The sequence below is a fragment of the Parapedobacter deserti genome (assembly GCF_042646065.1).
Taxonomy (GTDB): Bacteria; Bacteroidota; Bacteroidia; order Sphingobacteriales; family Sphingobacteriaceae; genus Parapedobacter; species Parapedobacter deserti.
In genome coordinates this window covers 173015-288357 of record NZ_JBHRTA010000009.1, presented here as the reverse complement: position 1 = coordinate 288357, position 115343 = coordinate 173015, and the positions used below count along the sequence as shown (strand labels likewise).

General features: G+C 49.9%; 85 protein-coding genes and 1 tRNA gene (1 of these 86 cut by a window edge). 24 read left to right on the top strand and 62 right to left on the bottom strand.

The features are described 5' to 3' along the window. Nucleotides 1–30: 30 nt before the first annotated feature. Entirely contained in the window at nt 31–1371 is a 1341-nt protein-coding gene (locus tag ACFOET_RS04630) for an efflux RND transporter periplasmic adaptor subunit (RefSeq protein WP_379020060.1), read from the bottom strand. A gap of 26 nt (nt 1372–1397) precedes the next feature. Next, the gene (locus ACFOET_RS04625; RefSeq protein WP_379020058.1) at nt 1398–2786 is read right to left on the bottom strand and encodes a TolC family protein; all 1389 of its coding nucleotides are present in this window, start codon (nt 2784–2786) and stop codon (nt 1398–1400) included. A 53-nt stretch (nt 2787–2839) separates the two neighbouring features. Between ACFOET_RS04625 and ACFOET_RS04620 the strand changes: the two genes are divergently transcribed. Continuing rightward, the gene (locus ACFOET_RS04620) at nt 2840–3451 is read left to right on the top strand and encodes a polysaccharide deacetylase family protein (RefSeq protein ID WP_379020056.1); all 612 of its coding nucleotides are present in this window, start codon (nt 2840–2842) and stop codon (nt 3449–3451) included. Between the two features lie 25 nt (nt 3452–3476). Here the strand turns inward: ACFOET_RS04620 and ACFOET_RS04615 are convergent, their stop codons facing one another. Beyond that, nucleotides 3477–4250 (bottom strand): DUF4249 domain-containing protein, encoded by a 774-nt coding sequence (locus ACFOET_RS04615; RefSeq protein ID WP_379020054.1) that lies wholly within the window; start codon nt 4248–4250, stop codon nt 3477–3479. A gap of 3 nt (nt 4251–4253) precedes the next feature. Next, a complete protein-coding gene (locus ACFOET_RS04610; RefSeq protein WP_379020052.1) occupies nt 4254–6560 on the bottom strand; it encodes a TonB-dependent receptor in 2307 nt (768 codons plus the stop codon). Between the two features lie 237 nt (nt 6561–6797). On the opposite strand from ACFOET_RS04610, the gene ACFOET_RS04605 reads away from it, so the two are divergent. Next, complete coding sequence (locus ACFOET_RS04605) at nt 6798–7532, top strand: 3-keto-disaccharide hydrolase (RefSeq protein WP_379020050.1); 735 nt, start codon at nt 6798–6800, stop codon at nt 7530–7532. Between the two features lie 44 nt (nt 7533–7576). Here the strand turns inward: ACFOET_RS04605 and ACFOET_RS04600 are convergent, their stop codons facing one another. Beyond that, entirely contained in the window at nt 7577–8518 is a 942-nt protein-coding gene (locus ACFOET_RS04600; protein ID WP_379020048.1) for a hydrogen peroxide-inducible genes activator, read from the bottom strand. A gap of 322 nt (nt 8519–8840) precedes the next feature. Here ACFOET_RS04600 and ACFOET_RS04595 point away from each other — a divergent pair, with 322 nt between their 5' ends. From ACFOET_RS04595 to ACFOET_RS04580, 4 genes are all read left to right on the top strand, one after another. Further along, nucleotides 8841–9509: a DUF6266 family protein gene (locus ACFOET_RS04595; RefSeq protein ID WP_379020046.1), complete on the top strand. Its 669-nt coding sequence runs from the start codon at nt 8841–8843 to the stop codon at nt 9507–9509. A gap of 10 nt (nt 9510–9519) precedes the next feature. Further along, nucleotides 9520–10083 (top strand): DUF6266 family protein, encoded by a 564-nt coding sequence (locus tag ACFOET_RS04590; RefSeq protein ID WP_379020044.1) that lies wholly within the window; start codon nt 9520–9522, stop codon nt 10081–10083. A gap of 106 nt (nt 10084–10189) precedes the next feature. After that, on the top strand, nt 10190–11032 hold the full coding sequence (locus ACFOET_RS04585; protein WP_379020042.1) for a helix-turn-helix transcriptional regulator: 843 nt from the start codon (nt 10190–10192) through the stop codon (nt 11030–11032). Then, nucleotides 11029–11880 carry a 3-keto-disaccharide hydrolase gene (locus ACFOET_RS04580; RefSeq protein WP_379020040.1) on the top strand — a complete coding sequence of 284 codons (852 nt, stop codon included), beginning with the start codon at nt 11029–11031 and terminating at the stop codon, nt 11878–11880. Before ACFOET_RS04585 ends, ACFOET_RS04580 begins: the two co-directional genes overlap by 4 nt. 55 nt (nt 11881–11935) lie before the next feature. On the opposite strand, the gene ACFOET_RS04575 is transcribed toward ACFOET_RS04580, so the two are convergent. The 5 genes from ACFOET_RS04575 to ACFOET_RS04555 form a co-directional block, all read right to left on the bottom strand. After that, nucleotides 11936–12367 (bottom strand): hypothetical protein, encoded by a 432-nt coding sequence (locus ACFOET_RS04575; protein ID WP_379020038.1) that lies wholly within the window; start codon nt 12365–12367, stop codon nt 11936–11938. Between the two features lie 11 nt (nt 12368–12378). After that, nucleotides 12379–14151, bottom strand: coding sequence for an outer membrane protein assembly factor BamB family protein (locus ACFOET_RS04570; RefSeq protein ID WP_379020036.1), 1773 nt, complete (start codon nt 14149–14151; stop codon nt 12379–12381). A 25-nt stretch (nt 14152–14176) separates the two neighbouring features. Beyond that, nucleotides 14177–14722 (bottom strand): hypothetical protein, encoded by a 546-nt coding sequence (locus ACFOET_RS04565; protein ID WP_379020034.1) that lies wholly within the window; start codon nt 14720–14722, stop codon nt 14177–14179. A gap of 40 nt (nt 14723–14762) precedes the next feature. Beyond that, the gene (locus ACFOET_RS04560) at nt 14763–15791 is read right to left on the bottom strand and encodes a hypothetical protein (protein WP_379020032.1); all 1029 of its coding nucleotides are present in this window, start codon (nt 15789–15791) and stop codon (nt 14763–14765) included. Between the two features lie 119 nt (nt 15792–15910). Continuing rightward, the gene (locus ACFOET_RS04555) at nt 15911–17209 is read right to left on the bottom strand and encodes a hypothetical protein (protein WP_379020030.1); all 1299 of its coding nucleotides are present in this window, start codon (nt 17207–17209) and stop codon (nt 15911–15913) included. 231 nt (nt 17210–17440) lie between these two features. On the opposite strand from ACFOET_RS04555, the gene ACFOET_RS04550 reads away from it, so the two are divergent. Further along, nucleotides 17441–17992 carry an RNA polymerase sigma factor gene (locus ACFOET_RS04550; protein WP_379020028.1) on the top strand — a complete coding sequence of 184 codons (552 nt, stop codon included), beginning with the start codon at nt 17441–17443 and terminating at the stop codon, nt 17990–17992. Beyond that, nucleotides 17979–18719, top strand: coding sequence for a tetratricopeptide repeat protein (locus ACFOET_RS04545; RefSeq protein WP_379020026.1), 741 nt, complete (start codon nt 17979–17981; stop codon nt 18717–18719). Before ACFOET_RS04550 ends, ACFOET_RS04545 begins: the two co-directional genes overlap by 14 nt. A 16-nt stretch (nt 18720–18735) precedes the next feature. On the opposite strand, the gene ACFOET_RS04540 is transcribed toward ACFOET_RS04545, so the two are convergent. The 11 genes from ACFOET_RS04540 to rpsT all read right to left on the bottom strand — a co-directional run bounded on the left by ACFOET_RS04540 (nt 18736) and on the right by rpsT (nt 36298). Next, complete coding sequence (locus tag ACFOET_RS04540; RefSeq protein ID WP_379020024.1) at nt 18736–21582, bottom strand: CHAT domain-containing protein; 2847 nt, start codon at nt 21580–21582, stop codon at nt 18736–18738. A 45-nt stretch (nt 21583–21627) separates the two neighbouring features. Next, nucleotides 21628–22857, bottom strand: coding sequence for an MFS transporter (locus ACFOET_RS04535; RefSeq protein ID WP_379020022.1), 1230 nt, complete (start codon nt 22855–22857; stop codon nt 21628–21630). After that, entirely contained in the window at nt 22854–23936 is a 1083-nt protein-coding gene (locus tag ACFOET_RS04530) for a zinc-binding dehydrogenase (RefSeq protein ID WP_379020020.1), read from the bottom strand. The genes ACFOET_RS04535 and ACFOET_RS04530 overlap by 4 nt, the downstream gene beginning before the upstream one ends. Nucleotides 23937–23961: 25 nt before the next feature. After that, the gene (locus ACFOET_RS04525) at nt 23962–25242 is read right to left on the bottom strand and encodes a PHP domain-containing protein (RefSeq protein ID WP_379020018.1); all 1281 of its coding nucleotides are present in this window, start codon (nt 25240–25242) and stop codon (nt 23962–23964) included. A 23-nt stretch (nt 25243–25265) separates the two neighbouring features. Next, nucleotides 25266–26768, bottom strand: a complete 1503-nt coding sequence (locus ACFOET_RS04520; RefSeq protein WP_379020016.1) for an alpha-L-fucosidase — start codon at nt 26766–26768, stop codon at nt 25266–25268. A gap of 25 nt (nt 26769–26793) precedes the next feature. Further along, nucleotides 26794–28413, bottom strand: coding sequence for a hypothetical protein (locus tag ACFOET_RS04515; protein WP_379020014.1), 1620 nt, complete (start codon nt 28411–28413; stop codon nt 26794–26796). A 26-nt stretch (nt 28414–28439) separates the two neighbouring features. Then, a complete protein-coding gene (locus ACFOET_RS04510) occupies nt 28440–30182 on the bottom strand; it encodes a RagB/SusD family nutrient uptake outer membrane protein (protein WP_379020012.1) in 1743 nt (580 codons plus the stop codon). A 33-nt stretch (nt 30183–30215) separates the two neighbouring features. Next, entirely contained in the window at nt 30216–33551 is a 3336-nt protein-coding gene (locus ACFOET_RS04505; RefSeq protein WP_379020010.1) for a TonB-dependent receptor, read from the bottom strand. A gap of 284 nt (nt 33552–33835) precedes the next feature. Continuing rightward, on the bottom strand, nt 33836–35023 hold the full coding sequence (locus tag ACFOET_RS04500) for a FecR family protein (RefSeq protein WP_379020008.1): 1188 nt from the start codon (nt 35021–35023) through the stop codon (nt 33836–33838). 69 nt (nt 35024–35092) lie between these two features. After that, on the bottom strand, nt 35093–35683 hold the full coding sequence (locus ACFOET_RS04495; RefSeq protein WP_379020006.1) for an RNA polymerase sigma factor: 591 nt from the start codon (nt 35681–35683) through the stop codon (nt 35093–35095). Nucleotides 35684–36043: 360 nt separating this feature from the next. After that, on the bottom strand, nt 36044–36298 hold the full coding sequence (gene rpsT, locus ACFOET_RS04490) for a 30S ribosomal protein S20 (protein ID WP_379020004.1): 255 nt from the start codon (nt 36296–36298) through the stop codon (nt 36044–36046). A gap of 221 nt (nt 36299–36519) precedes the next feature. Here rpsT and ACFOET_RS04485 point away from each other — a divergent pair, with 221 nt between their 5' ends. The 4 genes from ACFOET_RS04485 to smpB all read left to right on the top strand — a co-directional run bounded on the left by ACFOET_RS04485 (nt 36520) and on the right by smpB (nt 39403). Next, complete coding sequence (locus ACFOET_RS04485) at nt 36520–37071, top strand: RNA methyltransferase (RefSeq protein ID WP_379020002.1); 552 nt, start codon at nt 36520–36522, stop codon at nt 37069–37071. Between the two features lie 145 nt (nt 37072–37216). Continuing rightward, nucleotides 37217–38095 (top strand): succinate--CoA ligase subunit alpha, encoded by an 879-nt coding sequence (gene sucD, locus ACFOET_RS04480; RefSeq protein WP_379020000.1) that lies wholly within the window; start codon nt 37217–37219, stop codon nt 38093–38095. A gap of 127 nt (nt 38096–38222) precedes the next feature. Further along, the gene (locus tag ACFOET_RS04475; protein ID WP_379019998.1) at nt 38223–38915 is read left to right on the top strand and encodes a metal-dependent transcriptional regulator; all 693 of its coding nucleotides are present in this window, start codon (nt 38223–38225) and stop codon (nt 38913–38915) included. 32 nt (nt 38916–38947) lie between these two features. Then, nucleotides 38948–39403 (top strand): SsrA-binding protein SmpB, encoded by a 456-nt coding sequence (gene smpB / locus ACFOET_RS04470; protein ID WP_379019995.1) that lies wholly within the window; start codon nt 38948–38950, stop codon nt 39401–39403. Between the two features lie 11 nt (nt 39404–39414). On the opposite strand, the gene ACFOET_RS04465 is transcribed toward smpB, so the two are convergent. Together ACFOET_RS04465 and ACFOET_RS04460 are read right to left on the bottom strand one after the other, a co-directional pair. After that, the gene (locus tag ACFOET_RS04465) at nt 39415–41229 is read right to left on the bottom strand and encodes a MutS-related protein (protein ID WP_379019993.1); all 1815 of its coding nucleotides are present in this window, start codon (nt 41227–41229) and stop codon (nt 39415–39417) included. A 63-nt stretch (nt 41230–41292) separates the two neighbouring features. Then, a complete protein-coding gene (locus ACFOET_RS04460) occupies nt 41293–41949 on the bottom strand; it encodes a protein-L-isoaspartate(D-aspartate) O-methyltransferase (protein WP_379019991.1) in 657 nt (218 codons plus the stop codon). A 115-nt stretch (nt 41950–42064) separates the two neighbouring features. Between ACFOET_RS04460 and ACFOET_RS04455 the strand changes: the two genes are divergently transcribed. Continuing rightward, nucleotides 42065–42805, top strand: a complete 741-nt coding sequence (locus ACFOET_RS04455; protein WP_379019989.1) for a hypothetical protein — start codon at nt 42065–42067, stop codon at nt 42803–42805. Here ACFOET_RS04455 and priA read toward each other — a convergent pair. Beyond that, nucleotides 42799–45282: a replication restart helicase PriA gene (priA, locus tag ACFOET_RS04450; protein WP_379019987.1), complete on the bottom strand. Its 2484-nt coding sequence runs from the start codon at nt 45280–45282 to the stop codon at nt 42799–42801. The genes ACFOET_RS04455 and priA overlap by 7 nt on opposite strands. Nucleotide 45283: 1 nt before the next feature. Beyond that, a complete protein-coding gene (locus ACFOET_RS04445) occupies nt 45284–45673 on the bottom strand; it encodes a DUF423 domain-containing protein (RefSeq protein WP_379019985.1) in 390 nt (129 codons plus the stop codon). A gap of 124 nt (nt 45674–45797) precedes the next feature. Here ACFOET_RS04445 and ACFOET_RS04440 point away from each other — a divergent pair, with 124 nt between their 5' ends. Continuing rightward, nucleotides 45798–46577: a hypothetical protein gene (locus ACFOET_RS04440; protein ID WP_379019983.1), complete on the top strand. Its 780-nt coding sequence runs from the start codon at nt 45798–45800 to the stop codon at nt 46575–46577. Between the two features lie 54 nt (nt 46578–46631). Here ACFOET_RS04440 and ACFOET_RS04435 read toward each other — a convergent pair whose 3' ends face one another. Then, nucleotides 46632–49676, bottom strand: coding sequence for a ThuA domain-containing protein (locus ACFOET_RS04435; RefSeq protein WP_379019981.1), 3045 nt, complete (start codon nt 49674–49676; stop codon nt 46632–46634). Nucleotides 49677–49851: 175 nt separating this feature from the next. Here ACFOET_RS04435 and ACFOET_RS04430 point away from each other — a divergent pair, with 175 nt between their 5' ends. Together ACFOET_RS04430 and panD are read left to right on the top strand one after the other, a co-directional pair. Further along, entirely contained in the window at nt 49852–50928 is a 1077-nt protein-coding gene (locus ACFOET_RS04430) for a DUF6695 family protein (protein WP_379019979.1), read from the top strand. 29 nt (nt 50929–50957) lie between these two features. Beyond that, nucleotides 50958–51326, top strand: coding sequence for an aspartate 1-decarboxylase (gene panD, locus ACFOET_RS04425; RefSeq protein ID WP_379019978.1), 369 nt, complete (start codon nt 50958–50960; stop codon nt 51324–51326). An 18-nt stretch (nt 51327–51344) separates the two neighbouring features. Here panD and ACFOET_RS04420 read toward each other — a convergent pair whose 3' ends face one another. From ACFOET_RS04420 to ACFOET_RS04310, 23 genes are all read right to left on the bottom strand, one after another. Then, nucleotides 51345–52289 carry a dihydrodipicolinate synthase family protein gene (locus tag ACFOET_RS04420; protein ID WP_379019976.1) on the bottom strand — a complete coding sequence of 315 codons (945 nt, stop codon included), beginning with the start codon at nt 52287–52289 and terminating at the stop codon, nt 51345–51347. Between the two features lie 21 nt (nt 52290–52310). Next, entirely contained in the window at nt 52311–53402 is a 1092-nt protein-coding gene (locus ACFOET_RS04415; RefSeq protein WP_379019974.1) for a galactose oxidase, read from the bottom strand. Beyond that, complete coding sequence (locus tag ACFOET_RS04410) at nt 53399–54334, bottom strand: dihydrodipicolinate synthase family protein (protein WP_379019972.1); 936 nt, start codon at nt 54332–54334, stop codon at nt 53399–53401. The genes ACFOET_RS04415 and ACFOET_RS04410 overlap by 4 nt, the downstream gene beginning before the upstream one ends. Before the next feature lie 51 nt (nt 54335–54385). Continuing rightward, nucleotides 54386–55867: a sulfatase gene (locus ACFOET_RS04405; RefSeq protein WP_379019970.1), complete on the bottom strand. Its 1482-nt coding sequence runs from the start codon at nt 55865–55867 to the stop codon at nt 54386–54388. Between the two features lie 154 nt (nt 55868–56021). After that, a complete protein-coding gene (locus ACFOET_RS04400) occupies nt 56022–57476 on the bottom strand; it encodes a RagB/SusD family nutrient uptake outer membrane protein (RefSeq protein WP_379019968.1) in 1455 nt (484 codons plus the stop codon). Nucleotides 57477–57488: 12 nt separating this feature from the next. Next, nucleotides 57489–60656 (bottom strand): SusC/RagA family TonB-linked outer membrane protein, encoded by a 3168-nt coding sequence (locus ACFOET_RS04395; RefSeq protein WP_379019966.1) that lies wholly within the window; start codon nt 60654–60656, stop codon nt 57489–57491. A 116-nt stretch (nt 60657–60772) separates the two neighbouring features. Next, complete coding sequence (locus ACFOET_RS04390; RefSeq protein ID WP_379019964.1) at nt 60773–61915, bottom strand: sialidase family protein; 1143 nt, start codon at nt 61913–61915, stop codon at nt 60773–60775. Nucleotides 61916–62013: 98 nt separating this feature from the next. After that, the gene (locus ACFOET_RS04385; RefSeq protein WP_379019962.1) at nt 62014–63285 is read right to left on the bottom strand and encodes a sialidase family protein; all 1272 of its coding nucleotides are present in this window, start codon (nt 63283–63285) and stop codon (nt 62014–62016) included. A gap of 32 nt (nt 63286–63317) precedes the next feature. Beyond that, nucleotides 63318–65261, bottom strand: a complete 1944-nt coding sequence (locus ACFOET_RS04380) for a sialidase family protein (RefSeq protein ID WP_379019960.1) — start codon at nt 65259–65261, stop codon at nt 63318–63320. 26 nt (nt 65262–65287) lie between these two features. Then, nucleotides 65288–66802, bottom strand: coding sequence for a RagB/SusD family nutrient uptake outer membrane protein (locus ACFOET_RS04375; RefSeq protein WP_379019958.1), 1515 nt, complete (start codon nt 66800–66802; stop codon nt 65288–65290). A gap of 38 nt (nt 66803–66840) precedes the next feature. Next, a complete protein-coding gene (locus ACFOET_RS04370; RefSeq protein WP_379019956.1) occupies nt 66841–69639 on the bottom strand; it encodes a SusC/RagA family TonB-linked outer membrane protein in 2799 nt (932 codons plus the stop codon). Nucleotides 69640–69663: 24 nt separating this feature from the next. Then, complete coding sequence (locus ACFOET_RS04365) at nt 69664–71103, bottom strand: fasciclin domain-containing protein (protein ID WP_379019954.1); 1440 nt, start codon at nt 71101–71103, stop codon at nt 69664–69666. An 11-nt stretch (nt 71104–71114) separates the two neighbouring features. Next, entirely contained in the window at nt 71115–72650 is a 1536-nt protein-coding gene (locus ACFOET_RS04360; protein ID WP_379019952.1) for a RagB/SusD family nutrient uptake outer membrane protein, read from the bottom strand. Nucleotides 72651–72670: 20 nt separating this feature from the next. Continuing rightward, on the bottom strand, nt 72671–75901 hold the full coding sequence (locus ACFOET_RS04355) for a SusC/RagA family TonB-linked outer membrane protein (protein ID WP_379019950.1): 3231 nt from the start codon (nt 75899–75901) through the stop codon (nt 72671–72673). Nucleotides 75902–75913: 12 nt separating this feature from the next. After that, nucleotides 75914–77857: a fasciclin domain-containing protein gene (locus ACFOET_RS04350; protein ID WP_379019948.1), complete on the bottom strand. Its 1944-nt coding sequence runs from the start codon at nt 77855–77857 to the stop codon at nt 75914–75916. A gap of 36 nt (nt 77858–77893) precedes the next feature. After that, on the bottom strand, nt 77894–79537 hold the full coding sequence (locus ACFOET_RS04345; RefSeq protein ID WP_379019946.1) for an exo-alpha-sialidase: 1644 nt from the start codon (nt 79535–79537) through the stop codon (nt 77894–77896). A 38-nt stretch (nt 79538–79575) separates the two neighbouring features. Next, nucleotides 79576–81087, bottom strand: a complete 1512-nt coding sequence (locus tag ACFOET_RS04340; RefSeq protein ID WP_379019944.1) for a LamG-like jellyroll fold domain-containing protein — start codon at nt 81085–81087, stop codon at nt 79576–79578. Nucleotides 81088–81381: 294 nt separating this feature from the next. After that, nucleotides 81382–82617 carry a sialidase family protein gene (locus tag ACFOET_RS04335; protein WP_379019942.1) on the bottom strand — a complete coding sequence of 412 codons (1236 nt, stop codon included), beginning with the start codon at nt 82615–82617 and terminating at the stop codon, nt 81382–81384. 27 nt (nt 82618–82644) lie between these two features. Beyond that, the gene (locus tag ACFOET_RS04330; RefSeq protein WP_379019940.1) at nt 82645–84087 is read right to left on the bottom strand and encodes a sulfatase; all 1443 of its coding nucleotides are present in this window, start codon (nt 84085–84087) and stop codon (nt 82645–82647) included. Continuing rightward, nucleotides 84084–85559, bottom strand: coding sequence for a sulfatase (locus ACFOET_RS04325; RefSeq protein WP_379019938.1), 1476 nt, complete (start codon nt 85557–85559; stop codon nt 84084–84086). The genes ACFOET_RS04330 and ACFOET_RS04325 overlap by 4 nt, the downstream gene beginning before the upstream one ends. A gap of 294 nt (nt 85560–85853) precedes the next feature. Then, nucleotides 85854–86558 (bottom strand): FadR/GntR family transcriptional regulator, encoded by a 705-nt coding sequence (locus ACFOET_RS04320; protein ID WP_379019936.1) that lies wholly within the window; start codon nt 86556–86558, stop codon nt 85854–85856. 71 nt (nt 86559–86629) lie between these two features. Further along, on the bottom strand, nt 86630–87394 hold the full coding sequence (locus ACFOET_RS04315; RefSeq protein WP_379019934.1) for an SDR family NAD(P)-dependent oxidoreductase: 765 nt from the start codon (nt 87392–87394) through the stop codon (nt 86630–86632). Nucleotides 87395–87439: 45 nt separating this feature from the next. Beyond that, nucleotides 87440–89155 (bottom strand): IlvD/Edd family dehydratase, encoded by a 1716-nt coding sequence (locus ACFOET_RS04310; protein WP_379019932.1) that lies wholly within the window; start codon nt 89153–89155, stop codon nt 87440–87442. Nucleotides 89156–89305: 150 nt separating this feature from the next. Between ACFOET_RS04310 and ACFOET_RS04305 the strand changes: the two genes are divergently transcribed. The 4 genes from ACFOET_RS04305 to ACFOET_RS04290 all read left to right on the top strand — a co-directional run bounded on the left by ACFOET_RS04305 (nt 89306) and on the right by ACFOET_RS04290 (nt 93165). Next, nucleotides 89306–90316 (top strand): DHH family phosphoesterase, encoded by a 1011-nt coding sequence (locus ACFOET_RS04305; RefSeq protein WP_379019930.1) that lies wholly within the window; start codon nt 89306–89308, stop codon nt 90314–90316. Between the two features lie 19 nt (nt 90317–90335). Continuing rightward, entirely contained in the window at nt 90336–91304 is a 969-nt protein-coding gene (locus ACFOET_RS04300) for an FKBP-type peptidyl-prolyl cis-trans isomerase (protein ID WP_379019928.1), read from the top strand. Between the two features lie 77 nt (nt 91305–91381). Beyond that, entirely contained in the window at nt 91382–92152 is a 771-nt protein-coding gene (locus ACFOET_RS04295) for a TatD family hydrolase (RefSeq protein ID WP_379019926.1), read from the top strand. Next, a complete protein-coding gene (locus ACFOET_RS04290; RefSeq protein WP_379019924.1) occupies nt 92149–93165 on the top strand; it encodes an asparaginase in 1017 nt (338 codons plus the stop codon). The genes ACFOET_RS04295 and ACFOET_RS04290 overlap by 4 nt, the downstream gene beginning before the upstream one ends. A 10-nt stretch (nt 93166–93175) precedes the next feature. Here ACFOET_RS04290 and ACFOET_RS04285 read toward each other — a convergent pair whose 3' ends face one another. The 12 genes from ACFOET_RS04285 to ACFOET_RS04230 all read right to left on the bottom strand — a co-directional run bounded on the left by ACFOET_RS04285 (nt 93176) and on the right by ACFOET_RS04230 (nt 111162). Then, on the bottom strand, nt 93176–94438 hold the full coding sequence (locus ACFOET_RS04285) for a bifunctional folylpolyglutamate synthase/dihydrofolate synthase (protein ID WP_379019922.1): 1263 nt from the start codon (nt 94436–94438) through the stop codon (nt 93176–93178). 44 nt (nt 94439–94482) lie between these two features. Beyond that, entirely contained in the window at nt 94483–95304 is an 822-nt protein-coding gene (locus ACFOET_RS04280) for an energy transducer TonB (RefSeq protein ID WP_379019920.1), read from the bottom strand. Nucleotides 95305–95375: 71 nt separating this feature from the next. Further along, nucleotides 95376–95783, bottom strand: a complete 408-nt coding sequence (locus tag ACFOET_RS04275) for an ExbD/TolR family protein (protein ID WP_379019918.1) — start codon at nt 95781–95783, stop codon at nt 95376–95378. An 11-nt stretch (nt 95784–95794) separates the two neighbouring features. Next, complete coding sequence (locus ACFOET_RS04270; protein ID WP_379019916.1) at nt 95795–96493, bottom strand: MotA/TolQ/ExbB proton channel family protein; 699 nt, start codon at nt 96491–96493, stop codon at nt 95795–95797. Nucleotides 96494–96553: 60 nt separating this feature from the next. Then, the gene (locus ACFOET_RS04265) at nt 96554–97594 is read right to left on the bottom strand and encodes an SPOR domain-containing protein (RefSeq protein WP_379019914.1); all 1041 of its coding nucleotides are present in this window, start codon (nt 97592–97594) and stop codon (nt 96554–96556) included. Between the two features lie 44 nt (nt 97595–97638). Beyond that, nucleotides 97639–99354, bottom strand: coding sequence for a hypothetical protein (locus ACFOET_RS04260; protein WP_379019912.1), 1716 nt, complete (start codon nt 99352–99354; stop codon nt 97639–97641). Between the two features lie 9 nt (nt 99355–99363). Continuing rightward, on the bottom strand, nt 99364–102393 hold the full coding sequence (locus ACFOET_RS04255; protein WP_379019910.1) for a tetratricopeptide repeat protein: 3030 nt from the start codon (nt 102391–102393) through the stop codon (nt 99364–99366). A 150-nt stretch (nt 102394–102543) separates the two neighbouring features. Then, nucleotides 102544–103482 (bottom strand): aspartate carbamoyltransferase catalytic subunit, encoded by a 939-nt coding sequence (locus ACFOET_RS04250; protein ID WP_379019908.1) that lies wholly within the window; start codon nt 103480–103482, stop codon nt 102544–102546. A 4-nt stretch (nt 103483–103486) separates the two neighbouring features. Further along, on the bottom strand, nt 103487–104029 hold the full coding sequence (gene pyrR / locus ACFOET_RS04245; RefSeq protein WP_379019906.1) for a bifunctional pyr operon transcriptional regulator/uracil phosphoribosyltransferase PyrR: 543 nt from the start codon (nt 104027–104029) through the stop codon (nt 103487–103489). 245 nt (nt 104030–104274) lie between these two features. Next, nucleotides 104275–107289, bottom strand: a complete 3015-nt coding sequence (locus ACFOET_RS04240; RefSeq protein WP_379019904.1) for a glycosyltransferase family 117 protein — start codon at nt 107287–107289, stop codon at nt 104275–104277. Between the two features lie 125 nt (nt 107290–107414). After that, nucleotides 107415–108107: a helix-turn-helix transcriptional regulator gene (locus ACFOET_RS04235; RefSeq protein WP_379019902.1), complete on the bottom strand. Its 693-nt coding sequence runs from the start codon at nt 108105–108107 to the stop codon at nt 107415–107417. 28 nt (nt 108108–108135) lie between these two features. Further along, the gene (locus ACFOET_RS04230; protein ID WP_379019900.1) at nt 108136–111162 is read right to left on the bottom strand and encodes a glycosyltransferase family 117 protein; all 3027 of its coding nucleotides are present in this window, start codon (nt 111160–111162) and stop codon (nt 108136–108138) included. A gap of 201 nt (nt 111163–111363) precedes the next feature. Between ACFOET_RS04230 and ACFOET_RS04225 the strand changes: the two genes are divergently transcribed. From ACFOET_RS04225 to pth, 4 genes are all read left to right on the top strand, one after another. Beyond that, nucleotides 111364–111434: transfer RNA gene (locus ACFOET_RS04225), tRNA-Gln, on the top strand. 111 nt (nt 111435–111545) lie between these two features. Beyond that, on the top strand, nt 111546–112490 hold the full coding sequence (locus tag ACFOET_RS04220) for a ribose-phosphate pyrophosphokinase (protein ID WP_379019898.1): 945 nt from the start codon (nt 111546–111548) through the stop codon (nt 112488–112490). Between the two features lie 125 nt (nt 112491–112615). Beyond that, nucleotides 112616–113206, top strand: coding sequence for a 50S ribosomal protein L25/general stress protein Ctc (locus ACFOET_RS04215; protein ID WP_379019896.1), 591 nt, complete (start codon nt 112616–112618; stop codon nt 113204–113206). A gap of 112 nt (nt 113207–113318) precedes the next feature. Continuing rightward, on the top strand, nt 113319–113885 hold the full coding sequence (gene pth, locus ACFOET_RS04210) for an aminoacyl-tRNA hydrolase (protein ID WP_379019894.1): 567 nt from the start codon (nt 113319–113321) through the stop codon (nt 113883–113885). Between the two features lie 19 nt (nt 113886–113904). Here pth and ACFOET_RS04205 read toward each other — a convergent pair whose 3' ends face one another. After that, nucleotides 113905–115343 carry the 3' portion of a TonB-dependent receptor plug domain-containing protein gene (locus tag ACFOET_RS04205; RefSeq protein WP_379019892.1) on the bottom strand. Its footprint extends 172 nt past the window's final position, so only the last 1439 of its 1611 coding nucleotides appear in the window; the start codon falls outside the window, past its right edge; its stop codon occupies nt 113905–113907.

The following is a 115343-nucleotide window of genomic DNA, read 5'->3' as shown; positions in this document are numbered from 1 at the left end:
AGGCACCGCTTACCCTATCTCCCTGCTTAGCTAAAGCAAGCTGTTTTTATCGACCTTCTCTACCTTGCTTCCATCTTTAAGCAGTTTGCTGATTGCATTGAATGGACGGGACACGACCTCATCTCCCTCATTGACCCCCGAAAGGATGCGTATGTACATGTCATCCTGTATTCCGGTGGTCACTTCGACTTGCTTCACGGCGCCGTTGGTGTAAACGAATACGTACTCTTTCATCTTCGGCGCACCAGCTGCTGCCGGCGAAGCGCCCGTTGCGGTCGTATCGTTGTCGCCGGTCGACTCGCGTGTCGTTACTGCTTGGATAGGCACTGCCAAACCGGTATCCTGCTGTGTATGGATGTCTACCGTGGCCGACAACCCCGGGCGGAATGGAGAAGGATTCGGTTGGTCCTTCTTTAGCAGGTCTTCATAGGATTCCGGAAGTATCCGTACTTTTACATTAAAGTTGGTGACCTGGTCGGTACCGGCAGTCGCGCTGGTTGCATTTGCGGCGGTGGTGGACGAACTGGCGATCTCGGTGACCACCCCTTTGAATTTCCTGCCTTGAAAAGCATCCACTTCGATGGTTGCCTCGTTGTTGAGCGCCACACGGGTAATATCGTTCTCGTTGACTTCGACCACCACCTCCATGGAATTCATATTTGCAATACGCATGATTTCCGTTCCGGCCATCTGCGCAGTTCCCACGACGCGCTCGCCGAGTTCAGCCTGTAACAACGACACAACCCCATCTACCGGCGCGTAGATCGTCGTCCGTGCCAGGTTGTCGCCGGCCTCCTTTACAGACGCCTGTGACTGGTCTATGCCATACCGGGAAGCCAAGACGTTCTGCCGTTGTGCTTCCAGATTTGCTCTGGCGGCTTCATAATCGGCACTCACCTTATCAAACTCCGCTGCTGATATTACCTTTTTGTCAAACAGTTCTTTATTCCGCTTATAGGTAGCCTCAATATTAACGAAATTGGCTTCCTGCTGCTTCAGCTGCTGCTCGGCAACCGCCAGACTGGCGCGCTGCGCATTTAGCGATGCAATCGCCCGATCATAGCCGGATTGCAGAATATCAGGCCGTATACGGCAAAGAACCTGCCCTTTGGTTACCACATCTCCTTCTTTCACGTTGAGTTCCACGATCTCACCTGACACCTCAGAACTCAATTTCACCTCCACCTCCGGATGTATTTTCCCACTGGCAGATACTTGCTCATTCACCGTCCGTTTCTCCACCTTGTCTGTGGCTACCTTGATGACATCGCCTTGGCCGATCCAGCCCATCTTGTTGGCGATAATCACAAATACCACAAGGATCACTGCACCGATCAGCACGTATTTAAGCGTATTTTTCTTCTTTGCCATAGTCTGTTTATGATTTTGGTCGTTTATTAGTTTTCAAAAGTTATTTCATTGCCCAGGTAAAAGTCGATCACTTTACTGCGGAACAGCAGGTCATACTTTGCTTGGATGTGATCAAACTCGCTCCTGTTCATCGTTGTCTGTGCGGTGAACAATTCTACCGAATTGGCCAGCCCCACCTCGTAGCGCTGATTGATGACCTCAAATGCATCTCTTGCCGACGAAAACGCCGTCTCGGTTGAAGCATATCGCTTTTCTGCCGACCGAAGATCCAATATGGCCTGATTAATGATCTTATTCAGGTTATTCTTAACCAACTGTTCGTTTGTCAGCACGTTTTGATAATTGATTTTTGCCCTGTTCACATTGATCTTGGTTTGGAACCGGTTGAATATCGGAATATTAAGGCTTAATCCAATATATGGGCTTTCGTTATTTCGCAATTGCTGCGCAAAAGAAACCCGGCCATATTCGATTGGCCTGCCTTCCGGATCGAATGCGATCGGCTGCGAAGCCACTGAAGATACGCTTGTGCTGTACCCTGCACCAAAGCCCAGCGTCGGATAATACGCCCCCCTGGCAATAGCGATATTGTTCTTTGCTGCCTCCGATGAAAATGCGGCCGCCCGGATGTCAGGCTGTACCTTCAACGCCTCGGTATATACCGCTGTAGGGTTGTAAGCAACGGCAACATTTTCGATAGACTCAATGTCCGGCTTTTCCAGCACGATCTCTTCTGCTGGGTTCATTTCCATCAACTGCTTCAGGTTGAGCATCGACAGTTCAAACGCATTCTCTGCCGATGTCACATTCAGTTCATCGGTAGCCACCTGGCTCCTGGCCTGAGACAGGTCAGCCAATGTGTTGTTGCCAACTTCATAGTTGGCCTCTGCGAACTCAAGCTGCTGCTGCGACAATTTCAGCTGCATTTCCGCTGCGGTCAGCAGGTCCTGGTTCGTCAACGCCTCCAGGTAGGTGGTCACCACGGACAGCACCAGGTCGTTCTTTACCTTTTCAATGTTGCTTTGTTCAGCAGCAAGCTGGTTCTTATTGGCCAATATCTGGTTGATGCGCTGAAACCCCTGAAAAATAGGAATGTCCGTTGAGACACCACCGTTAGCGGTGTTTACCGAAGGCACCAATTGTCCTGTCGTTTGGTCGAAATACCGCCCGAAACGCATGCTCCCACCGAATTGGGCATTGAGTGTGGGATAATATTGGCTTCTTGCCTGCTTTAAATCCTCTTCCGACAATGCAGCCTGAAATTGAGCCTGCTTGACCTGCAAATTGTTTTCTAAGGCATAATGTATAGCCTCTCTGACAGGAATTAATCGCTGCGCGGCACCATGCGTGGGGACCAACAACGCCATACATAAGCAGGCCATCGAAAACGTTAGGTGTAAGAAACTTCTTTTCATTTAGCTGTAGTTACCTTCAAAATTTGCGCTTAATTTACTTCCTTTGCAAATCCATGTATACGGTCCGCTCTCCCCTCGTCTTACGGTGGCTTTACCCCACGCTTACCTGGCACCGAAACCGGGAGGAAAAGCAGATTTATCTCACCTTTGACGACGGGCCGATACCGGATGTTACACCGTTTGTCATAAATACCTTAGAAAGTTATAACATCAAGGCCACGTTTTTCTGTGTGGGCGAAAATATAAAAAAACATCCTGATTTATTCGATCGGCTCATCAAAAACGGCCACCGGATCGGCAACCATACGCACAACCACCTTAATGGCTGGAAAACACCGGATGAGAAATACCTGGAAAACGTAGCCCGCTGCCAGCAATTGGCCCATACCGACCTGTTCCGGCCGCCATACGGACGTGGCAGCCGCTCCCAATACGCCAAGCTGCGGAAAGCAGGCTACACCATCGTCATGTGGGACGTGCTTAGCGGCGACTTCGACACCGGCCTGCACCCTGAAAAATGTTTAGCTAATGTATTGAACTACACACAAAATGGATCGATAGTCGTATTTCATGACAACATCAAAGCCGTCCCCCGGCTCACTTACGCGTTGCCGCGGGCCATTGAACACTGGTTGGCAGAAGGCTATGCTTTTGGCACATTATAGGCTTTGGACGGTAGGCCACAACGCACTATTGCACGACAGTCGAAATCTCTGACAAGGCGTGGGCGCTGAAATATCCCAACGCACCATCACCAAACACCGATGGTGGATTGGCAGGCGCCGCACTGCCCGGATTAATGGATCCCACGGCATTCCAAAAGTCGAATGCTGGTTTATCAATGGATTGCATCCAGATGACCACCGAATCACCTGCAACCAGCTCAGTTTCAAAATCGGTTACATCTTCACTTACATACCTGCCGTCATTGTACTTGTCATCGGTCACTCGAAGCATCTTAAACGGACTGTTGTTAACGCTCCAGAGGAAGCGGTAATAGTTCCTGCCTGGGGGGTCCTGATATTTGACGGCAACGAACTTCTGTTCCTCACCGAAAATACTACGCACCGCCGTACCGATGGAATCAGGCATCACACGTGGCGGCATGATGGATACCGCCGTAAAGACTTGGCCCTCCACCGCGACAACTAATTCATATCGCTCTCCTTCCTTGCCTTGGAAGAGATTCGTGTATATACCCGGTTGGCTTTCCGTAAACTTGTACAGCCTACCGCCGCCATCTGTCATGGTCACCTCAGCATTAGCGATCGGATCGAAAGCGCTGTTCGAGCTAAACGCCACCGTTCGACTGATGACTACCCGCTGTTGTTCTAAACGGTTGCTCACGGAGGCAGCGATCACCAACTTCGGGTCGGCATCGTTTAAATTGATATCAATAAGGTCTTCGCATGACGCCCATAAAAACCCAGTAGCCAGCAAGGCAATCCGATAATACTTAAGCATAACTTAAAATTTAAAATTCCAGGTGACCGATGGAATAATACCGAACAACGCGATCCGGTACGTTTCCGTGATGTTCGGATTATGTTCGTTCTCCCTGAAGTCAATGATAAAAGCGTTTTTGCGGTTATAGGCATTGTAAATACCGAACGTCCAGCTGGATTTGAACTTTTTTGCCAGCGTGGATTCCCATGTTGCGCCCAGATCCAGCCGGTGATAATCCGGCATGCGGTATCCATTACGTTCGGTATAATACCAAAGCGTACGCCCATCGACCGTGTATTTTCCACTGGGGAACGTCACCGCGTTGCCTGTACTGTAAACAAAGGTAGCCGAGAGATTCCATCGACGCGACAACTGATACATCCCCACCGCTGATAGGTCGTGTGTCCGGTCCTGCCGAGCCGCAAACCACCTGCCATTATTGATGCCATCGAAACGGCGCTCGCTCCGCGACAGTGCATAGCTGAGCCATCCGTTCAGCTTTCCTTCGCGCTTTTTCAGGAAAAGCTCCACACCATAGGCCCGCCCCACACCGTACAGCAGCTCCGCTTCCACGTGCTCATTTGCCTGCAAATCAGCTGCGTTTCGGTAATCGATCTGGTTCTGCATGTACTTATAATACGTTTCAACCGAAAACTCATACCGGTCGTTGTCAAAGTTCTGGTAATAACCCACAGCCGCCTGGTCAGCGACCTGTGGCTTGATATTATTGCTGCTCATTACCCAAGCATCAGTAGGCAGGCTGGAGGTCGAGTTGGAGAGCTGGTGTATGTTCTGCGTATTGCGGTTGTACGACAGCTTGATGCTGTTATTTCGTTGCAATAAGTAGCCGAGCGACAATCGGGGTTCCGGATTGATATAGTGCTGCACCACATTTCCCGGGCCGTATTCCCGGCTTCCCACGATATCGCCGTCGGCATCGTAATGGTAAAACGTGCCGGGTCCGAAAAGCAAAAAATTATTCAGCCGGATTCCGTAAATCAAGCTAAGCCGCTCAACCGGCTCCCACTCATGTGAGACATATGCAGCAGCCTCTAAGCCCGCACGCGACGGGAGCAGCAGGCTGTTTACCGGCGTATCCTCCTGGGCATTAATGCTGGCCGGAGAAATCCGCTGCTGAAGCAAGTTGACACCGAAACGCCACGTACTCCTGGCTGAAGAAAAGAGTTGGAAGTCCTGCTTTACGTTAAGATTCTGTATACGGGAGGCAATGACGAAGTCAAAATCGTCGCTTTCAATGTTGACGTTATAATTAAAATTGCTGTACACGAATGTCGTGTTGGAAAACAGCCGGCTATTCATCACCCGGTTCCAGCGTGCCGTGGCCGTAACATTCCCCCAGTCGAAGCCAAAAAGCCCGGAATACCCCAATACATCCCTGCCAAAATATCCTGAAAGAAAAACAGTGTTCCGATCATCGATGCGATAGTTGGCCTTTGCGTTCAGATCATAGAAATAAAGGCGGCTTTTGTTGATGTCTTCGTCATTGGAAAATTTGAGGAATAAATCGGCGTACGTCCTTCGCCCGCTAACCATGAATGATCCCCTATCTTTGACAATTGGCCCGTCCAATTTCAGGCGGGAAGCAATGAGTCCGATCCCACCTTCCGCTCCGAAGCTTTTTCTGTTGCCGTCCTGCATGGTAATATCCAGCACCGATGCCAACCGGCCGCCAAACTGGGCGGGCATGCCGCCTTTGTAAAGGTTTACGTCTTTGATAGCATCCGAATTGAACGTCGAGAAAAAACCGAAGAGGTGCGATGCATTATATACGAGCGCCTCATCAAGCAGGATCAGGTTCTGATCGCCAGCGCCGCCCCGCACAAAAAAATTACTGCTGCCCTCACCGCCAGACATTACACCTGGGAGTAACTGAATCGTCTTCAGCACATCCCGTTCGCCCATCAGCACCGGCACATGTCTGATTTCACTCACATCGACCTTCGCCACGCCCATTTGAGGGCTCCGCACATTCTCACTGACCGCCGTCTTACTGATGACCACTTCGTCGAGCAGTTCACCGCTGCGGAGGTCGATGTCTAACCTCACATCTTCGCGGATAGCAACCGGCACCTCATGCGTCTGATAGCCGACGTGCGAGATTACCAGCACATGATCGCCATCGGGTATGGCTAACGAGTAAAAACCATAGCTATTGGCACGCGTACCCACGGATGGATTGGCTTGCAGCCTGACACTAGCGCCACCCAACGTCTCTCCGGTCATGGCATCGCGGATATGGCCGCTGACGGCATGCGTGGATTGCGAAAAAGAGGGGGCATGAATACTAAAAAGGATGAGCAATAGCACGAAACGAGATCTGCAAAACGGAGTGATGGACATTTTTATATTGTCGAATGAAAAACAGTAAGTATACATACCGCGCACTTAGTCACATCTTATACTTGGCAATAATAAGAAAAAACTAAAGCGATTAACATTTCCCTTTCAACAAAAACAACGCCGAAGCACGCTTTTTTTAAAAATAAGTTTGTAGTATTGGGGCAACAAAACAAACTTACAAATCAAAATTTCAGAAACGTTGACATGAAAAATTTGAAAAAAACGCTATCCATCGCCGCTATCGCATTATTCGCAGCATGCGGATCGGGACAGCAGGCGGAGAACAGCCAAGGTTCGGGCGCCACGGCGGCCGATGAAAATGACGGTTGGGTATCTTTATTCGACGGCCAAACCACCAACGGGTGGCATACCTATTTAAGGGATACGGTTTCTGCTGCTTGGACTGCCCAGGATGGTGAATTGCGGTTTAATCCCGATGTAGCTCGGGACCAGCGCGGCGACATTGTCACCGATGGAGAGTACGAAAATTTCGAGCTGGAACTGGAGTGGAAAATTTCGCCGGGCGGCAACAGTGGTATCATTTTCGGCGTACACGAAGACCCGAAATTCAACGCTACCTACCAAACGGGTATTGAAATGCAGATATTGGATAATATCGATGCAGCCGACAACAAGATCGAAAACCACCTTGCAGGGTCGTTGTATGACATGATCGGAAGCAAGGAAGTTTCCCAGCCGAAGCCGGTAGGCGAATGGAACCTGGCGAAGATCCGCAAAAAAGACGGTCAGATCACGCTTTGGCTTAATGACGTACAGACCGCTGATGTCACCATCGGTACCGCCGAATGGGAACAGGTACTGAATGCCAGCAAGTTTACCGATTGGGAAGGGTTTGCGAAATACCCTAAAGGAAGAATCGCTCTTCAAGACCATGGCGATGTGGTCGCTTTCCGCAATATCCGGATTAAAGAGTTGTAATCATTATTGGTCGCCTGCCTAAGCGGCAGGCGACTTACTTACGGTCAATCAAACCCAACCACCTCGCGTTTCTTTTTCGACCTGAACTTCTTCGGTACGGCGGCGACGATCTCCCGCTCCAACGCGTCGATGGCTTGCTTTTTCAGGAAGTTGTGAGTGGTTACGAGGCTGATCTCCCGCACAGGTTCTGGCGATTTGAAATAGCGAACACGCGCTAATTGGTCTTCATCAAAATCGGCGATGGCCAATTCGGGAAGAATGGTACTGCCCGAGTTGCTGTCGACCATGCGCTTCAACGTTTCGACGCTGCCCGTGTTATACTCCAATGTCGTCCCCTCCGGGTCCATGCTCCGCTTGCGTTGGCAGATATTCAATACCTGCCCGCGCATACAGTGTCCTTCGGTAAGCAGCCAGAGTTTGTCTTCGAGTACATCCTCCGGTGTCACCTCTTTTTTATTCACAACCACACTTCCCGATGACACATAGGCCACAAAGGGCTCGTAAAACATCGGGCGCTCGACAAGCGCCGCGTCATAGACCGGCGTTGACAACACGCCGCAGTCCAGCAGCCCTACTTTCAGCTCCCGTACAATCTTCTCCGTCGTATATTCCCATATCTGCAATTGCAGCTTGGGAAAACGCTGCATAAAACCGCCCAGGACCTTTGGCAATAGGTAAGGCGCCACGGTAGGAATGATTCCGATGCGCAACTCTCCTTCGAGTTCGCCCTTCTTCGAATGCACCAATTCGCTAATCTTGCGGCTCTCGGTTAGTACGATCCGGGCTTGCTTGATAATTTCGACACCGACTTCCGTTGGCACTATGGGCTGCCGACTGCGATCGAATATCCTTGCGCCTATCGATTCTTCCAATTTCTGAATTTGCATGCTTAATGTCGGCTGGGTTACAAAACATTTTTCTGCGGCTGCAACGAAGCTACGGTAGGTATCGACCGCGATAACGTATTCTAATTGTACAAGTGTCATGATATTGAAAAAATCGATGCAAAGATAGCAAAACAACGCAACGCCAGATTAACGTCATCAAATTCAGTAACCCAACCAACCCCTAATGTGCGTAATAAAAGTAAGCAAACCTGATATTATTACTAGTTAAGTTGTATGTATTATCGTATTTTTATAGTAAATCTATCGTATATTTGTCGTAAATATTCGAACAAAATACGATGAATTAAGGAAAAAAATCCGAATATCGGTTAAATTAATCTGTTTTTACCTATGTAATTTTTTTGATTTTAATTGGAATTCATCCACGCGTTTGTTAATTTGCTTTGCAAAAGAAATCAACATGGGCATCATCGAGCAGGGGGTTAATGGGCCATTTAAGGGCAAGGCAGGGAGTGTAGTCGGCAGCAGTTGGAAGCGTATCCATTACATCAAGGGACTGCGAAAGGACAAAGGGCGGAAGCGTCCGCCTACGCCAGACCAGGCAATTCAACGGGAGAAATTCGTTATGCTGAATAGGTTTTTCAGCAGCCTCAGGAAGGTGATCAATATCGGATTTGTTCAGTTTACAGGAAAGTCTACAGCCGTCAACGCCGCACTCCGCTACAACTACGATCAAGCTTTCCTGGATGAGGGCGGCAATTTGCTGCTCAACTATTCCGCTCTCAAGCTGAGCCACGGTTCCCTTGTCACCGCAGGTACCGAAAAGGCGGTATTCGAGGGCAGCAATGCCATACGCGTGACGTGGAACACGAAGACGTATGGAATGGGCGGGGAAATGGACGATACCGCCCATGCCGTTGCCTATATTCCGGAAATAGACTACGCGGCCGGAAACGTAAAAAGCGAGGTCCGCCAGCATGGTTCGGCAATCATCAATTTCCATGAACCCATAGACCGGATGACGGTGCATGTCTGGCTTTTTTTCTCCGATAGGCAGAGCAAACGCGTTTCTAAAACCGTTTATATTCCGCTGAACGAGGCCGGTCCTGACTCCAACACTAAGACATAAACCTATTATTATGGAATTCTTTTACGACAGAAGCAAACCGAAGCCGAAGGAAAAGTCATACGGTAAACTTGCTGTTCAGCAACGGATGCGCCTGGCCATGGCTTTCCTCAATCCCCTCCGCCCGGTCATCGCCGAAAGCTGGCTGCTCCAGGGCAAGGGGAGTAAGAAAAAGGCATTTGGACAGGCCCTCAAACGGCTGATGGAGGAAGCGATGGAGGGCGAGTATCCCGAACAGCATGTGGTTCCGGAACGGGTGACCATCAGCACGGGCATGCTTCCTGCCCTTCAGGTTGCCGATGTGGTACACACCCCTCAGGAACTGGAAGTCTATTTCACGAGTTCGGACAATCCAATGGCAGGCGCAAGCGACGAGGTGGTGCTGGTGGTTTACAGCCCGGAAGCCGGCGTCGCTGGGCGGAACACCCATACCTGCAAACGGTCCGATGGGTCCATAAAAGTAGAACTGCCTCCTCCACTGTGGTCTTCTCCATTCCTTGCTTATCTTTTCGTGCACAGCGCGACAAAAAAACAATATAGCAGGAGCACGTATATCGGACACCTAAGCACATCATAGCCTATCCATTTATTATTTAGCGTCGTATATTTATTCATTTAGGACAATAAATCATAATTTCTCGTTATTTTAGCAGCCGGAGAAACCGCGAAACCTTAATTATGGAATGGATAATTATGTAAATAGGTATTACATCACGGAGGTAGACCGGCATCCAGATACCGTCTATTGCCACCACGCGGTGATGGGCGAAAAATTCATTCCGGAGCATGAACACAGGAAAGGCCAGTTTTTGTACACGGAAGGCGGCGTGGTTTACCTCAACACCCCAGAGCAATCGTATTTTCTCCCGGCAAGGCACTATATCTGGATTCCGGCGGGTACGCGGCATAGCATTCATCCCAGCACACCTGAGGTGATCATGCGCAACCTGTATTTCCCCGTACACGCGTGTGACGATGGATTTTTCGCGCGTACGGCGATCTATCCGGTAGACGATCTCCTGATGGAGTTGATGATGTTTACAAACCGGTGGAATGGCAATATCCATCCCGAAGACGAAAGCCGGTACAGCATTGCCAAGGCATTCAAAATGCTGCTTCCCGAGTTAAGCCGGGGTGCCCTGCCCTTGGCACTCCCCTATCCGGATGATACCCGGCTTGTGCGGATCGTCAATTATCTCGACAAAAACATTGGTGAAAACGTCAGTTTCAAGCACATCGCCGATCAATTCGGCATCAGCGAACGATCGCTGGCGCGCTTGTTTCAAAAAGAGCTTAACATGTCATTCATCCAGTACTTTACCATTCTGCGGATGCTGAAGGGGCTGAAATTGTTGCTCGACGACAAGCTGAGCATCAATGAGGTAGCCTCGAAGGTGGGATACAGCAGTTTGCCCACGTTCAGCAACACCTTTACCCGAATAGTAGGCGTTAGACCAAGTGAATACGTTAAACACCGGGGACTGTGGGACAGGCAACGAAACAACAACATCAAGCATAAATCATGAAAACAACCCTTATCATCGCCGCAGCGATGGCTGCAACAATAGCCGCCTGCACAAACTCGGCCACGGAGACAGCAAACGACCTCGAATGGATCCAGCTTTTCAACGGGAAGGACATAAACGACTGGACCGTCAAGATCGCCAAACACGAAGTTGGTGAAAACTATGCCAACACGTTCCGCGTGGAAGACGGCCTGCTGAAGGTGCGGTATGACGGATATACGGATTTTGATTTTCAATACGGCCACATCCACTACAACACCCCCTATTCCGCCTATCTTCTGCGCGTGGAATACCGCTTTACCGGTGAACAGGCCCCCGGAGGCGAAGGCTGGGCGTGGCGCAACAGCGGCGCCATGCTGCACGGACAGGACCCGAAGACGATGCTTAAAGACCAGGACTTCCCGATTTCCATCGAGGGCCAGCTGTTGGGAGGTGATGGCACCAACGAACGTACCACCAGCAACCTGTGCACGCCGGGCACCAACGTGGTTATGGAAATCGACGGCGAACTGTTCACCCCGCACTGTATCAATTCAAGTTCAAAGACCTACCATGGCGACCAATGGGTGACTGCTGAATTCCTCGTGCTGGCTGATTCGGTGGTGCACCACATCCTGGAAGGCGACACTGTACTGACTTATTACAAGCCCCAGATCGGCGGCGGCACGGTCTCGAATTTCGATCCGGCCGTGAAAGCAGATGGCAGGCTGCTGGACCGCGGATATATCTCTCTGCAAAGCGAAAGCCACCCGATTGACTTCAGAAAAGTGGAATTGCTTGATCTGGAACCGTATATGCAGAACCAGACGAAACTGCAGCAGGTGCTGGCAAGGCTGCGGGAACAGTAGCCCATACAAGGCAGCTTCCGTTCGTTTTGTCGACCGGCCTGATGCAAGCAGGTTGTTATTCATAAAAGTATAGCACAACCCCTTGCAATGCGCCGGAAGTATCGTCTATCCGGGTATCGCTTAACGATATCGCGAGCTCGGTTCCATTTTTTTCCGTGCGCCATTCGGCTGTTCTCATCGAACCGGGTTCGTCGTCAATACGTTCGCTTGTTATTTCCCAACCGTTGGTACGGTAAGTTTTTTCAAAAAAATCTACAGCTTCTGCCCACGTGGCGGCATAACTAAACGATGCACTTTTGGCAACTTTGGCATCCGTACAAGCCGTTAGTGTGGCCGATTGGGGAATGGGAATGGTAACGCCCAAACAATCGCTAATTGCGCTGTTGTCCGTCAATTTGTTATCGTCCTTGCTTCCGCAGGCCGTTAGGGCTACGACCAAGGCTAGCGTAAGTATCCTCGGAATGGTTTTGTTTTCCAGTTGTTTCATCTTTATTGATGTTAGTTATATCGTTCTATTTTATCGCCTTTGGCATTCACCTTCATCACGTGTTTTCCCGATGGACTGAACACGACGCTTTCCCGGCTTTTGAAGCTCACGGTTTCCGCCACTTTTTGCTGCTGAAGGTCAATACGGGTGAATTTTTTGTTTTCCAGCAACAAGACTTCATTGGCGTTGGCCGCAAAATCTGTTAGGTTTTTCGCCTCCACCGATTGAACAACCTTTCCTTCATAATCCATAATGCCTACGCCTTTGGTGCCGAAAATGAGTACACCTTTTTCAAAAAAATGACTGAACACCACAGTGCCTACGCCCAGATCTTTGGTTGTGGTATAGGAAATTTCTTTCCCGGTTTTCGCATCGAGGGTGTAGATGCCCCTGGAAGCAATGTCAATAATCTGACCGTTGGCAATCAAAAACGGGCTGAACATGTTGGAAACATCGGCGCTGTTTTTGGCTTTTTCGGTTTCAAAAAGTTCTTCGCCAGTCGTGCCATCGATGGCCTTGATGATCGTACGGTTCATATTCCCCGAGGCTTTAACGTAGAAAACACCGTCCACCATCTCGTCTTGTATCGGGGTCCAACTGTCGCCCAACAGATTAAAAGTTTCCTGCAAAACCTTGTCTTGATGAATATCTATTTTCAGAAAACCTTTCTTGCCGCCATTACCTATTTTTCCGTCTTTATTGAACGTGATAAAATAGCACAGCTTGCCGTTGTCGTCAAAATGAAGGCTGCGGGGAACCAAACGGTCGTATTTGGTCGTCGTTTCCGCTTTACCGAAGTTCCCGCCTAAGGCGTTGTCAATGGCCATCAGTCCTCCCAGGCCTTTGGTGACATTACGGGCTCCTTCCATACGGCTTTTGATGTCGCCGTTGCGTTCTACTCCGTTTTCAAGGTCAATAAAAGTCAGTTCCAGATAAGGAAGCACCAGCGTATTACCTACCACCGAAGCATAACCGGGAACGAAAGCGCCGGTATAATCCACGCTCCATTGCAATGTTCCGTTGTCAGCATCAATAGCTTGCACCTCGGTATTGGCGGTGAGTTGGTCTATTGCACCTTCGGAAGTGGGTACTTTGATGGCCAGCAGTTGTTGCGTAGTGGCGTTGTAAATCAATTCGCCGATTCCACCTTTGACGCCTTCTGCTGTCCAAAGCATTTTTCCGCTGCGGATATCCACGGCTTGCAGCCCGTGTTTTCCGTTAAAAAAAAGGGCGTTCCTTTCAGGCACATAATTAATCAATCGGTCCAGCATTTTGTTGCGGGTAAAAAAATTACCGACAGCATGCCGGGGATTTAAGCGGGTGCCGCCTGCCGCTTCCACACTCACCACATCCGTTGCATGCGCACGCATCAGGGTTTCGGCCAGTGAAATCGCCATGTGCAGTTGGTCGGTTTCCCAAAGCAGTTGTCCGTTTTTCACGTCGTATGCTTTGACTTCGGTACTGTTGTTTTGGTAATCTACCGTCATGAACACCTGTTCGTTCCCGAAAAGGAAATAACCGCTTCCGGTAGGGACTACCGTACTTTTCAATAACCGCCCGAGTTTAAAAGGGTGTTTGTTGTCCAGTATTTTGGTTTGCGTGTTCAGGTCCCATACTTGATAGCGAACATCGTTTTCGGCCACCATATACCTATCGTCATACGAAAAGTCGATAAAATCGGGGACAAAACCCAAATCGAAAACGGCCGGATCGGACATTGGATAAACTCTTGGTAACCCTGCCAGCAAGAGCATGAGTAGTATAGTTATCTTATTCGTTGTCATTTCAATTTTTTTCCAATCAACTATTTTAAGGGGCCGCAACCACAATTTCGCCAGTCACATCCACTTCCTCGCCGTCAGCCCCTAATCTAAACTTCCCGCTAAAGTTTAGCGTGAAGGATGCTACCGTTCCCTCTTCGCCGGCAAAAGAATAGTTATGCTCCTTGTAGTCCTCCAAGGTCATACTGACAGGCCCCACAGGGCCGTATTTATCTTCGATTCCCCACTCGCCAAAGGCGAATCCCTGAACCTCTGTATGGATGGGTTTGTTGTTATCATCCAACAGAAATCCAAGTCCGATTTGAAAGGCTCCAACCTCAGCAAGCATTACGGCTATGGCTTTACCATTGCTTTGTTCGTTTACGAACGCAACAGGGTTAAACTGTGTCACTACACCGGGGGCATATCTCGGTACGCCGCCTTTATAGGTTTTACCTCCGGCAATGGAGATTTCATAAGTGTGCTGATCGGACGATGTATCCTTATCCTCATTTTTGTCACCGGCCTTCGAACAGGCTCCTAATAGGCATAAAACCATCATGCCTATCAGGGTTGGTACGATTGTCTTTTTCATTATTATATTTATCGTTTTATTATTTTCTGAAATACATTGTTTAGTTCAATGCCTGTACGATTACCTCATCAATAATCAACAGAATATCCGGATAAGCAGATAAATTGACGAATGCAACATGTCCACTGAAATTCCCGGCTTCCTGATAAACAGGCATAGGCTGGAAACTAAAAAATCCACCTTCCGTCGCCTGTGCGTCTGAGACCTTGTGTTTAAAGGTTACCTCTACGCCAGTACGACAGATTTTCTGAACGGAGACTTCCGCTCTAAAACCTTCTGATGCTATTAATTCTTCGGTAACATCCTTCCCGGATTGGGCGTCCAGTAATTTGAATTGGAAATTCACCTGCTCATTTTCAACCATCGACACAGTGGGCGTATATAATTTTCGCTTGTTTTTGTCTCCCTTATGAAGATGGATTGCAATCGCTTTACTACCCTTAATTCCTTTGTTGGAAATCTGCACCGAATCGGGCAAATGGCTAAAGTTCCAGCCTTGGTCGGCCAAGTCTCTGGTGCTTTGCATGCCTTCAAAATCGAACCGGTTCAAGGAATTTTCTGCCAACAATTCGTCGTTGGTTACTCGGTTGACATACACCACTTTGTTATCCGACAAGTCCGTATCCAGCGGTTTCAATGACTTGTCTTTCAGGTAGGCCGATAGATCAATGATGTAAGACTCGACGGTCACTTCATACAATCCGGCTTGAGACAGGTCTATCGGGGCAAACTTAAACCGCACCCAGCCCGGTGTAAAGGCCCTGAACTCCAGCACGGCTTCCTCGTTGAGCAAAACCGTTCCATCCGCCAGTCTTTTGATCTGAACGGAACCGAAGATGCCCTTGCCTTTTTTGTCGAAATCAGCCCCTCTGTTTTCAACGCGGAACTCAAATTTTGTGATCTGATCTTGTGGGCAATTGGAGAATGGGACATAGTCACCCCTTGGGTGTTCAGGTATCGTGATTGACTTAATGCCAATATTGATACCCTGAACCGGCGTTTGGATAGCGCCGGCGTTGTGTTCACCGACAGGGTTGCCGCCGGCACGAAGCCATAGCAGTGCGGTCATCCCTAAGAAGACTAAAAGGTGGCATTGTTTAGTCATTAATTGCAATGCTGATTTTCAATTTTAGCTAATGAATTATGTGTTTGCCACGCTGGTTATGCATGGCAAACACGTTTATATCGTTAATACGGGTAGTGCGTGGTTCGACCATCACCCCATCCGAGCGACCCCTTCGTACCAGTAACGATGTTGCTCACAAAAACGAAGTTCGGCAGATCGGGCTTTATCGGGCTTGCTCCTGAATAGGCGTACACCGCATAGTTCGGCATATCCCGAAACGTAGTGTTGGTGATCCGAAGCACGGGATCTGCATGCATGTACACTGCGCCGGAGTTTTGTAGGTTACCGACCGGATAATCCCCTTTAGTATGTTCGATGACCGCATAGTCAATCACATTGTCCTGTTGAGTGTGTCCAAAGTAAATACCGCCCCAATTCGCATCCTCATGCCCCTTTAAAAGTACTTTCTCGTCGTCCGTTCCTTGTATTTTCAGGCTTGCATTATATGGCGGAAGGAGGGGGGCCACTTGCAGGTAGCCGGTACTCAAAAATTGGATTTCTACCCCCGGCTCGATGGTAAGGTGACCGTCCTTCTTCACATGCACTCTATCATCCACTAAATAAGGCACATCTAATTTCTGCCATACTACCTCCTGGTCTTCTATTTCGTAATTCGTAGTTGTGATGTTCAAAAAATCTGAAGCATTGCCCGAATAGGTAGACGTATGATCGAAAACATGCGCCATCTCAGCAGAAACCATCACCGGCACACCGGCATTTCCAGTGATTGTCAGGTTAGCCGTCGATACCGTCGCATTTTTGCTGATTCCGTGAAAATCCAGGCCCACACTGCCACCATCTTTAATTGTGACATGGTTTAGCGTCAATGCTTGTGGCGGTGTCCCCGAAACACCCCTTAAGGCCAAACTACCTTCGTACACAGGCGACGTACTTTTCAACGCTTGCGAACCCGAATATTCAATCACCGCGTGTTCGATGAGGTTATTTTCGTTGTGTGCTTCGGTTAGGAAGATACCCCGCCAATGGCCTTGCTGCTTGGAAGTACCGGTTAAAATCACCGGTTCTGATGCCGTTCCTTTGATTTCAAAAACTTTGCTATCGAGGTTAACCATTAACCCTGCGTGGTTTTCAAATTCAATCACGACGCCCGGTTCTATTTTCAGGCTTCCCTGCACATTCGCCCAGCAGCTGATCCGGTAATCTACCGGCCGTTGCGGATCGTTGGTCAATACGCGGTCTTCACTGAAATAGTCACAGGCCAGTTCGATGGGGGGTAATTCTTCTTCCTCCGGCTCCGGGTTCTCTTTTTTACTGCAACCAGACAGTGTGAGTGAGAACAGGGCCAATGCACCAAAAAAATTCAATAATGTTTTGTTCATGTTGTAATTCGTCGTTTCCATGTTTTAATTTTTATTGTTCACCAGTAGATTTACTTTTTGATTCCTAATGCTGCAAAAAGTACTTTTCTCATTTCGTAGATTTATTTTGTAATTTAATTGTTTAAGCCACCACGCCTTGCGGAGGTCATTGCTATCTCCTTAATATGCCACGCGGGCAGAAGTAAACATCGTTGTTCATATTTTTTATTAGTTTAGCCGCTCATGCTTACTTTTTCACTTCTGGTTTACTAAATGAATAACGACAAACGGCGGATTAAATCCCTGAAAGCTGGACATACAGAGACACTGGATGAACTATATCGCCGCTACAGAAGCGGATTTTTGGAATTTTGCAAGCGATATGCCGTTGCGGCAGAAGTGGCGCTTGACATCTATCAGGACAGCATCATCGTTTTATACGAGAATAGTAAACAAGGAAAGTTGGATGAGTTGAAAAGCAGTATCAAAACATATCTGTACGCGATAGGAAAGTATAAAATGATTAACTACCTCAACGAGCAATCCCGCCACCACTATCAGGAATTGCAGGGAGATGAACTGGTCGAAGAGCTGACCCTCTTTGAGACGGACACGTCGGAAAGCCGACTTCAGCTACTAAGGCAGGCTTATCTCCAACTGGGCCCAAAGTGCCAGGAAGTACTGCGGCTCTTTTATTACGAGGGACTAAAGTTAGACGCTATCCAAAAGCAATTGGCTTATGATTCCAAGGATACCGTAAAGAGCCAGAAATCGCGATGTTTAAAACAATTGAAGCAAATCGTTCACGCAAATGGAAAAAGATAAAGAACAGTTGATCGAGGCGTATTTCGCCGGCGAGTTGTCTGCCGAAGCGCAGCAGCAGCTGGAATGGTTGTTGGCGCACGATACCGCTTTTGAGGAGGAATTTAGGTTTGAAAAAGAAATCCGCGATGCGGTGATCTACAACGAGCGCCAACAGCTCAAAGCGCGTTTCCGGATGCTGGATAAGCAGGCAGCTAAACCCACCCGAAAACTGGCCACCTGGTGGTACGCTGCGGCTAGTATTTTGGTGCTCATCGGTGTTGCTTGGTTCTTTTTTGATCGGCAGCCAACAGTGGATAGTGAAAAATTATACGCACAATACATGGAACCCTATCCGAATGTCGTGGCACCCCGTGTCCGGGGTTCATTGGAAGTCGATCAGGTGATGGCGGAAGCACTGGCCAACTATGATAAGCAGGCGTATGCCGAGGCGGCTGCCTTGTTTGAACAACTCTACAAGGAAGCGCCCAGCAACCATGCGGCATTGTATCTGGCTGTTTGCCGGTTGCTGCTGGATCAGCCCGAGCAGGCGATCCGGTTGTTGGAAAACGAAGATTGGGCGGATACACAGGTTTCCCTGCCGGTGATCGACTGGTACCTGGGGCTGGCTTACCTAAAAGCGGGTGACGAAGGACAGGCTAGGCAATACATCAGCCAAGTGGCGGCTTCCGGGAGTGATCTGGCACCGAGAGCGGAGGAACTTGCCGAGAAGTTGGAAGTGTTGGAATAGGCTGACTTTGATTAGCTTAACTAAACGCCTTTCTCCCGATAACGACGATCACAATAACGGCCAGCATCACAATCACCGCAACTAGTCCGACAATCCAATATGGAAACCCGGATGATGGCAATGATCCGATGTGGCCATTGACCACAAATCCGGCCCAGAAAAACGGATGGCTTTTCATGGGATTGTTGGTCAGAAAGTCCCGTTTGGCATTGGCGAGCGCTTCCGCTTTAGTCTGTCCGGTTTTCAAATGGGCGTAGAACCCGGTCATGATTTCAGCGGTTTCTTCGTCGGGCACCTGCCAAAGGCTGTAAACAGACGAGCGTACACCGGAATAGGTCAGCGCTCGCGATAAACTCATCAACCCTTCCCCTTTCTCCAATTTGCCTACACCGGTGTTGCAGGCGCTCAGCACCACCAATTCCGCTGGAAAATGTAAGCCATACAGTTCGTCGTAAAACAGGGGCTCCTCGTCTTGAAAAAGTAAACTGGAATTGCGGTGGTCAGCTTCATCGAGCAACGCATGCATGGCAAAGTGATACACCTGGTACTGTGCGGTGTTGTCCAGGAAATCCTGCTTTCGGGCTTGTCTGTACAGGTCACCTTCCCATGCGCGGGTCACATATTCCGCTTCCTGTGCCGCCCCTTCAATATCCTGCAATCTTTCGCGGTACACGCCGTCGTTGTCGGCCAGCGAAGCCAGATAATGATCCGAGTAGCTGGGCGAAAAGGCAGCCAGCGACACCTTTTGGCTGCCATCGGCTACCGGTTGCTGTTGCAGATGCCACAGCTTGAGCGAGTGTGAATAGCTGATGTGGTAGTGGTAAATCAACGGCTTGCCCGAATCGGGGTTGATCAGCGTTTCGAACGGCAGAAAACTCAGGATGTTTTCGGGAATGATGATTAAGGTATTGATGGCTGCCGTCTGGATCTGGAGCGGCTCCACCAACAGGCGGTACAGGTCTTCAGAAGGCGCTCGATAGTCTGCTTGTACGGCTTTCAGGACTTCGTAATAGGCTTGCACCTGCTGCAATAGGGTGTCCTTATGGCCCAGTGCAGTTACGGAAATAGCATCGGCACCAATGGAGAACGCATACACGCCGGCATTGGTCACCTCATATTTCAGTACCAGCTGATCAGGCTGAAGTTGATGCTGCAATACAGTCACGTCAAATGAGGCCTCAAAAAAAGGTGCGTATGTGGGGTCGATGGTGTGGATTTGCAGCTGTACCGATTCCAATTCGTCCTGTAGTGTTTGCGCCGTGTCGGTTTGACCGACCTGAGCCAGCAACCTATTGCGTTGTAATAACAGGCTATCTGGCACCCGGGAATATTGTTGATATTTGGCCTCAAACTCTTTCCAGAGGTGCTGCGATGCATTGTTTTCCATCGTATTGATCAGCTCGCTGTGGTCGGTTCGCGCCAATCCAATATGCATGGATAGCAGTCCCTCGTTGATGTCAGCGTTGCTCATATCCAGCCACGGATTGTAAACACCCTTTTGGTAATATGTATGAAAAAGATCGGCCGCTATCACATAAAAATGATGAGCCAGCTCGGCATGCTCCGGGTCTCCTGCTTTTTCATACTGGTTTTTATAGATTTTGGCTACTTCCCGAAGTGCGTTGATGTAAAACAAATCATTGCGCTGAGCAAAGGCTTCCCGCTGCACGGTATATAAATCAGTGACAGGTTCGCCCAGTAACAGGGAAAAACCATGATAAGCCATTTGCTCGGCTTCCTCAAAGCGGCCGGTCTGCTGTAGGACATCACCCCGCTTGAGGTAGATATTAAGCAGGTTAAACTCGCGGATATCCATTTCCCTGCCAATTTGAAGTGCCTTATCGAGATGTGTGAGCGCCTTCTCGTAATCATCCGCGGAAAACAGGTAGAAGTTGACCCACTGCGTATGAAAAATCATTTCATTGTACCGATCTCCCAAACGGATACTTTCCCGCATACCGAGGTCGAGATACCGCTTTTTCAGTTGCCGTTCCTTCGGGTCGTCGTAATCCACCAATGGGGCAGCAGCACCGTTAATAGCGCTGAGCAGGTACGAGGAATATTGCTTTTGATCGCGGTAATCCATGCGATTGAAATGCATGCGCAGGCTATCCAAGTGTGCCAGTCCGCCGGATTTGTTGTCCGTCAAATCGGTATAGAGGATATTCAGCCGATGTTTATCCACATGGTACAACGCCCGGGGTTTCTGTCTGTCCACGCCCTTTTTACCTTTGCCAAATGCCTCCTCGGCCACCCATCGGTCGAAGTGCTCGTTGACCGTCGAAATCAGTTCGCCGGCAGCCCGTTTGTCTCCGTATTGGCTGAAAAGGCGCAACAAATTTCCGTACAGCGAAATCAGGTTATTCTTATCCACCTCGTCTCCCATGGATTCCCAAATCTCCTTCGCTTTCAGGTAGCTCGCCTTGCGCTGGGTGAAAAAGCCCGTATTAGCGTGGGTCACGCCGATGTTGTTGTAAGCCAAGGCCAGGTCATTGCGCAGATCCAGGCTGTCAACATCATGAATCGCTTCGTATAGGGCTATGGATCGATGGAAATAATCCAACGCTAGCTGATACTGTTCGCTTTTATCGTAGATATACCCGATGTTGTAGATCAGGTCGGCTTCTGATTTGGGGGGTAGCTTCCCGACAAATGTAGCTTCGCAGGCCAAGGCGATGGCCAATGCTTCCTCCCACTGCATCTCACGACCCAACCGGAGATACCGCACTTTTTCGGCTTCGTATCGGGAAACAACCGAGGTATCAGCATTATCGATCTGCGCGCGACCATACGCACCCGAAAGAGAAACAGCAAATAAAATAAGCTGAATGACTATTAGTATACCGATAGCAGATCGCTTCATGACAGATGACAGATCTGCGAAAATAACATAATTCCTGGATGTGCACTAATTTGTACGGACAAGCGAAATGGAAATGGCTGATAAAAGCGCAATCATTGCAACAGCCGGAAAGATTGACGATGTTTTTTGGCTCCAGTCCACGATATAACCCAGTATCGGTTCACCAACCGCGGCAAAAAAGTATGCGGTCATATTCATAACACCGATACCGGTACCGGTGTTTGTGCTACCCAGCAGCTCGGGGCACAGTGGCCAAAAATTGGCCTGTGGACCATATACGAAGAAACCTGTCAGCAACATCAGTACACCGCTAAGCATGACGTTTTCGATGGGAACCCAATAAATCAGCAGTGCGAGCACAGCGCTGGCTACCATACCGAAACGTATAGACGCTAATTTATTGTGCTTAAACAACGTATCGGAGATAACGCCGAATGCCAATGCCCCGAGTGCCATTCCCACCGGCATCAAAAAAGTGACCCAAAGGTTGGCCGAGTCTTCTTTCCAGCTATTCCCAAGGTAATGGATAGGTACCCAAAAAATCAGGCCGTAGCGGGCCATACTCTGAAAGCCGATGGCTACACAAGCCATCAAAAAATTACGGTTGGAGAAAACAGCCGCGTACCTTGACTTCAACGTGCCGCGTGGCGCGGGAGAGGCATCATCTTTTTTCCGGACGCGGCCGTACCCTTTGTCTGACGGCTTGTCGCGCGCAATAAAAAAAAAGACCACCGATGCGACGAGCAACAAAAGTACGGGTATGCGGAAAAGCATGCGCCATTCCATGCCTGCCTGCAGGAGGTAGATGGACAGCAGATACGTAACCGCGGAAGAGGAGCCAGCAGCCATGGTATAGAAGCCGAACGCCTTTCCGCGCTCGGCTTCTGACCACCAATTGGTAATCAGTTTGCCCCCAGGTGCCCAAGCCATGGATTGGAAGTATCCATTCAGCGCCCATAACAGGATCACGGTGGTGGATGACTGAGCATAGCTGACCGCAAAATTGGCAAATACCGACAGGATGGCGCCTAAAGGAATCATTACCCGTGGGCTGAAGCGGTCGGCAAGGTTTCCGTTGATAAACTGACCGATGCCGTATCCGATAAGCATCGAAAAGCTAATCCATCCGATCATCGCGTAAGGGATGTCCAGTGCCGTGGCCATCCCCTGTGCAGCCCACCCAAAGTTATGTCTGCCCGTATAAAAAAACAGGTAGCAGAACATGGTGATGAACAACATCTTCCATTGCTCTTTTCGAAAATTCCCCGCCATCATTCCCCTATTTTAATACCCACACGTAGTGGCTTATGAGAAATCGCATATTCAAACGCCTGTTGGGCCTGCGAAAGCGGGAACTCTTTTTCCACCACGCTTGAAAATGGAAATTTCAGCGTATTGCGTGTCATAAAATCGAGGGCATATTGAATATCTTCATAGTTATAGTTGTGCAGCCCCCGGATGGTTAGCAAACGCCTGACGATGCTTTCAGCATCCATGGCTAACTTACGATCACCAAACACCGCGCCGACCCATATCGCCGTTCCACCGTAGGACAGCGTTTCCAGTCCCATTTCCATCGCCTTCGGCGAACCGCTCATGTCGAAGGCGATGTCGACCGTAGCTGGAGGTATGCGCTCAGCTCGACTTAAGTAGACCACTGCGTCTGCACCAAACAACATGGCTTGCGATAAGCGCCGGTCACTGACGTCTGCAGCGATGACCTGGCAAGCCCCCGCATCTTTGCACATAGCAGCGCAAGCAACCCCCAGGAGTCCCATGCCGGTGATCAATACCCGCTTACCCTGAATATCCCTAGCCATGCGCAACGCCCCGGCCACGGTAGCGATGGCGCAGTTGATCGTTGCCGCTACCGGTATGGGAATCCCTTCCGGAACCTTTAAGATAACAGTATAAGGCCGCAGTATGCAGTACTCCGCCAGACCACCATGAAAGGCGTCCTCCTCGGTCAACAGCGCGTGACCGTATTTGAACAGGTTATCCCCCTTTTGCGGCATGCCCTGCCGGGATAACTGGCAATTTGCGTCCGATGCGAAAATTGACCAGGTCACGATGTCTCCGACGCCTAAAGGCAGGCCTGCATGGTCCCTGCCATCGTGCTGCTCATCAATAGCAATGACACGCCCCACAATTTCATGGCCCAATACAGATGGTGTTTTTTCGTTCCGTTTCCCGGAAAAACTATGTAAATCGCTACCGCAAAGTGTCGTATAAAGATTGGCCACCAGCACTTCCCCCGCCTTCAGGCGGGGGACTTGATACGAACGCGCTTCCAGGGGCTGTCCGGCTCCGGAAAACACCATGATTTCCCCGGTGGGGTGTGTGCTTTTTTTCATCCTATTCCGCTTTCTGGCCAATGCCTCAATTTGATGAGCTGATTCCAAATGGATTGGTAAACGTCCGGTAAACGTTATCACCATCTATCCGGATGAGCTCGGCCCTAACGTAGTTTCGGATACCCGGATTGCTGTTTAGATCCAGTGTGCTGCCCTCATGGACAATGTTGCCCAAAGCCCACGGTTCGTTACTCGTCTTATAATCTGCCAACATCTCCAGGGTTTCAGGGACAGATATCCAGTTGATCTTGTCGTAATTGGAAGCCGTTATCGTGATGGTATTGTTGCGTTGGTCGATACCGATATTGTCGATGGTCGGGAATGCATTAAAATCGTATTGCCGGACGTCCGTTCGCCCGGGAGCCTTGCAAAAATAGAATTGGCCCCGCTCCATGGCATCACGGACCGCTTCGCTCGTAAATTCGTCGATGAGGAAAACGGTAAACGTATAATTGACATGGTCAAACGCATGCATGTCATTACCTCCAAAGCCCCAAACCGGACGATCGGGCATAAGTCTGGCCAGCAATTGGTCCCACAATCCGATATCAAACTTCTCACGTTCGTCGTCATTATTGGTTACTTCGATGCCTACCAAACCATCGGCCGGATTATTGGTAAACCGCTCGACATACCATTCCACTGGTCTGCGCAGCCACCAGCTGTGCGTTTCGAGCTCGCCGGGATGGTTTAATACAGTCAACCCTCCTTTTTCCCGGACTCCCCGGATCATGTCGTCTTCCCAGACTTCTCTTCCTTCATCGTCGGTGATTCCGCCATACGGTGCTTCGGGACCCGTTTTGTCGTAGTAAACACCGTAATCGGAAAAGTAACTGTTGATGTGATGCCTGAACGTCAGCTCATTGCCCTGAATACCGATCATGCCAAGCTCTTCAGGTGCGGAACTACCGTAGTTTGTCCACGGCCAAGTCGGATTGGCAGGGAAATTTTTCGGTAATCTTCCGATAGGATAAGGGGTTGCTGCTTCCACAGGCAGGTGCTTCCAGCTAATCCGCTCATTGGGCCAGTTCCAGTCATGATCCGTGATGGACAGGATGGTAAAACCTGCCTGTCTGAAGGTGTCGATGACATCCTTTACTTTATGGAAACCATCGCTCTGCAACGAGTGCACGTGCAATGCGGCATGGTGCTTTTCAAAGGTCTGCCAGTTTACGTTGCCATATGGATTGACAACGACGCGATTCTTGCCTGTACTTGCTTTGCTTGTCGGCTTTTTATCCACTCCTTTGAAGTTTACGAATAAAAACGCAAGTGCTATTCCTAAAGAAATCTTTAAATAAGTCATGTTATAGGGCTAAAAATCAATTACTATTTTGATGATTGGATAGCTGGATGCATTTCGAATCCCGACAGCTTAAAAACAAACGCGTGTCCACCGGTAAGCTCGGTTTGTATGCTATCAGGGACTTTGATAATCAGTTGCCCGTCCCGTTTTACGGTATATGCAATGTTACCGGGGTGTCCCAGAAGCGTTATGCTGCCTGATTTTTTACCAGTTACCCGAACGGCCTGTAACTGAACCTCCTTGTGTGGCTGCCCCATCACCATGGCATATAATGCTGTACTGTCTTTGGACAGGGTATACCGGATGTCTTTATCCGTGTAGTTGACGGCCTCTTTCGCGGATTTAGCCATCGCTATGCTGGCTTCGCGGGGCGTGGGTCCTTCCCCTTCGACCAACCACCTTTGAGTTTGGTAGATGGCCTCTCCGTTGATATCCAGCCAACCGCCCAGTGCCAACAACCGATCCTCCATGATGGCAGGAATGCGCCCGTCAGCCGTAGGCCCTACGTTTAGCAACAGGTTTCCTCCCCGGCTGACCACATCTATCAGCAAATGGATAATCTGCTGACGCGTGAGGTAGTCTTCAATATTCTCGTTTCTATTGAATCCAAAGGACGCACCGATGCCCCTGCACTCTTCCCAAGGATGCCGGTCAGCAAGCGGGGTGCCATTGACATCCACTTCGCCGTACTCGGTGGTATAATAACCGCCGTGCTTGCTACGGGTGCCTTCGCCCCACCGGTCGTTGACAACGATGTCGGCTGGGACACCGGGTTCATTATACAGCCACGCCAGAAACTCTTTGCTCTTGTACGCTTCAGCCGAGGCTGTCCACTCCCCATCGGCAAACAGAAGCGATGGGTTGTACCGTTTGACCAGGTCTTTCAATTGTGGCATCATGACTTCATCAACGTACTTCCCAATATCCCGTCCTCCTTCGGGGTCGGCAGGGGCATAATCCTTGTCGTACCAATTATGCAGGGAATAATAGTGCCCCATCTTGACGCCGGTTGCGGTGACAGCCTGGGAAAGTTCGCCCAACAGATCGCGCTTCGCGCCAATCTCGACACTATTCCACCCCTTGCTGGACGGCGCCGGCCACAGGCAAAAGCCGTCGTGGTGTTTGCTGGTTAGCACAACGTACTTTGCTCCGGCCCGCTGGAACAAGTTCGCCCAGTCGGCGGGGTTAAAGAGTTCAGCTGTAAAATGCGGCGCGAAAAGCTCATAGGGATAATCGTCGCCATAGACTTGGCGGTGAAAACTACGGAATGGGCCGTCCGGCTTGTCATTGCGCAAGAGCGACCAATACCACTCGGCATACTTCCCTTTCGGCGCCCACGCAGGGACGCTGTATACGCCCCAGTGGACGAATATGCCGAACTTTGCATCGGTGAACCACGTTGGCACTTCTCGCGAATCCAGCGACTCCCAAGTGGGTTTATACGTCTGTTGGGCGATGGCGCCTGCAGTGATGCTGCAGAGCAATACGATGTATATGGGATAGACCCTTAACTTTTTGATTTTCATTTACTTGATTTTGATATTATAATGGCTAATGACGCGATCTGTATTGTTTGTATAAGTCAACCATTTCGCCCGGCGAGACAACGACCCAATCGGCCGGAAGGGCGTTTATCGTCTGAATAATATCGCTGGGATGCGTGTAAACACAAGCGACACTGAAAAAGGCCGGGGTGGGTCCGTTGTATGCGGATATGTCATCCATATCCTTGTAACTGTAGTTGATAAAAATGGCTTTGCCATTATACAGCTCATGGGACCGATGATTTTCCTGTACGATAGGCCGCGTCGGATCGTCATGACCGTACCCGCAAAACACACCCTCCACGCTGGGAATGGTAGACAAGGGCCGCCCCGACTCAAAGCTGTACTCCATCGTCCGGATGGTCCGGAACCTTGCCTTCTTCATATACTCGTCGGTAAGCTGGAAATACGCCTCGCGGTATTGTTCGGGCAGCTGGTATTTATAATAACCGACGCCGGTAACCGGAGTTACGTAGCTATTTTGCCCTCTCTCGGCATAAAACCACTTAGCCGCGACTGGATCCAGCTCCCACAACGTACTGGGGATTTCCCAGGCGATGGGGAAATCACCCCGCTGGGGAGTGTTAAACCGAATCGGAAAAATCTGCTGAATAAACTCATAGTTATCGCCGTCTGTCTCGGTAAAACAGATGTACTTTTTAGCAGGATCGAAAGTCAGGTCACGCACGGTCTCGCTTTCTTCGGGAACATAGGGCGGCAATCCACTGGTGTAGCTGATATTGAACGCCTCAAAGTTCGGAATACAATATTTACCCCTACTGTTTAGGTAACGCATAAACGTGTCTTCTGAGGGCGCACCTCCGGTAACGTTCCAAATACCGTATACGGGAGCCGGTCCTGGAACCCTGTCGAAGACTTCATCGGTGAACTGTTGCTCCAGCATCGACGGATCGCCTTTCATATTGATGATGAACATCTTGTTCTTTATCAGGAAGTCGAACATCCCTAAACAATAATGAGAATTATTGGCGATGGATGCGATTACCGGCTCGCGATATGCCACTTCTATCGCATAGCGATAGCATCCCAACCAACTATCAAATTCAGGAGTTGTTGTATTCTCCAGGATGGGCAATTCCACACCGTAGGTTGACTTTAGTATTTCATATTGACGCAAGGTCAATGCGACAGCCCCATGATGGGCACATAACATCGCCGTAACATTCAGCTTTGCCACCAAGTTGTCGTTGGGCTGGGGGTGCCTTGCTCCACTTACATAATTGCCGAACAGGTCATCGTCGTAAATGACACACCCGTCTATCCCGACGCTTAAAAAATCCCTGAGGAGCAGGTATGGGTCCTTGAACTCGGTCTTCTTTTTATCGTTGATCGTGTTGAGCCAAAACGACCGGTCGACCATCGCGCCAGGGCCATCGTATTCGACAATCGGGGTTTTCTGAATCCATATATGCGGCGCTTCACGATTGACATTCCCCTGGAGGGTGGTCACCATGAATAGATCATATAAATCCCTACTTTCCATGTCAATGTGATAAATAGTCCCCTGTTCAATCGTCACAGGTTGAGGAAGGTCAACCGAGGGCGACGGATCACTTTTCTTGCATCCTGCAAAGAAGAGCAACGATATCAATAGTGATGAATACATTAAATTCGAATTAACCATAACTGAACTTAATAGCCGGGGTTGTCCGGGGCGAGGTTTGGATTATTGGCAATGCGGGCGGGAGTTATCGGAAAATAGTAGTGCCTTGCCGAAAAGCGGGCGGGAGCACCTTCATGCACATTGTCGTTGATTTCGATTTTAAACTTACCCGAGTTGACATCGTAAAACGTATAGATACCGGTAAATGTCCGCGTTATTGCCTCTTCGGCAATCCGCCATCGCTTCAGGTCCCACCATCGGTGATTTTCAAAAGCCAGCTCGACCTTACGCTCATGGCGCACCTTCTCCCGGTCGATTGCATCCAGCAGCTTGATACCCGCACGGTCCCGCAGCAGGTTGACCGCCTCCAATGCTTCCTGCTCTTCGCCAAGCGCTATTGCCGCCTCGGCCTTGTTCAATAAGATTTCACCAAGCCGAAACACGATAAAATCAATTTTTGTCCGATTCTGATCCACGGGAATCAGGGTTTCATCCAGGTATTTAAGCACGTTGAAACCGGTGATGGCACCACCGGCGTAACCACCGGCAGTATACGAGCGACCTTGTGCGGACTTTCCTTCATAATAACCACTGGTGATTCTGGTACCATCGGGGGTGATGATTCCTCCCCAATTCTCGATGGGCTCACCCTTCCATTCGACTCCCTCGTAGTATATCGATGCATGAAAACGCGGATCCTTATCTTTAAACAATTCCCTTAAATCCCACGGCTGGCTGGTTGCCAGCGCATGGTCCAGCTTCCCAGAAGAACCATCGATGTTTTCAAACTCGTCGACCATTTCTAAGTATACAGACGTATTGCTACCTCCCCATCCCGGACAAAATTGGAAAGGCGACATAAACAGGTCATAGTTGCTGGAAACATTTTCGCCGGTCAGTTGCCAGGAGAATATCACCTCACTGTTATTTTCATCAACAAAAAGCCTTCTGAAATTCTCGGCTTTATCATTCGGTAATGCATTGTATAAACTGTAAACGCCCGAGCTGATGATCTCCTGCGAGGCATCGTAAGATGATTGCCAAAAACGGGCAGCTTCGCTGGCCGGAATCCCAACCAAGCCGTTCAATGCCACTTCTCCCCAAGTCGCGATGCTGGCAGCATACATCGATGCGCGACTTTTCAGGGCTAATGCGGCGAACCTCGAGGGATAGCCGACCGGAGCCGATCGGGGTAGCTCATTCACAATAGCGTCCAGCTCATTGATGATGAAATCGTAAACTTCGATTTCCTTATTCCTTGACACAAACAGATCTTCTTCGGGGGCATCGATGGGCTGAGGCTTGTCGATAATCGGAATGCCTCCATAACGCTTGACCATGTAAAAATAGATAGTCGCACGCGCAAACCTCATTTGAGCGACCATCTGGTTCTTCATATCGTCAGGAAGGCTGGATTTCTCTTCAATTTTCTCAAGGAACTCATTGATATTGCGTATATTGCCATAATCCCACAACTCCATCAGCCCGCCGCTTTCCCTTAGCATTCCCGCTTTCCAGTGGTGATACAATTCGTGCCAGCTCCGGCCTTGCCGCCCCTCATCGGCAAGCCCGGAGGTGGGGTCCACATTTTCAAAACCGCTACCCTCACGGTTCAAAAAGGACAGCCTGCTGTATACATTGTTGACGTATGCCTGTGCCAAAACGGGATCCGAATATACTGCGTCTTCCGAAATGATATCCAGCGGTCCCTTGTCCAACAAATCGCCGCAGGCGGTGAACAAAAAGGCAAATAATAAAACGTATGTTCTCATGATATCTTCTTATGTCTTTTGGATTAAGGTGGGTTATAAGGTTAGATTCAGTCCCAATGAGTAGGTCTTCTGGATAGGATACGTCCACCCCCTCGTTGCGTCGGGAGATTCAGGGTCCAGTCCGTATCTACGGAGCGGGTTTAGCGTCCACAGGTTTACTCCGGTGAAATAAATACGAAGGCCTTTTATCCCGATCGGCTGGATAACTTTCGAATCAAAGGTATAGCCAAACGACAAGTTCTTCAGCCTTAAATAGGAGGCATCACGGTTCCAAAAATCAGAATTCCAGTTGTTGGTTGACTGCCCTAACCGCTGGCGCGGAATGATGGCACTGGCATTGTTGTTTTCCGGTGTCCACCGCTCGTTCCAGATGACCATCATTGGTGTTCTTTCCGAATCGATATTGATATTGCCGGGTTGGAGCATCACCGTATAATTTGCGGCACCCTGGAAAAGTACGCTTAGGTCAAAATTCCCATACTGGAAATCCATATTGAGCCCATACATGATGTGCGGCGTCCCCCCGTTGTTGATAATGGTTTGATCTCGCCAATCGATTTTGCCATCGTTGTTGAGATCGACTAATTTGATATCTCCGGGACTCAACGTGCTATTCGCTTGTCCATCCATATCATACGGCAGATTATCGATCTCTTCCTGGCTGGTAAACAGTCCATCGCTTTGGTACCCGAAACCGATATCGGTGCGTTGACCGGTCCGTTTACGGATACGGATTTCATCCTCATCTGTATACACGACCTCGTCATAATGTTCCCACCACGATCTGGCAAGCGACATATTGGCGCTGATATCATATCGAAAACGACCACTTGTCCCCCTGGATCCCAACTGGAGCTCGAACCCTCGGGCGATCTGGCTGTTTATATTTTCACTCGGCAGGCTTGCCCCGAAAGTATTGGGCAATGATGCGACCCTGCTTCCCAGCATGTCTTCCCGCAAACGCCTGAAAAGATCTACTTCAGTATAAATCTTGCCGCCGAGCACAGCCAGTTCAATACCCAAGTTTGATAGGGTCATCGTCTCCCAAGTTATGTTGGGATTGGGGAGGCCGGAAGTGACCAAAGCAGGCACCTCCTCTCCATCTACCACGTAGATACCGGAGAAGCGGAACCCCGTCAGATACTGGTAGGCAGCGACATTGTCGTACCCCATCTGACTGATACTACCTCGCACTTTGAGGTGATCAATCCACGAAACATGGTCTTTAATAAATGCCTCTTCGGACATCCGCCAACCCAGGGATAAACTGGGGAAGAACCCCCAGCGCCGGTCTGCCGGGAAATTAGGAGACCCGTCATACCGTACAGTTGCCTCAGCTAAATACTTGTTTTGAAAACCGTAGTTGATCCGGCCGACGAGACTTTTGCGACCCGACTGGCTGGCCGATCCATTTGACCGTTGATCCACAGTCCCTCCGGCAAACAGCTGGTCTATAGCGGTTGAGATATAGTGCTGGCGGAATGCAGAGAAGTTTCGTCCGGCATAGTCTATGGCCTCAAACAACAACAAACCATCCACTGCGTGCCGTTCGTTGAACGTGCGGTGGTAGTTAGCCGAAAGCTGCCCCGTGATGATTTGGTTATCATCATACGTTTGATTAAGCTGTGTTGGCTCCGATGTGCCGTGCAAACTATAGGTATCGGTTTCGTAGTCATAATTCCAAATCTCTGCTTGCTTGCGCCAGATTTTTTGTTCAATGCCCTCATTGTAGTAATTGAGCTTCAACCTAAAGTCCAGCCCTTCAACCTGTTTCACGTTATAATTGAGGGTCAACGCGCCGTTATAATAGCTTTTTGCTCCCTTAGAATACCCTCCGATATCTTCATGGGTGTTGATGATCGCATTATAAGGGCCGGGCGAAATGTTCGGCACCTTCGTCGGGTCTGGATAAGCTGCGGGGGCTGTTGGTCTGCTGTCAAAAAAGTCCATCCAGAACCACACCTCTGACGCGGGGCGGGATGACTGACTGACCGTCTCTTTGATACCCGAAAGATCTAATGATACGGTAAGCGAAGGGGTGACTTCGATATCCAGGTTCGACCGAACGTTGTATCGGGAGTAGCCTGTGTTTCCACCCTTAAACATCCCATCCTGCCCCAGGTAATTCAAAAAGGCGTAGTATTTAGTCTTATCCGTCCCGCCGGAAACGGACAGATTATGCTGTTGTTGCAAGGCAAGCGACCGCATGATGACGCTCATCCAATCCGTATCGGGGTATTGTGGGTCTGTTCCGGCCCGGTACCTTTCAATATCCTCGTCACTGAACTTTACTTGTGGCTCAGGGATGCCCGCATTCATTTGCGCTTCGCGATACAGCGTGGCATACTGCCAGGCATTGACCGGTTTAGGGAAATTCGTAAACGATTGCCCGGTCACCAATGAATTTACGGATATAGTGGGCGCGCTGGTGCTGCCTCGCTTAGTGGTCACCAATATAACGCCGTTTCCTGCACGCGCACCATATATCGCTGCAGACGCATCTTTTAAAACCGATATGGACTCGATCTCTTCGGGATTGATGTTATTAAAAGACTGTTCGACACCGTCGACAATAACCAAAGCCGCTCCGAAGTTGCGGATATTAAACCTAGATGCGTCAAATCCGGGCTGACCACTGGTCTGTTTCATGACAAGCCCGGGTAAACGCCCGGCAAGCGTATTTACGGTGCTTGCTGCGGGATTGCGCTTCAACACGTCTCCCTTTACCGTGGCAACTGAACCCGTGACATTTGCTCTTCGTTGTGAGCCATATCCGACAATGACCACTTCATCCAGATCACTTATGGATTCGTCCATTGAGACATCGATTGTTGATTCCGACCCAACCGCAATCTCGAAACGTTCGTAGCCAACGATCGTAAACACCAACACACTTTCCCGGTTGGGGACCGCTAAACGATATTTTCCGGCCTGATCGGTAGTGGCTGCCAATGAGGTTCCCTTTACGCTTACGGTTACCCCACCCAACGGATTCTCCTGTTTGTCTGTGACAATTCCATCTACGGTTTGCTGTGCAGTCTTCACAGGTACTGATGCGTTTCCGGACGTCTTATCCGCTCCCTTCTGCACAAAAATTGTTTGCTCCTTAATTCGATAAGACAGGTTTCTTGGGGCCAATATTTCCTCCAGAAACATTTCCAATGGCATTTGATCGGCAATCACCGTCACTTTTTGGTTGGGGTTGATCTTTTGGTCGTTGTAGATAACGCCAAATTGGGTTTGTTCATAAACCGCTTCAAAGATCTGCTTAATGGGTTGGTCTTTGGCTGTCAGGGTGATGGTTTGTGACAAAGAGTGGGCACTGACATGCAATGCTCCGAAAAGTAACAAAGCTGTAGTTATTTTCATAACCAAGAATAAAAAACTATGCTGTTCGTTATCTTTGGTACGCAAAAGAGGCGTGACTAGCATTACTTCTTTTTTTATACCTCGCACGCAAACCGAAGAACTTTTCTTAAGTTTGTGTTCGGGTAGGTTTTATAATAAACTGTTAACTCCGGTTTAAAAATGACTTATCTAAACGCAACAGGGGGGTGGCTCCAAACACTTCCCTGTTTGTTTTTTCCGTCGGTAAGACTAAGTAGGCTTTCTGTTCATAGCTGTTGGTTCTAATTGTTATTATTAACTAAGCATTAATGGGTTTCCGATTGGACGGTTAGTGTACGGCCACGTAAGGTAAACTGAGCCGAGGATTCATTTAAGAATTCGAGTAATGTCTTGAGTGAAACATAGCGGCTCATCAACCCGCTATACGATTCCTGCGGCACGTCACCTACGTACTGAATATCGACATCATACCACCGGCTAACTTGTCGCATCAGTTCGACGAGACTGGTCTCCTCGAAATAAAATATGCCAGACTGCCACGCCAACTCTCTTTTAAGGTTTGCCTTAGCGCTTTTCAGCACGCCGTCGCCCGACATACTTGACTGCTCGCCCGGCACGAGTACCAACGATGTGCCTTTGCCAACGGTAGTAGCCACGCGGACACTCCCCTCTACCAACGTGGTCTCAATCATCGGTTCATCCTTATATGACGAAATATTGAACTCAGTACCCAAGACTTCAACGACCTGTCCTGCAGACAACACCTTGAAGGGTATGTTTCGCTTACCCGTCTTTTCCTTTAGCTGTGCCACGGAGAAATAGGCTTCGCCTTCCAGCTCCACGACACGCTCGTCGTCATCAAAACGCTTCGAATATTTTAACGTAGATGCTGAATTGAGCCACACGTTGGACCCGTCGGGCAAGGTGATTTGATACGTTCCGCCTTTGGGAGTGGATAGGGACATGCCGGTGTCCTGCGCCAAACCCGAGACCGCAGAGCCATCCAAATACCTAATTCCGCCTCCCACGACAATTCCCGACTGCGCTTCGCTTAAATCAATCGAGCGGCCGTTGGCAAGGGTCAACGTGGCACGGTTGGCCGCCGGCGGAATATCTTCAGTAGAAACAAGGACTTGATCACTGTCTACCGGCCACCGGTTACCGGTCATCAGCCACCCGACAACCAGGACGGTGGCCACAGCGGCAGCATAAGGGATCCACTGGAGCAAGCGCCGACTGCGGTTATGCATCGGCGTGGCCTGAGGGTCCAGCCGGGCTTGTAACCGGCCGCGTGCGCGATCGGCAATTTTTCGGGCCTGATACTCCACCGCTCGCGGGGTATCATCATCGCTGTCGAGCATACGTGTAATGTGCTCCTTTAGCAGCACCTCGTTGGCTTCCAAGCCGAAATATGCATATAAACGCGTAACTTCCTCCGCGTTGCACTCCCTCCTAAGGTAGCGCTCGAATAGCTGTCTGATATCTTGTTCCATCGCCAATGCCCCTTGCTTTCTCCTATTACAAACGGCGCGGAAAAATCAGCTACTCAAACCTGAAGATTTTTATGAAAACAAATACAACACTAGGAGCAACGGCAATTCGCCGGATGATTTTAAGTAGCCCTTTAAGTAGCGAGTGCCTTTTTGTAGGTGATTGTTTACCGTATGTGTCGATATCCCGAAGCGTTCAGCAGCTTCGTTGTGGCTTAAGCCATCCAGTTTGACAGCTACAAACACCTGCCTGCATTGGGCAGACAGCCCAGTTAAGACGCGATCGATCAGGCGTTGATTCTCCTTCCGGAGCAAATCGGCCTCTATGTGATTGTACAGTTCCGTAGACGACTGGATGATCTGCGCTAGAATACCCCGCTCCTTACTGGCCCGCTTCATGAAATTGAATGCCACATTGGTGGTGATGCGGTAGAGATAGGCTTTGAACGACAGGTCAGGGTTAATTTGCGCACGTCCTTCCCAAATTTTCATGAACACATCCTGCAGCAGCTCCTCGGCGTAGGCCTCGTTGCGCACCAACTGCAATAACCGAACCGCCAGCCGCTCTTTATATTTGTCATACATCGCCGTAAATGCAGCCGCATCGCCTTCCCTGATGAGGCCGACCAACTGCTCTTCTGTATATTGCGAAAATTTGGACATATCGGTTTAAAACTTACTGACGGCAAACTTAGGTCAAAAGATGCTAATTTTCAATCCGGCTTCTGGCATGGTTAGACCAGGCCTTTTGTTGCTATCCTGTCACAGCGAGGCTATTCTCCCTGCTGAGCCCCTTCAGCACCTGTTCTTGGAAAGGGCGCACCGACACATTACAATTTCTTAAGGGAATGTTGATATAAAAATAACAGAAATACCGGCCTATAACAAAATCCGAGAGCCTGGCTTAACGCTGCTGTTACTATTGTATCGTTGGAAGGTTCTTTTGCCTGTACAGCAGATGCACAATAAAAAAGCCGTCTTGATTAATCAAGACGGCTTTTTTCACTATAGCTGTAGTATTTATTATGACAAGTTGTTTACCAATTTGGTCAGCTTTGATTTGTTATTCGAAGCCTTATTTTTATGGATAACATTTTTCTTGGCCAAGCGGTCAAGCATGGAAATCACCTTTGGCAACATTGCCTTTGCCTCCTCTGGATTAGTGGTGTTTCTTAATTTTTTAACCGCGTTGCGCGTTGTCTTGGCCTGGTAACGATTCCTTAAACGCTTCGCAGCGTTGGTGCGGATTCTTTTAAGTGCTGATTTATGATTTGCCATTTAATTTTATAGCTATTTTTTTTCGTTTTCTTTTCAGACCGCAAAGATACCACGTTCGTCTCAACATTCAAAACAAAACCGTATAATTTTTAATGGCATTCGCCCTAACCAGCTTATTTCGCCTTTAATTTGCATAGCGCCATTGAACAAACCGGCCTGCCACAGTCTGGAATGAACTTCTTCGGACTTCCGGTCTTCCGGAGTTTAGTTATCTTTGCCCCATGCAAAAGCTATCCATGGATCAGTTGCAGCGGCCCTCGGTCGAGCTGTTCAAAGCACAGGCAAAGCTTCCGGTCGCCCTCGTGCTCGATAATGTTCGTAGTATGCACAACGTCGGGTCAGCATTCCGCACATCGGATGCCTTTGCCCTGGAAAAGGTCGCGCTATGCGGCATCACCGGCACTCCGCCTCACCGGGAAATCGAAAAAACCGCGCTCGGCGCTACGCAATCCGTTGCGTGGACCTATGCTGCAGACCCTGTTTCGGCCATCCGGCAGCTCCAGGAGGATGGCTATCGCATCGTTGCTGTTGAGCAGGCTCAAGGGAGTATCCCGCTCCAGGAATTCGTGCCCAAAGCCGGGGAAAAATATGCGCTGGTATTCGGTAATGAGGTCCATGGTGTTTCAAATGAAATCATGGCATTGGCGGACGCCTGCATTGAAATCCCGCAATCGGGCACCAAGCATTCGCTGAATATTGCTGTTTCGATCGGCATCGTGCTGTGGAGCTTCTACGCCAGCCTCCATATCAACGCCCGCGACGAGCCCAAATGAGAACAACAAATTATTCCTTGGTTCACCTATCGAAACCTGTTCTTCTGCGGCTGATAAGAATCGATAGATTGCTCGGATATGTCGCTTTGCTAATTTGCATATCAATGCAATTTTATCTAAGTTTGCGGTGTAAAAAACCAGAACAATGAGCGTATTAGTAAATAAGGATTCCAAAGTAATCGTACAGGGCTTTACGGGCAACGAGGGCACCTACCATGCTTCACAAATGATTGAATACGGTACCAACGTTGTGGGCGGCGTGACCCCCGGCAAAGGTGGCCAGGCGCACCTTGACCGTCCGGTATTCAACACCGTGCAGGAAGCCGTGGATCAAACGAGCGCCAATGTATCCATTATCTTTGTCCCACCGGCATTTGCCGCAGACGCAATCATGGAAGCAGCCGCCGCGGGTATCGGCGTCATTGTATGCATTACTGAAGGTATTCCCACCAAAGATATGATCCAGGTAAAGTCTTACCTGAGCGATAAAAATTCCCGGCTCATCGGGCCGAATTGCCCAGGGATCATCACCGCTGACGAAGCGAAGATCGGTATTATGCCCGGCTTCATCTTTAAAAAAGGCAATGTGGGCGTGGTTTCCAAATCGGGAACACTAACCTATGAAGCCGTAGATCAGACAGTCAAAGCGGGACTTGGCATCACTACGGCGATCGGAATCGGTGGCGACCCGATCATCGGCACAACAACCAAGGAGGCCGTAGAACTGCTGATGAACGACCCCGAAACGGAGGGCATCATCGTGATCGGTGAAATCGGCGGTGGCATGGAAGCTGAAGCGGCCCATTGGATCAAGGAGCATGGCACAAAACCCGTTGTGGGCTTTATCGCGGGGCAAACTGCGCCTCCGGGACGCCGCATGGGCCATGCAGGTGCTATTGTAGGCGGTGCGGATGACACGGCGGCGGCAAAAATGAAAATCATGCGTGAATGCGGAATCCGCGTGGTGGAATCTCCTGCTGAAATCGGCAAGGCTATGGCCGAGGAGCTGAGTTTGAAAGCTTAACGTACCGCTTTTTCTGCAAAAAATGACTGAAGGCACCCATGGTGCCTTCTTTTGTTTGAATGAACCGCGATCAGCGACATGTGTATGTGTTCAAAACCCGAAGCGAGAACAACGGATTGGCTTGCATATGCGTCGTAAGTTACCTAAGTTTGCGGTTATGCTATCCGTTACCGAGGAAAATTACCTGAAGGCGTTGCTGCGCATCACCGGTGAGCGGGGCCGTGCGGGTGAAGCGGGCACCAATCAGCTTGCCGGCAAGCTCAATGTACGCCCCGCAACGGCTACCGATATGCTAAAAAAGCTGAAGGAGAAACAGCTCATCAACTACGAGAAGTACGGAAAGATATCGCTTACGGACACCGGACGCGAATTGGCTGTTGCTATCATTCGCAAACACCGTCTCTGGGAAACATTCCTCTTTGAAAAGCTGGGATTCAGCTGGGATGAGGTACACGACATTGCTGAACAACTGGAGCATATCAAGTCGGAGAAACTGGTGGAGCGGCTCGATAAGTTCCTGGGTTTCCCGCAATTTGATCCACACGGCGACGCCATCCCGTCGGCCGACGGGGCCTACGCCAACGAGGTTCGTCAGACACTGGCCGATGCTGATGCGGGTGTGCCATACCTGATCGTTGCCGTGAGAGACAATAGCCCGTCGTTCCTCCAATATGTGAGCCAGATCGGCCTGGGTATCCGGCGCCGGTTGACCGTCGTGCAGAAATTCGACTTTGACCACTCCGTAGCAATTGAAATCGGGGGCGAGAAAATAAGTATTTCGGAGAAGGTGGCACAAAATATATATTGCAAACCCATTTAAGGTTATACGTTACACGCATTACATCATATCACATGGCACTATCGTCGGACATCAATATAAAAAATAAAAAGGCCTATTTTGAATACCACATGCTGGACACGTATGTGGCCGGCATCAGGCTGTTGGGCACGGAAATCAAATCCATACGGGAAGGCAAAGCAAACATCAATGATTCGTTCTGCACGTTTTTCGATGATGGCCTCTATATCCGCAACATGCACATAGCCGAATACTCACACGGGTCATTCTACAACCACGAAGCTAAACGCGACCGGCAATTGCTATTGAATAAAAAGGAGCTCAAAAAACTGAAGGTCAAGAGTGAGGAGCGTGGTTTCACTATCATTCCACTGCGCATCTTTATCAGCAAACGTGGATTTGCGAAGGTTGAAATTTCGTTGGCACAGGGAAAGAAAGACTTCGACAAACGGGAAACCATCAAGGAGCGTGATACCAAACGCGAATTGGCCCGGGTGATGAAAGGATAACGGATAACAAGCTAATCTACTATTTCTATTCCAATTTCCTTCAGCAGCAGGGACGCATTGAAAATCGTACATTCTCCGGCTTTAAGCTTGTAATCAAACAGCATCTCACCATTTGCAACCTGAATATCGAAGTGGTAATTGACGAGCACACCGGGATATTCGTCGGCTAGTTTAGCCAGCTGTAAGTCGTGTGTTGCGACCATACCTACGCCATCATCGGCGATCAACTGTTTAATGATGGCCTTGGATCCAAGGTATTTGTCTTTCGAATTGGTACCACGCAGCATTTCATCGACAAGGAAAAACGTATCCGGCTGCCGCTTTACCGTGCTTAAGACGAGCTGTATGCGGTTTAGCTCTGCCTTGAATGTCGACGTGCTCTCGTTTAGCGAATCGGCTATACGCATATAGGTGACCAAGTGGAAAACGGGTAGTTTCATATGCTTGCCACATACCGGTGCCCCGCAGAACGCCAATACCGCATTGCTTCCGACGGTACGTAGGAACGTGCTTTTCCCCGCCATGTTCGATCCGGTGATCAATGCGACACGGTGATCATCCATGCGGTAGCTATTTGCTACGGCCACACTGTCGGGTATCAGTGGGTGCGATAGGTCTTCTGCCACGACAAAGGGCTTTGCTGCTTCGACCACTTCGGGAAATGCCCAATGGGGATGGTTTCGGCTCAAGACGGCGAGGCTGACCAGCACTTCAGCTTCGGCAACGGCATCAAACGCTTGGAGCATATCTTCACCGTATTGCCGGCGCCAATCAAGGATCGCAAATACCTGCCTGAAGTCCCAAAGTGCAACCATATTGAGCATGGCCCCAACCAGCATATTCAACCGACGGTCCAACCGATCGATCAGTGTGCCCAGCTGACGGAAAACAGCAGAAACCGTTTTCCCGTCCTTTTGAGTCCGCAATGACGACAGCAAATCCTTCCCCAGCTGACTTTGCCATTTCCGCTGTTCAATCAATTCAACAGATGCCGCCAACGCTCCCAGCAGGCGCCCGGCCCGGCCCACCAGTTCGGCGATACGGTTTACCTTTCTCGCATAGACGACCGCTACCAGCAGGTGAGCCAAAGCGAAGAAAGCGGCAATGCTCGACATAGCTGGGAAGAAAATTGCGAGTCCCACGACAAGCGCCATCAGCCATGGTGCAGCCTTGACGTAGATACGGCCGTAGGTGTTTCCCAGTGCAACATTCGGGTTGGCCAGAAAGTGGCCGAACTGCTTCCTGAAATCCTCGGGTTGGCGCAGGTTGAACCACAACCTGGTCTGGAGCTGTTGACACCATTCCCAATCGGCGGCCAATTCCTTCACCATGTGTTGTCTCATGGCAATGGCTTTCGCATCGGCGGGCACGGACAACCAGTCCGCCAACAAGCGATTCGCCTGCACGGTACTGCAGCGGTTGGCCAATGCGAACAATGATGAAGGACCGAACACATCCAAGTCGCCGCTGTAAGGGTGGTGTGCATCGTTGAATATCTTCCCGTCAGAATACTGATTCGGCTTTCCTTCGGAGATGTCTATTTCATTTTGGTTGACGGCCAGGAAATCTTCGAGGGCAGCCCTTCGTGTTTCCAGCTTGCTTTGCCGCCACACCAGCGACATGAAAAGGATGATGGTGCCGAAGAAAAGGGCCATCACCAAACCGATATGCTCTGATTGCACCGCAATAAACAGCGCCGCACCCCCACCGATGATTGTGGCGAGACGTAGTAGGGAATTGCCATTGATCTGTTTCCGCAATGCGGACAACCGCCCGTTGGCTTCCGCTGTATTTTTGCGATAATGCTGGTAAATGTCTGCTGTCATAATATTTTTTCCATCATATTAGTATCACCTCAATAATCGCCCACGCCTTCGCCTACCAACCGCTCACCACGCTTGGTCTCCGACGAGCGGCACAAAGCGGAAGGTATCCAGTTCAATCCGCTCGTATTCCTGCTCGGCCACCTTCAGGATGGTAACCATCTTCTGTTCCTTTTCATTACCTACGGGAATGACCATTACCCCACCGATACGGAGCTGCTTCAGCATAATATCGGGAATAAACGGTGCTCCCGCGGTCACCAGTATCTTATCGTAAGGCGCGTGCTCAGGGACGCCCTTCGACCCGTCGCCAAGAAAAAAATGTGGTTGGTACCCCATATATGGCAACACCTGAATTGTACGGCTATAGAGATTTGGCTGTCGCTCTATGGTGTAGACCTCCGCCCCCAATTCCATCAAAATGCACGTTTGGTAACCGGACCCGGTACCGATTTCCAACACCTTGTCTGCAGGCTTGATATGCAGCAATTCGGTTTGGTAGGCTACGGTATAGGGTTGGGAGATGGTCTGTCCGTCGCCGATGGGAAACGCAATGTCTTTGTAGGCCTGGTTCCAAAACGTCTCGTCAAAAAAATAATGCCGCGGAACCTTGCCGATGGCCGTTAATACGTTTTTATCCGTAATCCCGCGCTTTTTGAGCAGTTCCACCAACTGCTTGCGCGCTCCCCGTTCCCGGTAGTTGTCTATAAATTTATACGCCATTGCGGCCCAAAAATACAGAGATTAACCGATAATCTGATGATGATTCATTTTCAGCTAACGATCCATTGATATCCGATTTTATTCTTTATTTTCGCACGGAATAAACGTTTTACAAATGAGGTATATTCTTTTATGTGTTTTTTTACTGTGCATCGGCCTTCAGGAGTTGACGGCGCAGGTGACAAGAATTGACACCGTTGCTTATCCTACGCCGACCATTCCCAAAAAGAATCACTATCATTTCAATACCGACTATTGGTATACCGTAGCCCTGCGGGTTTATGCGCATGAACAGTTTCCACAATTGCTTAACCAGCCTTCGGCACAACCCTACCGTAATTCGTACCTCAACGGCATAATGCTCAAGATCAACGACAACCAAATCAGCTACCGCCTTCAGGCGGCTCATTTTAACGGCGATGTATCGTTCGATTACGAATGTGAGGGATGCGGGCCGGTTGTCAATGGAAAATTCCGGAATACAGCGCTGAAAGTGGGGGCTGAAAAAAGCGTGAGCTATTCCCGCTTCCAACCTTATTTCGGTGGCGACATCGGTTTTATGATCCAACGGTTCTTCACCAAGGGCTATGAGAACACGGCCGTATTTGCGGAGGACAATAAAAACGCGGCGTTGTTTTCGCCGTTTATCGGTTTGAAGCTTTACGTCGCCCCCCGGGTCGCCATTGGCGCCGAGGCGAATTTCAACATGGCATACACCTACCAAAAGGTAAACAACTATGCTGATGATTCATTTACCGGTGTTCCTGATCAAACCAAACGTTACCGCTGGGAATATTTTTTCGCTCCCGTAGCGGCTGTCACGCTTCAGTATAGTTTTGGCCTGATCAATCAGTAGGGATCTACGTCGACCTGTATCCGGACACCTTTATTGGCTTTGCTGGCTTCGAAGTGCAACAGGATGGTTCTCAGCAGCTCCTTTACTTTTGGCATGCTGATACCGGCACGCTCAACCTTGATCAGGATACTATAGATGTAGTGGTTGCGTACGCGACCGACCAAGGGCATTTCGGGTCCGTTTACGCGGTGGGCCAATCCTTCCCTCAGGGAAGCAGCCAAGCGATGAGCCGCATCGTGAACTACCTGCTGCTCTTTGTGTTTTACATCGATTTTAAATAGCCGATAAAAGGGCGGATAACCGTAATTTTTCCGCTCAGTCACTTCCGTCATGAACATGCCTTCGTAGTCGTTGTCTATCACTTGCTGGATCACTCGATGGTTGGGCGCATAAGACTGGATCATTACCTTTCCGCTGCTGTTGCGCCGTCCAGCCCTTCCGCTGACCTGAGCAAGCAGGGAGAATGCCCGTTCATACGCCCTGAAGTCGGGATAATTGATCAAGCCATCGGCATTGATGATACCGATTACGCTCACTTTCCCGAAATCCAACCCCTTAGCTACCATTTGCGTGCCCACCAACACGTCATACCGGTGTTCATCAAACGCATTCAACACGCGGTCAAACCCATGCTTCCCCCTTGTCGAATCCAAGTCGAGGCGACCGACACGAGCGTTCGGCAGCAGGCTTTCCAATTCTTCTTCAATACGTTCGGTACCAAACCCCTTACTTTCAATATGGGTTGAACCGCATGCGGGACACACCTGTATCGGATCCTCGGAAAATCCGCAATAATGGCAGTGCAGTTTGCCGCTACTTTTGTGATAGGTGAGACTTACATCGCAATGGATGCATTTAGCGATATAACCGCAGGTATTGCATAGTAAAACCGGTGTATGCCCTCTCCTGTTCTGAAAGAGAATCACCTGTTCTTGTCGGGCCAATGCGGCTTCCATTTCCTGCAACAGGGTGCCGCTGAAGTAGGAAAACATATTTCCCTTACGGCTTTCCTCGCCGATGTGCACGGTAACGATTTCAGGCAATTTGGCTTCACCGAAACGCTGCTTCAATTCCACTAACCCATATTTTCCTGCACGGGCATTGTAGTAGCTTTCGACGGCCGGGGTAGCCGACCCCAGCAGTACCTTCGCGCCATGGATATGGCCAAGATAAATGGCAGTATCACGTGCGTGATAACGCGGCGCGGGGTCAAATTGCTTGTAGGAATTTTCATGCTCCTCGTCAACGATAATAAGTCCCAATGCCTGGAAAGGCAGGAATACAGCCGATCTTGCGCCGACGACCACTTGATATTCGTTGTTGAGTACCTTGTGCCATACTTCCGCACGCTCGTTGTCATTGAAGCGTGAGTGGTAGACGCCCAGCCTGTTGCCGAAATGCGCCCGCAGGCGTTCGGTGATTTGCGTTGTCAATGCAATCTCGGGCAGTAGGTATAATACGTTGCCGCCCTTGGCTATTGCCTCTTCCATCAGGCGAATATACAATTGGGTCTTACCCGACGCCGTCACACCATGGAGCAACACCACGTCTTTCGCGGTAAACCTATCCTTAATTTCACTGAACGCCTGCGCCTGCGCCTCATTGAAAGTAAACTCGCCCGTAATTTCGACATCCTCGCCGTCCAACCGGCTTACTGCGCGATCTTCTGTGGTAAATATTTCCTTTTCAACCAACGCTGCGATGGTTGCCGCACTGCTACCGCTCGCCTCCATGATGTCCGCCTTGGTCACTTTTGGATGCTGCCGGTCTAATTGCAGATAAGCCAGTACCGCGTTCAGCTGCTTGGGTGCCTTACTCAACGAATCAAGCAAGGCCTTTCGGCCGTAACCATCCGCATAGTCTTGATGCAGACGGACATAGGTCTTCATCTTGGGCTTGTATTTAGGCGCTATTTCTTCCGAGATCAGGATAAGTCCTTTGTCAAACAACCGTTTTAGTATCGGAAAAACCGTCTTTTGCCCGAGCAGTTTCACAATATCGCTCACCTTCAGTTCAGGCGAAATATCCAACGCATCAAGTATAAGGAACTCCTTGTCATTTAAATCGGAACGATCTGTATGGTTGAACTTAGCTGCGATAATTTTCGTCTCGCTCGCCAATTTCAGTGCTGCCGGAAGCGCGGCCTGCATTACTTCGCCAAGTGTGCACAGGTAATAGGATGCGATCCAGTCCCAAAGTTGCAACTGGTTGCTGTCGACGATGGGTCGATCATCCAGCACATCCAGTATATACTTCGCTTCGTATAGCTCCGGGGGGCGATCCGTCACCCGGTAAATAACCGCTGAATACACTTTATTCTTGCCGAACTGCACGATGACGCGGACACCGGGCATCGCCCTGGCATTCAAAACACCGGGAACACGGTAGGTATAGGTTTTAGCAATGGCCAACGGCAATACCACTTCCACAAATAACGTTGTCCGTGTGTGGGCATTTCCTTCCGTAAGTTCAAACACGTTATCCTTTGTTCTTGATCGTCGCTACAAATAATCCGATCCAGCCTAAAATAAAGCAAAGTCCACCGATCGGCGTGACCGGCCCTAAAACCGATGGATTGCCGAAGCCTGTGACCGCACGGGTACTCAATAGATAAAGTGAGCCCGAAAACAACAATATCCCCAGCGTAAAGGTAACGAAAGAAAACTTGATGTAGTTGTTTTTCGCCCTGGAGAAGGTAGCCAGAAACAGCAATCCCAGCGTATGGTAGAAATGGTAGTCTACCGCTGTTTCCCAGGTCTCCAAATGGCTCTCACTGATCTTCCCTTCCAAACCATGCGCACCGAAAGCGCCCAATGCTACTGCAGCGAAACCAAAGAAAGATGCGGTGAGTATAATCCGTTTGTTCATCGACGCGTCAATGATGTAATTTAAGGCTAACTTATAATCGCAATATTTCGTCAAACATAATTATAATTGGCATGATATCCAAGAAGGTTGGAAAATGGCACTTTTTGTGGTACGTTTGTAAAGGATGAGGAATTTGTTAATCGTCACAGCTGCCGTGTTTATTGCCATACTGGTTACCTCCTACTTCTACTTTTCGAACCTGGCGCAGCACGAACAGTCAAAACAAGACGCACATGAGACCCCTGAGGGGGAATCCACCCCGCTGACCACAGCGGCCGAAGCCGGGCCGTCATTGGCACCGAATTTGACGTGGGCTTTTGACTTAAATGCGCAGCCGACAATTGAACCCGCCGTCTTTTCATATGACGACACCAGTAAGTTTGTTATGGTGCAAGACGCTTATCACATCCTCTATGCCATTTCGATAACCGGAGACAAGTTATGGAATGCCCAATTGCCGGGTGCTATTGTGGGCCGTATCCAGCAACTGGATGATCATAGCCTGATATTTGCGACCGCCGAAAGGCTGTATCGCATAGACACCGAAGGTGACCCGCTGCCGGGATTTTCACTGCGGCTTCCGCACAGGGCGACAGAACGCGTCACCGGTTATCATGAAAATGATGGCAGCCTGCTTATCGAGGTGCAAGCTACAAACCGAACGCTCGTCTACGATGGCCGTGGCAGGCATCTGCGAAGCCGATCGGGCGAAAAGAATAGAGCTGATAAGTATGCCGAGCAGCACCACGGCAGGCAACCCACAAGCATCGATACATTGCTCCGGAATATTCCAACCGACTGCGGACCGCTGTTTTATTACGGTCCGTTGCAGGATGGAGGCGGCGACTTCCTGATCTGCAATGAAGGCGGCCGGACCCTGTATTGTTATTCGATAGCCGAATAGTTGTTAGTCCGGCACCTACACCTTAAAACCGGCTAAGCACCTAAAACCCGCTGCTCACTCCTTGCTTTCCTTCGGCCGTAAGTCGACAGTCTTGGAGCCTGACAACGGACGGATTCCCATTCCCGGGCTGTTGGTGTACTGCGCAGTGATGCGTAGTACCGTCTGCTCACCATCCCCGGTGGAAGGTGGACGGGCAACGATCGTACCTTTTGCGGGTAGCGACTTCTTTTTGACTGCCTGATCATCTGCCAGCGACATGATCCACTGCACAATCTGCCGGGCCTCCGATTCCTTCATATCAGGGTGTGCGGCCATTGCTACCTCACCCCAGACCCCGCTGCCGCCCTGCATGATTTTTTCCATGAGGTACGTTGATGCACCTTGCCGGCCTTTATACCGTGAAGCTACCTGCATATAGGACGGGCCTACACTGGGCTCGTCGATTTTATGACACGACTGGCAATCGGAAGCCATCATCAAACTACGCCCCAAGATGATCTCGGACACCTGTTGATGGCCTAGGGATGCACCGGCTAAATCAGTACCTTTTATGTAATCGACGGCGACTACCAGGTTGCCAGTGTCTATCGGACGACCGCCGTCATCTACCTTCACTTCGTATCCGATGTTTTCACCCGGCGCGTAAAAACCAGCGCTGTTTGTCAAAACGATGTCTACGACAGGGTTGTCATTGCCCGCATAGACCATAACGGGGTTACTTTCGGCTTCCCCCTTGGCGTCAGCTACCGTGACGGTAATCGCATATTCCCCCGTCCTGTCCAAGGTATAGGTCAAGGACGGTTCGTCGGTCTGTAAGGTAGCTTCGCCGATCTTCCACGTGTAGCTAAGTTTGTCATTTTCGTAATCCTCGGCTTCTACCGTTGCTTTTACGGTAAAAGGCACCCTGCCGTTGCTTTTCTCAACGGTGATATCACCTACCTTCGGCGGAATATTGCCGGCGATGTAGTCGATCCGTGCGATGCCGGCATCGGGATTCTTGGCAAACCATCCCCTGCCATATTCTAAGATATACAAACGACCGTCTTTACCCACCTCCATATCGATCGGATTGGCGAAAGACTCCCCTTCCATAAACGGTTCCATCTTTTCGAAGTCACCATTGGGCAGCATCGTCACAGCCTTGATCCATCCGCGTATCCAGTCGTAAATGAACAATTTCACGTCATAGTAGTCGGGGTATCGTGTCGCTTTAGCAAACATGTCCGAATAGTACACCGGCCCGGCCATTGCATTCCGGCCGCCCGTGCCCAGCTGCGGGAAATCCGGGGAAGCCCCGTACGGATACCAGATAAAGGCAGGCTGCGCTGGGGGAAGCCACTGCATGCCGGAATTATTCGGTGAATTGTTTTCAGGCTTTGCCGGATCAAACGGTGCCCCGGAACGTCCCGTAGCATAATCATATGCCCGGTAAGCATAGTTGTCTCCCACGAACAGGGGCCATCCAAAGAAACCCGCCCCGCGCGCCTGGTTTATTTCATCATAACCGCGCGGGCCACGTGTCTCCAGGCTATCGTTATTTGCATCAGGGCCAACTTCTCCCCAATAAAGGAACCCGGTTTTCTGGTCAACCGAAATCCGGTACGGATTGCGATTGCCCATCACATAAATTTCCGGTCTGGTTTTTTCCGTTCCTTCGGCGAACAGGTTTCCATCGGGTACTTCGTACGCACCATCGGGCAGTACTTTGATACGAAGTATCTTGCCGCGGAGGTCATTGGTATTGCCGGCGGAGCGCCGCGCGTCGTATTGCTCAAACCCCGGGCGGCCGTCTAACGGGGCAAACCCACGGTTTTTGAATGTTGAAGGGTCCGGCTGGTCGAAAGGCGTGGAATTATCGCCTGTGGACAAGTACAAGAGTCCATCGCTCCCGAAAGCGATGGAACCGCCGGTGTGGCAACAGATGTTGCGTTGCGAATAGAACTGCAACACCACCGTTTCCGATTGCGTATCCAGGGTGTCTTTCTCCGAATCATACACGAACCGCGACAAACGGTTTACGGACGTATCAGCCGGGCTGTAAAATGCGTATATATAGTTGTTTTTCTCAAAATCAGGGTCCAGTGCCAGTCCCATAAACCCTTCTTCGGCATTTACATTGGGAACTTCCGTCCGGTGGTAAACGTCGAGATACCCAACTTGCTTTACAGCTTGAGTTTCCTGCTCATATAACATCAGCTCCCCGCGCCGCTGGGCTACGAGGATATCGAAACTGGGCAGTATAGCCATCTCTGTGGGCTCAAAGAGGCCGCCTTGATGCAGTTGCGTCTTCACGAAACGCTGTCTTTCAGGCACCAGCTGAGTCTTTGCTTTCCGGTAATTCAGTTTTCGGTTCTCTCCAATGGCATACCTGATGCCGCCGAGTATGAGCTTTAAATGCAGCGAATCAGTGAAGGATTCGGCTGAATGGCCGAAGGCCGTGAAAAATGACCGTCCACCATCGTAATCATGGTACCAAACCATGGGATGGTGATCGCCGTTTTCGCCTCCTTCGTAGCTTGACTCGTCGATCGTGATCAACACCTTGATAGCTGGGTTGAGCTTCTTGAAATTATACCATTCGTCATTGTAGGTAAACGTAGCAGGCAACCCCTCGGTAGCTGGGTGCAGGGAGTCCACTACATGGAATGTAGCTTCCTGCGGTTGCGGATGGTTTTTGAAATAGCCGCCAACCAACCGGCCGTACCATCTCCAGTCGTACTCGGTGTCGGAGGCCGCGTGGATGCCCACGAAACCGCCTCCAGCCTGGATATATCGTTCGAACGCGGCTTCTTGATAATGGTTGAGCACGTCGCCGGAGGTGCTCAAAAACACCACAGCCGAATATTTTGCTAAGCTGTCTTCATTAAACCATTCAGCGTTGCTGGTCGTGTCGATAGCAAATCCGTGTTCGCTGGCAAGCTTGAGCAACGCGGAATTGCCCGCCGGTATAGACTCATGGTAGAAAGCGGCTGTTTTGCTGAATACCAATATCCGCGGTTTACCGCTGCGCTTGTTGCAGGCGTTTACGGCAAAAAGTAAGGTTAATCCTAAAATCAGAATCACGGGCTTAAGCGTGATTCTATCAATAATCTCTTTCATAAATGGCGGTTTGTCGCGTAATGTTTCATCTGGATTGCAAAAATGGTAATTTCCGCAACAATATCATGAAAAATTTACGCCACTTGGGTAAGTTTTCTGGTACAAACAACACAATCAGCGATGATTAGCTTACATTTCCCAAATCTTTACAGATTCAAAAGGTTACTTCACTGCCGTGGATAAATCAGTGAACGGAGATCAGTTGGAAAGTAACGTTGACGTAGCTTTGGTCATCGCATGGCCTGACAAAACAGCCCGAGGTGATGAGCGGTGGATGGCTTTGCTCAAGCAGGTCGGCATCGTAAAAAACCTAAACTTCCGCGTAGGCCACGCAGCAATTGTTTTGATACACCGCCAAAGCGGATTACTCGCTTACTATGATTTCGGTCGATATGTTACGCCCCGTGGGTACGGCAGGGCGCGATCCGCAGAATCCGATCCGCGGCTTGCATTATTCACTCGCGCACAGTTCGATCGAGATGGGCGAATCCTGAATCTACAGGCCATCTTACGCGAACTGCAAGAAATGGAGTGTGCGACCCACGGCGGCGGCAGGTTATTCTTTTCCATGGCGACCGACCTATCGTATACCGCGGCCAGTCGCGTTGCTCAACAGATTGTCGATGGCGGACCGGTAAAATACGGTGCCGTTGCCAGGGGAAACAACAGCTGTTCGCGTTTTGTTGCACAAGTATTGCTTGCGGGCTGGAGCAGGTGTAATCCTGCAAGACGCAGGGTCTTGTATCCGGAAAGCTTCAAGCCAAGCCCGATGAGCAATGTCGTCAACGCCGCTCCGGATAAAACGGTTTATTGCTACCACCACGGCATGCTAAAAGCAGCAGCCATGACCCGGTGGCAATCGTTGCGTTTCCAGGTCGATTTGCTACGGCACAACTTTTCGCTTTCCAAAGCTCAACTCCTGCCCTGCGATCGGCGAGCCGGCAGCATCGGCGAGCCGGAAAGGCCGCCCACCGTGCCGCAGTGCGCCCATTGGCTGGGCGGCATCGGTGAGGGCGCGTGGTTCGCGCTTGAACAGGACGGTGATATAGATACGATCACGGTGGTAAAATATAATGTTGACGGGCATGTGGACTATAAGGTCTGCTGTCAGGCCGACAGTGGGATAGACCCAGCCCTGCCCTATCAATTCACCTATGATTGCCACCATCAATGGCATGTGGTGGTACAAAACCAGCAGCGGTATGTCCTGAAAACGTGCCAACCTTCCAAAAGCCAAATCCGCACAGCATAACAAACAACGTAAGAAACACAAGAATATAAATGAAGTTAACTATTTTAAAATCAAAAATTCACACGGTAAAAGTAACAGAAGCGAATGTTGAATATAACGGGTCCATTACCGTTGATGCAGATTTGCTGGATGCCGCTAACATCAAGAAATACGAACAGGTTTACATCAACAACGCCATCAACGGCAGTCGTATCATGACCTACGTGCTTCCGGGCAGACGCGGCAGTGGGGAAGTGTGCATGAACGGTGGAGCAGCGCTGCACGCCAAGGTAGGTGATACTGTCCATATCCTCAGCTTCTGCAAGGTCCATGAGGATGAAGCCGATGCTTATCAGCCCGTGTTGGTGTTTACCGGCGATGACAACCAGATTACGTCCATCGAAAAGTATAATTATTAATAGAGATTTAGCTATCTTTTAGTTGGTCTCAAAAAACCACCCAGGCAACGTTCTATGTGCCCCCTTTCTGATTCGTTCGACTTCTATGGAGGATACCCAACGGTACGGCCAGCGTAGCCTGGTTCCAATATCCGCCCAGTTCCCCACCGCTGCCAGCAGTTTATCTAATGCGGGGTTACTGAATCCCTGCGCAGCAAAAGGTGTGATATATCCGGCAAAAAACGTTTGGATGCACTGCTCGATGCCAAGCGCTTCCTTCATATCGATTTGCATCAGCTGCCACCAGCGTTGAGCGGCCCATGGATTGATGCAGGCCACATTCGAATAGGCCCCGCTGGCTACCCCATGATTTACCCCTGACGCCAAATGGTGCCCCGGCACAAACACGGCAACCTGTGCCGCAACGGGCCGCATCCGTTCATACCAGTCGATGTCTCCATCAAGCACCTTGATGCTAACCAGCTCCGGGATCTGTTTAACAAGCGTACTATACGCTTCAGGCTCCAACACACGCTTCGCATGCGGCGGATTATAAAGCACGATGGGAACCGGCCGTGCGGACTCCGCAACCCGCTTAAGAAAGTCGCATGCCTCCTCAATGCCTACACTCACCCAATCGGGCAGAATCACTTGATACGCCGCGGGCTCCAAGTGAAGGGTGCGTGCAATACGGCTAAGGGTGACAACGGGCACGGGATGCGACGCCCCGATCTGGAACCGCATTCCACGGCTCTTGCATTTCGTTGCCAGCATTTCGCTTACCTGATAAAACTCGTCCTCTGTTTGCGTATGGAATTCCCCGGCGGTACCATTCGAATAGATGCCATCGACTCCCGCATCGATCAACACGTCGATCTCGACAGACAACCGTTCAAAATCGATTGAATCATCTTCGTTAATAGGCAATAATAACGTTCCCCAGTTTCCACGGCACCAATCGGCCTCCGATATGTTACGCTCCATTTCCATTGTTAAAACTCGCTATTATCTTTTCATTGTCGGTTTAGCTGCCAACACCCGATTTGTCCGAACACCCGGGCGAGTTTCCCCCATGGGCAATATCACCTCGTCTTCCCAAACCACCAGTGGCGTAGTAACCGGAGCCCACGTACTGGCGTTGGGATTACGTTCCGAATCAGGCTGCCTATCGACCCAAACCTCTCCTCCGTTCCGCCAAGCACCTGTTTTCATATCAAACACCAAAATACCGGTCCGAAATCCGGGATGTTCGTCTTTCAGCTCGCCGCTCTTTTCAGCAAGACTACCGTCGTCTCCACCGAACACCAACAGGCGATGTCCACTGTTGGTAAAGGCCGGGCTTGGTGCGGCGGCCGTCGCGTACGGGAGATCATCGATCTGCTCCCATCCTTTGCCTGGCCAGTACTTGAACGCATCAGTCAGGTATTTTCGCTGCGGAGCCGAGTCGTTGTCTCCTTCCAGCGCAACGCCGCTCATCAGGTAAAAAGCACCATCAAAAGAGCCGGCCACACTGAGCATGCGTGGTTTGCCCGGCCATGGCTCCAGCACCTTCCATTGCCTTTCAGCCACCGGCTTTGCCAGATCGAGCGTCCAGAATGTGTGCCCTGCCGTGCAGGCCGTTGGTCTTTCCAATCCGCCAGCTAGGTAAATCACGTCGCCGATTAGCGCACCGCATGCATTTGCATTTGCGTAGGGCAAATCCGGCAAGGTGTCGATCATCACGCGCCCTTTTTCAAAACGCAGTGCATAAGCTTCTCGGCGGTGACACTGTTGATCACTGCCACCTATTAGCAATACCTGATCGTTCCAAGTCAAGGACACACCATATCCTATCGCCCGGGGCAATTTACCCACTTCTTCCCATTTTTCCGCACCTCCCTTCAGCGCATAAATTTTGTCGCTCCAGATTTTGGTCCCCCCCGACCAAGGCCGGGTACCTTCCGAGAAATGGGATCCACCCGCAACCAGCAAGTGCCCATTGCTGACACCGGCGAAGACGCCGGCAAACCCCACCGCATCAGGCACCTGTGGCAGCTGCCTCCAAGTAAGGCCCAAGTCACCCGCTTGGTGACCAGTGTGCGTGACCATCCTCGTCATGCGTGTTTACCGACCGGCATACTACTACGCTTCAAGGTATCGAAAAACGACAGCGTTTCCAACTCCCCCCTCAACGCTTCAGACTGCGCGGCACTAAGCGGTTGCAGCGGCAAGCGACAATGCCCAAGCTCATACCCTAACATGCTCATGATCGCCCGCTGAGCCGGGATTGGCGAGTACTTCACAAACGCTCTGACCATATCCACAAGTCCTAGCTGAAGCCGTTGGGCAGTTGGTAGGTCGCCAGCATCGAAAGCTTGCATCACTTCCTTATACACGGGAGCAGCAAACGTATAGGTGCTTCCAATAGCCCCCTTAGCACCGACTGCCAGTGCGCTAAGCAGTAATTCATCATATCCGAAAAGTACATCGAACTTACCGCCGTCGTAGTTCAAGCATACCTGGTATTCATGAAGGGTGGACGCCGTATATTTGATACCGGCTAGGTTAGGAATTTCTTTGTCGGCTAACTGCAAGAACGCCACCATATCCATCCCTACGCCTGTGAGAGCCGGGATATGATAATAATAAAAAGGGGTACTGGGAGCAGCAGCCGCGATTTCTGCCATGCATGCCACTAGATTGCCTATCGACGATGGTTTGAAATAAAAACCGGCGACAGCCGAAATTGCGTCAGCGCCGATCCGTTCGGCATGGGAAGCCAGCTTGCGCGACTCGGCAATCGAGGTATGCCCTACATGTACCAGGACAAGCAACCTGCCTTGAGCTGCCTCCATATAAGCTTCAGCCGTCGCCATCCGTTCTTCAATGGTCAGGTTCGGCCCTTCGCCGTTTGTCCCGCAAATAAATACACCTTTCAATCCATCGTCCACAAGTTTGTCCACCAAAGGTGGTATCCCATCAAGGTTAAGCGAGCCGTCTGCATGGAATGTTCCAAAAGTAGCAGCAATAAGGCCTTGTATTTTTGTCATTTGAGTATGTCATTAAGTATCTAAAAAATTTCAACTACACCGTTTCCTATTCTACTTTCCCTCCGTATTCGTTGCATCGCCGTCCGCCTTGTATTCTGTAGATTTCACTCCTGAAGGCTTTGTCATATCCGCTACGTCTGGCGCGTCGGATGACGGGATGAATTGCCTTAGACTGTCTATGGTATTCGAGTGGCGATGTTCACCAGCCAAGTTATGCCACTCATGGGGATCCTCTTCATGATCATACAATTCTTCCGAGCCATCAGCGTACCGGATATACCGCCACCGCTCGGTACGGACCGCGTGGTTTCCCTTCATGTACGTCATCAACGCCGGCGGGAACGGCATGTCTGGATCCTCCAAAAGCGGTACGACCGATTGTCCATCAACCGCTTGCTTCTCCGGCAGCCCGCAGAGGTCAACAAGCGTCGGATACACCGTGGTCATATCAACCGGTGCATGCACCGTTGTTCCTGGCTTTATCTTGCCGGGCGCAACAAGAATAAACGGAATGCGTGTCGTCTTTTCCCACAGGGCAAACTTTTCCATGTGCCGCTTTTCACCCAGATGGTATCCATGATCGCTCCATAGCACGATGACCGTATTATCAGCGTGTGCACTGCGTTCCAACGCATCGAGTACACGGCCGATCTGCGCGTCGGCAAAGGTAGCGGCTGCTTGATAGGAAGTAACCATGTCGGGCCAGGCATTCGGATCCTCTGCCATTGCCTGCTCCATACCGTCCCAGAACCAAGTGGTCGGCTCCATCAGCTTCGCAGCCCCTGTTGGCAGGTCGGCCCAGTCGTCCGCTTTTACCGCCGGCATCACAGCCCCCTCCACTGGATACTGGTTACGGTACGCGGGCGGCGAATACATAGGCATATGCGGGCGAAAGATTCCCACACTGAGCATGAATGGAGAATCGTGTGGCTTGCTCAGAAAATCCACCGCGTAACTTGCGGTCCGGTAATCAACGGCATCCGTTTCTTCGAGCGGCCATGCACCCCAGTCTGTATTTTTGCTGCCATACCATTCGAAGCCGTTCAGCTTTTCGGCTGGTATCGGCGAATCCGGATATGAGTCAGGCATGGGTTGGAAATCGTCGAACGATGCTGTATCGTGAAACGCTCCGTCCCAGTGGTGGTGAAAAATTTTTCCTGCGCCTGCCGAATAATAGCCATGTTTCATAAAATATTGCTGGATGGTCTCTGTATCCGGTAAGGCGCGCCGCCAGTCTGATTTATTACCATAAATCCCCGTTTTATGAGGACGCTTACCCGTCAATAACGATGCCCGGGAAGGATTGCAGGCTGGCGATGAGCAGTAAGCATGTGTAAAAAAAACGCCCTTGGCTGCAAGCCTCTCGATATGCGGAGTGCGGATGGGGTTATCGGAATCAAAAAGCGTGATCCAGTCATTGAGATCGTCTACCGCAATAAATAAGACATTCGGGCGGTTCTGCTGCTGGCTACGGCAGCCGGCCGCAATCAAGGTGACGACGATTGTTCCGATCCATAAAAATTTAAGTTGCAAATATCCATGCATTATATAATGTATTAGCTTTCCCTGTTTGGTTTATTGATTTGTTCAACAACGTACACACAGGCCGCGTTGCCGGTCAACACCTCTGCCGCTCGGCTAATCTTGCAGCTACGCTGTTGGACGTACTGCAGTAAGAATATGCGTTTCAATATCCCTGCGTTTGTTTAATGTTCGGATTCCTGTTGATCGATGTATTGTGTACCGGCCAGAACAGGATATGCGATTCACCTTCAAGCCCGGCAAGACTGGGCACCTCGTCGAATACAACACCAAAGCGGATCAAATCCCACCAGATTTTTCCCTCAGCAACGAACTCTTTTTTGCGTTCGTTCAGTATCTCCCGGTCTACCTGCTCAGGCGAAAGCCCGCTTGAATAAAAATTGGCTGTGCCGTAAGCCCGTTCCGCAATCGCATTCAGCCGGTCGATCGCCAGGCCGGTATTATCCAATGCATTTTCGATCTCGGCACTCATAAGCAGCGCATCAGCATACCGGTAAACCACAATATCGGCATCAAAAACGCGGGTCTGGTTTTCCCAGCTGCCTGCATACTTGTTGATCCACTGAAAGGTGGCATTTTTCGGCGCGTCAAAAAACGTTTCGAAACTCACCTTAGTACGCTGGTCAGACGCATTCGCCGATAGAAATTCTTTATAGGCATCTGTCAAAAATATCCATTGCTGATGCGACCCCACCTTGATCGGATTTTCGACGTATTGGGTTGAAATGTATTGCAGCGGCACCAGATGATCTGCAGGATAACCGCCAGTGTACTCGTCCATCACATAACTCCAAGCAAACACGATTTCCTGATTGAGTTCGTTGCGGAACACACTCGAAAAATCAGACATCAACGTATAATTGGTATTATTGAGCACGGCATCTACCGACTGCTTCGCCCGGTTCAGTACTTCAGTACCTTCTCCCCTGACTTTTGCCATCCACAGGTAATAATCGGCCTGCAACAAATTGATAGCCGCCTTAGACGCAAGATTGCGGTCGGTCACATTTTCGGGCATCAAACCATTTGCCGCCTCAAGATCTGCGCCCACCTGCTCAAACACACGCGCTGCCGGATCACGAGATGGATACAGGTCTTCCTGTTGCCCCGACTCAAATCCGTTCAGCAGCACCGGGGCGTCGCCCCATACGCGACCGATCCAATAATAGCAAAAGGCGCGAACAAACAGCGCATTTGCCAGCACCTTGTTTTTTTCGCTCTCATTTATAAATGAAATGCCCGGCGTATACTTCAACACCAGGTTGCAGTCGTTGATGGTCGTATACAGGTTCTGCCAGTTGGCATGGGTATGCGTGCTGTTCAGCCGATTGCTAAACGGGTCGCTGTAAGTCGCATTTGTTGCCAAGCCCGGCCCCCACAACCCTGACCGATATTCCCCCCAGAATATATACGCAGCGGAGAAAGTCGAACGCATTTGGTTGTAAATTCCGTACATTGCCGCTTTCGCGTCGCCCTCACTCTCCCACATAGAATTAGCAGTGATGGCACTCTTCTGGTTAACATCCAGCTTGTCGTGGCACGCCTGCAATCCCAGCAAGCCAGCCACCACATAGATCAGATAAAATCGGTTACTCTTCATGATACGATCATTTTATAGGGTGATTTTGGCTCCAACGGAAAACCTTCTGATTGGAGGATAATTATAATACCGATTGTCAGCGGCGTTACTGTAGGTAGTCGAAGCGCCCACCTCAGGTGAAATTCCCATGCCTTGCACAGCAGAGAAATAGTGCAGGTTAGTGCCCGACAGTGTGAGCGTCAGATCCCTGACACCCAACCTGCTGAACACTTTTTCAGGCATTCGGTATTGTAGGGTTACCTCCCTCAGACACAAATAGTCACCTTTATAGTTAAACACATCGGATGTCCTGGAGAAATTCGAGTTACCAGCATCGGGATCGTTGGCGGTGAATCGGGCATATTTCGTGTTGTCGCCTTCCTGTTTCCACGTTTCCTTCACTTCATTCACCAAGGTATAATTATTTGCAAACGTATTCATGAAATAGCGCATATACGCATTGTGGTTGATGGAATGTCCGAGCGCCCAGTCGACAAAGATATTCAGGCTAAAGTTTTTGTAGGAGAACGCATTGTTCAGACCACCTGTTGTATGCGGGACCGTCACGCCGAGCTCGAACTGGTCCATGGCGGTAATCCGGCCATCCCCGTCGCGGTCCTTCCACTCGTAGTCGCCCGGTAGCTTCCGCCCTTGGATATTCCGCCCGTCGGCAGGGTCCCAACCCCGTGCACGTTCGTCGTACCGGGCGTTCGCCGCCTGTTCTTCATTCTGGATGATGTAATCCACCATATAGCCGAAGTACCTGTAGAGAGGCTCACCTTCGGCAATACCCCCAAAGGTCGTTCCATCCGCCAATGCGATTCCCCCGATACGGTTCCGTTCGCGGCCGTTATCAGGCAGTTCCAGTACTTTGTTTCTTACAAAAGACCACGTCAGCTTCGAGTCCCATGAAAACGCATCCGTTTGAACATTACGCGACGACAATTCCAGATCAAACCCATGGAACCGAACTTTACCCACATTCATCTGTACGTTGTTGAACCCCGAAGTATTAGGCAATTCCACGCTGAACAGCAGGTCGTCCGTAACCTTATTAAAATAATCGGCGCTAATTGAAATACGGTTATTGACAATATTCATGTCTAGGCCGACATCCAGCTGTGTCGAGGTCTCCCAGGTCAGGTCCCGGTTCGGCATGGTGGTTGGGGCGATGCCCGCATTGCCATCGTACCGTCGGTCTGTATTATACCGACCCAGCGCATCATATAGCCCGATTGAGTTGTTACCCGTTTGCCCGTAGCTGGCCCTCAGTTTCAAATAGCTGATCATACGGCTATCGCGAAGAAAATTCTCATCTGAGATTATCCAGCCTCCTGATATACCTGGAAAAAAGCCCCATTGGTTTCCTTGCGCAAACAGCGACGATCCATCATACCGGAATGTCGCCATCAACAGGTATTTTTTCTGAAAATCGTAAGACAGGCGTCCGAAATACCCGATCAAAACCTCTTCTTCGAAATTACTGTCGGCCCCGGTTTTGTTCGGTCCGGCCGTTAGGGTCGGTACCTTATCAGAGCTTGCACCCGTCGCGCTTGCGGAGAACCCTTTTCTATCGGTCACCTGATAGGAATAACCCGCCATAGCCGACAAACTATGCGCGTTGAACGTTTCATCGAAAGTTACGTATGCGTCAAGCTTCGTCCGCCCCAAGTCTCCGAATTCCGCTTCGGTAGTCCGGAGTCCGCTGAACTCATGCGCTTTTTCGAAATAGTCATATTGTGTCGTATGGTTATAGCTTGAAAGCTGTACATTGGCCTTTAGTTGATCCAGAATTCGGTAGTTCAGTCCACCGATCAACGAAAGCCGCCGGTCTTTGTTAGCCACGTCGCGGGTATAATCCCACCACACCGGATTTGGAGAAGTGGCATTGTAGCCAGGTGTCGGCCGGCCGTCTGCGTAATAAACTTTCTGTGTGGGCGGCGTAGCAAGGCCGCGGGCGATCACATTCATTTGATTCTCAAACTCGCTTGAGTTTGTGGACGAAAAGTCAAACGCCGTATTGAGGTTCAGACGGTCCGAAATCTTTACGTCCGCCTTTGCACGTGCGCTGTACCGCGTATAGCCGGTACCCAAAGCAACACCGGCATCGTCTGTATAACCTCCGCTGGCCGCATAACGGAGAAACTCATTACCGCCATCGATACCGAGGTAATAGTTTTGCCACAATGCGTCGCGGTACATCAGCGATTGATAGTCATTATCCTGGTAGATGAGGGTCCTGCTTGGATCCAACGGATCCGGCATTGACCCATAACCGGCCGGAACGGTCTCTCCTTCGCGCAGATAGCGGGTCGAATAGATCGAGTTGTCGTCATTTCCCGCGCTGGCCGAATACCCGGACGCACTGTTGTAAGCCGGCGTCGGCCCCAGTGCAACTGCGGGGCGTACCGTATTGATATAGTCGCGCGCATTCATGAAATCGATGAGCGTTTCGGGCCCTTGATGTGCGAGGCTTGCGTCAAAGGTGATCCGCGGCTCTTGAGACGCGGATCCCTGTTTGGTGGTAATCAGCACGACCCCGTTGGATGCTCGCGATCCGTAGATGGCTGTCGATGCCGCATCCTTCAGTACTTCGATGGACTCCACATCGTTCGGATTAATACCCGAAAAGGCCCGCTCGACCCCGTCTACCAATACAAGGGGATCATTTGATTTGTTGATGGACGAACCACCACGAATCCGGAAAACGGCATCGGCGCCAGGCGTATTGTTAGACTGGTATACCCGGGCACCGGCCACTTTGCCCCGCAACCCTTCACCCACCGTGCTGATCGGGATATTCTGCAGCGCTTCTCCCCCGATCTTAGTTATCGCTGAGGTGATGGTTCGTCGCGACTGCGTACCATAGCCAACGACTACCACCTCTTCGAGGTTGGCGTTCGTCCCTTTAAGGAGCACCTTAACCTCATTCGACACCGGGATTGGCACCTCCGCCCTCTCGAATCCAACCATCGAAAAGACCAGTACTTTGCCTGTTACAGGGACTTCCAATCGAAAAGCGCCACGTTCATCGGTGGTTGTCTTCAAGTCCAAGTCTTTCACTAAAACCGTCACACCTTGCAGCGGCATCCCGTCAGCGTCACTAACGATGCCTGACACAGCCCGGTCCTGTGCAAGGGCGCTCGTACTATACACCACGATACTGCACAAGCCAATAAGAAACAAGAAAGCCTTCATCATTCAACAATTTTAGTACTGATATAATTGGCACTTATGTAGAACATATAAACAAATATAGCATATATTGGTTTACCATTCCAAATAATAATTTCAAAATATTATTGGCCACCCCCCGATCAGTGGGCCAACAGGGTTTCCATAGATAGCTGCTTTATGACGAGTGACCAGCCATCTTTTGGGTCGTTTTTAGTTTCGTAAAGGCAATAAACCCTTCCATCGGCCCCAACGGCCAAATCCGAATAACCGGAAATCCCATCGTGCACTACTTGCTCAATCGCCCAGGTCTTTCCATTATCATCGCTCACTTTAATGGTCAGGTTCTGCCGAGGGTGTTTGGGAATTTCCTCGCTGTCGGGATTCAAAAACAGCAGGTAGTTTTTTCCTTTATAACGGGTAGCGATGATACTTGACATACAAATAGGTTCAAACAACGCGTCATCGTACGTGGGTTTTGTCCAACCTGATATCCCATCCTTACTGAAACTGACGCCCTTACGTCGTTTATCCGATTCATTCCGGATACTAAGCATCACGGTACCATCTGGCAATTGCACGGCCATGGTTTCGCTTGGATTCTTGAATCCGTCAGCCTCAGGGACCATGGCGCCCCTGTGCCAGGTCTTTCCGTTATCGTCGCTGTAAACAGTGGCGATCCGTGAAGGCCGGTGACTTCTGTGCGGTGTAAGTTTATCCGAATCGGCAAGCCAGACGGGAACCAGCAGACGGCCGCTCTCAAGCTGTATGCTGTGGCCGGGCCCCGGCGCCAGCACCTTCCAATCGTAATCACTTTTGAATGCCTCAAACGCGGCTGTGATATTTACCGCCGGTGTCCACGTAAGACCGTCGTCAGTAGACTGCGTGTAGTAAGCATAAGCATAGTCGCGCTGGTACAACAGGTGTATGGTCCCGTCATTTCCGACGATCGGTGTCGGATTATCCGTCGGTTTGCTTCCTGCACGCTCCGCAACTATCTGAATGGGGGCCCATGTGTTGCCACCGTCCTCACTTCTCCGTACCAGCAAGTCCATATCGGCCCAGTCGCTCGCGCTTTCAATCCGGCCCGCGGCAAATGCGAGGAGTGTTCCTTTTTTTGTGTGTACCAACGCGGGTATACGGGTCGATGAATATTGGCCGGGCAGCGGCTCAAACACGGTTATACCATCCTGGGCAGCAGCCTGCTTGACCGGCACCGAACACATTAAACACAACGCGGCTGCAACAGCTTTCAAACGCCACACTTTCATTTTTATATCACACATATCATTTTCGTTTAACTTTCTTTCTATTTATTTTGGATCTTCTCCCGCTATTTAACCATTCTCCTAGCGATTTCACAATAAAAACAGTGATTTTGCGGTTACCTGTCGCTGCTTGTCGCCCACGCAAGATTGAATTTATGGAAATCGATGGAATGACGTCTGTGCATCGCTGCGCCCGCCAGTGGATCGCTGTTGTGCTCCACCAAAGCACCAATATGGTCTCCTGCGGTTGCAATTAAACTCGAATAGCCACCATACCCTTGCTGGCAAGCTTCGGCCATTGTGACATATGGGTAGAGCAGCCGCGATTCAGCCCAGGTGTCGCCTTCGTCATAACTGATCCGCACGGTCATCCGGCAACGGAAGGGCATCCCGTCGCCTTCGTTGTTGGCGGCATTCAGGAAAACAATGCGGCTTGGCGACCAGGAATACCGGAGAATTGACGCCTGGCAGCGTGGATCAGGTAAATTCGCATCAGCCGTAAAGGCGGAGAAGCCGCCTGAAATGGTTCCTCTGGATACGTAACGGGCACGGTTGCTTGTCCACCTTGATAATACCGGACGGTCGTTACGCATCAATAAACCACTGGCTAACTCGACTACGGTACCTTCAAACGTACCCTCGGGGATAACCTGGTATTTCCAGGTCAGCCCGTTATCATCACTGTAAATATTCCGCCCGCCTGCCGGAATGATAAGGCGCCCGGCGTCAGGACCATGCTTAATCTGTATACCGATGCCTGGACCCATGGCGTCCCAGGTATAACCCGGCGGCAATAGTGCCTCCGTACGATCAACCGGCGTGCTCCAGGTCTCACCGTGGTCATCGCTGTGGCTGGTAAACACCCGCCGCTGCCCCCAGCTGTCTACCGCCGCGTAATCCCTGCCCCCGAAACTGCCACCATGTTGACTGTGGCTATCGCTGTTCCATGAAAAAAAAAGCCATATCCTACCCGTGGTCTCGTCGGTCACTGCCGTAGGGTTACCCCACGTGCCTTCCCCTTCATCCACCACTACACGCAGTGGTGACCAATGCTCGCCGTTGTCATGGGATATTTTATATACGAGGTCGATATCGCCGTAATCGAGGCTGGTATGCTTCCGCCCTTCCGCAAATGCAATAAGATTACCGTTGACGGCCCGCGCCAAACAAGGTATGCGGTAAGAGTGGTAGCCTTCCTGCCCTTGGGTAAATAACCGTGTTATTTCCAACTCGGGGGCATCCTCCCCCTCTCCATCCGACACGTCGACTTGCGGGCGTTCAAACGGTGGTCCGCCAACCATACCGGTGTCCAATTCACTGCACCCAGCCAAGCTGCCGGCACACCCGATACTTATCCATACACATGTTATCCAACTATTTATCATCATTTGTTTCATCGCTGCTTACTAAGCAAATCAATTTATTTCCTGTAAACCACAATACCTTCCCTGGGACTTTCAATGCCCCCTTCGCCTACGATAATCACGGTCCCATCGGCCAAGGCAACCGCATCCATCGCGCCAATCGGAGCGGCATAGGTGCGATAGGCCATTCGGTTGAAGAGCGGGGTTCCCTGTCCAAATGACTGCCCTCCGTCGGTGCTTGAAAACATCATTGGTGTTACGCCATAGGCCGGACCGTTATAGGTCTGACTGTCCGATTCACGGTTCGTCGGGGTAAACAGGTGCACCGCTCCATCTCCGGCTTTGACCACAGCAGCGTGGAACATGTGCCCGAAATCGCCCGTACCCACAGCAGTACCGATACTGACCGGCGCTGTCCACGTCTCCCCTCCGTCACTGCTGTAAGCCACCAATCGGCTACGTGGTGTCGTATTGGAGTGCCCCAATACCATCATCAACCTGGAATCGTCAAGCTCAACGATGGCACCAGACAGCCGGTTATTTCCCGCAATCGGTGAGGACAGCCGCCATGACTGCCCGCCATCATCGGAAAGCGCGGCCCTAACCTGACGGCCACCGTAAACCAGGGGCATTACCAACCGATTCCTGAAGGCCTCCGACCTCAGCTCGATCCCATGGCCCGGGCCGCTTCTTAAGTATCCGGCATCCGTAACCAATTGAGCGGTAATCTCAATCGGAGCCGACCAGGTTTGCCCATTGTCGGTCGACACCACCTGGTAGACGCGTTGCTGGCTAGCATCAAAGACGTAGTTATCGCTTTGCATATGTCCGGGCAGCTGACTATAGTGCAGCACGACCCGTCCATCAGTGGTGGTTACCACCTGCGGGAACCCATAAGTTTGGCCGGATCCTTGCCCAGCAATCACCGAAATGGACTCCTCCCACGATGTACCTTGCGATGTCGACCGGCGCATGATGATATCGGTATCGCCGGCTGGCATGGTCTGCTGCGCAATGCGTTCGGCAGCGGAACGGGGGTTAGACCGCCCTTCGGCAAAAAGAAGTAAATCGCCATTCTGTGCCTGCGCCAACGCCGGTGCTTGTATCCGGCTATATCCATGCTCATATTCGTGCATGGCATAATCCACCGTAAACGCCTCGGGGCTTTCAATGTAATAATCGTGCACCGTAATAAAATTGCGCCACGGCCTGATCTGCGGCGTGAAAAAGAATACGTCGCCCGGGAGCTTAAACTGGAAACAAAGCGTGCCATTGACCTTCACATAGAACAACGCATCGTGGATTATTACCTCGATATCTGCAGGGATACCCGGCACGATTACTTCATTGACCGTTGGCCATCCCTGGCTAGGATTGACAGATGCGGTGGTGCCATACAGATCGACGAAAAACATGGGGGCGATGGCTGAAGCACCGTCCATACCCAGCACAAAGTTTTGCCCGGTTTCCCAATTCACCCCCAGGAACAGTCCAAAGGCGGTACCTGCAAAGGTACCTACCGTCAGCCGGGTATACATGTAGAAACTCTTACCCGGGCCTACCGGCACAAAATATTTACTATGCACCCAATTGAACTGGAAGCTATTAGGATTGCCCCCGAAATGATCGGCATTCGTAATGGGATAATAATTACGGTGCGGAATCAACCGCATACCATGCGGTTCCTTCGCCCAAGACAAGGTGTCGCCCGCCGCATAAAAGTCGGTATACCCCTTAAACAGAACCTTATCGTAGTTCGGCTCCCCGTCGCGCATCAGCCATACTCCCGCTTCCCGGTTCTCGTCGAAGGGAAAAGGCAGGCTGTCCGGTATGCGCTGCTCCTCGTCAAATGGCCCTGGAAAACCGAAGTGCTGCTCCTTGTAGCACCCCGAAAACAGCATAACCATCGCCAAGAAAAACAGCCTAGCACCGATGATCGTACGCCCATGAGCAGTATATTTCCGGCCACTTGATATTTTTATGTTTATTAATTTTTTCATAGCATTTTATCTTTCTGACCATCATATCATTTCCAGAGGAGCGGGTCCACAGGAATATACCAGTTTTGTTCGAACCGTAACGTTGCTTCAACCTGTTCGCGCATCCCCGGAGGATATTTGGACGCTACCCGCGACGCCAGTTTATTCTCGCCCGCGAGTTTAGACCACAGCATCAGATCATACCACCGTTTCCCTTCAAAAGCGAATTCCCGCGCCCGTTCCCTGAATAGCTGCTCCATCATAAATTCTCTGTTCGTGTAATCGGTCTCTTCAGGCAGCAGCGGGAGTAATCCCCTAGCCTCACGTAAACTGTTCAGGAAATTAAACGCCGAAGCATAGTCATTGAGCATCAGGTCAGCCAATGCCTTGTATAAGTAAGCGTCTGCACTGCGGTATACCGGCCAGCTTGCGCTACTTTCATAAGCAGGCCGCATAGACGCTATATTGTCGACGCCGATATACTTCCAGATTACGGTATCCTGGCCAATGAGCTTGTAACTGAAAGCTGTCCGGATGTCATTGGCTTCATGAGAAAAGATGGTATTGATCACATGCGATACCGGTTTCAGGTAATAGCGCCCCCCTGCTTCAGCCACCGGCGAGGTAAACTCCTGCAGACGGTTGGTTTCGAAACTCCGGGCATACTGGTATCCCAAGAGGAACAATGAATGCTGTCCTGCCCACGATCCGGTAAATTGGTTGATCCAATTGCCCGGACCTCCCAACGAATGTTGGTTGTTGATGATGGGGGAGTTCGCAAAAGCAGACGCCGATTGGTATTCGCCTAACCACAAGGCCAGCTCGGTAGCCAATGTATTAGCCATCGGTTGGGAGGTCCGGCCGAAGCGCTCCTGTGGCGACAAAGTCGTCTGACTCCATTGATAATTCAGCGGTAAAATTCCCAGCACGGTCAGCACATCGTTATAAACCATCAACCACGTTTCCTGCTTGTCTTCGGGAAACTGATAAAGCCCTCGAATTTCATGCATTGACATTTCCTGTGTCGACCGTGATACCGTATCCCCCTGGGCGTTCACAAACCGGATTTCCTCGGCGTAGTCCGACCGAATAATCGGGAACCGATCGAACGTCCGCAACAAGTGGTAATAACAATATGTCCGCAGCAACAACGCTTCACCGTAGTATGCTCCGGCATCGCGATCCATTACCTTATCATCGGCCAATAATACATCATACACCCGTTCCATCTGTCGATTGCAGCGCGCAATGGTTTCGTAAACAGCTGTATAGTCGGTGTAGGGATTATTGACCGACACATCGTTCCGAACAAATTCGTTGATATATGGGTCCGGCTCTGATTGCCCCGTTGTAACCATATCTGCCCGTGCATCACCCCATAACAGAAACTTATGGACATCTCTGGACAACGGCTCGTACATACCGGCCGCAGCCGCATTCAGGTCTTCGCGGTTCTGGTAAAAATCCGACTCCTTCACCGCATTGTAAGGATCTATCTCAAAGAAACTTGAACACCCAGACAAGGCCATGCAACCCGCCAGTAAGAGAACCTGCTGTCTCATCGATCTATTTATCGTTGTCATGCTCGTAAGTTGTATAATCAAAGTGAAAGTTTTACCCCCATCAAAAATGTCTTCGGCATTGGGGACGCCCCAAAATCTATTCCCCGCATCAGCGGATCGCTGGACGACACAACTTCCGGATCCATGCCCGGATAGTTACAGATTGTCCATAAGTTTTCTCCGGTCACAAACACCTGGAGGCCTCGGAAGAACTTTAGTACTGCATCGGTATCAACCCGATAGTTGAGCGTAACATATTTCAGCCGCATATATCCACCGTCGGTTATCCATTTATCTGTTGCAGCTCCGTTGAATGAAGGATCTCCGAATGCGGCCCTGCTCAAGCCGGCTCCCTGCTCTTCCGGTGATATCCAACGATCGCCTACGACGGGCGACTGGTTGGAATAGTCGCTCATCAGCTGCATACGCTGACCGAAGGCCTGATAAACATCCTGTCCATAAGCATAGGCAATCTGCGCGTCCAGCGACCACCGTCCCCACCCGGCCGACGTACCTAATCCGCCAAACAACGTTGGTAGTGCCGAGCCGATCACCTGTCGATCGAGCTCGTTGATCCGGCCATCACCGTTCACATCTTCGATCCAGTAATCGCCCGGCCTGTAGGGCGTACCATCCGCCTTATTCAGCCGAACATCATCCGACGTTCCGAAAACCCCCAATACGCGATAGCCATAAAAACTTCCGAGCTGCCCACCGGCCTGCACGATTCCGGGCACACCACCCAAAGACTTGACTACACTACCGTTGCCCAGCGATTCCACATGAGTATTCAGGGTCGACAGATTACCAAATACCGACCAAGAAAATTTGCTGCCGTCGGGCAAGATACGCGCAAGCATGGCCACTTCCAATCCGTGCGAGTACAGGATCCCACGATTCTCAAACTGAGGGCCAAGCCCAATTTCAGCAGGAAGAGCTTTCGAGGTTATCAGGTCATGTGTCCGTTTGTAATAATACCCCACGTCTATCGTGGCCCTATCGCCAAACAGGCTTGCACTCAGTCCGCCATCAACGGTATGTGTGATTTCAGGCTTGATATCGGCGTTAGCTACATTACCGAGATAAGTGCCCCCGAATCCGAAATAGTTGATGGGGTAATATAAATTTTCGTGATAATATCCCCGCACATCATGATTGCCACTGCGCCCCCAGGAAGCGCGGATGCGTAACTGGTTGTTCAACTGCGGATCGAGTACGTCAACTGCAGCACGGACGCCCGGGTATACGTTCCACCGGCCGCGTGGACCGAAATTGGAAGTCCCTTCAACACTCAGGTTTGCAGACAAGGTTGCCCGTTCAAGAATCCGGATATCACCGCCGACGTAGAATCGCATCAGGTTAGATTGGAATTTTATATTGGAAGCGCTATCTACCGTCCCCTGTGCCAGCGTTTCATAGTCGTCCGTACCCGCATTAATCTTTCGAGCATAGACGGCTTTCTCCTCATAGCGTTCCACCCACGCCCCTGCCGTGCCCGTATACCGGGCCCAGTCGGCCAAATCCCCTTCGTGGTTCAACTGCGTGTTCCAAAGCAAGGTAAACTCGCTGGACGATCGTTGTGCATTCTGCCGTAGGCGGTTTCGGTCGGGCACAATACCCAGTGCCGGACGATATTGTTTTTCTCTCAGATTGAAATAGTTTACCGCCATCACCGAAGTCAGCGAAGTCCGCTTCCCTGCCTGCCACGTTGCGCTGATGGAACCGTCCATCCGGTTTTCTTCATTGTCGTTGCTCAGCTTGTTTACCAACGCCCAGGGATTGCTTTTCCCCAGCACGTCCACATCCGCCAGCAAATTCGTTCGCTGCCCTTGGTCATTATAAGCATAGCGGCCCATAAACGGTGCCTTGGTTGCAGCCGCATAGAGCGAGTGAATCGCCCAGTTGCTCCCTTGCTCCAGGTAGCTGACTGAAGAATTAGTATAAGCCAGGCTATTCGTGATTTTAAATTTCCGCGAGAGTTGGTAGTCCAAGTTGAACCGCATGCCGATACGTTGCAGATCTGTACCGATAAGTGTTCCTTCCTTGTCGGTATAACCTATACTAAAAAGGTAATTGGCGTCGCCATCACCACCTTTCAGTTTCAAATGGTAATCCTGAAACGACGCTGCCCGTGTAATCATATCCACCCAATCGGTCTGGTAGCCATACTGTGGCAATGCAGTATCAAACAATGGGTTCGCTGCCAGCTCTTGGTCTGTCGCACCATTTTCACCCATATATGACCACAAATACCGTCTAAAATGATCGGCTCCCATCCGGTCAATTTGGTATCCCGCCGCAGAAACACCATAATTAGCGGTGAAATCGATCTGCGTGCCACCAAACTCGCCCCGTTCCGTAGTGATGTAAATCGCGCCATTCGCTCCCCTTCCCCCGATTTGAGACAGCGCCATTCCGTCGGTTGCAACATACATCTCACCGATATCGTGCGGATTAATGAAACTGAATCGCGTTGGCTCAAACGTCGACAAAAACGACGGAAGATCGCGGTTATACCGCACCGGCACACCATCAACGAACACCTGCGGCGTTGCATTTAGGTGGATGCTGTGCAATCCCCGGATCATCAACTGGGGTGCCGCACCGGGCGTACCCGATTCGGTTACATGGATCTTTGGATTGCCCGGCAAGACTTCGGCAAAGGAGATCGCGTCAGACTGCACTGGAGTCCGCACACGGGTCATGCCAACCATCACGCTGTCTATCCGGTCTTCCACAGACAAGCTGTCCTGCAGCGAAAGCCCATAAGCAGGCAGAAAAACAGTAGCGACCAAAGCCGCTAACCCAGTCCTAAAAATCCGATATGGTCCATTCATTATCATGTTTGTGTTTTAGGTCCTTCAATCAGTAATCGGTATCAATTCCAGCATATCCATCAACAAATCGCAGCAATAGTTCGGGTTCGGATTGGAGCCGAACGCGGTGAATACGAAGTAAATGGTGACATCCTCCCGTTCCTCGACTTCGATATCCCCGCAATGGTTATATGACAGGTAATCCCACTCCTCAAATAAGCCGTCCGCACGATTCATGACAATATCGTCCCTCACAATCCGGTCATTGTAAATGGTCATGAAGCTTCCACGTGCGCCTCCCCCTCGGTGCAACATCCGGATTCGGTATTTGCCCCTCGGCACATCCGGAACAGTCATCCAGAAATAGTCGCCTACCTGCTGGGCATTGAACTGGGTGATACGAAACTCCTGATTTTGATGGTAACTGCGCGTTCCGGTATTCAACAGGATACGTGCGGGTGCTTGCGTAAAGACATTCTGTGCGCCGTATGGACTCCCTGGTGGATAGAGATTTAGCCGGATGGTACTAGGCCGTGCCTCCACAATGGACAGCACCGTATCCAGCGCATGATAAATTCCATTGGCAGCTACCCGGTCGATCCCAAAATCGCGCGACTGGTTGAACCGAAAATCTTCATTCACGTAGTACTGACCGAATGCGTCGCTGTGGAAACTCAACGATTCGTGGGGGTACAACGAATAAAATCGCTGTGCCGTCAACAGATTCAAAAAATAGCCCGAATCGGGGATGATATGGTACCGTAACCAGTCGTCCACATCGTCAATCAAATCTATCGAGAATTGGTGCCGTTGTAGCACCTCGTCACTTTCAATGAGTAATGTCAGCGCGCTGTCGCGCAGGTAATCACCATAACCATATTCATCCAGTAACCCGAGCATAATGCCGTACTTTCCGGTGGCTTCCAACATCTCATACATACTCCTCGTTGGCGGCATTAGCACCTCGTTGATGATATTGAGGTATCCGTTTGCCAACGTAATATTATATTCGGTGATTGTCGCCGTATTGTTCAAGCGTATCGCTGCGTATGAATCGCTGATGTCAGCCAGGATATATTTTTCAAGGTACGCCGTCGGATAAGGTAGAGGCCCGGGTACAAACTCATTGGTATTCACTCGGCGATCCAATAAGTGGTATCTAAAAAAATCCATCCAGAATTCAGGACTGGCGTCGGTGATGCTGCTAATGGCATGCCCTTGCTGTGCCAAGTCAGCAAACAGCAGCTCGAAGGCATTGTCCGTCGGTGCAAACACCGTATACCTGCCAGCAGTTTTCAAAAGGTTCCGCTGCCCAATATAATCGACCATCTCCCGGTAGACCGCCAGGTCCTCGCGGCTGTCTATATAATCCATGAGCTGAAGTTCGTCCGTATTGTCGTAACGTGCGCCCGAAAATTGCTTGTCACATCCCTGCAGGCTCGCCATCACGCCCACGCACCAAAAAATAACATATAAGCGTTTCATCGTCAATCCCTTTATTTGTTCCGATAAAATGATTTCTGATCCAATTGCGGATTATTCTCCACTTCCGTAAGGTGGTATGGCAGAAACCAACTTTCCTGATCCAGCAATCGAGCACGAATCACCTGATACGGCCTTCCCATTGAATGATCAGTTGCCGCTTTGTCAATCAGGATATTTTCATAACCAGGTCTACGGCTGATCCGCACAGCAGCAAACCATTCTTTCCCTTCAAACCCAAGTTCAAACTCCCGCTCCATCAGCAGTCTTGACATAAACTCCACACCCTCGCCACTTTCACCAGGAGTCAACTCCGGGATATCGCAATGCCGCCGCACCAAATTGATCTGCTGCTCGGCCTCGACATAGCGATTCAGCATGGCATACGCTTCAGCTTTCATAAATAACACTTCTCGGTACCGATAAAAGATATAATTGGGTATCCGGTTGTTCGCCGCGCGGTAGTTGGCCTGATACGGTACGGATCCGAGAAACTTATATACTTCCAGTGCTGGCCCGAACCCGTTGAAAACCGCAGTATTCCTAAGCATGGCAAACGAACTCAAGCGAATGGTATCCGAGCTGCTATGCTCTAGTGACGTTGGCGGGTATAATACCTCTTGCGAATTGAGCCTAACGTTTGTCGCATTGGCGAGGTAACGTTCTCCATCTGCATCTACTCGGTTAAATGCCGCGAACCAGCCATATACGGGTGAAGTCGGTCCTTGTAGTCCGTACTGGTACTCCAGGATACTTTCTGCCGAATTGCCAGGATTGAAGATCGTGTACCACGACAGGGGCTCAACCAACGTCGATGCGTACTGTGCATCTAGGGCTTGGCAGAGATCCAGGCACCCCTCAAAATCGTTGCGCCATAGCTTCACATCGGCCCACAATGCCCTCACCGCATTTTTTGTGATCCGCCCGTAACGATGCCTGACATCATCAAACGTCGCGGGCGCATCGCCAAGTGCACGCTCCAGATCCGCCTCCACAAAATTCAACACGTCCACCTCGGGATGAGCCGATAAGTCAAATTGCTGGTTGTCAGATTCATACGGCTCGTCTAATATCGGCACGTCCTTAAACGCCCTGACGAGGTAGAAGTAATTCAGCGCGCGCAAGGCATATGCTTCGCCCATCATGGTGCGGAGTTCATCCGGATTGAACGTGATATCGTGTTCTAACGCACTCGGGGCATTCTTAATAAACGAATTGATAATGGAAATGGAACGGTATACCGTTCGCCAGGACAATAACCCGTTGGCAGGGTAAATGTCGTGCTGCATCAACTGTCCGTACGATGCATTATACGCGTCGCCCGACCCCGGGGCGTACAGGCTCGAACGGACGTCACCCCAAACGTGGTAACTGTTCATTGCGTCGTGCATGGATGAATACATGCCCATCAGCGCCGCATATACCTGATCCCGGTTTTGCCAAAACTCGTCATGCACCAAGTTATCTGGCACATCAACGTCCAGAATCTTGTCGCAGGATGTAGTAAACAACAAGAAAAGACCGAGTATACTATATTTCAGATTCGCCATGTTTCTTTTTTTACTAAATGTTAAAAAGTAGCCCGCAGCCCCAAGGTATATTGCCTTGCTGGCGCCGTGGTTGCATTGTCAATTCCAAACAAGAGCACACCGCCGGTGATCGGCACTTCCGGATCCAACCCTAAGTAATTTGTCCATGTATATAAGTTATACCCTGTAACAAACACGCTGAGCTGCTGCATGCCCAACTTCAACCGGTCAGTAAATGTCTTACCCGCATTATACGTGAGCGACACTGTTTTGAGACGTAGATAGGAGCCGTCTTCCACCCAGCGGGACGAAGCTACTCGATTCCACGCATTGTCCGGCTGTGCACGTGGTATATCGGTGATGTCGCCCTGTCTACGCCAGCGCGCCATGATCGACCGCGACTGGTTGTGCGAGTAGGACATTTGTTCCATCCGGATGCGTGTACCGTTAATCACATCGTTGCCATATTGGTATTGGAAGTTGACGGCTAGCGTCCAGTCCCGATAGTTCAGTGTATTGTTCCAGCCGCCGAAGAAAAGTGGGTTCGCATCGCCGATCTGGACACGATCCAGTTCGTTGATGATCCCATCGCCATTGATATCCTCGTAGATCATGTCGCCGCCCCTGAACCGATGTCCGGTATTCGATCCATAGCGCATGTACTTTGGTGTAATACCATCCGCTTCAAAGACGACGTTCCCATCTGGACCGCGCAATATAGCATCGGCATCCGATGCATAAACCCCAAGTGCGCGGAAGGCATAAAAACCACCGATCACATCCCCTTCTTGCAGTTTCGAGGCAAACCCATTGCTGGTCGCCGAAAACGCATCGGCATTGAATTGGTCTGGCAAGCGTAACAGTACGTTTCTGTTTGTGGCGATGTTAAAAAATGACTTCCACCGCACACTTTTTTTGCCTCCTTTCAGTACTACGGCTGTAATGCCCAATTCCCAACCGCTGTTTCGTACCGTTCCGAAATTGGTGTGTTGTGTTTGATATCCCAAAGTCGTCGACAACCGTTCCTGCAGCAGTAGGTCTGTTGTCGTCCGGGAGTAAAAATCCAGCTGCCCGGACAAGCGATTATCAAACAAGCTCCAGTCCAGCCCCATATTATATTCCGTCGTCCTTTCCTCCCGGATGTTGTCATTGGCAAACTTTGTCGGAATGATGTAGTTTTCACCCATATACCCGATAGCCGAGCCATAAGCTACGTCATACAGATTCAGCACATTGGGCAGGTTTCCCGTGATGCCAAAAGCAAAACGCGGCTTGATCGCGTTGGCCCACTCGGCGCCTTCCAAAAACGGTTCTTTTGTCAGCTCCCATGCCGCCCCGATAGCCGGGAAAATCGAATAGGGGTTAGCGTCGCCGTATCTGGAATCACCCTCAGTTTTGCCCGTCACGGTGAGGAAATACCGATCCATCAACGCATAATGCCCTTGCAGAAACATACCGAGGTACTTTCGTGTATTGTAGGAGCCGTGTGCGTCGCTGATGACTGCCGACGCATCCGCGGCGCGAAGTCGCGGCGATCCGCCGTTGAAATACGATACCGCCATCGAGTTGTCGCGATCCAGATTGAAATTCATTACACCCGTAACGGTGAGTCGGTGGTTTTCCTCCCGAACAGCCGACCACACCAGCCGGTTGTTATTGTTAATCATGAGCTGGTACCCCTCCGTCTGTCGGCCGGCATTATATAGTTCCTCTCCTGGAATTGCATCTGTAGCGTACCCCGGCAGGAAGTACTCGTCGGCAGACTCCCGGAAATCGGCCGCCAATTGGGTTCGAAACTCCAGATTGTCCAGTATCCGGTAATCCACTGCTGTGGAGGCCATGAACCGATTGGCTCGGGTTAGATATGTAGAATAGTCGATCAACGCCAGCGGATTATAACGGGAATGGGCAGATAAACCGATATTCCGATCTATGAAGTAATTCAGCCCATTACGCGAATAGATCGGGAAATAAGCCGGCGTTTCCCGGGAAAACAAAATGGGGTTCATCGCCTGGTCACCGTCAGTGATCGGGTGGTTCTGCCCTCGTTTGTCGGTCAGGGAATTGGTGTAGGTGAGGTCGGCCGAAACCTTCAACTTGTCCGAAACCGTATAGTTCAGGTTGAACCGTGTATTGAACCGGTCGTATCCGGTACCCTTTGTAGTTCCGTATTGATTGGTATAGCCAAGGCCCCAAAAGTAATTGATGCGTTCACCACCACCACTCAGCGCCGTATTGTACTGCTGGTACATACCTTTCCGGTTGATTGCCTGTACCCAGTCTGTATTGTTATTAAAAACCCAGGCATCGGCACGGGCCAGATCGCCACGAAGCTGCTGAAACCCGGTACCGTCATCGGCACCACCCGTTGCCCGCTCGATGTGATAGATCCGCTGCTCATCGCCGGTCAGCATCGGGATGGTGCCCGGCACTTCGGTCATCGTAAAGCGCGAGTTGAACGTAAACTGCGGTTTCCCTCGCTTTCCCCGCTTGGTCTTAATGACAATCACCCCGTTGGCACCACGGGAACCATATAAAGCTGTAGCTGATGCATCTTTTAGAATGTCAATCGATTCGATATCCGAAGGGTCCAAGTCACCAATGGGACTGAACCCGAAGTCGGTAATACTTTCCACTTGATAGTTGCTCCCGATGACCTCTGCCCCATCGACGATCCACAACGGGTCGTTGATACCGGAAATACTGGAAATCCCCCGGATGCGGATAGAAGCCGAAGCCCCCGGATCACCACTGGCAGCAACCACCTGTAGCCCGGGTGCCATACCCTGCAGCAGCTGATCGACCGATGCTACCGGCATATTCTCCACGCCAGTCAGGTCCACGGATGCAATAGAACTCGACAACTCCCGTCGGTCGATCGTTAAAAACCCCAGATCGGCCGGCGCTTCTCGCTGCCCTGATATTTCCACTTCTTGCAGTTGCTGGCTTTCCGCTACAAGTGTCACTTCAAGCGTTTGATTTTTAATTGTCTGTAGCAGAAAATCCCGGCTTTGATAGCCCACATTAGAGAACCGGATTTTTACAGCATCGGGATGCTGGGACAGTTCGAAAATTCCCTGATCGTTCGTCTTCCCCCCTTTCAGGATCAGGTTGTTGGCATTCACTAGCGTTACTGAAACATCCGACAGAGGATTGCGCGTACTCCCATCGTAAACCCTGCCCCGGAGCATCTCCTGTGCAAACGACATGTTCAATAAGCCAAGAAGTACGGCGGCCGAAGAGATCAGTTTCTTGTGGATCGTAATCTTCATTTAATCAAAGGTTTAGAACAATTGGTTAATTTTATGAAACACTCCGTTTGTGCCTTGTACATTGTCCGGACTCACCAGTATCGTTGTTCCATCTCCATCGCGAATACTGAAGGTTTCCCAAGCCCCATTGACCCACACAGGTCTCCCGTTTCGATTTGATAATTGCCCTGTAAAGACGCCATCAGCAAATACATAACGGCTTGGAACGATGTACCGATTGACCCATTGAATTAAGTCGGCCTCTGAAAGGTCGTCGAGATCGATACCAGACGCTTCAATAGCGGCATTGGTCGGTGCGAAGACTGTATAGATAAAAAAGCCCGATAGTGACAACTCCGCAGCGACGCTTCCTGCCCGGTTGACCGCAGCAACAAAACGGGAAAGTTCCGGTTCAGCGGTCAATTTTGCATAAAGCGACTGCTCCGCATCCTGCCGATCCAGCGGTGTAAGGAAGCCATCGATTTCGAAGATCGCCCCATTGCTGCGCTCCCAAACCGGATCATCAGACAACAACGCTACTGAGTGACCAGTATGGTCGTAAAGCCGGCCACCCTGGTATAAGATGTAGCCAAACTCAGTCGGGTAAAAACGCCGCCGGAATCCGCCATCTTCCCGTACGTCCAAGTTCAGTACACCTGTCCGGCATTCGCGGTAACGGTATTCCCGATCCTCAGCCAGCATATCCGCTGCCAGCGGAAATCCCCATACATCATCTGGCTGCACCAACAAAGTCACCGGTGGATGCTGGAATGACAGGCCATCGGTCAATCCCGCATTGAGGTTGGTCCGCTCAAACATCCAGTACCACTGGCTGTAGGTTTTGTGCTTCATATAAATTCCGCCTTCTACACTGTTCAAATCAGCCGATTCAATCAGCACGTTGGTTTTGTAAATCACGCTGTTACTGGCCGGAACCGATCCGGTAATCACATTAGCAATATCCGGTGCCAGATAAACATAAGCTCTTGCTTCCCGCAACCCATTATCTTCCTTGCTCACTAGATCGCTCTTTAAGTAGTAGTTGGGAAGCTGAGCAGTCCGGATCAACGATGCCATGACCCGCTTCGGTACAGAATCGATGGTGTTGTCCAGTTCCGGTAGATACGGTTCGAAATAGTTCAAAATCGCCTCATTGGTGGGCACCAGCATAGTAGTCTGTACGTTTTCGTCCGCAAGGTTCCGCCCGGTTTCATATGTTTTATACAAAGTTGTATCAACCCAGCCAAACTCGTCCCGTTCGCCCAATACATACGCAGCGTGCCGCTCCTGCCAACTACTGAACAGGGAGGTCTCTGGATCATTAGCTAATGCGATGTCGGTGCGCGGTAACACCCCCAGCGGTGTTTCCAGCACATGGATCACCCCATTCGTTGCTCCAATGTCCCGGTCAGTCTCCGAAATACGGGCACCTTCCACCATAAACCCAGGTTCACCCCCGCCGTACATGTCCAAATAATCGGCCTCCTGATACTGGAAAAAATACGGCGTATAGAACCGGATCACTTTCCCAGGAAAATTGCCTTCTGTCCGGGCACGGTATCGGGTTGCACGGCTCTTTGCGACAGCCGTTGAGGCCGACAGGTAACGCTGTTCTATATCGTACTGGTAATACATGCCGCTGATAAAGTGGTAATTGATGAACATCCGAAGCATTTCATCCGGCGCAGCATCCACCGAGGCATACCCCAAGCTAGCGAAATAAGCAGACACCTGGTCGTCCGGGGGTGCCAAGCACGTGTATATCGCCGCTTCTCCCAACGTCTTCCGTAGCCCCAACCGGTCGATCATCCCGACAAAAGCCGAAAAACGTCCATCCTCTTCCAGCACCTCAATAATATTTTTATCGATCGCGCTCTTCGGATTATAATACTCCGTGATATTCTTAGCACAGCCGCCCAATAAAAGGGAAGTGGCCACGCTAATCAGAAGACCGAATAAACGTTGATGTGTCATCATAATTCATATGCTAATGGTTAATAAGTTGGCAGGTGGTCAACGCGGATATTCACTGATGTCTATCCGCTGGAAGACCAAATCTGCCTGGCTGCTCTCATACAAGATACCAATACGGCGGTCGTCCACGGTCGTCAAGCAGGAATATCCCCGGCTTCGGCCTTCATCAAGCAATATCCATTGACTTTCCGGCCAGGTATTTCCATCATCGTAACTGATCTTGATCGTCATATCCTTCCTGAATTCCTTATCGTTCGGATTGGAAAACACCAGCATGGCCCGGCGGCCGTCGTTGTCTCCGTATTTATAAAGGCTAGCCATACAAACTGGCTCAGGAAGTGCGTTGAACGACGACGGATGCTCCGTCCACGAATTGCCTAAATCGTCGGTTACAGCGACTGCCCTTCCGTTATCGTCGCCCAATCGACCTTTGTTCCGGCCGGATCGCATATTGAGCATCAGCCGCCCATCGCTGAGCTGCGCCACGGCACACTCCGTTGTACCGGAATAGGCTGGGTTACTGGTCTTCCAGGTCTCACCCCCATCGGTGCTGTAGGTGATGTTCGAAAACGACCTTCCGCTTCCATCCCTCCCCTGTGTTGGAAACACCAACGTTCCATCGGTCATTGTAATACCGTTTCCCGGCGCAGGCGCCCACAGCCACCACGCTTCTTTTTTGCACATACGGGTCAGATTCACGGGCTCACTCCAGGATTTCCCATCGTCCGTACTCTTCACGATCAAAAACTGCGAGGTTTGCCGTTCACTATACCCAGGTTGGGAAGCCTTGTTCCGCCATTGGTGGTTCCAATCGTCACTGTCTTCAGTTAACCCTTCCACCCATTTTCCATCTTCATTGATCACCCCATGCATCCATAAACCGGCGATGAAAATGGCGTCCGAGTTTTTGTCTACCAAAATGCACGCATCGGATACGCCGTTAAACTTTTCAGGCAATCCGCCGCATTCACCCATATCCATCGCTATCTGTAAGGGTTCCCATGTCTGTCCGTTGTCGGTGCTCCGGTGCAACCCGATATCCATATGTCCTTGTAGGTCTCTGCCGCTCTCGCGTCGAGCATCAAATATAGCTAACAGCGTTCCGCTGTTTGTTCGGGCTAATCCAGGTATCCGAGATGTATGTACGCTGTCTTGCCAATGCTTCCGCACAGCAACCCCTACGCGTTGCCTCACTGGATTGACCACAGGCGCTACCGGCACAGTACGACCATCAATCGTCAGCGACACCGCCTGCGCCGAAACCACATGATCCAGATTGGTCTCATCCGCAAGTTCGTAGGAGACCCACAGGTAATTATCCCCTGGCTGCAACACTTGGTGCCCTTCCATCCGCATTTCGCTCGCCCCCTTGGCAGGTGTCCCGAACAAAGGCCTTTTGACGGCATACATCGATCCCGCAGCAGAATCAGTCCGATAGTAAAATATCCGCGCCGTTTTGATATCCGCTACATCAGTGGTTCCCTTAGCCGTTAATTCCAATGCTTCCAGCATTGCCCGGGCTGGCACTGTAACCCGGATCCTCAACACTGGATTATCCGCTTTATTAATGAGTGCCGGTACTTGATACTGATGCTGCTCAATTACCGGTTGTTCACCGGTTGCATATGCCGTACCAACTATCCCTAGAAAGAATATAACAAAAAAATTGCGTAACAGGTTCATCTTGTATTATTTAGCTATTTGTCCCATTTATCACGTCGTTATCGCAGATCAAACAATTGGTTGACTTCCGCTTCACTCAGCGCCCGACCGTAGACCAACAAATCGTCGAGCAGTCCGTTGAAATGATTCGAAAAGCTGCCACCGCCACTGGTTTCCTGCGCGCCGATCTTGAATGGTTGTTCGCTCGAAACATTCCGTGGCGCAGGAGCCGTTCCCTCACGTACCAATACACCATCAATGTATACCCGGGATACTCGTCCTTCCCGTACACATACCACCTGACGCCAAACACCATCTGTCACGCCATCACTGATATTCAATATCGTACCACCGCTAGCGTCCTCCACAGCGAACCGGATTTTCCGATCCGCTGTGTTATCCCCAAGACGCAACCATGTTTGGTTGTCGCCTCCAGCGTTTGCACCACTTTCAGCCCAAACCATCATCCGGTCGGCGCTTTCGGTATTTATCCAGCATGCAATGGTAAAATCACCGGTTCCGAAGTTGAATCCGGCATGATCCGGCACCAGAAGAAGGCTGTTGCCATCAAAACGGGCCGCCGTACCTCCACCGATCCGGCCCTCATTTTCGAAAACCACCTGGCCAATTACCGATGGGTGGATTGCCGATGGCCCTGCGTCAGCCCCCGAGCCATCCATGGGATAATATGCGACCAATCCGCTGTTCGGCACCACCAATATATGGCCTTCCACCGTTTTGGTATCGGTTCCGATCTCATCGTATGCCTCTAACGTTACCGTATACCGGCCGGGTGTCTGATAGACTACCGTTGGGTTAACCTCCGTGGAGGTAGCCGGAGTACCACCATCAAACGTCCAACGCAAACCAGAAACATCTCCTATACTGACACTTTCAAACGCAACCGAACCGCCGGCAACCACACCGGAAACGACCGATGTAAAATCAGCTTGCGGCGGATTGGCACTCAGCACCGTAACGAATCCCTCTTTAGTGATCATATCTTGCCCTTCCGGGTGAGATACCGTCAACTTCACGGAGTAGATTCCAGCACGATCAAAAGTCAGCTCCGGATGCTGTTCTGTCGACGTGACCGTCGTTCCATTTGCGGCATATATTTCCCATTGCCAAGACTCCGGGAGGCCTGCCGAAAGATCGGTGAACTGCACCGGATCCCCCACTTTCACGGTGGTCATATCGGCCGAGAAATCGGCCACCAACTCCCGATAGCCCACGGTAACGAAGTCCGGGATAGTGATTGTTGAAATTTTGCCGTCACGCCTGACTTCCAATGTCACGGAAAATGTTCCAATAGTGTCATAGATAACCATCGGACTGTGCACGATCGCCGTTCCGGGATTTCCGCCCTCAAACAACCACCGCCATTGCGAAGGTAACCCCTCTGAAACGTCTTTAAAGCGAACGGTATCGCCCAATTTGACCTCTTGGACATCAGCTTCAAAAGCGGCTCCCAGGGGTGCATCCTGCAGCAACGCATCATCCGTAGCGCACGATAGGTTCAGCAGAACCAGCAGAAAGCTACAAATAATTGCAGTGTAACGGTTTATCATATTCAGGAATTTTAAATCTGGCTAATTCAATACGTCGAGATGTTCGTAAAAAAAACTGTTGACGATCCGACTTTTGAGTTAAAACGTTCATAATTGGCTTTAGTTCTTATGTAGAACATATATGCAAATATAGACAGATTAGGAATTGGATGCAAATTAAATTATACTTTTCCGCCAAACCACTCGTTCGTTACTCCTAAAGCCATTTTAAGCCGCTTTTGCTTTTCACACGCTTCACTTTCATTCCTATGACGAAGCTTTGCAGGGTTGACCATTGGAATTAAATTAAACGATTTAGATCGCGCCTTTGTCAGAAGAACTAAACTCACTCAATGAAATCACTTTAAAGGCGATACCCTCGGACCAACGTCGCTTTCCTCCTTCAAAAACCAAAGCAATAAAATCGCCTTCTAACTTTACCATATCTGAATAGGCCGACGGGCCGTTGTAAACCAAATAACTTTTGTTCCACGATTTATCCTCGTTATCGTTAAGCTTAATAGTTAATTTTTCCCGGTATTCACTGGCGGGATTTGCAAATAGTAAGTTGAACTTCCCCTTTGATTTAAAAGACAACAAACTTCCTTGACACTTAGAATCGACCAATGAGTGGTCCGCTTCCGGCGTGCTCCAGGTCTCGCCACCGTCATCGCTAATCGCGTAATATCGTACAAACGCATGCCGGTAGCGAATATTTAGCATTAAATCCCCACCTGCTAACTCTGCTACTGTACATTCCCCGCCACCTTGTAAATCAGCTGGCTTGCCAGCATGCCATGTTTTCCCATCGTCATCAGAAAAAATCACATGAGCATAACTCGCTTTTCCGTCCCCTTTTTTGGTAAAATAGCTTGGCACTATTAGCCGTCCCTTTTTTTTGCCTGTTGTAAGCTGGATTCCATGTACAGGTCCTGTGCCATACCAATCCCATTTTTCGCTTTTTACCTGCCCTGTTACTTCAGTGGGTTCTGACCAGTTGCCCCCTTCGTCTTCAGAGCATGTATAATAAACCCTCCGTGTATCGTTACTTGTTCCTTTTGCCATTGCTATTCGTTTATCGTTTCCGTGATTCCATGACATCATTAAGTGAATTTTACCTGACTTGGCATCTACAATCGGCACAGGGTTACCACAGGTATTGGCACCATCATCCCAAATAACCGTCATTTCACTCCATGTCTTGCCATTATCAGTGGAACTTTTCATGACCAGGTCAATATCACCAGAATCACCATTACTCCGCTGCTTTCTAGCTTCGGCGAAAACCAATAATTTACCAGATTGTGTTTTTACAATAGTTGGAATTCGATACAATTGATACCCAAAAGTATGGTCTTGAAAAATATAATTCAAAGAAGAAACATTACGTGTCTTATTGCTTGAATCACAAACGCTATTAACCAATGGATGGATCAGCCTATGTTTGGCTTCGACCAGGAAAACACCTCCTTGAAAAGCAACTAATAAAAGGAACACAGTTAGGGTTCTTATGCTGCGGAAAAATTCAAGACCCGGAGTATACATATTCATAACGTTTAAATAATGTGACTGTACTGGTTATTTTTTATACCGTCCCTTCCGGTATTGCTCAATCCATGCCGCCAGTCGATTTTCTACCGTTCTGGACGACACCTTATCCGCTACGTTCCTCGTCTCTAAGTTATTGTCGTTGAGACGGTACAATTCGCGCTCCACCACCAAATCTGTTTCGAGGTCGTACCAACACGTATATCTCCATCCTTTAACGCGCACCGAGTATCCCATGTGCGTGGCTCTCTCGCTGTTGTGGATGGCTGCATAAGGTCGTACGAACTGGCTGAAAGCGGGGTGCCCCCAATCCACACGTGGATTGTCAAGCAAGGGCCGCAAACTGGTGCCCGCCAGCGTAGTGGTCGCCTGGATACCACACAGGTCGCTGAGAGTCGGGTAAATATCCACACTTTCCACCATTGCGTCGGTGCTGCCACCATTGCTGCGCATACCCGGTGCCGACAGGATGAGCGGCACCCGTACATCCAGCTCGAAGTTAGTCGATTTGCACCACAGCGCTTGCTCGCCCAAGTGGTATCCGTGATCACCCCAGAGCACGATAATGGTATTGTTAGCCATCCCCAGTTCTTCCAACCGATCCATTACCTTTCCGATCTGCGCATCGACATAGCTGATACAGGCGTAATAGCCATGTATGAGCTCCTGTTCTTGTTCAGGAGTAATCTCCCCTTCATCCGGCACATCGGCATAACCACGTAACTCTTGCCATTGATGGAACGCCAATTCCGGACTACCTATCGGCCGATCCCGCTGTGCGACTGCAAACATGGTTCGCTCATAGCGCTTCCAATATGTTTCGGGAGCACAAAACGGGGCATGTGGCTTCATGAATCCTACCGCCAGAAAGAATGGCGTATCCGTGGCGGCCGCCTTTTCCATGAGTAAAATCGCATCCTCAGCGATCTGCCCATCAGCATAGGCGATATCCGGCACATCAGCACGTTCTGTGGCGTCTCTTTTTCCGCCGTTCTCACTCCGATTCTTGGGAAGGACGTATGTATTGCCTGAAAACGGTGACACTTCCAAGGTCCAGGAGACAGAGTCAAGTGTTCGTTTGGAATTATGGAAAACCTTTCCCACGCTCGCCGTGAAGTAGCCCTGATTTTTAAACGCCTGGGGAAGCGTTACCACATGGGGGTTCCCATCCCGGAAATGCGTTCGCAGATCGTATACACCCGTTTCATCCGGCCGCAACCCGGAGAGCATCGATGTACGCGACGGACTGCAAACTGCTTGTTGACAATACGCATTCTCAAACAACATACCTTGGGCAGCCAACCGATCGATATGGGGTGTCTGCGCCCACTGGTCGCCGTAGCACCCCAGGTTCGGCCGTAGATCATCTACCAGAAAGAAAAGGACGTTTTTGCGTTGATCTTGTTGCGCTCTAGCTTCCGGAGCCCACAACAGCCAGCACAGTGTCCAAAATATACAAATTGCTGTTTTCATCGCGAAGTCGCCGAATAATCCGGATTTACCTCCGGTAATTGCACACCGCTTTCATTTCGCCACGCTTCCAGCATCGCAAGGAGAGATTTCACCAATCCTTTGTTTTCCGATGCTACGTTGCGCGATTCCGCCATATCGGTTTTCAGATCATACAATTCCACTGATCCGTCTTCCAGCGACTCAATGAGCTTCCAGTCACGGTACCGGATCATGCTAAGCGGGCGGGAACCGTTCGGATGGTTTGGCCCGACATAGTTCGGAAAATGCCAGTAAAGGGCTTCCCTGGAAGGCAGATCCCCGCCATTGAATATTGGTTTGAGACTGAGTCCGTCGACGTGCTGCTCGGGAATCAACGGCAATCCTGCCATATCCAAAATCGTCGGATACAGGTCGGTTGTAATTGAAGGCGTTTCTGAAATCATTGGCCGATCCGTCACGCCCGGCCAGCGGATAATAAGCGGTACACGGATCCCTCCTTCATAAAAGTTGCCTTTATTGCCGCGGAACGGATAATTCGAGGTCTGTTTGCCGAACCCTCCATTATCCGACGTGAAAACAATAATTGTATTGTCCATCAACTCAAGTTCCTTTAATTTCCCCACGATCGCTCCCATACTCGCATCGACGCTCTCGATCATCGCGGCGTAGGCCGGTTCTACATGTCCTTTTAATGAGTCCGGCTCCTTCTGTTCATACTTTGCTTGCACTTCCTTCTTTGCATGAATAGGCGTGTGCACAGCATAGTGGCTCAAATAAAGAAAAAACGACCGGTCGCGGTTGCGCTCGACGAAATCAACGGCTTCTGCCGTCAGCCGATCGGTCAGATACTCACCCGGCCGTCCGTCGGGAAGCGTATGCCACTCTTCCCAGGGAAAGTCGGCCGCCATGCGCCATTTACCTTTATATGGATAAAAGTAGGACCCAGTATGCCCACGATGATTGCCACCGATATTTACGTCGAAGCCCTGATACTCTGGATAGTAGGCCGGATCGCGACATACGTGCCATTTACCGATGCTTGCCGTCACATAGCCATTCCTTTTCAATGCCTCAGCTATCGTCACTTCCTCTAAGGGAAGGTTCATCACATAGTCGGCGTCTTTCAGTGGCGTACCTCGCCCCCCTTCAATGCGTTTGTAACCTTGGATAGGTATCGCATGGGTAATATGCAGCCGCGCCGGGTTTTTTCCAGTGAGCAGACTGGCCCGCGTCGGTGAACAAAGTGTACTGCTGGCATAGGCTTGCGTAAACCGCATACCTGATGCAGCTAACCGATCGATATGTGGTGTTTCATAATAACTACTGCCATAGCAGCCTACATCGCTGTATCCTAGGTCGTCTACCAAAAAAACTATGACGTTTGGTTTCTGAAGGGTCTGCCCTTTGCATACGCAACCGCCCCACAACATCAACATCCCGCTCAGCAAGGCAATAACCGGATAAGGCTTGTCATGTCTTGTCCGTATCGGCATCCCTAAAGTCGTTTCTATATTACTTTGGATCATATTCGGCATAATTGGTAATCATTAGCAACTGATCAACTCAGCTCTAATATGTAGAACATATTGACAAAAATAAGCGTTTTGTCTCTAAACTTCCAAATGTTTTTGAAGATTTTTAGGTGTTTCCAGTAAACGGCTGTCGTTATCCGCTGCGCATAAGTGCCTACTTAAACGACCAAACCAGATTAGCCGAAATAAGGGAAAGAGACAAGGCTCCCTGACAAGTAGTCGCCATGGCAAATCATTTAATCGAATCGGAAATTACTATTTGCTCACCCGCTCGAAATGCGGGTTCAGGTGCTCCTTCATTCCTTGGCGGAAATCATCTGGCCCACCTTTTTTAAGAAGTTCCAGTAGGTCCCGGTGGGTCACTTTTCCTACCTTGGCCTCCCCGTTTATTTTGGCTTCTTCGCTAACCACATATTCGAATACAGGCAGTAGCATGTTTTGGAAGCGCGTGAATGTTTCGTTTCCAGTCATCTGATAAAGTTTACTGTGAAAAGCTATTTCGTATTTGACCTTAAACGGCTTTTGCACCTTATTCACTTCTTTACTCACAATCTGTTCCAGTTCCTTCAGGTCTTTGTCGGTCATCCTTGCGTAAAGCAGGTCTGCGAGGCCCATTTCCAATACCAACCTCAATTCGAACAGGTCCTTTAGCGTTTTTTGATCAAGAATGAGCGGATCCAAGACACGCTCAAATCCCCCAAGAATATCCGGTTCGGCAAGAACCATGCCCCGCTTCTTCTTGGTTTCAATCATTCCCAGCATACGTAGCCTGCTCAGCGCTTCACGGACCACATTCCGACTCACATCCAGCGCCTCGGCCAACTCCAGTTCTTTAGGCAATGCATCACCGGGTTTAAACGCCTTTTTTTTGAGGTATTCCCTAAGCTTAGTCTCCACCACATCTGCCATGGTAGAAGGGGCTATTTTCTCGATATCTTTACTTAAACTCTTGCTTACCATTTTATACTTGAACGTGCGATAGGCAAAAATGCGTTTTTTTTTTGCGATTATGTAGGACAAAATAAATAATATCAATAAGGAGATGGACTCACCGATGTCCACCCCCCGTCAACAATAAGCGTCTGTCCGGTAATGTGACGGGCCTGATCGCTGACTAAAAACAGCATCGCCGCCGCAATATCGCCTACCATCGCCGGGCGTCCCACGGGTGTGATGGCGGACCATGTTGTTTCGTATTGTTTATCTCCTACCGTCCTTTCCGTTAGCGTAGCGCCTGGGGCCACCGCATTGACATTGATACCAAAAGGGGACAATTCAACCACGAGGTGTCTCGCCAACATCTCCAATGCTGCTTTGGACATGCCATAGGCAGCAAGGTTCTTATGGGCTTGATGCCCCGTCACGGAGGAGGTGAATAATATAGACCCGCCTTTCCCTTGTTGGATCAGTCGCTTAGCCGCCTCTTGCGCCAAGAAAAAAGATCCGCCGAGATTGATCTCCATTACTTTATAAAATGATTCGGGCGGATACTCCAGAAATTCACCAAATAGGGTGATGCCCGCGTTTGCGATAACAATATCCAATGTCCCTGTCTCAGTCACGGCTTTCCCGACGACGTCCCTGATGAAGGCCAAGTCACCCGAATCGCCCGGACAGGCAATGCAGCGACCTACCGCTTGCACATTTTTTGCAGCTTCTTCAGCCAACCGGGTGTCCACATCATTGAGTAATACCGTTGCGCCTGCTAACGCTAACCGCCTGCATACTTCGAAGCCGATTCCCTGCCCGGCACCGGTTACAATCGCCGTTTTACCGCTGAATATATCTGAATCCACCGCAGTTACTTTATATGTGTTTAGACTTATCTGTGTTTGGAACTATCAATGCGAATCGCGGGAAACTGCACTTCCAGAACCGCCTTTTAGAAAGTCGAAATCTGCACCCAAGTGGGCTTGCTCCACGTGTTCCGTATATAGTTTGACATACCCTCTTGTGAAACTCACGGTTTGCCTGGTCATCAGCCCCCTCCGCCGGTTCAGTTCCGCATCGTCTACCAGCAGTTGCAACTTACGATTGGGAACGTCCAGCTCGATTTCGTCCCCATCTTTCACCAGCCCCAATACGCCTCCCTCGGCGGCCTCCGGCGACACGTGTAACACGACTGTCCCGAATCCTGTGCCGCTCATCCGCCCATCGGAGATACGAACCATATCGGTGATCCCCTTTTCCAGCAGTTTCCTCGGCAAGCCCATGTTTCCCACTTCAGGCATACCGGGATAACCTTTAGGACCGACATTCTTCAAGACTAATACGCATGACTCATCGACATCCAGATCCGGATCATCTATACGCCGCTTATAATCTTCGATATCTTCAAACACGACTGCCCTGCCCGTATGGCGCATCAATGCGGGACTGGCAGCCGATGGTTTCAGTACCGCACCTGCCTCACATAGGTTGCCCTTCAGGACGACAATCCCCGAAATTGGGTTAAACGGTTGGTCCAGGTCCGCAATCACCGCCCTATTCAGGCTTATTTTTTCATGAATGTTCTCGCCGACCGTTTTTCCGTTTGCCGTGACACAGTCTACATGGAGGCGTGAGCTAATCGAATGCATTACCGCTGGCAAGCCACCGGCGTAATACAGATCTTCCATAAAGTACTCACCCGAGGGCTGCAAGTTGGCGACCAAAGGAATATCTTTAGACAGCGAGTCGAAGTCATCCACTGAAAGCTGTACGCCGATTCTCCCGGCAATGGCAAGCAGGTGGATTATGAAATTGGTTGACCCACCAATAGCCGCATTTACCCGGATGGCATTTTCAAAGGCTTGTTGTGTGAGGATCGATGACAGCCTGATGTCATCACGGACCATTTCAACAATACGCCGCCCCGAGAGCTGTGCAATTACCTTACGGTTTGCGTCCGCTGCGGGTATTGCTGCATTGCCCGGCAACGAAAGTCCGAGCGACTCCACCATACAAGCCATGGAAGAAGCCGTACCCATCACGGCGCAATGACCCCGGCTCCGGCACATGCCCATTTCGGCCAAATTCAATGCTTCCTCTGTCATGATACCTGTCCGTACATCTTCAGAAAACCGCCAAAGGTCGCTTGTGCCAATATTCCTTCCATTGAATTTACCGGTTAGCATCGGTCCTCCAGACACGACAATTGTCGGCAGGTCTACGCTGCATGCCCCCATTACCAAAGACGGTGTGGTCTTATCACAGCCGCACAGCAACACCACGCCATCAACTGGATTAGCACGGATCGACTCCTCAACATCCATGCTTGCCAGGTTTCTGAAGAGCATGGCTGTAGGCTTCATTAAGGTTTCTCCGAGTGACATTACCGGGAATTCAAGCGGAAAACCGCCTGCTTCAAGAACACCCCGTTTGACTGACTCGGCCAGCTCCCGGAAATGCGCATTGCACGGGGTAAGCTCGGACCAGGTGTTGCAGATACCGATGACCGGTTTTCCCCGGAACTCATCATCTGGTATACCCTGGTTTTTCATCCAGGCGCGGTAAATAAATCCGTCTTTGCCTGTCCTGCCGAACCATTCTTGGCTTCTCAATGTTCTTGTTGACATTCGGAAATAGTTAGTTAACAACCAAAGCTATAAAAAATTGTGGTGCTTTTAACTGTTTCGAATGACTACAAGAAAAAATTCGGTTTTCATCTTCCAAAAAATTCGGTAATCGAATTTTTTGTAGTAGGTTTGCACACTTTTAGCAGTTGAATGTTTACACCGGAAGCGCTTAAGAAGGAACTGGCCAAACCGAAGCAAATAGTTGTCACTACGCACCATAAACCTGACGGGGATGCATTGGGGTCATCGTTGGCAATCTACCATTGGCTGAAAGCCAAAGGCCATACTGTACACGTCATTGTGCCTTCGGATTTCCCATTCTTTCTGGATTGGATGCCCGGACGGGACGCTGTTTTGGTATATACGGCAGACCAGGCGGCGAACGACACCTTGATTGCCAAGGCAGACCTGATTTTTTGCCTGGATTTTAACTGGTTGACCCGCACTCATGCAATGGAGGATGCGCTAAAAAAAGCAGCCGGAACCAAAATCATGATTGATCACCACCTGGAGCCTGAAGGGTTTGATGACTTCCGCCACTGGGATAGCCAAGCAGCCGCCTCGGCACAGCTTGTTTATGACTTTATCACTAATGTCATGGATGATCACCAGGCCATTACCGCGGAAATTGCCAGCTGCCTGTATACCGGGATCATGACGGATACGGGGTCTTTCCGGTTCCAGGCCACTACTCCCGCCGTACACCTTATCGCCGCTGACCTCATTACGCTTGGGGCTATAAACTGGGAAATACACGAGTCGGTTTACAACAGCTTTACGGAGAACCGTTTGAAATTTCTTGGTTTTTGCTTATTGAACAGGCTCGAAGTGATCGCCGAATACCGAACTGCTCTGTTTTACATTTCCCGCCAAGACCTTGTCCGGTTTCAGGTTGGGACCGGCGACACCGAGGGATTGGTGAACTATGCGCTGGCCATCAGTGGCATGAAGCTTGCCGCATTGATCATAGACCGCACCGAACTCGTGAAACTCTCACTGCGATCTACCGGTGATTTCCCATGCAACGAGGTGTGCAAAAAATATTTCAACGGCGGAGGGCACCGCAATGCAGCAGGGGGAAATTCCAACGAACCGCTGGAAAACGTCGTAAAGAAGTTTAAATCGATATTACCGGAGTATAAAGCACTTTTAATAGCATAAATTAATCACATAGAGAAAGATGAAGAAATCAATTTTTAGTTTAGGATTTGCAGCCGTGGTGCTGACCAGCGCATGCCAGCAATTCGAAGCAGGCGAAGGGGGGTTGCAATACAAAATCGTTAAAGATAACGGGCAGCCGAAAGCACAGGCGGGTGACCTACTGTCCCTTAATATGACGGTCACCACCGACCGAGATTCGCTGCTTACCAGTACGTACAAAATCGGACTACCGCAGATCGTTAATATTGCAGCTGATACAATACCAGGAATGTATGCGGGCGACTACAACTCCATGTTTAAAATGCTCGGAGAAGGCGACAGCGCCATTTTCAAGCTTAACCTGGATACCATGGCGGCTAAGACCATGCAGCCGAAACCGGATTTTGCGGACAAACACCTGATATTTAATATTAAGGTAAACAAGCATTTCAAAAAAGGCGAATTGACTGATAGCGCATTGTATGCGGAAGTGAACACCTATTTCGACGGTGAGATCGAAAAGCTGAAAGCCTCTGAAGAGGGCAAAATCAACGACTTTATTCAAAAGAATAAACTGGAGCCTAAGAAAACAGCTTCCGGGCTGCAGTACGTCATTACTGAAGAGGGTAGCGGAGAGAAACCGGAAGCGGGTGATACCGTTCAGGTAAATTATACTGGCGCGCTTATCGCTTCCGGCGACGTATTTGACACTTCTATCAAAGAAGTGGCGGAAAAGAACAAAATTTACAACGCCATGCGCCCGTATGAACCTGCAAAGTTCGCTATCGGGGTACGCCAGGTTATCCCTGGATGGGACGAAGGTCTGCTTTTGCTACCCAAAGGCACCAAAGCCAAGTTGATTATTCCATCCCAATTGGGGTACGGCGAACGCGGCGACGGACGGGGTGTGATCCCTCCTTTTGCTCCATTGGTCTTTGATGTGGAGCTGATCGATATCCTCAAACCCGACGCTCAGGACACGACAGCTCAGGGCAATTCCGGAAACTAACATATAGGAACGCCCTCCGTACGGAGGGCGTTCGTGTTTTAGGTCTACGTGTAATTTTCAAAATGCCTGCTTGCGACATGAAATTAACCGATACGCATACTCATCTTTACTACGCGTATGGCACACCGGAATTGGATATCCAAATGCAACGTTGCTTCGCCAATGGGGTGCAAAAGCTACTTTTGCCTAACGTGAATAGCAAGTCTATCTCGCAGGTATTTGGTACGGTAGCCGCCTATCCGGATCACTGCTACGCAATGATGGGGTTGCACCCCTGCGATGTAAAGGCCGACTACCGTGACGAGCTGGCTATCATTGAAGAGGCTATTTCCGAAAACCATATCTACGGAATCGGTGAAATCGGAATCGATCTACATTGGGATAAGACTACCTTATCGTTGCAGCAGGAAGCTTTCCGGATACAAACAGGCTGGGCAAAGACGCTCGGAATACCCGTCTCTATCCATTGCCGCAACGCGTTTGACGAACTTTTTCAGCTGCTCGATGAAGTGCAGGACGGCAGGCTTACCGGCGTGTTACATTGCTTTACCGGAAACAGTGAACAAGCTAAACGAGCGATCGATCTCGGCTTATCCCTCGGCATAGGCGGCGTTGTGACGTACAAAAATGCGGGTCTTGACACCGTAGCGGCAGCTCTTGACTTGAACCACATCGTACTGGAAACCGATGCGCCGTACCTTACCCCAGCGCCCTACCGGGGCAAAAAGAATGAGAGCAGCTACCTATTGTATATTGCGCAAAAAATTGCAGATTTGCATGGTGTGGATGTAGATACCGTTGCGGCGGCCACCACCGAAAACGCCGAGCGGATTTTTGGAGTAAGATGAACAAAATTTTCGTAATCTATACGGGGGGGACCATCGGAATGGTCAAAGATGAAAACAACGGCACATTTATTCCGTTTAACTTTGATTTGATTGCTAAGAACATTCCCGAACTCGCGCGGCTCAACTATAAACTGAGTGTCCATACCTTTACCCCTATCATCGATTCTTCCAATATGCAGCCTTCGGTATGGATAGAAATGGCTAACATCATCAAGGAAAATTACGAAGATTACGACGGATTTGTGATACTCCATGGCTCCGACACAATGGCTTTTTCGGCATCCGCATTAAGTTTTATGCTCGAAGGGCTGCAGAAGCCGGTCATTTTATCCGGATCTCAATTACCCATAGGGGAAGTACGGACGGACGCACGGGAAAACCTCATTACAGCGCTTGAGTTAGCATCCGCAAAAAAAAGGGGAAAGTCGCTCATCCACGAAGTATGCATATTTTTCGACAACAAGCTCTTCCGCGGCAACCGTTCATTCAAATACAATTCGGCTAAATTCGAAGCATTCCGGTCGCCCAATTATCCAGTATTGGTGGAGGCTGGCGTTCACCTGAAATACAATACGGATGCACTGCTTGACAACAGCGAAAAGGAATTCATCCTGCACACTAAACTGGACAACTCAGTATCTGTACTGAAGCTCTACCCTGGCATCAGCCCGCAGGTAGTGCGTGCTGTTCTCCAATCCGAGGCGCGATCGGTGATTATGGAAACTTTCGGGTCGGGTAATACCACGACCGATCAGTGGTTCTTGGACCTTCTTCGGGATGCTATACGCGACGGCAAGAATATCCTTAACATATCGCAGTGTAAGGTGGGAAGCGTTGAGCTGGGGCGCTATGAAACCAGCCGTCATTTAAAGGAAATGGGAGTGCTTAGCGGGTATGATATGACTTTTGAGGCGGCGGTAACCAAACTCATGTACCTCCAAGGAGAACTTGAGAAACAAAGTGACGTGGCGTATTGGGCTGAGCAAAACATTCGGGGCGAACTAACCAACTAACGAGCGGTGCTTACGCCTTGGTTCCAAGTATCGCAAGGGCATCGGCCACGATAAACGTACTCCCTCCCACAAAAATGAGGTCCGGTATAGACGCGTGTTGCCGGGCTGCCTGAACAGCCGCTGCCACATCTGGAAAGAAGTCGCCTTTTAATCCATAACGACCTGCTATTTCCCGCAGTTCGCTTGCCGGCAAAGCGCGCGGCATAGCCACTTCACAAAAGTAATATTGTGCCCCTTCTGGCAGCAGCGGCAGCATCCGGTCTAAGTCTTTATCGCGCATCACACCGATGACCATATGAAGCACGCGATGTGGCGTTGCCGCTATATTGGCTAATATTTCGCGCCAGCCGTCCGTATTATGTCCCGTATCACAGATAATCAATGGACCGGTCGACAACGTCTGCCAACGTCCCATCAATCCGGTTAGCCCCTGCACCTGCATCAGCGCTTGTTCTACATGTGCGTTGTTTATAACAAACCCGTTGCTGCGCAGCTCATCCACAGCACTTAGCACCGTAACAAGGTTTTTCATCTGGTAAGTCCCTTTCAGATCCAGCCTGAAAGCAGACGCCGCAATTTCGTCGCGACGAATTGCCTTCAAATGCATGTAGTCCGCATCCTGTCGCACAATTTCAACCCGCCGCTGCTGGGAGGCGTAAGTAATCGTACTTCCGGTTTCGGTCGCAATGCGTTCAAAAATGCCGGTTACTTCCATCTGCCACTCACCGATCACCACCGGCACTCCAGGCTTTATGATACCGGCCTTCTCCATGGCGATTTCCTGAAGGGTATTACCTAGCATATTAGTGTGGTCGTAACCGATATTGGTGATAATTGACAGCGACGGTGTAATCACGTTGGTCGAATCGAGTCTGCCGCCAAGCCCAGTCTCAACAATGGCGATATCTACCCTTTCCGCTGCAAAATGATCAAAGGACATCACCGCAGTAACTTCAAAAAAAGAGGGTTGCACCAGTTCAATCAACTGCTCGTGCCGGCTAACGAAATCAGCAACGGCCTGTTCGGCAATCATAGCGCCGTTGACCCGGATGCGTTCCCTGAAATCCAGTAAATGTGGAGAGGTATATAAGCCGGTTTTGTATCCAGCGGCCTGCAAGATTGCTGCCAGCATATGGGAAGTAGATCCTTTGCCATTCGTGCCGGCGATATGGACGGATTTGAAGCGTTTGTGCGGGTCGCCGAGCGCTTTGCAGAGCCGCAGGGTATTGGTGAGATCTTTTTTAAACGCGGAAGCACCGTCACGCGTAAACATGGGCAGACGCGCGTATAGGTAATCAACCGCTTCCTGGTATTGCACTACTTCAACCTAAACCTAACGTGTACCACCGCTTTCTGCACCGCAGGGGCGCGTTCCAGCTCATTAAGCCGTGCCCCGCGCAGTGCCTGCTCGCACTTTTCCCAAAGGCTCCTGTCGGGCAGGGTGGTTCCTTTTACTCCGGCTCTTGCGTAAGAAACGGTGCCGTTCCGCGCAACGTGGACTTCCACTGCCACAACACCTGCCTGTTGACCATTGTCATCGATGCGGGGCGGCACCACCCAGCGCCTATTCGCGATAGAAAGCCCTTCAGTACCGAAGCCCGAGCCGCCTTCGCCATAATCCGCTGAAAGCGGATCGCCTTGTGCACTGCCTTGATTTCCGGCTTCAGCGCCCGTACCATCGCCGCGGCCCGGTGCGTTGTTGCGCTTTCCGGTGTAGAGCGCATTGGGATTGATAGCGGGCTTGCTTTCCTTCTTTTCCACTGTTGTTTCTTCGGCGTTAGCTTTTTTTGTCTCGTTGGCTACCACCGCTGGAGCGTCGTCCATGTCCTGTGTCGCAACACTGCGTTCGGTAATTTGCTGCGAAGGTATCGGCTGAGTCTCCTGTTGCGGGTCAATCCTGTCTGGACGGACATTGTTCGCGTTGGGATCCATCGACGCCTCATCCACTGTCATGTAATCATCACCCATTCCCACTTCCGCCGTACCGTAATTGACGATAATGCCCCCCGTACCGAAGTCAGGAAAAGCAGAACCGATCATGATAAAAAAGCTTAAGATCAGTAAGCCCCCCATCACGGCACTTGATATCCACAAGGCTTTGGGATAATTATTGTCTTCCTGTAAATGATAATAACTCATCGTACCTCACTGCGTTTTGTTCGTTACACTTATGATGATCTGAACACCGAAATTCCACAATCTAATTTTTATTAGTCTCTTAGCGGCTCTGTGGCCAGCACTAGTCGGATTTTCAATTTATTGGCGACATCCATCACCGAAATTACATTCTGGATCGGCACTGTGCTGTCCGCATACAGCATAATGGTCAACTCCTCACCCGGCTGTACATACGCCTGTATCGCATCCAGCAAATTGCTATATGGCACCTCTTGCTTGTCGAGGTAATATTTCAAATCCTGTGTCACAGACACGGTCACTGTTTTCTTCGCCACCGATTGTTCGCCAGCGCTCGAACGGGGTAGCAGCAACTTCACTACCTGCGGGTTAGCAACGGCAGATGCGAGCAGGAAAAACAACATTAGGAAAAACATAATGTCGTTTAGGGAGTCTGTAAACACCCTGATTTCCGATTTATTTCGTCTAGCTCTTAAGTTCATCGCTTCGGAAGTTATGACCCGGGTTCATCCAGTAAGTCTACAAATTCAATAGCATGCGTCTCAATGCGGAGGATCAACCGTTCCAACATGGTGTTCAATACATGATACCCCGCAAAAGCCAAGATACCGATGGTCAATCCAGCGGCAGAGGCTATCATTTTTACATACAATCCACCCGATACGCTGGCAATGTCAATTCCGCCGGCAGCCTCCACATCGCGGAAGATGATGATAACACCAAAAATGGTTCCAACGAAGCCGAGCATTGGTGCGATTGTGGATATAATGCTCATTAAATTGAGATTTTTTTCCAGCCGGGCGACTTCCAGCTTGCCGATATTCTCGATAGCGCCTTCGATGTCTTTAATCGGTCTGCCTATCCGCAAAAGCCCTTTCTCGAGCATCCGCCCCAGGGGGCTGTTGCTTGCCCTGCATACAGACAGCGCCGAATCAAGCCTACCTGAAAGTACACTTTGCTTGACATGTGACATCAAACTAGGGTCATATTTTGAAGCTTTCTTTATTGTCAGATACCGCTCGATGAAAATCACCAGCGTTGCAAAGAGTAACAAGGCCAACGGGACCATGATCCACCCAGCCTTGAATAGCAAACCGATGAGGCTAATTTTTTCGTTCGCGAGCTCTACCGTCTGCTGTGCCGCCCCTGCCAACGTGTCAAGCGGATAAATGGTGTCTTGTTGTAATGACATAATTAAAGATGTAATTTCTGTTATCTGTTGTTTTACTTATCTGCCTTCGATTGATACTAATTAATCATGTTCGACTTTGGCAATCCATGCGCCCGGCTCAAAGGTCTTTTGCACCCTTGCGAGCTCGCGGTACGCTTCTTCCTCCGTTGTAAACGATCCCCAGCTGATCTTCTTCCGGTTTCCCGGCATCCTGCTGTCTATAGCCTGCAAGTCATACCCCTTAGCTTTCATTTCAGTCACGTATTTTTTTGCCTGTGCCATCGTCGCAAACGAACCAACAATAATCTCATAAGTAACGGAAGGCTTGCGCTGCTCCATCGCAGTGGCCATGCTATCCAGCCGGATACTGTCGGCCATTGCGGTCACCTGCTGAGCCACGGTATCCACTGTTATGGAATCGGTGACCGTACCAATGCGTGAGTTTACAGGCTCTGTCGGCACCATTCCATCTGATGAGTCTTTTACCTCTTTTTTTTGTCCCAAAAATTGGGCGATTTTCGCGCGGTCAAACCAATCCGGCTTAACATACCAAGCTATCCCCAAGGCAGAAAGAGAAACCAATAATACAGCAGCGGCGACCCACCCGATTGGGCGGCGCCGGCCCAATTGCATTTCGTCTACCTCATCGCCTCTGGTGTCCGCCGTAGCGTCCTGCGCATCCTCGACCACCATGGGTGGAGCGGCATCTCCTTTTCTACCAAAAAGCCGAGCCTTCGCAGGTTTCCTTTCTAAGCCTTCTATCTCGAACGGCCTGAATATGAATGACGCGCCATCAGCCAGCAGATAACCCAAGCCATCCAATACCGCTCGACCATTACGGCTGATGGCCTCCATAATTTCCACCAGCGCTGTTTCCAGCATTTGCTCGGCCGTCGGCTCATCTACCCCTGCCTGAGCCTGCAGATACGTGGTGATCGGAAAAACACCGGATTCTTCTCCGGTCAGCTCAACATAGCTCGCCGGTGGGAGATAAACCTTCTGATCTTCATCATAGCATGCCGGAATGCGGGTGACCTTGAAAACACCGATGCCCGGCACCTCAACCGCCGGATATCGCTTCAATAAATTTGCTATACACAAACCCAGGTTCATATTCGACATCTTTCTATCCCGTGCGTCGCTGCCCATGCAGCAAATTTAATACCTTAAAATGAGAAATTGACTCCGCCGATAACATTCAACCCCAATCTGGGATAGAACAAATAACGTTCGTAGTTGGCGCCTAACATGTTGTTCAGTCTTACATATACTCCGATTCGGTCGGTGGCACGGTATTCCGCTCCAGCGCTTAGGTCAGCAAAGGACGGCACGGTGGCTTTACGCATCCCCGTATCTCCTATTTCAGTAATAGAGTAACCGGAGAGATTAACGTTCGCGTCCTGTATCAGCCCATACGTCTGTCCCTGGAACAACAGTTCGCCGTCGATGTATAACTTGTCGCTGATATTGAAACGGGCGTTGGCTGACAACCGCATCTTGGGGGTATACCACGCTTCCTCCTCCCGTTGGAGGTCAAACTCATTGAAGTTTACCTTTCCTCCGAGTGTCACCACTTCCGATACCCGGACATTGATCTCGCCTTCAAGTCCAATAATGGTACTCGCATTTTCACCGTCCTCATAGATGACGTTAAAGGTGTAAGGGGAGCCAGGCGTGACCGCATAAAAAGGCATGCTTTCTATGCGCCGATAAAATGCCTTAACCTTATATCCAAAAGTTGCACCGGCATTTCCCTTGATTCCACCAAAGACATGCATACGGTCGACCGAGTTGCGGATGTAATTACTTTCTCCCAATGCCGCTAGCCAAGGATTTTCCCTTGTCAGCTCCTTAAGCGAGGTTTTGTTCACGTCGCCGGTTATCCCGCCAAAGATGTGGGCGAACTGTGGAACCAGTGCGAAATCGATTTCCGCAGAAGGAAAAATATTGGTCCGTGCCGAATCGCCGAATTCGGCGACGAAATTGGCACCGAGTGTAATGTTATAATTTGCTCCCTGAAACCGGATGTAAGGGTTGACCTTTGCAATATTATTGCTCAAACGATAGGAAGCGTCGCTCACTCCGGTGAAGTCGCCTGAAACATTGGCGCCAATATTGAACACACCCACCTGCTTGTTTAAATAACCGGCCAGCGCAAATGAGTTTTCCCGCGTTTCATACGCATTGCTATAAGCGTAAGCATCTGCTTTCAGCGAATAGCTAAAGGCATCGGTTGCCTGTTCATCGTAGTTGCTGACCAGCTCTCCGGTGAAATAAATGTCGTTGAACGCTTGTCTGGACCGATCGAAATTTAAGCTGGTGCCATCAATATCATTGACCATGCCGTAAAACCGTGTGCCATACCGGCTATACCCTACTTCACCGTCCAACGTTATTGGACCGAGTATCGTGCGGCCGAAAATCCCGATTTGCTGAGACGAAAAACGCTGCTCGTCAAGTGTCCCTTGCTGGTTCAGGTGTTTCACATAGCCACCCAAGCGTGTATCGATCCAATAATCCGAACTCAAATACACTTCCCCCAGCAACGTACCCAGGTTTCCTGCTCCGATCTTTGCATAATTGTTGGTGAGTGTCTGCGTACGGGCAAACGGCATCTCCTGAATAGTCAATTGCTTTGTCCCGGTATTGATGTCCAGTTTTTTATCGAGGATATTGTAGTTGAATTTGGGATGGTATTGTCTTTTGTTGCTCATATCGGGACTCCGCCGTATCTTCACGGCATCGGCCAATATCGGCCGATAATCGCGCACCACGTCGATGGAATCGATCGTGGTGGGCCGCTCATCCCTCCGCTCTTCCTGTGCGTGCACAGCGACCATCATGCCCGATAAAACCCCAGTAAGCAAATATCCGTATCGCATAAACTCCAGTTACTTATTGTTCAACTTCTGTAAACGTTCTTTTGCAGAAGGGATTACATCGTCATCCCCTTCATAATTTTCGATCACACTTTCCAGCGTGCTTTTAGCCTGGAAATCATCCCCTTTTTCTGCATACGCATCAGCAAGTAGGATAAAACTCTTAGCCACCCAGTAGTCATGCGAAGCCATGTTGTTGATGACTTCAAACGCCGATTCGATGGCTTGGTCATATTCCTTCGCCTCGTACTGCAATTGCCCGATCCGGTACCGGGCCTCGGCGGCCACGACGGTCTGGCTTTTCAACGCGGCAAGGTTCAGCTCCTTCATGGCGGGTGCAGTCTCTCCCCGGCGAAGCATAGCACGTGCAGTATATAAGTGCGCTTTGGCAACATCCTCTTCCGACGAGCGATCGTATTCCTTGATAAGCTTGGCGTATTTAATCACCTGCTCCATATCGCCGATCTCGTAGTAGCATATCATCAGGTTATTTACCGCATAACCATAATTAGCTTTATACTCAGAAGTCAGCTCGAGCTTTTTGAGATGTACGATGGCTTCGTTGTATTGCTTAAGTCCCAGATAAAGTTCAGACACAGTAAGCAGCGTATTTTCCGTATATTGGCTGGTCCAGTCATTGAGGATGATGTTAAGATCGTGCAGTGCCTCTTTTGGATGACCCGTCCGGTAAAGGCTAACCCCCCGGATATACCGCGCATGTTTTTCCTGAATAGGCTTGGGGAACTTGTCGAAATAAGCGTTGATGGCTTCCACCGCGGCTTGATACTCGCCCCTTGCAAACAGCGTATGAGCAGCCTGGAAGGCAAGGTTGTCCTGTTCGGCCTTGGAAAGGTCGCCGATATTCACGCTTGTAGCATAGTTGATATAGCCGGATGCATCGCCCCTATCGAGGTAAATGTTTTCAATGGAACGGAGCGCCTGACGGGCCTCGTCTGTTGTGGCATGTTCCTCGACAACTTTACGGAACGTAGCCATGGCTGTTTGCGTGTCATCCTTGTTATACTGGACAAGACCAATGGTCATCAATGCTCTAGGCGCGTAACTGCTTCGCGGATAACGTTCAATCATCCGTTGCAGTCCTTCAATGGCCGTATCGTAATCGCCCATTGTAAAATAGGTGTATGGGATCTCAAATGCAACGTCGTCCGCGTAGTTAGAGTTCGGAAACTGCTCAACAACCGAGCGCAACGTGGCAAGCTTCGCTTCGTTGTTACCCTGCAATCCCTGGATAATGCCGCGCTGAAACAGCGCATAGTCCTGGCTTGGCGCCCCGCTGTTGATCAGGCGGTCGTAATACTGCATGGCTCTGCCATAATTACGCATCGAAAAATACGAATCCGCCAAGCGGGCAATGGCATCATTGCGGACATTAGGTTCGATGGAACTGCCGCCGGTCGACAGGAAACGTTCGAAGTAATTGGCAGCAGTGTTAAAGCTGCTGTTGCGGAAGGCCGCATACGCTAATGCATAATTTGCATAGCTATACACATCGGTATTTCTGGCAGCTGGCATGCGGAGAAAGCGTGAAAAATTCTGCACGGCTTCTCCGAATTTTCGTACTTCATACATCGCTTCAGCTTTCCAATACGTAGCTAAGGCAGCAATCTCGGGCGCTATTGGATATTTTTCGGATCGCATAAACAAAGAAATTGCATTTTCAAATGCACGTTCGTTATAAAACTCGAGCCCCCGATAATACGTCACCTTTTGATAAGCGGCATCTGCCTCGGGACCGCGATTTTTGATCGATTCCAAAATATCCACTGCGGCTCTGTAGTTATTTGTTCCCAGCAATGTCTCCGCGTATAGCGTTTGTGCTTCCTCCATCCGCCTGCTATTCGGATAGGTATCCAAATATTCTTTAGCAGCGTCCAGCGCGACCTGATGGAATTCAAGTTCATACGACAATTTGGCGTAGTTGAATAGTCCTTCCTCTTTCATTGCCGGATCATAATCCAGCTTAGACGCCCGGAAAAATGCATTACGCGCACTTTGCTTATCGCCGGTTTTTAAAAATGCGTCACCCAACGCGATCATCGCACTTTGGTAATATGCATCAGGCTCCTCCAACTTCTGCAATTCGGCAATGGCAGTTTCATAATCGCCATTTTTATAAGCAATATATCCGATCTGGTAGCTATCCTGATTATTTTGGGTTTTGCCCTGGTCTCCGGCTTGAAACTTATCGTAATACGTCTTTGCCCGCTCAAAATCATTCTTCGCGAAATACGTGGCCGCCACGATACGGAACATGTCAGTCTCATGAACTTGTTTGGTGTTTTCCAGTATGGGCAGTGCATATTCCAGTACGTCATCGTACCGATTATCCAGGTAATATAATGCTGTGAGGTAATAGGGATAGGTGGCTTCGTAGGTCTTCGACCCTTTCAGCTTTTCAAATTCGGCCAAAGCGGACTTGAATTCCCGATCTGAATAGCTTAAGTAGGCAAAGTAGTAAATCGACGCTTCCTGATAAGTTCCATTTTCGTCCTTCAGCTGTTCGAAAAGCGGTTTGGCCGAAGCGTTATCACCGGTCATGAAAAAGGAATAAGCTTGCTTATAGCGGAATTCTTTATTTTCCCGGCCGGCTAAATTGCGGCTATCCAATCGATTGAACCATTCCAGCGTCCGTTCATAGTCCTTTTTTGCGAAATACGAGCGCCCGACCTGAAAATAAGCAGCTTTTGCGTTGGCGCTGGCCGGATAATCTTTAATATAGCGTAAAAACTGACTTTCTGCATCGGACTCCTCCAATTCAAGGGCACAGATTGCCTGGTAAAACCTGGCGTTCTCTTTCAACAGCGACAGCTCTACATGTTCGTCCTGCTGCAGGGTTGAATTTACCCGTACATCTTCCACCTTGTCAAAAAGCTTGGCAGCTGCGGCATACTTCCCTTTCTCAAACAATTCCATGCCGGTTTTATACGCCTGATTGACCTCTTGCCACGCACTCTGTTGGGCGACCGCGGGGACCGCCAGCAAACTAAATGCAACACCTAACTGATAAATCCGATTAAACATGCCGTCAAATTATCTATTTTTTTCTTCAATCTACGCAAAGTTGGGACCACAAAAAACATGTTACCCAATTGACGCGCTAATTTAGCGGGAAACGCCAGAGTTTTCCTCAAAAGTTGTCCACAAATGTTGATAACATAAATCAGCTGCCTGCTATCCACGCTTGCCTGCCAGCAGATACAACACCGCCATGCGGATAGCCACGCCGTTTTCCACCTGATCAAGGATTATCGAATGATGGCTGTCGGCTACGTCACTCGTGATCTCCACCCCTCGGTTTATGGGGCCCGGATGCATAATGGTAATTTCCTTGTCAAGCGAATCGAGCAGTTGCCGATTCAGGCCATAAAGCATCGAGTATTCACGTAGCGATGGGAAATAGGCAATATCCTGGCGTTCCAACTGAATGCGCAACATGTTCGCAACATCGCACCATTTGAGCGCATTGATGAGGTTGTATTCCACGCGGACGCCGAGGGAACCGATGTATTTAGGCAGCAGCGTAGTGGGGCCGCATACCATTACCTCAGCTCCAAGCTTACGAAGGCAAAGGATATTGGACAGCGCTACCCGGGAGTGCAGAATGTCGCCGATGATAGCTACTTTCTTACCGGACACATCACCATAACGCTCCCGTATGGAAAACGCGTCCAATAATGCCTGGGTAGGGTGTTCATGGGCGCCGTCTCCGGCGTTGACCAGCTGCGCATCAACATGTTTGCTCAAAAATACTCCCGCCCCTGGATAGGGGTGCCGCATAACAACCATGTCGACCTTCATGGCCAAGATGTTATTAACCGTATCGATAAGGGTTTCTCCCTTACTTACTGAAGACGAAGATGCAGCAAAATTGATGGTATCAGCTGAAAGCCTTTTTTCAGCCAATTCAAAAGACAGCCGTGTACGTGTGGAATTTTCGAAAAACACGTTAGCGATGGTGATGTCCCGCAGGGAAGGAACCTTCTTAATCGGGCGGTTGAGCACGTCTTTGAAATTATCAGCCGTTTCGAAAATTAGTCCGATATCATCCGCTGTCAGGTCCTTAATGCCCAATAAGTGACGTGTACTGATTTGTCTTACTGATGCTGCCATTAGTTTATTCGGTCAATAATGTGATGCTGTCGCGCTTATCTACTTCATTCCAGTTCACGATGACCCGTTGCGAATCAATCGAATCTACTTGAATTCCAATATAATCGGGCTCAATAGGCAACTGCCTTGAAAAACGACGGTCTACCAGCACTAACAATTCTATTTTCGCTGGGCGCCCAAACGCCTGCAAAGCATCCATCGCTGCGCGGATCGTCCTTCCGGTCCACAGCACATCGTCCATAAAGATGACTTTTTTGCCCTCCACAATAAAATCCATGTGGGTGCTGCTAGGAACAAGCAAACCGCTGTCTTTCCGCCTGAAATCATCACGGAAGAATGTGATATCCAACTCGCCGTACGCAACTGAAGCCTCAGGCTGTATCAGCTTCAGTTCTTCGACGACCCTTCTTCCCAAGTAGATGCCCCGGGGCTGGATACCGATGATAACGGAATCAGCGAAATCAGCGTGGTTTTCAATCAGTTGATGGCAAAGCCGTTGGATGGTAATCTGAAATTTCTGACCTTCTAATAATATCGATTGTTTCATTCGAAACTAACTTTCAACATAGCACGGAATACGGCGCAAACCTACTACATTTTTTTGACTTATATCGCGCCTGCGCCGATATTTTTCAACGATGGTAGCCAATCCAAAGCGCCTCACATCTATCTTTGAAACAACAGGTTTGTAATCTTCATCGCTCTGAACTTATCCATAAAATCGACGCTCACCCAGCTCAAATGAAATGCTTCAAAAGTCGCTCCCTGTAAGAAGAATCAGTGCATTGTTCACTAGCCAAAGAAAATACTGCGGTAACGGTCAAAAACCGTCAGCGCGCGATCCCGCAGCTTTAGCTGTCCACCGATTTCAGCGGCATTTGCAAACTCCTGCAGGGCTAAAATGCTGTCGCGGATGGCCAATCCATCCACTTGGGCCTTGGTTTCCGCGATGGCCGCATGGTAAGCCAATTGTTCGTCCAGGAACACAATATTGCGCTCTACCAGCGCACTAGCTGTGTGTGTCTCCCCTACCTCGTAAAGCTGCCGGGTTAACACCGGATACCGTGCGGCGAGATCTACCTGATGTATTTCTACAGGCAGCACCTGCAAAGCCTTATTAAGCACATCCTTAGCAGCATCTCTGCGGTTTTCGGCAATCAGCATTTCCGCTGTGTCGGAAAACACTTTCATCGTCTCTCCGATCATACCGATCGATGTCGGATCGAGGTGTTTGACGCCATTCATGTTTCCCCATGTATATTTTTCTAAAATGTTTCCGTAAGTGGCATCGGTATTTACTAACCGCCTGCCATCTGTTCCCTTTATGTGCGCTTTCAGGGGCATTAGCCGCAATGTATACCCTTCAGACACCAAATACGCCTCAAGCCCGAAACGCTCGGTGGCCGGCACCGAAGCAGCAAAGTAAATTGGACGCTCCCACTGATTATGAACGAGGACATCCATCACCGCTAACTGCGTAAGTGTCAGGTAATCTCTGGTATACGTCCACTCCATCGTATCCACGATGTCCTGATGCCACTTTTCAGGAACCACCCCATTTCTCAACACTTGCTCGGTATCGACTGAGAGCTTGAACCGCTTGGTCGGCAGAAAATTGCGGCGAGCACCATCTGCATATTCGAGCTGGTCGGACGGATTATCGGACAGTAATAAAGCCAATATCTTCTCCAGCTCTACGGAATCTTGGATGCCATAGTCATGGTAGTGCAGTACATCCCGCGTTCCTTTGGCGAATTGGTGGTCTTCCATCTTGATAGGCAACGCCGCAGAAGTATTTATGGGCTTCTTCATCTGCCGGATCTGCCAGTCCATTCCAAGCAGGCTAAGGTTCACCACGCGCACATCTGTTCGCACCCCCTCCACCTCTTGGAGGTACCAAAGCGGGAACGTTTCATTGTCGACATAAGTAAAAAGGATAGCGTTCGGCGCGCAGGATTCCAGGTAATTGCGCGCCATATCCCTCGCCATGTACCGTTGTGAACGATCGTGATCGTCCCACCCCTGCGTGCCCATCAACGCGGGAGCCATAAACAGTGCCGAAATTACTGCTATTGGCACAGCTACCCGCTGTTGCAATCGCCGTTGCAAGAATCCGGTCATCCCTGCCACGCCCAGGCCGATCCATATGGCAAAAGCATAGAACGAACCGGCATAGGCATAATCCCGCTCACGCGGTTGCAAAGGAGATTGGTTGAGGTACAGCACGATAGCCACACCGGTAAAAAAGAAAAGCAAGGCGACCACCAGTGCGTCGCGGCGGCGTCGGCGCAGGTGCCACACCATGCCAATGATACCAAGCAGCAATGGCAAAAAATAAAAGGTATTGCGGGAAGCGCTTGAGCGCTCCGCCGCTGGCAAGCGGTCCTGCCCACCAAGCCGCCATTGGTCGATCGGTTTGATGCCGCTGATCCAGTTCCCGTCCGTATAATTCGCGAACCGGGCTTCCCGGTCATTTTGCCTTCCGGCGAAATTCCACATAAAATACCGCCAATACATATGGTTGAGCTGATAGATATTCAGAAACTTAAGGTTATCTTTAAACGTAGGCCGTTCGTTTTGTCCGAGTCCCAGCCACACCCGATAACCCAGCTCATGGTTGTCACGGTTGCTGTAAATCCGCGGAAAAAGCGTCGTTCGGTCAAAAGAGTAGTCAAAACCACGCCCAGCCTGTTCATACCTATCATGTCCTTTGCGGTAATTAGGGCTGCCGTATTGGACGTCTACAATCTTTGAATCAAAATACGGGCCGCGCAGCAACGGCTCGCTGCCGAACTGCCCACGGTTCAAATACCAGAGAAACGAAAAAGCATCTTCCGGATGGCTGTTATTCAACGAGGGGTTAGCCGCCGCACGGATGAGCACCATAGCAAACGAGCCGTAGCCAAAAATAACGAAGCTGAGACAGACCAGCACCAGATTGAGTATGGGTTTCGCACGCCGGGTTGAAAACCAAACCCCATATACCAAGGTGCTTACAAGCAACAAGGCAAACACCATTGCGCCCGAACCGAACCCCAGGCCCAAGGAATTGACGAAAAATAAATCGATATAAGCGGCCGTTTTGACGAGGTACTGAATGACACCCCAAAGAATGACGGCTAAGATTGCACATCCGATTAACAATGTTTTAGTCAGTCCGGCCGCCGTCACGCAGGATGCGCGGCGGAAGTAAACTACCAACGCCAGCGCAGGGATGGTGAGCAGATTGAGCAAATGCACTCCGATGGACAGCCCCATGATATATGCAATAAATACCAGCCAACGGTCAGCCCCGGGCTGATCGGCCCGGGCGTCCCATTTGAGAATCGCCCAGAAAACAACCGCGGTGCATAACGAAGACATCGCGTACACCTCGGATTCCACCGCAGAGAACCAAAACGTATCTGAATAAGCATATGCCAACGCGCCGACCACTCCCGCCCCCATAACCTGCAATGTCTGCCACGGCGTCGGCATATCCCCGGCTTTGTAAACAATCTTTCGGACCAGGGCCGTGATCGTCCAGAACAAAAACAGAATGGTCAGGCCGCTCGATACGGCGGATCCAAAGTTCATCCAATAAGCGATCCGCTCTGGATTGCCGAAAGCCAAATTGGAAAACACGTTCTGCAGCATGAGAAACAACGGCGCGCCCGGCTGGTGCACGATCTGCATGCGATAGGCAGCCGCAATGAATTCCCCCGGATCCCACCAGCTGGTGGTCGGTTCCATCGTCATCGCATAAGTAAGTGTGGCAATCGTTGCGCAAACCCAGCCAATCAGGTTGTTTATTTTTTGGTCGTTCATGATCTTCCGGTTATTGAGGAACGTCATTAAATTGCCTAAAGTTAAACGATAAACCGTTTGGTAGATTTATCAAGGGCCGGATTTAACGTTTTTTAACAGGGCTTTACGCCGGTTTGAGGGGAAGATCAATAATCGACGGGCAATTGCTCCATGAATTCGGATATAGGCGGATGGTTTGTACGCTCAAAAGGCAGCCCGGTATTGCTCAAGCGCACGATCCGCGATACCCTGAAATCGCGGTAGCTTTTACGGAGGTGGCACCAGCCTATGACATGCCAGCTTAGCGCATAAAATATCAGGCCGACGGGTTCTATGCGCCTGCTACTCTCCTCGCCGTCCATTTTGCAATAGTGAATATCCAGTATCGTCTTTGATATGATGGCTTCCTGCAATACAGAAAGGTGCTCATAGTCATGCCGTTTCAGGTCTTTGGGGAGTTGAATACGTGTATTGTTGGTCAGGTACTCCAATTTATCTTTTTGAGAGCTACGCATAACGGCTTTTATTTTGCTCAATGCGTTGGAATAATGCTTCTGAATAGACTTGTCTGCAAAACCGGAAAGCAGGTTTTCCACGAGCAGCAGGGCATTAGCTTCTTCCAAACTGAACGACACCGGGCGAAGAAAATAGCCTTCGACCACAAAATATCCTTTGTTCGGTTCAAAGGCCACGGGTATCCCCTGCTCATTCAGTGCCTTGAGGTCGCGATAAACGGTACGGATGCTGATCGCAAATTTATCAGCAATCTGATCGCCTGTCACGTACCGCCGTGACTGCAGCAAGGTAAGGATTCCAAATAACCGATCTATTCTGTTCATTGGTGTCCACCCGCGTCAAGCTCCTTCGCTAATTCGACGGCATTCCACCGAAAAATTTAGCTTCATATTGTGCAAATATGTTGGAGACCCGCTCGCTCAGCTCCTCCTGTCCGTACTCCTTGGCAGTTTCCGAAAACCTATTCAGCGTGAACATGCTGTACTGGATATTCTGCATTTCCAGGTTAGGTTTGGATTCTGCAATCGCTGCGTAATACCGGAGCTGATCTTCGAGGTACTTAACGTTGCGTTCAACCAAAGCATTAGCCCTTTCCGTTTCACCCGTAGCATAAAGGCTTTCAGAAAGAAACGAGTAACCGTAAGCATCCATGATTCGGTATATTCGCTCAGGCATTTTTTCTAAAGCGTCATTTAGCAGTTTTCTGGCTTCTTCCTTTTTCCCTTCGGCAAGCAGCGCTTCTGCGGGAGCAGCATAGATATTATTCAATATCAAACTGATCATTCGATACGACTCTGGGTCCAGGTAAGGCGAATTCTTAATATTACCCCATACATACTTGTTCATTACATGATCATACACTGCGTCCGCGTTGACCAACCCTTGCGACGTGTTTTGTTGCATATCGATGGGCATTAACCTAAGTGCGAATCCTTCAGATACCAGGTATTTATCCAGGCCCATAAAATTACTGCTGGGCACGGTGGTTGCGAAATAAATAGGGCGTTCCCAGTTATTGTTCACCAGCACTGCCATCATCGCCAATTCTGCCCGCGTAACATAATCCTGGTTGTACGTCCATTGCATCACGTCAACAATGCTATCTTGCCAAGCGACAGGCACTACGCCGTTTTTGATGACATCATCTCTGCTGATCGTTAGCTGTAGATTTTTGGTGGGCAGGAAGTTCTCGGGTTGGTCGCTCCGCAACTGACGCTTATCGTTGGGGTTGTCGGACAACATCAACGCCACGATGTTTTTCAACTCGACCGATCCCGGAATTTTGGCATCATGATAATAGATGACATCACGGACGCCCTTTACATACTTTTCATTCGGGATATTGATAGGCAATGCATCTGCTTCGTTTACTTTCTCTGTCATTTGCCGCACATACCAGTCGGCACTAAGCAAGCTTAGGTTGACGACGCGGACATCGGGACGTATGTTTTCAACCTCCTGCACATACCACAAAGGATAGGTATCGTTATCGCCATAGGTAAACAAGATGGCATTTGGCGCACATGATTCCAGGTAGTTTCTTGCAATATCACGGGCCAAGAATTTTTGTGAACGGTCATGGTCATCCCACCCATCTTTTGCTAGAATCACCGGACCGGCCAGTAATCCAATTGCGGCAGCCACTATCCCTGCCGTTCGTGCGCTTAGTCTTTTTGTCAGCCAATCGCTAATGCCCAGCACCCCTAAGCCGATCCAGATAGCAAATGCATAGAACGACCCCGCATAAGCGTAATCACGTTCGCGCGGCTGCAATGGGCTTTGATTGAGATATAATACAATCGCCAATCCAGTCATGAAAAACAGCAGCCCCACGACTCCCGCATCGCGCTGGCGGCGCTTAAAGTGCCAAAAAGCACCGATCAGACCCAGGATCAAGGGCAGAAAATAATACCTGTTATATGACGGATCTTTAAGCTGAGATTCAGGTAAAGCGTCCTGGCCGCCTACATGCAGTTGGTCAATGAACTTAATGCCGCTAACCCAATTGCCAGTGGTGAGGTCGCCATGCCCCTGCTGGTCGTTCTGACGTCCTGCGAAATTCCATAGGAAATAGCGCCCGTACATATGCCCCACCTGATAACTGAAGAAAAAGCGTAGGTTGTCACCAAAGGTTGGTCGTTCGTTTTCACCTAGGTTGAGGTAACTCCGGTAATATTGCTGGTGGGACGCCTCGCGGGTACTGTAAATCCGTGGAAATATCGTTTCGCGGTCATATACATAACTGAAGTTTTGGCCAGCTACTTCATACCGTTCAGGTCCCTTACGGTAGATATTGCCTTCGTATTTGATATCGATTGGCCGGGAATCAAAATAAGGCCCCTTGAATTTGGGCTCATCACCATATTGTTCCCGGTTGAGATAACTCAGAAAGGAAAACGCATTATCGGGGTCACTATTGTTTAACGTCGGATTCGCTTTGGCGCGGATGAGGATCATGGCAAATGAGCTATAGCCAAATACGATAAACGCGAACGAAAGGAGAATGACGTTGAGCAATGGCTTCGCTTGTTTTATTGAGTACCAAATACCATAAACCGTAGCACCTATCACCAACAGCGCAAAGACAACGACACCTGAACCAAATCCTAGACCGAGCGTGTTGACAAAGAACAAGTCGAAGTAAGCCGCAAACTTAATTAGGTACTGGATGACTCCCCATAACACCACAGCTACCACCAAACAGCCTATGAGTAACGCCTTGACGGCACCGGCGGTGGTTGCTTTCTGCGTACGACGGAAATAAATAACCAAGGCGATAGCCGGAATGGCCAGCAAATTCAACAAATGTACACCGATGGACAGCCCCATCATATAGGCGATGAAAAGCAGCCATTTATCTGCGCCAGGCTCATTAGCTGTTGCCTCCCATTTCAGGATAGCCCAGAATACCACAGCCGTACAGAGGGAAGACATGGCATACACTTCCGATTCAACGGCGGAAAACCAAAACGTATCTGAAAACGTATAAGCCAATGCACCGACAACTCCGGCGCCCATAATCCGGATAAGACCGCTGTCGGTAAGCTCGGTCCCTGACTTCCACACCACCTTTCGCGCAAGCGCCGTGATACTCCAAAACAGAAATACAATGGTTAATCCACTGGATATCGCAGATCCGACATTCATCCAGAAGGCGATCCGCTCCGGATTGCCGAATGCAAGGTTGGAGAACACATTCTGCAACATCAAAAACAACGGAGCCCCCGGCTGGTGTACGATCTGCATTTTATAGGCTGAGGCAATAAACTCACCCGTATCCCAAAAACTCGTGGTTCGTTCGGCAGTCAGTACGTAGACCGTGGTGGCAATCAGTCCGCACAACCAGCCAATAATATTATTGATTCTATTGTAGTTCATAAAGTGTCAAGCGTATGGTTCACTAAATCACGCCCCGAAAATAAAGAATAGTACGATAACACAAACATAATATTTGGTTTTTTAACACATTGCGCAAGCTATCAGCGGTATTCAGTAAAAAATAAAATAATTTTGCAATTAATATGCGATCCGCCTATATTTGCAGTCCCATTCGCAAGGGTGGCACAAAGAATTTCGGATTGCCCGATAGTATAATGGTAGTACGACAGATTTTGGTTCTGTTTGTCTAGGTTCGAATCCTGGTCGGGCAACAAAAAAATGCGGATTGTCTGTTGGCAATCCGTTCATTTTTTGAGTGTATCAGTGGAAAAAACATCACATACTCCAATCCATTTGCTAACCCACAAAACAACAACAAGACCATGCCTTTGCAATTCAATCCGGTAAAGCTTTTTTCCGGTTCCTCCTCCACAGAATTAGCACAGAAAATCGCACAATCTTACGGCAGAGACCTTGGCGAGATGACCGTTTCCCACTTTAGCGATGGAGAAATCCAACCGTTCTACAACGAGTCCGTCAGAGGGTGCGATGTATTCCTTATCCAGTCTACAAACCAACCCACGGACAATCTGTTTGAATTACTATTGATGATCGACGCAGCAAAGCGTGCTTCGGCACATTATATCACAGCTGTTGTACCCTATTTCGGGTTTGCGCGACAGGACCGCAAGGATAAACCCCGGGTAGCCATCGGTGCCAAAATGATTGCCAACCTTATTACAGCAGCCGGCGCGCATCGCATCATGACCATGGATCTCCATGCCGCCCAGATTCAAGGTTTTTTTGATATTCCGGTCGATCACCTGGATGCGTCGGTGATTTTCGTACCGCACATCAAGTCACTAAACTTACCCAACCTGACCATCGCTTCACCGGACATGGGCGGTTCATACCGCGCGCGTACATTTGCCAAATATTTCAACGCGGAAGTGGTTATCTGTGACAAACAGCGCAAACGCGCAAACGAAATTGAATCCATGTCTATCATCGGCGATGTGAAAGGGCAAGACATCGTGCTCATCGATGACATCTGCGATACAGCTGGCACGTTATCTAAGGCGGCCTCGCTCATCATGGAAAACGGTGCCAGCAGTGTACGGGCGGTGTGTACCCATCCTGTGCTGTCTGGCAAAGCGTACGAAACGATAGAAAATTCTGCGCTTACCGAATTAATTGTTACAGACACCATCCCGCTCAAACATAAAAGTGATAAAATCAAGGTGCTCTCTACCGCAGACCTATTCGCCAGTGCCATCAAAAACGTTAATGAGCATGGGTCCATCAGCAACCTCTTTAAAGTGAAATAACGAGACTTTCAATGCTCACATATGGTTTATATAAGTATATAGAAACTATTTTTGAATCACATATATAGATCAAACACTTTTTCTTATATTTGCGACCTTAAATTCAGAAAGTTAAATTAATTAAAATGAAATCAATTGCTATTAGCGGTTCTTTAAGAAAGAACGTAGGGAAAAGAGATGCGAAGGAGCTACGCTATGCCGGTAAAGTGCCGGCAGTGCTCTACGGTGGTACAGCACAGTACCACTTTGCCGTATCCGCAACTGATTTGAAACCGGCCATATATACGCCGGATGTTCATTTCATCGACTTGGATATCGATGGCAAGAAATTTCAAGCCATCCTCCAAGACACCCAGTTTCACCCACTTACTGACCAAGTACGTCACATCGACTTCCTTGAACTTAATGACAAAAAGGAGGTAGCACTGAATATCCCGATCAAGCTGACCGGTACTTCCCCTGGTGTGAAAGTGGGCGGCAAGTTGGTGCAGAAACTTCGTACGCTTCGTGTAAAGGCCCTTCCAAAAGATTTGCCTCAATACATTGAAGTAAGTCTTGAAAGCCTGGAAGTCGGCAAATCGGTGCGTGTAAGCGACGTCCGATTAGAAAATGCAAAAGTTCTTAACAATGCCGATGACACCATCGTTTCGGTAATCATGTCACGTGCATTACGTCAAGCCGAACAAGAAGCGGCCAAAGCAGAGAAGAAAAAATAACAGCTGGGGCTACATGCCATACCGTGCAAAAAGCACCGACCCTGCTGGTCGGTGCTTTTTGTTTTAATGATTTGGTGTGCAATGTGCTAAATAGTCGTATTTTCGCACCGGAATGGCAAAGAAACACCTCATCGTTGGCTTGGGGAATATCGGGGCGGAATACGCTGATAACCGCCACAACATAGGCTTTATGGTTGCTGACGAGTTGGCCAAGCAGGCGGGGACCACCTTTTCTACGTTGCGGTACGCGTACTACACCGAATACCGTCAGCGCGGCAACAGTGTTTTCCTCATCAAACCGACCACCTACATGAATTTGAGTGGGAAAGCCGTCAACTATTGGATGCACGAACTGAAGATACCCTTATCGGATATACTGGTCATCGTCGATGAAATCGCTCTGCCCTTTGGTAAGCTCCGGTTACGCGCAAAAGGTAGTAGCGGTGGGCATAACGGACTGAAAAGCATCGAGACACTATGTGGCGGACAAGGGTATCCGCGTCTGCGTTTCGGAATAGGCGACAATTACCCGAAGGGCAGGCAGGTGGACTACGTGCTGAGTGGGTTCGATGACGATGAATTGAAAGAACTGCCCCAGCTTATCGAGCGTTCGGTGCAGATGGTCAACAGCATTGTCCAAATAGGCACGGAATTAACCATGACGCAATTCAATAAGTAAATTCTGACCAGGGGCAGCGCTACTTTTTATTCTTCTGGCTTTTTTTTGTGGTAATTTCAACTACCCCATTCGCGCCTTTTTCACCGTATTTCTCAATACCGCTTTCCTCTTTCCATACATTCACGGCGGAGATATCGTCTGGAGACAACTTTTTCAAATCTTCGGTGCTTGCTTCTTGGCCGTCTATGAGGTACAACGGTTGGTCATCGCTACGACCAATGCGAAACATATTGGACTCAATCGCTTGCGGCTTCGTGGTCTTCACCGTATCCAGCCTGACAGTGCCATCCATCGGCAACCGCTGTTCAGCGGTTACCGGCAAGACCATTTTTTGAGCAGCACTGTCCGCACCTGAACGTTTCTGATGGTTTCCCGTGCTTTTTGCGACGGCTTTTTTCGTGATAATGAGAATAACACCGTTGACGCCGCGTTCCCCATACAACGCTATCGCCGAAGCATCTTTCAGCACGGTGATGCTTGCGATGTCATATGGATCCATACTACTTCGATCGAAATCCATTGCCAGAGACTCGCCGTCTACCACATAAAGCGGATCATTACTTGAGCTATTCCGGATGGATATTTTAACCTCTGGAGTGTCGGGATTGCGTGCGTCCGCACCGGAATGCCCTACGACTTGTATGCTGTCGATTTCATTAAGCACAGTGGATTCCTCTTTGCGCTCAATGGCGGTATCCTGCCGTGATATAGCCGGCTGGTCGCTTTCCGTATCCGCGGCAGCCATGGTAAAAATAAGGGCAGAATCCTGTTCATAGGCTTTAGTGAGGGTGAATACCAGCACAAAAAATGCGATGACAGGAATGGCAAACACATACTTGCCCAACTGCAGCCGGGATGAACTGCGCATGTTCATCATGATAATTCTCCGCTTTAGACTATTGAAATTGAAACTATTCGCTAACACAGAATTGACTGCAGCCTGCTGGCCGACCTTCAGTAGACTGTATTGGTAGGTCCTTTTATCCACACCGCTTTGGAGCACGCGTCGATCTGTGATGAATTCGAGGTTTTCTCGGATTGCAATCCGAACCAACCAGGCAGCCGGATTGAACCAGCAGATGACGCTACATATTTCCGAGGCCAATACGTCAACAGTATGCAATTCGTTGACATGGATTTGTTCGTGCTCAAAGATTTCACTTAATTCATCATCACCATGGCTATGTATATTGAGGTAGATGTTCCGCCAAAATGAAAAAGGCAGAACATTATCGAAAACCTGCCGGTACCGGAACAACCGCCAATTGGCCACTATAGATCGCCGATGGATGCTCCACAAGCTGCCAAGCCGTGCCAGCAGCCTCAACGTAAACCAGCCCCCTCCCAGCCAGAACAAGACAGTTACGTAAGGCCATAAACTGAATGTGTCGGTCGGTATCTGTTGCCAGTCGGGAATAATCAATCCGATTTCACTCGAAATTTTCGGCTGAGCTACCA

What these genes read in the sequence shown, in the direction of transcription:
- ACFOET_RS04630 (WP_379020060.1), bottom strand. Translation starts at nt 1,371, where the DNA reads ATGGCAAAGAAGAAAAATACGCTTAAATACGTGCTGATCGGTGCAGTG.
- ACFOET_RS04625 (WP_379020058.1), bottom strand. Translation starts at nt 2,786, where the DNA reads ATGAAAAGAAGTTTCTTACACCTAACGTTTTCGATGGCCTGCTTATGT.
- ACFOET_RS04620 (WP_379020056.1), top strand. Translation starts at nt 2,840, where the DNA reads ATGTATACGGTCCGCTCTCCCCTCGTCTTACGGTGGCTTTACCCCACG.
- ACFOET_RS04615 (WP_379020054.1), bottom strand. Translation starts at nt 4,250, where the DNA reads ATGCTTAAGTATTATCGGATTGCCTTGCTGGCTACTGGGTTTTTATGG.
- ACFOET_RS04605 (WP_379020050.1), top strand. Translation starts at nt 6,798, where the DNA reads ATGAAAAATTTGAAAAAAACGCTATCCATCGCCGCTATCGCATTATTC.
- ACFOET_RS04600 (WP_379020048.1), bottom strand. Translation starts at nt 8,518, where the DNA reads ATGACACTTGTACAATTAGAATACGTTATCGCGGTCGATACCTACCGT.
- ACFOET_RS04595 (WP_379020046.1), top strand. Translation starts at nt 8,841, where the DNA reads ATGGGCATCATCGAGCAGGGGGTTAATGGGCCATTTAAGGGCAAGGCA.
- ACFOET_RS04590 (WP_379020044.1), top strand. Translation starts at nt 9,520, where the DNA reads ATGGAATTCTTTTACGACAGAAGCAAACCGAAGCCGAAGGAAAAGTCA.
- ACFOET_RS04585 (WP_379020042.1), top strand. Translation starts at nt 10,190, where the DNA reads ATGGATAATTATGTAAATAGGTATTACATCACGGAGGTAGACCGGCAT.
- ACFOET_RS04580 (WP_379020040.1), top strand. Translation starts at nt 11,029, where the DNA reads ATGAAAACAACCCTTATCATCGCCGCAGCGATGGCTGCAACAATAGCC.
- ACFOET_RS04575 (WP_379020038.1), bottom strand. Translation starts at nt 12,367, where the DNA reads ATGAAACAACTGGAAAACAAAACCATTCCGAGGATACTTACGCTAGCC.
- ACFOET_RS04570 (WP_379020036.1), bottom strand. Translation starts at nt 14,151, where the DNA reads ATGACAACGAATAAGATAACTATACTACTCATGCTCTTGCTGGCAGGG.
- ACFOET_RS04565 (WP_379020034.1), bottom strand. Translation starts at nt 14,722, where the DNA reads ATGAAAAAGACAATCGTACCAACCCTGATAGGCATGATGGTTTTATGC.
- ACFOET_RS04560 (WP_379020032.1), bottom strand. Translation starts at nt 15,791, where the DNA reads ATGACCGCACTGCTATGGCTTCGTGCCGGCGGCAACCCTGTCGGTGAA.
- ACFOET_RS04555 (WP_379020030.1), bottom strand. Translation starts at nt 17,209, where the DNA reads ATGGAAACGACGAATTACAACATGAACAAAACATTATTGAATTTTTTT.
- ACFOET_RS04550 (WP_379020028.1), top strand. Translation starts at nt 17,441, where the DNA reads ATGAATAACGACAAACGGCGGATTAAATCCCTGAAAGCTGGACATACA.
- ACFOET_RS04545 (WP_379020026.1), top strand. Translation starts at nt 17,979, where the DNA reads ATGGAAAAAGATAAAGAACAGTTGATCGAGGCGTATTTCGCCGGCGAG.
- ACFOET_RS04540 (WP_379020024.1), bottom strand. Translation starts at nt 21,582, where the DNA reads ATGAAGCGATCTGCTATCGGTATACTAATAGTCATTCAGCTTATTTTA.
- ACFOET_RS04535 (WP_379020022.1), bottom strand. Translation starts at nt 22,857, where the DNA reads ATGATGGCGGGGAATTTTCGAAAAGAGCAATGGAAGATGTTGTTCATC.
- ACFOET_RS04530 (WP_379020020.1), bottom strand. Translation starts at nt 23,936, where the DNA reads ATGAAAAAAAGCACACACCCCACCGGGGAAATCATGGTGTTTTCCGGA.
- ACFOET_RS04525 (WP_379020018.1), bottom strand. Translation starts at nt 25,242, where the DNA reads ATGACTTATTTAAAGATTTCTTTAGGAATAGCACTTGCGTTTTTATTC.
- ACFOET_RS04520 (WP_379020016.1), bottom strand. Translation starts at nt 26,768, where the DNA reads ATGAAAATCAAAAAGTTAAGGGTCTATCCCATATACATCGTATTGCTC.
- ACFOET_RS04515 (WP_379020014.1), bottom strand. Translation starts at nt 28,413, where the DNA reads ATGTATTCATCACTATTGATATCGTTGCTCTTCTTTGCAGGATGCAAG.
- ACFOET_RS04510 (WP_379020012.1), bottom strand. Translation starts at nt 30,182, where the DNA reads ATGAGAACATACGTTTTATTATTTGCCTTTTTGTTCACCGCCTGCGGC.
- ACFOET_RS04505 (WP_379020010.1), bottom strand. Translation starts at nt 33,551, where the DNA reads ATGAAAATAACTACAGCTTTGTTACTTTTCGGAGCATTGCATGTCAGT.
- ACFOET_RS04500 (WP_379020008.1), bottom strand. Translation starts at nt 35,023, where the DNA reads ATGGAACAAGATATCAGACAGCTATTCGAGCGCTACCTTAGGAGGGAG.
- ACFOET_RS04495 (WP_379020006.1), bottom strand. Translation starts at nt 35,683, where the DNA reads ATGTCCAAATTTTCGCAATATACAGAAGAGCAGTTGGTCGGCCTCATC.
- rpsT (WP_379020004.1), bottom strand. Translation starts at nt 36,298, where the DNA reads ATGGCAAATCATAAATCAGCACTTAAAAGAATCCGCACCAACGCTGCG.
- ACFOET_RS04485 (WP_379020002.1), top strand. Translation starts at nt 36,520, where the DNA reads ATGCAAAAGCTATCCATGGATCAGTTGCAGCGGCCCTCGGTCGAGCTG.
- sucD (WP_379020000.1), top strand. Translation starts at nt 37,217, where the DNA reads ATGAGCGTATTAGTAAATAAGGATTCCAAAGTAATCGTACAGGGCTTT.
- ACFOET_RS04475 (WP_379019998.1), top strand. Translation starts at nt 38,223, where the DNA reads ATGCGTCGTAAGTTACCTAAGTTTGCGGTTATGCTATCCGTTACCGAG.
- smpB (WP_379019995.1), top strand. Translation starts at nt 38,948, where the DNA reads ATGGCACTATCGTCGGACATCAATATAAAAAATAAAAAGGCCTATTTT.
- ACFOET_RS04465 (WP_379019993.1), bottom strand. Translation starts at nt 41,229, where the DNA reads ATGACAGCAGACATTTACCAGCATTATCGCAAAAATACAGCGGAAGCC.
- ACFOET_RS04460 (WP_379019991.1), bottom strand. Translation starts at nt 41,949, where the DNA reads ATGGCGTATAAATTTATAGACAACTACCGGGAACGGGGAGCGCGCAAG.
- ACFOET_RS04455 (WP_379019989.1), top strand. Translation starts at nt 42,065, where the DNA reads ATGAGGTATATTCTTTTATGTGTTTTTTTACTGTGCATCGGCCTTCAG.
- ACFOET_RS04445 (WP_379019985.1), bottom strand. Translation starts at nt 45,673, where the DNA reads ATGAACAAACGGATTATACTCACCGCATCTTTCTTTGGTTTCGCTGCA.
- ACFOET_RS04440 (WP_379019983.1), top strand. Translation starts at nt 45,798, where the DNA reads ATGAGGAATTTGTTAATCGTCACAGCTGCCGTGTTTATTGCCATACTG.
- ACFOET_RS04435 (WP_379019981.1), bottom strand. Translation starts at nt 49,676, where the DNA reads ATGAAAGAGATTATTGATAGAATCACGCTTAAGCCCGTGATTCTGATT.
- panD (WP_379019978.1), top strand. Translation starts at nt 50,958, where the DNA reads ATGAAGTTAACTATTTTAAAATCAAAAATTCACACGGTAAAAGTAACA.
- ACFOET_RS04420 (WP_379019976.1), bottom strand. Translation starts at nt 52,289, where the DNA reads ATGGAGCGTAACATATCGGAGGCCGATTGGTGCCGTGGAAACTGGGGA.
- ACFOET_RS04415 (WP_379019974.1), bottom strand. Translation starts at nt 53,402, where the DNA reads ATGACGAGGATGGTCACGCACACTGGTCACCAAGCGGGTGACTTGGGC.
- ACFOET_RS04410 (WP_379019972.1), bottom strand. Translation starts at nt 54,334, where the DNA reads ATGACAAAAATACAAGGCCTTATTGCTGCTACTTTTGGAACATTCCAT.
- ACFOET_RS04400 (WP_379019968.1), bottom strand. Translation starts at nt 57,476, where the DNA reads ATGAAGAGTAACCGATTTTATCTGATCTATGTGGTGGCTGGCTTGCTG.
- ACFOET_RS04395 (WP_379019966.1), bottom strand. Translation starts at nt 60,656, where the DNA reads ATGATGAAGGCTTTCTTGTTTCTTATTGGCTTGTGCAGTATCGTGGTG.
- ACFOET_RS04390 (WP_379019964.1), bottom strand. Translation starts at nt 61,915, where the DNA reads ATGTGTGATATAAAAATGAAAGTGTGGCGTTTGAAAGCTGTTGCAGCC.
- ACFOET_RS04385 (WP_379019962.1), bottom strand. Translation starts at nt 63,285, where the DNA reads ATGATGATAAATAGTTGGATAACATGTGTATGGATAAGTATCGGGTGT.
- ACFOET_RS04380 (WP_379019960.1), bottom strand. Translation starts at nt 65,261, where the DNA reads ATGAAAAAATTAATAAACATAAAAATATCAAGTGGCCGGAAATATACT.
- ACFOET_RS04375 (WP_379019958.1), bottom strand. Translation starts at nt 66,802, where the DNA reads ATGAGACAGCAGGTTCTCTTACTGGCGGGTTGCATGGCCTTGTCTGGG.
- ACFOET_RS04370 (WP_379019956.1), bottom strand. Translation starts at nt 69,639, where the DNA reads ATGAATGGACCATATCGGATTTTTAGGACTGGGTTAGCGGCTTTGGTC.
- ACFOET_RS04365 (WP_379019954.1), bottom strand. Translation starts at nt 71,103, where the DNA reads ATGAAACGCTTATATGTTATTTTTTGGTGCGTGGGCGTGATGGCGAGC.
- ACFOET_RS04360 (WP_379019952.1), bottom strand. Translation starts at nt 72,650, where the DNA reads ATGGCGAATCTGAAATATAGTATACTCGGTCTTTTCTTGTTGTTTACT.
- ACFOET_RS04355 (WP_379019950.1), bottom strand. Translation starts at nt 75,901, where the DNA reads ATGAAGATTACGATCCACAAGAAACTGATCTCTTCGGCCGCCGTACTT.
- ACFOET_RS04350 (WP_379019948.1), bottom strand. Translation starts at nt 77,857, where the DNA reads ATGATGACACATCAACGTTTATTCGGTCTTCTGATTAGCGTGGCCACT.
- ACFOET_RS04345 (WP_379019946.1), bottom strand. Translation starts at nt 79,537, where the DNA reads ATGAACCTGTTACGCAATTTTTTTGTTATATTCTTTCTAGGGATAGTT.
- ACFOET_RS04340 (WP_379019944.1), bottom strand. Translation starts at nt 81,087, where the DNA reads ATGATAAACCGTTACACTGCAATTATTTGTAGCTTTCTGCTGGTTCTG.
- ACFOET_RS04335 (WP_379019942.1), bottom strand. Translation starts at nt 82,617, where the DNA reads ATGAATATGTATACTCCGGGTCTTGAATTTTTCCGCAGCATAAGAACC.
- ACFOET_RS04330 (WP_379019940.1), bottom strand. Translation starts at nt 84,087, where the DNA reads ATGAAAACAGCAATTTGTATATTTTGGACACTGTGCTGGCTGTTGTGG.
- ACFOET_RS04325 (WP_379019938.1), bottom strand. Translation starts at nt 85,559, where the DNA reads ATGCCGATACGGACAAGACATGACAAGCCTTATCCGGTTATTGCCTTG.
- ACFOET_RS04320 (WP_379019936.1), bottom strand. Translation starts at nt 86,558, where the DNA reads ATGGTAAGCAAGAGTTTAAGTAAAGATATCGAGAAAATAGCCCCTTCT.
- ACFOET_RS04310 (WP_379019932.1), bottom strand. Translation starts at nt 89,155, where the DNA reads ATGTCAACAAGAACATTGAGAAGCCAAGAATGGTTCGGCAGGACAGGC.
- ACFOET_RS04305 (WP_379019930.1), top strand. Translation starts at nt 89,306, where the DNA reads ATGTTTACACCGGAAGCGCTTAAGAAGGAACTGGCCAAACCGAAGCAA.
- ACFOET_RS04300 (WP_379019928.1), top strand. Translation starts at nt 90,336, where the DNA reads ATGAAGAAATCAATTTTTAGTTTAGGATTTGCAGCCGTGGTGCTGACC.
- ACFOET_RS04295 (WP_379019926.1), top strand. Translation starts at nt 91,382, where the DNA reads ATGAAATTAACCGATACGCATACTCATCTTTACTACGCGTATGGCACA.
- ACFOET_RS04290 (WP_379019924.1), top strand. Translation starts at nt 92,149, where the DNA reads ATGAACAAAATTTTCGTAATCTATACGGGGGGGACCATCGGAATGGTC.
- ACFOET_RS04285 (WP_379019922.1), bottom strand. Translation starts at nt 94,438, where the DNA reads ATGTTTACGCGTGACGGTGCTTCCGCGTTTAAAAAAGATCTCACCAAT.
- ACFOET_RS04280 (WP_379019920.1), bottom strand. Translation starts at nt 95,304, where the DNA reads ATGAGTTATTATCATTTACAGGAAGACAATAATTATCCCAAAGCCTTG.
- ACFOET_RS04275 (WP_379019918.1), bottom strand. Translation starts at nt 95,783, where the DNA reads ATGAACTTAAGAGCTAGACGAAATAAATCGGAAATCAGGGTGTTTACA.
- ACFOET_RS04270 (WP_379019916.1), bottom strand. Translation starts at nt 96,493, where the DNA reads ATGTCATTACAACAAGACACCATTTATCCGCTTGACACGTTGGCAGGG.
- ACFOET_RS04265 (WP_379019914.1), bottom strand. Translation starts at nt 97,594, where the DNA reads ATGTCGAATATGAACCTGGGTTTGTGTATAGCAAATTTATTGAAGCGA.
- ACFOET_RS04260 (WP_379019912.1), bottom strand. Translation starts at nt 99,354, where the DNA reads ATGCGATACGGATATTTGCTTACTGGGGTTTTATCGGGCATGATGGTC.
- ACFOET_RS04255 (WP_379019910.1), bottom strand. Translation starts at nt 102,393, where the DNA reads ATGTTTAATCGGATTTATCAGTTAGGTGTTGCATTTAGTTTGCTGGCG.
- ACFOET_RS04250 (WP_379019908.1), bottom strand. Translation starts at nt 103,482, where the DNA reads ATGGCAGCATCAGTAAGACAAATCAGTACACGTCACTTATTGGGCATT.
- pyrR (WP_379019906.1), bottom strand. Translation starts at nt 104,029, where the DNA reads ATGAAACAATCGATATTATTAGAAGGTCAGAAATTTCAGATTACCATC.
- ACFOET_RS04240 (WP_379019904.1), bottom strand. Translation starts at nt 107,289, where the DNA reads ATGAACGACCAAAAAATAAACAACCTGATTGGCTGGGTTTGCGCAACG.
- ACFOET_RS04235 (WP_379019902.1), bottom strand. Translation starts at nt 108,107, where the DNA reads ATGAACAGAATAGATCGGTTATTTGGAATCCTTACCTTGCTGCAGTCA.
- ACFOET_RS04230 (WP_379019900.1), bottom strand. Translation starts at nt 111,162, where the DNA reads ATGAACTACAATAGAATCAATAATATTATTGGCTGGTTGTGCGGACTG.
- ACFOET_RS04220 (WP_379019898.1), top strand. Translation starts at nt 111,546, where the DNA reads ATGCCTTTGCAATTCAATCCGGTAAAGCTTTTTTCCGGTTCCTCCTCC.
- ACFOET_RS04215 (WP_379019896.1), top strand. Translation starts at nt 112,616, where the DNA reads ATGAAATCAATTGCTATTAGCGGTTCTTTAAGAAAGAACGTAGGGAAA.
- pth (WP_379019894.1), top strand. Translation starts at nt 113,319, where the DNA reads ATGGCAAAGAAACACCTCATCGTTGGCTTGGGGAATATCGGGGCGGAA.